112 protein-coding genes and 1 pseudogene (1 of these 113 running past the window's edge) are annotated in these 115,343 nt (G+C 45.9%); 42 read left to right on the top strand and 71 right to left on the bottom strand.

Going from position 1 to position 115,343, the window contains the following annotated elements; all coding sequences use genetic code 11:
• The 3 genes from aceF to pdhR form a co-directional block, all read right to left on the bottom strand.
• Nucleotides 1–862 carry the 5' end (the start) of a dihydrolipoyllysine-residue acetyltransferase gene (gene aceF, locus DN062_RS10870; RefSeq protein WP_112159354.1) on the bottom strand. It extends 1,100 nt beyond the left edge of the window, so only the first 862 of its 1,962 coding nucleotides appear in the window; the start codon lies at nt 860–862; the stop codon falls past the left edge of the window.
• A gap of 40 nt (nt 863–902) precedes the next feature.
• Nucleotides 903–3,560 carry a pyruvate dehydrogenase (acetyl-transferring), homodimeric type gene (aceE, locus tag DN062_RS10865; protein WP_239995771.1) on the bottom strand — a complete coding sequence of 886 codons (2,658 nt, stop codon included), beginning with the start codon at nt 3,558–3,560 and terminating at the stop codon, nt 903–905.
• Between the two features lie 207 nt (nt 3,561–3,767).
• Nucleotides 3,768–4,541, bottom strand: a complete 774-nt coding sequence (pdhR, locus tag DN062_RS10860; protein WP_112159353.1) for a pyruvate dehydrogenase complex transcriptional repressor PdhR — start codon at nt 4,539–4,541, stop codon at nt 3,768–3,770.
• A gap of 169 nt (nt 4,542–4,710) precedes the next feature.
• Between pdhR and DN062_RS10855 the strand changes: the two genes are divergently transcribed.
• Nucleotides 4,711–7,548, top strand: a complete 2,838-nt coding sequence (locus DN062_RS10855) for an FAD-binding and (Fe-S)-binding domain-containing protein (protein WP_112159352.1) — start codon at nt 4,711–4,713, stop codon at nt 7,546–7,548.
• A gap of 90 nt (nt 7,549–7,638) precedes the next feature.
• The gene (locus tag DN062_RS10850; protein WP_112159351.1) at nt 7,639–8,532 is read left to right on the top strand and encodes an AEC family transporter; all 894 of its coding nucleotides are present in this window, start codon (nt 7,639–7,641) and stop codon (nt 8,530–8,532) included.
• A 38-nt stretch (nt 8,533–8,570) separates the two neighbouring features.
• On the opposite strand, the gene DN062_RS10845 is transcribed toward DN062_RS10850, so the two are convergent.
• From DN062_RS10845 to gyrA, 11 genes are all read right to left on the bottom strand, one after another.
• The gene (locus DN062_RS10845; protein ID WP_112159350.1) at nt 8,571–8,858 is read right to left on the bottom strand and encodes a ComEA family DNA-binding protein; all 288 of its coding nucleotides are present in this window, start codon (nt 8,856–8,858) and stop codon (nt 8,571–8,573) included.
• 117 nt (nt 8,859–8,975) lie between these two features.
• Nucleotides 8,976–9,680, bottom strand: a complete 705-nt coding sequence (pyrF, locus tag DN062_RS10840; protein WP_112159349.1) for an orotidine-5'-phosphate decarboxylase — start codon at nt 9,678–9,680, stop codon at nt 8,976–8,978.
• 81 nt (nt 9,681–9,761) lie between these two features.
• Complete coding sequence (locus DN062_RS10835) at nt 9,762–10,067, bottom strand: LapA family protein (protein ID WP_239995770.1); 306 nt, start codon at nt 10,065–10,067, stop codon at nt 9,762–9,764.
• A 25-nt stretch (nt 10,068–10,092) separates the two neighbouring features.
• Nucleotides 10,093–10,389, bottom strand: coding sequence for an integration host factor subunit beta (gene ihfB / locus DN062_RS10830; protein ID WP_112159348.1), 297 nt, complete (start codon nt 10,387–10,389; stop codon nt 10,093–10,095).
• A 72-nt stretch (nt 10,390–10,461) separates the two neighbouring features.
• Nucleotides 10,462–12,147, bottom strand: a complete 1,686-nt coding sequence (gene rpsA, locus DN062_RS10825; RefSeq protein WP_112159347.1) for a 30S ribosomal protein S1 — start codon at nt 12,145–12,147, stop codon at nt 10,462–10,464.
• A gap of 27 nt (nt 12,148–12,174) precedes the next feature.
• Nucleotides 12,175–12,864 (bottom strand): (d)CMP kinase, encoded by a 690-nt coding sequence (gene cmk, locus DN062_RS10820; RefSeq protein WP_112159346.1) that lies wholly within the window; start codon nt 12,862–12,864, stop codon nt 12,175–12,177.
• Nucleotides 12,864–15,083, bottom strand: coding sequence for a prephenate dehydrogenase/arogenate dehydrogenase family protein (locus tag DN062_RS10815; RefSeq protein WP_112159345.1), 2,220 nt, complete (start codon nt 15,081–15,083; stop codon nt 12,864–12,866). The genes cmk and DN062_RS10815 overlap by 1 nt, the downstream gene beginning before the upstream one ends.
• On the bottom strand, nt 15,077–16,180 hold the full coding sequence (hisC, locus tag DN062_RS10810) for a histidinol-phosphate transaminase (RefSeq protein ID WP_112159344.1): 1,104 nt from the start codon (nt 16,178–16,180) through the stop codon (nt 15,077–15,079). Before hisC ends, DN062_RS10815 begins: the two co-directional genes overlap by 7 nt.
• 22 nt (nt 16,181–16,202) lie before the next feature.
• Nucleotides 16,203–17,087: a chorismate mutase gene (gene pheA / locus DN062_RS10805; protein ID WP_112159343.1), complete on the bottom strand. Its 885-nt coding sequence runs from the start codon at nt 17,085–17,087 to the stop codon at nt 16,203–16,205.
• 20 nt (nt 17,088–17,107) lie between these two features.
• Entirely contained in the window at nt 17,108–18,190 is a 1,083-nt protein-coding gene (gene serC / locus DN062_RS10800) for a 3-phosphoserine/phosphohydroxythreonine transaminase (protein ID WP_112159342.1), read from the bottom strand.
• 66 nt (nt 18,191–18,256) lie between these two features.
• Complete coding sequence (gene gyrA, locus DN062_RS10795) at nt 18,257–20,950, bottom strand: DNA gyrase subunit A (RefSeq protein ID WP_112159341.1); 2,694 nt, start codon at nt 20,948–20,950, stop codon at nt 18,257–18,259.
• Nucleotides 20,951–21,096: 146 nt separating this feature from the next.
• Between gyrA and ubiG the strand changes: the two genes are divergently transcribed.
• The 3 genes from ubiG to DN062_RS10780 all read left to right on the top strand — a co-directional run bounded on the left by ubiG (nt 21,097) and on the right by DN062_RS10780 (nt 23,297).
• The gene (ubiG, locus tag DN062_RS10790) at nt 21,097–21,819 is read left to right on the top strand and encodes a bifunctional 2-polyprenyl-6-hydroxyphenol methylase/3-demethylubiquinol 3-O-methyltransferase UbiG (RefSeq protein ID WP_112159340.1); all 723 of its coding nucleotides are present in this window, start codon (nt 21,097–21,099) and stop codon (nt 21,817–21,819) included.
• Nucleotides 21,816–22,481: an HAD family hydrolase gene (locus DN062_RS10785; protein ID WP_112159339.1), complete on the top strand. Its 666-nt coding sequence runs from the start codon at nt 21,816–21,818 to the stop codon at nt 22,479–22,481. The genes ubiG and DN062_RS10785 overlap by 4 nt, the downstream gene beginning before the upstream one ends.
• Nucleotides 22,482–22,553: 72 nt before the next feature.
• Nucleotides 22,554–23,297, top strand: a complete 744-nt coding sequence (locus tag DN062_RS10780; protein WP_112159432.1) for a YciK family oxidoreductase — start codon at nt 22,554–22,556, stop codon at nt 23,295–23,297.
• 35 nt (nt 23,298–23,332) lie between these two features.
• On the opposite strand, the gene rluB is transcribed toward DN062_RS10780, so the two are convergent.
• From rluB to DN062_RS10760, 4 genes are all read right to left on the bottom strand, one after another.
• The gene (gene rluB, locus DN062_RS10775) at nt 23,333–24,244 is read right to left on the bottom strand and encodes a 23S rRNA pseudouridine(2605) synthase RluB (RefSeq protein WP_112159338.1); all 912 of its coding nucleotides are present in this window, start codon (nt 24,242–24,244) and stop codon (nt 23,333–23,335) included.
• A gap of 33 nt (nt 24,245–24,277) precedes the next feature.
• Nucleotides 24,278–24,673 (bottom strand): H-NS family histone-like protein, encoded by a 396-nt coding sequence (locus DN062_RS10770; protein WP_112159337.1) that lies wholly within the window; start codon nt 24,671–24,673, stop codon nt 24,278–24,280.
• Nucleotides 24,674–24,755: 82 nt separating this feature from the next.
• Nucleotides 24,756–25,376, bottom strand: a complete 621-nt coding sequence (locus DN062_RS10765; RefSeq protein ID WP_112159336.1) for an L-threonylcarbamoyladenylate synthase — start codon at nt 25,374–25,376, stop codon at nt 24,756–24,758.
• A gap of 44 nt (nt 25,377–25,420) precedes the next feature.
• On the bottom strand, nt 25,421–26,257 hold the full coding sequence (locus DN062_RS10760) for a PHP domain-containing protein (RefSeq protein ID WP_112159335.1): 837 nt from the start codon (nt 26,255–26,257) through the stop codon (nt 25,421–25,423).
• Nucleotides 26,258–26,474: 217 nt separating this feature from the next.
• On the opposite strand from DN062_RS10760, the gene DN062_RS10755 reads away from it, so the two are divergent.
• Together DN062_RS10755 and DN062_RS10750 are read left to right on the top strand one after the other, a co-directional pair.
• A complete protein-coding gene (locus DN062_RS10755; RefSeq protein ID WP_112159334.1) occupies nt 26,475–26,774 on the top strand; it encodes a YciI family protein in 300 nt (99 codons plus the stop codon).
• A 158-nt stretch (nt 26,775–26,932) separates the two neighbouring features.
• On the top strand, nt 26,933–27,532 hold the full coding sequence (locus DN062_RS10750; protein ID WP_112159333.1) for an OmpA family protein: 600 nt from the start codon (nt 26,933–26,935) through the stop codon (nt 27,530–27,532).
• 106 nt (nt 27,533–27,638) lie between these two features.
• On the opposite strand, the gene purL is transcribed toward DN062_RS10750, so the two are convergent.
• Nucleotides 27,639–31,541: a phosphoribosylformylglycinamidine synthase gene (gene purL, locus DN062_RS10745; protein ID WP_112159332.1), complete on the bottom strand. Its 3,903-nt coding sequence runs from the start codon at nt 31,539–31,541 to the stop codon at nt 27,639–27,641.
• Nucleotides 31,542–31,650: 109 nt separating this feature from the next.
• On the opposite strand from purL, the gene mltF reads away from it, so the two are divergent.
• Nucleotides 31,651–33,135, top strand: coding sequence for a membrane-bound lytic murein transglycosylase MltF (gene mltF / locus DN062_RS10740; RefSeq protein ID WP_112159331.1), 1,485 nt, complete (start codon nt 31,651–31,653; stop codon nt 33,133–33,135).
• Here the strand turns inward: mltF and tadA are convergent.
• Nucleotides 33,110–33,607, bottom strand: a complete 498-nt coding sequence (gene tadA / locus DN062_RS10735) for a tRNA adenosine(34) deaminase TadA (RefSeq protein ID WP_112159330.1) — start codon at nt 33,605–33,607, stop codon at nt 33,110–33,112. The genes mltF and tadA overlap by 26 nt on opposite strands.
• A gap of 305 nt (nt 33,608–33,912) precedes the next feature.
• On the opposite strand from tadA, the gene DN062_RS10730 reads away from it, so the two are divergent.
• Both DN062_RS10730 and dmeF read left to right on the top strand, forming a co-directional pair.
• Nucleotides 33,913–34,185, top strand: coding sequence for a metal/formaldehyde-sensitive transcriptional repressor (locus tag DN062_RS10730; protein WP_112159329.1), 273 nt, complete (start codon nt 33,913–33,915; stop codon nt 34,183–34,185).
• Between the two features lie 27 nt (nt 34,186–34,212).
• Nucleotides 34,213–35,166: a CDF family Co(II)/Ni(II) efflux transporter DmeF gene (gene dmeF / locus DN062_RS10725; protein WP_112159328.1), complete on the top strand. Its 954-nt coding sequence runs from the start codon at nt 34,213–34,215 to the stop codon at nt 35,164–35,166.
• Nucleotides 35,167–35,243: 77 nt separating this feature from the next.
• Here dmeF and DN062_RS10720 read toward each other — a convergent pair whose 3' ends face one another.
• Nucleotides 35,244–35,672, bottom strand: coding sequence for a hypothetical protein (locus tag DN062_RS10720; protein WP_133256757.1), 429 nt, complete (start codon nt 35,670–35,672; stop codon nt 35,244–35,246).
• Nucleotides 35,673–35,780: 108 nt separating this feature from the next.
• A complete protein-coding gene (locus DN062_RS10715; protein ID WP_112159326.1) occupies nt 35,781–36,902 on the bottom strand; it encodes a DUF418 domain-containing protein in 1,122 nt (373 codons plus the stop codon).
• 140 nt (nt 36,903–37,042) lie between these two features.
• On the opposite strand from DN062_RS10715, the gene DN062_RS10710 reads away from it, so the two are divergent.
• The gene (locus DN062_RS10710) at nt 37,043–38,173 is read left to right on the top strand and encodes a sensor histidine kinase (RefSeq protein ID WP_162301289.1); all 1,131 of its coding nucleotides are present in this window, start codon (nt 37,043–37,045) and stop codon (nt 38,171–38,173) included.
• Nucleotides 38,170–38,811: a response regulator gene (locus DN062_RS10705; protein ID WP_112159324.1), complete on the top strand. Its 642-nt coding sequence runs from the start codon at nt 38,170–38,172 to the stop codon at nt 38,809–38,811. Before DN062_RS10710 ends, DN062_RS10705 begins: the two co-directional genes overlap by 4 nt.
• Nucleotides 38,812–38,975: 164 nt before the next feature.
• Here DN062_RS10705 and DN062_RS18865 read toward each other — a convergent pair whose 3' ends face one another.
• Together DN062_RS18865 and DN062_RS10695 are read right to left on the bottom strand one after the other, a co-directional pair.
• Nucleotides 38,976–39,266, bottom strand: coding sequence for a hypothetical protein (locus DN062_RS18865; protein WP_193483891.1), 291 nt, complete (start codon nt 39,264–39,266; stop codon nt 38,976–38,978).
• A gap of 5 nt (nt 39,267–39,271) precedes the next feature.
• Complete coding sequence (locus tag DN062_RS10695) at nt 39,272–39,508, bottom strand: hypothetical protein (RefSeq protein ID WP_112159323.1); 237 nt, start codon at nt 39,506–39,508, stop codon at nt 39,272–39,274.
• Nucleotides 39,509–39,617: 109 nt separating this feature from the next.
• Between DN062_RS10695 and DN062_RS10690 the strand changes: the two genes are divergently transcribed.
• Nucleotides 39,618–39,911 carry an acyloxyacyl hydrolase gene (locus DN062_RS10690; RefSeq protein ID WP_239995769.1) on the top strand — a complete coding sequence of 98 codons (294 nt, stop codon included), beginning with the start codon at nt 39,618–39,620 and terminating at the stop codon, nt 39,909–39,911.
• 504 nt (nt 39,912–40,415) lie between these two features.
• On the opposite strand, the gene guaA is transcribed toward DN062_RS10690, so the two are convergent.
• Nucleotides 40,416–41,996, bottom strand: a complete 1,581-nt coding sequence (gene guaA / locus DN062_RS10680; RefSeq protein ID WP_112159320.1) for a glutamine-hydrolyzing GMP synthase — start codon at nt 41,994–41,996, stop codon at nt 40,416–40,418.
• Between the two features lie 130 nt (nt 41,997–42,126).
• Complete coding sequence (gene guaB, locus DN062_RS10675; RefSeq protein ID WP_112159319.1) at nt 42,127–43,596, bottom strand: IMP dehydrogenase; 1,470 nt, start codon at nt 43,594–43,596, stop codon at nt 42,127–42,129.
• Nucleotides 43,597–43,751: 155 nt separating this feature from the next.
• On the opposite strand from guaB, the gene xseA reads away from it, so the two are divergent.
• Both xseA and DN062_RS10665 read left to right on the top strand, forming a co-directional pair.
• Entirely contained in the window at nt 43,752–45,089 is a 1,338-nt protein-coding gene (gene xseA / locus DN062_RS10670) for an exodeoxyribonuclease VII large subunit (protein WP_112159318.1), read from the top strand.
• A 13-nt stretch (nt 45,090–45,102) separates the two neighbouring features.
• Nucleotides 45,103–45,882 carry an alpha/beta fold hydrolase gene (locus tag DN062_RS10665; RefSeq protein WP_112159317.1) on the top strand — a complete coding sequence of 260 codons (780 nt, stop codon included), beginning with the start codon at nt 45,103–45,105 and terminating at the stop codon, nt 45,880–45,882.
• Here DN062_RS10665 and DN062_RS10660 read toward each other — a convergent pair.
• From DN062_RS10660 to bioB, 7 genes are all read right to left on the bottom strand, one after another.
• Nucleotides 45,873–46,763: a putative metalloprotease CJM1_0395 family protein gene (locus DN062_RS10660; protein WP_112159316.1), complete on the bottom strand. Its 891-nt coding sequence runs from the start codon at nt 46,761–46,763 to the stop codon at nt 45,873–45,875. The genes DN062_RS10665 and DN062_RS10660 overlap by 10 nt on opposite strands.
• 40 nt (nt 46,764–46,803) lie before the next feature.
• Entirely contained in the window at nt 46,804–47,055 is a 252-nt protein-coding gene (locus tag DN062_RS10655; protein WP_237748540.1) for a hypothetical protein, read from the bottom strand.
• A gap of 96 nt (nt 47,056–47,151) precedes the next feature.
• A complete protein-coding gene (gene bioD, locus DN062_RS10650) occupies nt 47,152–47,832 on the bottom strand; it encodes a dethiobiotin synthase (protein WP_112159315.1) in 681 nt (226 codons plus the stop codon).
• Nucleotides 47,829–48,629: a malonyl-ACP O-methyltransferase BioC gene (bioC, locus tag DN062_RS10645; RefSeq protein ID WP_112159314.1), complete on the bottom strand. Its 801-nt coding sequence runs from the start codon at nt 48,627–48,629 to the stop codon at nt 47,829–47,831. The genes bioD and bioC overlap by 4 nt, the downstream gene beginning before the upstream one ends.
• The gene (locus DN062_RS10640) at nt 48,626–49,414 is read right to left on the bottom strand and encodes an alpha/beta fold hydrolase (RefSeq protein ID WP_112159313.1); all 789 of its coding nucleotides are present in this window, start codon (nt 49,412–49,414) and stop codon (nt 48,626–48,628) included. The genes bioC and DN062_RS10640 overlap by 4 nt, the downstream gene beginning before the upstream one ends.
• A complete protein-coding gene (gene bioF / locus DN062_RS10635) occupies nt 49,411–50,604 on the bottom strand; it encodes an 8-amino-7-oxononanoate synthase (protein WP_420811671.1) in 1,194 nt (397 codons plus the stop codon). The genes DN062_RS10640 and bioF overlap by 4 nt, the downstream gene beginning before the upstream one ends.
• On the bottom strand, nt 50,601–51,650 hold the full coding sequence (gene bioB, locus DN062_RS10630; RefSeq protein ID WP_112159312.1) for a biotin synthase BioB: 1,050 nt from the start codon (nt 51,648–51,650) through the stop codon (nt 50,601–50,603). The genes bioF and bioB overlap by 4 nt, the downstream gene beginning before the upstream one ends.
• A gap of 114 nt (nt 51,651–51,764) precedes the next feature.
• On the opposite strand from bioB, the pseudogene DN062_RS19225 reads away from it, so the two are divergent.
• From DN062_RS19225 to DN062_RS10605, 6 genes and pseudogenes are all read left to right on the top strand, one after another.
• Nucleotides 51,765–51,938 (top strand): annotated as a pseudogene (locus DN062_RS19225) (double zinc ribbon domain-containing protein); the annotation flags it as partial.
• Between the two features lie 138 nt (nt 51,939–52,076).
• Complete coding sequence (locus DN062_RS18595; protein WP_162301288.1) at nt 52,077–52,460, top strand: ComF family protein; 384 nt, start codon at nt 52,077–52,079, stop codon at nt 52,458–52,460.
• 84 nt (nt 52,461–52,544) lie between these two features.
• The gene (locus tag DN062_RS10620) at nt 52,545–54,188 is read left to right on the top strand and encodes a Na/Pi cotransporter family protein (RefSeq protein WP_112159310.1); all 1,644 of its coding nucleotides are present in this window, start codon (nt 52,545–52,547) and stop codon (nt 54,186–54,188) included.
• Nucleotides 54,189–54,200: 12 nt separating this feature from the next.
• Entirely contained in the window at nt 54,201–54,932 is a 732-nt protein-coding gene (tsaA, locus tag DN062_RS10615) for a tRNA (N6-threonylcarbamoyladenosine(37)-N6)-methyltransferase TrmO (protein ID WP_112159309.1), read from the top strand.
• 10 nt (nt 54,933–54,942) lie between these two features.
• Nucleotides 54,943–56,232: an adenosylmethionine--8-amino-7-oxononanoate transaminase gene (bioA, locus tag DN062_RS10610; protein ID WP_112159308.1), complete on the top strand. Its 1,290-nt coding sequence runs from the start codon at nt 54,943–54,945 to the stop codon at nt 56,230–56,232.
• A 92-nt stretch (nt 56,233–56,324) separates the two neighbouring features.
• Nucleotides 56,325–56,765: an acyl-CoA thioesterase gene (locus DN062_RS10605; protein ID WP_112159307.1), complete on the top strand. Its 441-nt coding sequence runs from the start codon at nt 56,325–56,327 to the stop codon at nt 56,763–56,765.
• Here DN062_RS10605 and dnaB read toward each other — a convergent pair.
• The 9 genes from dnaB to DN062_RS10560 all read right to left on the bottom strand — a co-directional run bounded on the left by dnaB (nt 56,762) and on the right by DN062_RS10560 (nt 63,376).
• Nucleotides 56,762–58,147, bottom strand: a complete 1,386-nt coding sequence (dnaB, locus tag DN062_RS10600) for a replicative DNA helicase (protein ID WP_112159306.1) — start codon at nt 58,145–58,147, stop codon at nt 56,762–56,764. The two genes, DN062_RS10605 and dnaB, sit on opposite strands and share 4 nt — an antisense overlap.
• A gap of 154 nt (nt 58,148–58,301) precedes the next feature.
• Complete coding sequence (rplI, locus tag DN062_RS10595; protein ID WP_036509356.1) at nt 58,302–58,748, bottom strand: 50S ribosomal protein L9; 447 nt, start codon at nt 58,746–58,748, stop codon at nt 58,302–58,304.
• 39 nt (nt 58,749–58,787) lie between these two features.
• Complete coding sequence (locus DN062_RS10590) at nt 58,788–59,648, bottom strand: hypothetical protein (protein ID WP_239995767.1); 861 nt, start codon at nt 59,646–59,648, stop codon at nt 58,788–58,790.
• Nucleotides 59,649–59,662: 14 nt separating this feature from the next.
• Nucleotides 59,663–59,890: a 30S ribosomal protein S18 gene (gene rpsR, locus DN062_RS10585; protein WP_036509353.1), complete on the bottom strand. Its 228-nt coding sequence runs from the start codon at nt 59,888–59,890 to the stop codon at nt 59,663–59,665.
• Nucleotides 59,891–59,913: 23 nt separating this feature from the next.
• A complete protein-coding gene (rpsF, locus tag DN062_RS10580) occupies nt 59,914–60,345 on the bottom strand; it encodes a 30S ribosomal protein S6 (protein ID WP_112159305.1) in 432 nt (143 codons plus the stop codon).
• 134 nt (nt 60,346–60,479) lie between these two features.
• Nucleotides 60,480–60,884 (bottom strand): OsmC family protein, encoded by a 405-nt coding sequence (locus DN062_RS10575; RefSeq protein WP_112159304.1) that lies wholly within the window; start codon nt 60,882–60,884, stop codon nt 60,480–60,482.
• A gap of 23 nt (nt 60,885–60,907) precedes the next feature.
• Nucleotides 60,908–61,717 carry an indole-3-glycerol phosphate synthase TrpC gene (gene trpC, locus DN062_RS10570; RefSeq protein WP_112159303.1) on the bottom strand — a complete coding sequence of 270 codons (810 nt, stop codon included), beginning with the start codon at nt 61,715–61,717 and terminating at the stop codon, nt 60,908–60,910.
• Complete coding sequence (gene trpD / locus DN062_RS10565) at nt 61,714–62,760, bottom strand: anthranilate phosphoribosyltransferase (protein ID WP_112159302.1); 1,047 nt, start codon at nt 62,758–62,760, stop codon at nt 61,714–61,716. Before trpD ends, trpC begins: the two co-directional genes overlap by 4 nt.
• Before the next feature lie 22 nt (nt 62,761–62,782).
• Nucleotides 62,783–63,376 carry an aminodeoxychorismate/anthranilate synthase component II gene (locus DN062_RS10560; RefSeq protein WP_112159301.1) on the bottom strand — a complete coding sequence of 198 codons (594 nt, stop codon included), beginning with the start codon at nt 63,374–63,376 and terminating at the stop codon, nt 62,783–62,785.
• A 245-nt stretch (nt 63,377–63,621) separates the two neighbouring features.
• Here DN062_RS10560 and DN062_RS10555 point away from each other — a divergent pair, with 245 nt between their 5' ends.
• Complete coding sequence (locus tag DN062_RS10555) at nt 63,622–64,422, top strand: M48 family metallopeptidase (protein ID WP_112159300.1); 801 nt, start codon at nt 63,622–63,624, stop codon at nt 64,420–64,422.
• A 130-nt stretch (nt 64,423–64,552) separates the two neighbouring features.
• Here DN062_RS10555 and DN062_RS19080 read toward each other — a convergent pair whose 3' ends face one another.
• Nucleotides 64,553–64,984 carry a cold-shock protein gene (locus tag DN062_RS19080; protein ID WP_112159299.1) on the bottom strand — a complete coding sequence of 144 codons (432 nt, stop codon included), beginning with the start codon at nt 64,982–64,984 and terminating at the stop codon, nt 64,553–64,555.
• Nucleotides 64,985–65,192: 208 nt separating this feature from the next.
• Here DN062_RS19080 and DN062_RS10545 point away from each other — a divergent pair, with 208 nt between their 5' ends.
• Nucleotides 65,193–65,396 carry a SlyX family protein gene (locus DN062_RS10545; protein ID WP_112159298.1) on the top strand — a complete coding sequence of 68 codons (204 nt, stop codon included), beginning with the start codon at nt 65,193–65,195 and terminating at the stop codon, nt 65,394–65,396.
• 8 nt (nt 65,397–65,404) lie between these two features.
• Entirely contained in the window at nt 65,405–67,660 is a 2,256-nt protein-coding gene (locus DN062_RS10540; RefSeq protein WP_112159297.1) for a 1-acyl-sn-glycerol-3-phosphate acyltransferase, read from the top strand.
• Nucleotides 67,661–67,667: 7 nt separating this feature from the next.
• Here DN062_RS10540 and DN062_RS10535 read toward each other — a convergent pair whose 3' ends face one another.
• The 5 genes from DN062_RS10535 to mpl form a co-directional block, all read right to left on the bottom strand.
• Nucleotides 67,668–68,459: a class I SAM-dependent methyltransferase gene (locus DN062_RS10535; RefSeq protein WP_112159296.1), complete on the bottom strand. Its 792-nt coding sequence runs from the start codon at nt 68,457–68,459 to the stop codon at nt 67,668–67,670.
• Nucleotides 68,460–68,464: 5 nt separating this feature from the next.
• Complete coding sequence (locus tag DN062_RS10530; protein WP_112159295.1) at nt 68,465–69,283, bottom strand: undecaprenyl-diphosphate phosphatase; 819 nt, start codon at nt 69,281–69,283, stop codon at nt 68,465–68,467.
• Nucleotides 69,280–69,972 carry a tRNA (adenosine(37)-N6)-threonylcarbamoyltransferase complex dimerization subunit type 1 TsaB gene (tsaB, locus tag DN062_RS10525; RefSeq protein WP_112159294.1) on the bottom strand — a complete coding sequence of 231 codons (693 nt, stop codon included), beginning with the start codon at nt 69,970–69,972 and terminating at the stop codon, nt 69,280–69,282. Before tsaB ends, DN062_RS10530 begins: the two co-directional genes overlap by 4 nt.
• A 79-nt stretch (nt 69,973–70,051) precedes the next feature.
• On the bottom strand, nt 70,052–70,675 hold the full coding sequence (locus DN062_RS10520) for a flavin prenyltransferase UbiX (RefSeq protein WP_112159293.1): 624 nt from the start codon (nt 70,673–70,675) through the stop codon (nt 70,052–70,054).
• Nucleotides 70,672–72,036 (bottom strand): UDP-N-acetylmuramate:L-alanyl-gamma-D-glutamyl-meso-diaminopimelate ligase, encoded by a 1,365-nt coding sequence (gene mpl, locus DN062_RS10515; protein ID WP_112159292.1) that lies wholly within the window; start codon nt 72,034–72,036, stop codon nt 70,672–70,674. Before mpl ends, DN062_RS10520 begins: the two co-directional genes overlap by 4 nt.
• Nucleotides 72,037–72,233: 197 nt before the next feature.
• On the opposite strand from mpl, the gene DN062_RS10510 reads away from it, so the two are divergent.
• Together DN062_RS10510 and ppa are read left to right on the top strand one after the other, a co-directional pair.
• Nucleotides 72,234–73,214, top strand: coding sequence for a class 1 fructose-bisphosphatase (locus DN062_RS10510; RefSeq protein WP_112159291.1), 981 nt, complete (start codon nt 72,234–72,236; stop codon nt 73,212–73,214).
• Between the two features lie 90 nt (nt 73,215–73,304).
• Complete coding sequence (gene ppa / locus DN062_RS10505; protein WP_112159290.1) at nt 73,305–73,838, top strand: inorganic diphosphatase; 534 nt, start codon at nt 73,305–73,307, stop codon at nt 73,836–73,838.
• A 49-nt stretch (nt 73,839–73,887) separates the two neighbouring features.
• Here the strand turns inward: ppa and DN062_RS10500 are convergent, their stop codons facing one another.
• Nucleotides 73,888–75,198, bottom strand: coding sequence for a uracil-xanthine permease family protein (locus DN062_RS10500; RefSeq protein ID WP_112159289.1), 1,311 nt, complete (start codon nt 75,196–75,198; stop codon nt 73,888–73,890).
• Between the two features lie 9 nt (nt 75,199–75,207).
• Nucleotides 75,208–75,834, bottom strand: a complete 627-nt coding sequence (upp, locus tag DN062_RS10495; RefSeq protein WP_112159288.1) for a uracil phosphoribosyltransferase — start codon at nt 75,832–75,834, stop codon at nt 75,208–75,210.
• A 213-nt stretch (nt 75,835–76,047) separates the two neighbouring features.
• Here upp and DN062_RS10490 point away from each other — a divergent pair, with 213 nt between their 5' ends.
• The gene (locus tag DN062_RS10490; protein ID WP_112159287.1) at nt 76,048–76,608 is read left to right on the top strand and encodes a hypoxanthine-guanine phosphoribosyltransferase; all 561 of its coding nucleotides are present in this window, start codon (nt 76,048–76,050) and stop codon (nt 76,606–76,608) included.
• 4 nt (nt 76,609–76,612) lie between these two features.
• Here DN062_RS10490 and DN062_RS10485 read toward each other — a convergent pair whose 3' ends face one another.
• Nucleotides 76,613–77,380 carry a ParA family protein gene (locus DN062_RS10485; protein WP_112159286.1) on the bottom strand — a complete coding sequence of 256 codons (768 nt, stop codon included), beginning with the start codon at nt 77,378–77,380 and terminating at the stop codon, nt 76,613–76,615.
• Between the two features lie 431 nt (nt 77,381–77,811).
• On the opposite strand from DN062_RS10485, the gene accB reads away from it, so the two are divergent.
• The 14 genes from accB to DN062_RS10415 all read left to right on the top strand — a co-directional run bounded on the left by accB (nt 77,812) and on the right by DN062_RS10415 (nt 93,757).
• Nucleotides 77,812–78,267 (top strand): acetyl-CoA carboxylase biotin carboxyl carrier protein, encoded by a 456-nt coding sequence (accB, locus tag DN062_RS10480; protein WP_112159285.1) that lies wholly within the window; start codon nt 77,812–77,814, stop codon nt 78,265–78,267.
• A 31-nt stretch (nt 78,268–78,298) separates the two neighbouring features.
• The gene (gene accC, locus DN062_RS10475) at nt 78,299–79,639 is read left to right on the top strand and encodes an acetyl-CoA carboxylase biotin carboxylase subunit (protein WP_112159284.1); all 1,341 of its coding nucleotides are present in this window, start codon (nt 78,299–78,301) and stop codon (nt 79,637–79,639) included.
• A 153-nt stretch (nt 79,640–79,792) separates the two neighbouring features.
• Nucleotides 79,793–80,692 (top strand): 50S ribosomal protein L11 methyltransferase, encoded by a 900-nt coding sequence (prmA, locus tag DN062_RS10470; RefSeq protein WP_112159283.1) that lies wholly within the window; start codon nt 79,793–79,795, stop codon nt 80,690–80,692.
• Nucleotides 80,689–81,666, top strand: a complete 978-nt coding sequence (locus DN062_RS10465; RefSeq protein WP_112159282.1) for a DUF3426 domain-containing protein — start codon at nt 80,689–80,691, stop codon at nt 81,664–81,666. Before prmA ends, DN062_RS10465 begins: the two co-directional genes overlap by 4 nt.
• 149 nt (nt 81,667–81,815) lie before the next feature.
• A complete protein-coding gene (gene dusB / locus DN062_RS10460; RefSeq protein WP_112159281.1) occupies nt 81,816–82,796 on the top strand; it encodes a tRNA dihydrouridine synthase DusB in 981 nt (326 codons plus the stop codon).
• Between the two features lie 24 nt (nt 82,797–82,820).
• Nucleotides 82,821–83,099, top strand: a complete 279-nt coding sequence (gene fis / locus DN062_RS10455; protein ID WP_051514318.1) for a DNA-binding transcriptional regulator Fis — start codon at nt 82,821–82,823, stop codon at nt 83,097–83,099.
• Between the two features lie 34 nt (nt 83,100–83,133).
• Nucleotides 83,134–84,717, top strand: coding sequence for a bifunctional phosphoribosylaminoimidazolecarboxamide formyltransferase/IMP cyclohydrolase (gene purH / locus DN062_RS10450; RefSeq protein WP_112159280.1), 1,584 nt, complete (start codon nt 83,134–83,136; stop codon nt 84,715–84,717).
• 26 nt (nt 84,718–84,743) lie between these two features.
• The gene (gene purD, locus DN062_RS10445) at nt 84,744–86,027 is read left to right on the top strand and encodes a phosphoribosylamine--glycine ligase (RefSeq protein WP_112159279.1); all 1,284 of its coding nucleotides are present in this window, start codon (nt 84,744–84,746) and stop codon (nt 86,025–86,027) included.
• Between the two features lie 302 nt (nt 86,028–86,329).
• On the top strand, nt 86,330–88,252 hold the full coding sequence (locus DN062_RS10440) for a PrkA family serine protein kinase (RefSeq protein WP_112159278.1): 1,923 nt from the start codon (nt 86,330–86,332) through the stop codon (nt 88,250–88,252).
• Nucleotides 88,253–88,296: 44 nt separating this feature from the next.
• Nucleotides 88,297–89,583 carry a YeaH/YhbH family protein gene (locus DN062_RS10435; RefSeq protein ID WP_112159277.1) on the top strand — a complete coding sequence of 429 codons (1,287 nt, stop codon included), beginning with the start codon at nt 88,297–88,299 and terminating at the stop codon, nt 89,581–89,583.
• Nucleotides 89,580–91,109, top strand: a complete 1,530-nt coding sequence (locus tag DN062_RS10430; protein WP_112159276.1) for a SpoVR family protein — start codon at nt 89,580–89,582, stop codon at nt 91,107–91,109. Before DN062_RS10435 ends, DN062_RS10430 begins: the two co-directional genes overlap by 4 nt.
• 40 nt (nt 91,110–91,149) lie before the next feature.
• The gene (locus DN062_RS10425) at nt 91,150–91,518 is read left to right on the top strand and encodes a histidine triad nucleotide-binding protein (protein WP_193483890.1); all 369 of its coding nucleotides are present in this window, start codon (nt 91,150–91,152) and stop codon (nt 91,516–91,518) included.
• 84 nt (nt 91,519–91,602) lie between these two features.
• Nucleotides 91,603–92,565, top strand: coding sequence for a bifunctional enoyl-CoA hydratase/phosphate acetyltransferase (locus DN062_RS10420; protein ID WP_112159275.1), 963 nt, complete (start codon nt 91,603–91,605; stop codon nt 92,563–92,565).
• Nucleotides 92,566–92,569: 4 nt separating this feature from the next.
• Nucleotides 92,570–93,757, top strand: a complete 1,188-nt coding sequence (locus DN062_RS10415) for an acetate/propionate family kinase (RefSeq protein ID WP_112159274.1) — start codon at nt 92,570–92,572, stop codon at nt 93,755–93,757.
• 49 nt (nt 93,758–93,806) lie between these two features.
• Here the strand turns inward: DN062_RS10415 and rlmB are convergent, their stop codons facing one another.
• The 19 genes from rlmB to rpoE form a co-directional block, all read right to left on the bottom strand.
• Nucleotides 93,807–94,544, bottom strand: coding sequence for a 23S rRNA (guanosine(2251)-2'-O)-methyltransferase RlmB (rlmB, locus tag DN062_RS10410; protein ID WP_112159273.1), 738 nt, complete (start codon nt 94,542–94,544; stop codon nt 93,807–93,809).
• A gap of 423 nt (nt 94,545–94,967) precedes the next feature.
• Complete coding sequence (locus DN062_RS10405) at nt 94,968–95,129, bottom strand: oxidoreductase-like domain-containing protein (protein WP_193483889.1); 162 nt, start codon at nt 95,127–95,129, stop codon at nt 94,968–94,970.
• 119 nt (nt 95,130–95,248) lie between these two features.
• Nucleotides 95,249–95,905 (bottom strand): adenylate kinase, encoded by a 657-nt coding sequence (gene adk / locus DN062_RS10400; RefSeq protein WP_112159271.1) that lies wholly within the window; start codon nt 95,903–95,905, stop codon nt 95,249–95,251.
• A gap of 121 nt (nt 95,906–96,026) precedes the next feature.
• Nucleotides 96,027–98,642: a phosphoenolpyruvate carboxylase gene (gene ppc, locus DN062_RS10395; RefSeq protein WP_112159270.1), complete on the bottom strand. Its 2,616-nt coding sequence runs from the start codon at nt 98,640–98,642 to the stop codon at nt 96,027–96,029.
• Entirely contained in the window at nt 98,635–99,453 is an 819-nt protein-coding gene (gene mazG / locus DN062_RS10390; protein WP_112159269.1) for a nucleoside triphosphate pyrophosphohydrolase, read from the bottom strand. The genes ppc and mazG overlap by 8 nt, the downstream gene beginning before the upstream one ends.
• Nucleotides 99,454–101,718, bottom strand: a complete 2,265-nt coding sequence (relA, locus tag DN062_RS10385) for a GTP diphosphokinase (protein WP_112159268.1) — start codon at nt 101,716–101,718, stop codon at nt 99,454–99,456.
• Between the two features lie 26 nt (nt 101,719–101,744).
• Nucleotides 101,745–102,647, bottom strand: coding sequence for a cysteine synthase CysM (gene cysM, locus DN062_RS10380; protein ID WP_112159267.1), 903 nt, complete (start codon nt 102,645–102,647; stop codon nt 101,745–101,747).
• A gap of 81 nt (nt 102,648–102,728) precedes the next feature.
• Nucleotides 102,729–103,103, bottom strand: a complete 375-nt coding sequence (locus DN062_RS10375; RefSeq protein ID WP_112159266.1) for a holo-ACP synthase — start codon at nt 103,101–103,103, stop codon at nt 102,729–102,731.
• Between the two features lie 9 nt (nt 103,104–103,112).
• Nucleotides 103,113–103,865, bottom strand: a complete 753-nt coding sequence (pdxJ, locus tag DN062_RS10370; RefSeq protein ID WP_205126716.1) for a pyridoxine 5'-phosphate synthase — start codon at nt 103,863–103,865, stop codon at nt 103,113–103,115.
• Nucleotides 103,865–104,554 carry a DNA repair protein RecO gene (gene recO / locus DN062_RS10365; protein ID WP_112159264.1) on the bottom strand — a complete coding sequence of 230 codons (690 nt, stop codon included), beginning with the start codon at nt 104,552–104,554 and terminating at the stop codon, nt 103,865–103,867. The genes pdxJ and recO overlap by 1 nt, the downstream gene beginning before the upstream one ends.
• Nucleotides 104,554–105,453, bottom strand: a complete 900-nt coding sequence (gene era, locus DN062_RS10360; protein ID WP_112159263.1) for a GTPase Era — start codon at nt 105,451–105,453, stop codon at nt 104,554–104,556. Before era ends, recO begins: the two co-directional genes overlap by 1 nt.
• Nucleotides 105,450–106,136 (bottom strand): ribonuclease III, encoded by a 687-nt coding sequence (gene rnc, locus DN062_RS10355; protein ID WP_112159262.1) that lies wholly within the window; start codon nt 106,134–106,136, stop codon nt 105,450–105,452. The genes era and rnc overlap by 4 nt, the downstream gene beginning before the upstream one ends.
• On the bottom strand, nt 106,133–106,513 hold the full coding sequence (locus tag DN062_RS10350) for a DUF4845 domain-containing protein (protein WP_112159261.1): 381 nt from the start codon (nt 106,511–106,513) through the stop codon (nt 106,133–106,135). The genes rnc and DN062_RS10350 overlap by 4 nt, the downstream gene beginning before the upstream one ends.
• A gap of 11 nt (nt 106,514–106,524) precedes the next feature.
• Nucleotides 106,525–107,337 (bottom strand): signal peptidase I, encoded by an 813-nt coding sequence (gene lepB, locus DN062_RS10345; protein ID WP_112159260.1) that lies wholly within the window; start codon nt 107,335–107,337, stop codon nt 106,525–106,527.
• Between the two features lie 7 nt (nt 107,338–107,344).
• Nucleotides 107,345–109,144, bottom strand: coding sequence for a translation elongation factor 4 (gene lepA, locus DN062_RS10340; RefSeq protein ID WP_112159259.1), 1,800 nt, complete (start codon nt 109,142–109,144; stop codon nt 107,345–107,347).
• A 146-nt stretch (nt 109,145–109,290) separates the two neighbouring features.
• Entirely contained in the window at nt 109,291–110,688 is a 1,398-nt protein-coding gene (locus tag DN062_RS10335; RefSeq protein ID WP_112159258.1) for a DegQ family serine endoprotease, read from the bottom strand.
• A 21-nt stretch (nt 110,689–110,709) separates the two neighbouring features.
• Nucleotides 110,710–111,147, bottom strand: a complete 438-nt coding sequence (locus DN062_RS10330) for a SoxR reducing system RseC family protein (protein ID WP_112159257.1) — start codon at nt 111,145–111,147, stop codon at nt 110,710–110,712.
• A 5-nt stretch (nt 111,148–111,152) separates the two neighbouring features.
• Nucleotides 111,153–111,971 (bottom strand): MucB/RseB C-terminal domain-containing protein, encoded by an 819-nt coding sequence (locus DN062_RS10325; RefSeq protein WP_112159256.1) that lies wholly within the window; start codon nt 111,969–111,971, stop codon nt 111,153–111,155.
• A 37-nt stretch (nt 111,972–112,008) separates the two neighbouring features.
• A complete protein-coding gene (rpoE, locus tag DN062_RS10320) occupies nt 112,009–112,599 on the bottom strand; it encodes an RNA polymerase sigma factor RpoE (RefSeq protein WP_112159255.1) in 591 nt (196 codons plus the stop codon).
• Between the two features lie 235 nt (nt 112,600–112,834).
• On the opposite strand from rpoE, the gene nadB reads away from it, so the two are divergent.
• A complete protein-coding gene (nadB, locus tag DN062_RS10315; RefSeq protein WP_112159254.1) occupies nt 112,835–114,454 on the top strand; it encodes an L-aspartate oxidase in 1,620 nt (539 codons plus the stop codon).
• Nucleotides 114,455–114,846: 392 nt separating this feature from the next.
• Here nadB and DN062_RS10305 read toward each other — a convergent pair whose 3' ends face one another.
• Nucleotides 114,847–115,101 (bottom strand): FAD assembly factor SdhE, encoded by a 255-nt coding sequence (locus tag DN062_RS10305; RefSeq protein WP_112159252.1) that lies wholly within the window; start codon nt 115,099–115,101, stop codon nt 114,847–114,849.
• Between the last annotated feature and the right edge of the window lie 242 nt (nt 115,102–115,343).

Below are 115,343 nucleotides of genomic sequence, written 5' to 3'. Positions count from 1 at the left end.
TCTTCATAGAAGTGATCATACCACCAAAGGGGGCAGGAACTTCCATCGACGCTTTATCCGTCTCTAGGGTAATCAGGCTATCGCCTTCATTAATGCTATCACCCTCTTTTACTAGAACTTCAATAACATCAACATCTGAAGCTCCACTGAGATCTGGAATCAAGACAGATTGCACGCCGGAAGATATAACAGCTGCAGCGGGCGCTGGAGCCGCTTCCGGAGCGACTGAAGAAGAAGGAGCAGGGGCAGGAGCAGATGACGATACAACAGCCGCTTCTGACTCACTCTCAAGCTCAATCAACAAATCGCCTTCGTTAACCTTATCGCCTTCTTTAATGTGCAAAGCCTTAATAACACCAGAAGACGGCGCCGGAACTTCCATCGAAGCCTTGTCTGTTTCCAGTGTGATCAAGCTATCGCCTTCATTAACACTGTCACCGATCTTCACTAACACTTCGATAACATCAACATCGGATGCACCGCTAAGATCAGGAATTAACACTTTCTCAACGGAGCTAGACGTTGTGATTGGCGCCGGACTCGCAACGGGTGCCGTTGGTGCCGCCGCTACAGGCTCCTTAGCTACTTCCTTCGCCACAGGCACTTCTAGTACTGCTGACTCGGAATCTACTTCAAGCTCCAGCAGTAAATCGCCCTCATTAACTTGATCACCCTCTTTAACATGAAAAGCTGTGATCACACCGGAAGCCGTTGAAGGTACTTCCATTGAAGCTTTATCCGTTTCAAGTGCGATTAGGCTATCGCCCTCACTCACACGATCACCCACTTTGACCAAAACTTCGATAACATCAACATCTGATGCACCGCTCAGGTCAGGAATTGTAACTGTCAGTTTGCTCACAATAATATCCTCTCGCTTAACCTATCAGAAGTGCCTGTTATCACACGGTCCAAGGGGCCGGCTTTTCAGGATTAATATTAAACTTCTGCATGGCTTTGGCGACGACTGAAGCCTCCAGCTTGCCTTCTTCCTGCAGGGCTTTTAGAGCTGCAACAACGACGTAGTAACGATTTACCTCGAAGAATTCACGCAATTTAGCACGCGTATCAGATCGACCAAAACCATCTGTACCCAATACTTTATAACGACGTGGGATGTATTCACGCAACTGATCAGCATACATACGCATATAGTCAGTTGATGCAATGACTGGACCTTCGTGGCCTTTTAAGCATTGCTCAATAAACGACTCACGCGGTGCTTCTTCTGGGTGGAGGAAGTTCCAACGATAAACGGCCATCGCATCACGGCGCAGTTCATTGATAGAGGTTGTACTCCACACATCTGATTCAACACTAAACTCATCACGCAGTATTAGCGCAGCCTCTCTCACTTCGCGAAGGATCGAACCACAGCCCATCAATTGAACTTTAAGGTCTGCTTTTTTACCTTCATCTAAGAGGTACATCCCTTTAATGATCCCTTCCTCAGCACCCGTTGGCATATCTGGGTGAGTGTAGTTTTCATTCAAAGTCGTGATGTAGTAGAACTTGTTTTCTTGGTCATGGAACATGCGCTTCAAGCCATCTTGAACAATGACTGTCAACTCATAACCATAGGTTGGATCGTAACTTACACAGTTAGGTATCATTTGAGCCATAAGATGGCTGTGACCATCTTGGTGCTGTAAACCTTCACCGTTCAGCGTTGTACGACCTGACGTTGCCCCAATTAAGAAGCCACGCGCTTGCGAGTCGCCAGCCGCCCATGTTAGATCCATCACACGCTGGAATCCGAACATAGAATAAAAGATGTAGAAAGGTATTACTGGGCAATTGTTATTGCTGTACGAAGTAGCGCAAGCCAACCACGCACTGAATGCACCAGCTTCGTTAATACCTTCTTCCAGGATCTGACCTGTTTTAGACTCTTTATAAAACATGATCTGATCGCGATCATGCGGTGTGTAGCGCTGCCCTTGAGATGTATAGATACCTAATTGACGGAACATACCTTCCATACCAAAGGTACGTGCTTCGTCTGGTACAATAGGAACAACGCGGTTACCGATATTCTTGTCTTTTACTAAAGTGCTTAGAACACGGTTCAGAGCCATCTGAGTTGAAATTTCACGCTCACCGGTTCCTTTGAGCTGTCCGCTAAAGACTTCAAGATCAGGTGTCTCCAATTGCTGAAATTCATTACGACGTGCAGGATAGAAGCCACCGAGCTGCTTACGTCGCTCGAACATGTACTTCATTTCAGGCGAATCAGGTGATGGACGGTAGTAAGGAACATCTTCGAGCTGATCATCAGTCAGAGGGATGTTGAAGTTGTCACGAAAGGCTTTAAGGTCGTCGAGTGCGACTTTTTTCATGGAGTGCGTGTCGTTTTTCGCTTCTCCAGATTTACCTGTACCATAGCCTTTAACTGTTTGCGCTAAGATAACTGTCGGCTGCCCTTTATGGTTCATTGCCGCATTGTAAGCCGCATATACCTTGTATGGATCATGACCACCACGGTTCAGATTCATAATATCCTGATCAGTCATATCACTGACCATTTCTAAAAGCTCAGGGTATTTACCAAAGAAATGCTCACGCGTGTAAGCGCCACCGTTGGCTTTGTAGTTTTGCAATTCACCATCAACCACTTCATCCATGCGCTTTTGCAGCAACCCTTTCGAATCCTTTTCAAACAAAGGATCCCAATGACGCCCCCACAAGCACTTGATAACGTTCCAACCAGCACCCCGGAAAATAGATTCAAGCTCTTGTACAATTTTACCATTACCACGAACAGGGCCATCTAAACGCTGCAAGTTACAGTTAACAACGAAAACCAAGTTTTCGAGCTGTTCACGTCCAGCCAAAGAAATTGCACCCAAGGATTCTGGTTCATCGCACTCGCCATCACCTAGGAACGCCCAGACTTTACGATTGCCACGCTTGACTAAATCACGAGCCGACAAATAGCGCATCACGTGAGCTTGATAAATCGCTTGAATTGGGCCTAGACCCATTGAAACAGTTGGGAACTGCCAGAAGTTAGGCATCAACCATGGGTGCGGATAAGAGGACAAACCATTACCATCAACCTCACGGCGGAAATTATCCATCTGCTCTTCTGTCAAACGTCCTTCTAAATAGGCGCGAGCATAGATTCCGGGTGAAATATGTCCCTGAAAAAATACCATATCCGACTCACGATCACCTTCTGGACCATGAAAGAAGTAATTAAAACCGATGTCGTAAAGTGTTGCAGAGGATGAGAAGCTTGATATATGACCACCCAACGCGTCGCTATTGTTGTTGGCACGCATAACCATTGCCATTGCGTTCCAGCGTATAAATGAGCGTATGCGGCGTTCCATAAACAAATCACCCGGCATACGTGCTTCGTCGCGCGGGTTGATCGTATTACGGTAAGGTGTGGTGAGTGTTCCTGCCGCACCTAAACCAATTTCTGAGGCTTTATGGCCGAGTTTTTTCAATAAATAACGAGCGCGATCACTGCCCTCATTTTTTGCAACCGACTCGAGGGCTTCAAGCCATTCCTGAGTTTCAATTGGATCTACATCGTCGATGATATCTTGCACTTTGTTATTCTCCAGTCAGTTTTTTAACCGTGTTCTGAAAGACTAGACGCCCTTAGGCATGTTTTCATGCTGCATTGCACAGTTTTTATTGATGATTTCGTGTAGTAATACTACGCAATATTGGAATAACTGTCTATAAGATACCAAATATTGACGACGAGTTAGGGTTTACAAGCTGTTTTTGTAGTAAAAATACAAAAATATCCTTTAGTGCCCGTCAATTTCGGTTAATGAGGAACGCCGCAAGGATCTCTCAAGACGTGTATTTTCGCGCCCTTGCTCCAAAAGTGCTTCTTCGACAAACATGAGATGGTCATGCGCAGCTTTTCGGGCTTTCTCAGGCTCACCATTTTCAATTGCTTCAAGCAAAACACCGTGCTGAGAATGAATGTTGGAGCGCCAATTATCTTTTGGATAGATATTTTTTAAGTTATCACCTATGTGGTGTCGCAGCAAGGTAAACAGGGCCCGCATCATATGCAGCAACACCATATTATGCGTTGAAGCGGCTATCGCAAGATGGAAGTCAACATCCGCCATCACCTCTTTATCAAAAGCTTTTTCATCATGGTAGCGCTGCAAATCTTCATAGCACTTTCGGATTTCACGCTTATCAGCGGCAGTGCTTCGCATGGCGGCATAGTAAGCCGACACACCTTCAAGTGCATGACGAAACTCAAGCAAGTCATATTGAGCTTCGGGATGATGCTTAAATAAGTCCAACAAGGGATCTGACAAGCTTTCGCCTAAACGTTCCGTGACATAGGTCCCACCACCTTGCCGACTACTCAACAACCCTTTTGCCACCATTTTCTGTACCGCTTCACGAACAGAAGGCCTCGACACTTCAAATCTTAATGCCAATTCGCGCTCAGGCGGCAAGCGCTGACCGGGCTTAAGCGCCCCCTCTAAGATCATCGCTTCCATTTGCTGCATAATCACATCTGAAATTTTCGGCTGTTTCACTCTAAGATACCCCATTAATCTTACTTACACACCCCGTATAAAATTGGTATTACCAATAAATAAAACAAAACAACATGAAAAATGCTATATCTTCTGAAGACATTGACGAAACCAATCATAAAGAATAAAGTTAAACTATAATAAATGTAAATTGGTATTACCAATTAATCACTCAGGACTGTCAATGAATACGCACTTTCAACCCTTTTTTGATGATATCAGTTCATTTATCCCTTTATCGCGCCTCATTACCGACCCTTTACGAACACTTGCGTATGGAACGGATGCAAGTTTCTATCGCCTCATACCGCAAATCGTTGTTCAAGCTACCTGCGAAAAGGAAGTACAACAACTCTTAAGGGCAGCAAATAATCACCAGATACCTGTAACCTTTCGTGCCGCGGGTACAAGCTTGTCGGGCCAAGCCATCACAGACTCAGTCCTTATTGTGCTTGCTGACGGCTGGGATGGCTACAAAATTTCGCAGGATGCCATGCAAATTTCATTGCAACCTGGCGTTATTGGCGGCAATGCAAATAAATACCTACTTCCATTTCAGCGAAAAATAGGGCCTGACCCAGCCTCTATTAATGCAGCAAAAATTGGTGGAATTGCCGCAAACAATGCCAGCGGCATGTGCTGTGGAACAGCACAAAACAGCTATCAAACATTAAAATCGATGCGCCTAGTTCTTGCCGATGGCAGCCTGCTCGACACCCAGTGCTCTGAATCCATTCAGGCGTTTAAACAGTCTCACGCAACGCTTCTGAATGAGCTAAGCCTGTTGGCACAACAAACACTTGCCAATCAAGCACTCACAGAACGCATTAAGCATAAATATAGACTAAAAAATACGACTGGCTACGCGATTAATTCACTGATCGATTTTACCGACCCAATTGATATTCTTCAGCATTTAATGATTGGTTCGGAAGGTACACTTGGATTTATTTCAGAAATCACCTACCACACAGTTGAAGAGCATCCCTACAAAGCATCGGCACTGATCTTTTTTAATAGCGTCCGCGTTACTTGTGAAGCTGTGGCCGCCTTAAAACAAACACCCGTTGCCGCAGTGGAGCTAATTGACCGCGCTGGACTCTCATCAGTCATGCACAAACCCGGCATGCCTGATTTTATTTCTGACCTTAACCCGAACGCAGCGGCGCTTCTTGTTGAAACTCGTGCCAGCAACGAACAACAGTTGAATCAAGCAATTAATCAGATTATTGCGACATTAAGTCAATTTGAAACGGCCTCTCAAGTTGAGTTTTACATAGACTCTGCGCGCTGTGCTGAATTCTGGGCGATTCGAAAAGGCTTATTTCCCGCGGTGGGCGCGGTCAGATTAACCGGGACAACTGTTATCATTGAAGATGTCGCTTTTCCTGTCGAACGTCTTGCCGATGCAGTTGAGGACTTACACTCCATCTTCAAACAGTTGAACTATCACGAAGCCTTGATATTTGGACACGCCTTAGAAGGCAACCTTCACTTTGTTTTTACCCAATCCTTTGACAGCAAAGATGAAGTTAAGCGTTATGAGCAACTTATGGAAGACGTCGCTCGCCTAGTTGTAGACAAATACGATGGTTCATTAAAGGCAGAGCATGGTACAGGCCGCAATATGGCTCCCTTTGTCGAGCGTGAATGGGGAAAGGACGCTTATCAGCTTATGTGGAGCCTCAAAAAATTACTCGACCCGCACAACTTACTAAACCCGGGTGTTCTACTTAACAATGACCCTCAGGTTCATTTGGCTAACCTTAAGCCAATGCCCGCTGCACACCCATTGATCGACAAGTGTATTGAGTGTGGTTTTTGCGAGCCTTCATGCCCATCAAGGGCACTGACACTCACTCCGAGACAGAGAATCGTTATTTGGCGAGAGATTTCTGAGCTGCGTCGCACTGGCAGCAACCCTGAGCGGTTACTGAGCCTAGAAACAGATTATCAGTACCAAGGAGAAGAAACCTGCGCGGCCTGTGGTCTCTGTGCGAACACCTGCCCTGTCTCTATTAATACAGGTAATTTAACCCGTGCTATTCGTGCTGAAAATCACATGAGCTGGAATAGGAAAGCCAACTGGCTAGCACAAAACTTTTCGACACTCTTGTCCTCAGGTCGTTTATTGTTAAAAGTAGCACACCAAACACAAAAGATTTTAGGAGCCAACTTTCTCAGCAAAACATCTTCCCGAATGACACGACTCTCAAAAGGGAAAATTCCAACTTGGTCACCCTCTATGCCAAGAGCTGCGAATAGAATTCAAGCACTGGAACTGCCTTCTCAAACAAGCAAAAAGAGCAAAGTTATTTATTTTGCAAGCTGTGCCAGCCGAACCTTCGGGACGTCATCGCAAGATACGGAAGCAAGGTCGCTCCATGAGGTTACGCTTAGTCTTTTAACCAAAGCCGGATTTGAGGTTATTTTCCCTCCCAAAATTGAACAACTGTGCTGTGGAATGCCTTTTGAATCTAAAGGCCTGTTTGAAGCAGCGAGCTTAAAAGCTGACGAACTGAACACAAGGCTACTTGAGATTACACAACAAGGGTCTATTCCAATTTTTTCGGACACCAGCCCCTGCAGCTTGCGGATGAAAGACAATCTTGATCCCCGATTGCAAATATTTGATAGTGTCGAGTTTATTGATCAATTCGTATTAAACAAGCTCAACATTGAAGCGAAAGCAACGCAACTCGCCGTGCATGTGACATGCAGCACAGTTAAAATGGGATTGGCAGATGCGCTCGTTCGAATTAGCCGTCGTTGTGCATCGCATATTGTCTTGCCTGACCAAATCACCTGCTGCGGCTTTGCTGGCGACAAGGGTTTTACCCATCCCGAGCTCAATGCCTCCTCGCTACGAACTTTAAAAACGGCTGTTCAAACCTGCGAAATGGGGGTTTCAACGAGCAGAACCTGTGAAATTGGTCTCACTCAACACAGTGGCATTGAATATCGCTCTATTCTGTATCTTTTAGACCAACAATCAAAGGCCATTGAAGAAAACCGACCGTAGGGTCAATTAATTCAACAGACAGCAGCGCTTAGACTGGTATTTTTTGAACAAAGCCGTATAGTTTTGTTTTTTCTATCGGCTTTCTTAATCATGGATATTTTCTCAATTTCGGTTGCAGAGCGTATTTTTCAAACCATATTTCCGCTACTTGCAATTGTGTCTGTTGGCTATTTTTATGCTCGTAAACGGCCAACAGATATGGCCGTTGCAAACAAAATCAATATTGATATCTTTACACCGGCTCTAATTTTTTCTGTCATGTCAGCTGAGAGCTTTGATCTGCAGAATTACTATCCTCTTGCTTTGGCGGCAGGATTAATTGTGATCCTTTCAGGTATTTTGATTTGGCCCTTATGTCGAATCATTGGGGTACAGCCTAAAACCTTTTTACCGCCCATGATGTTTACTAACAGTGGTAATCTAGGCATTCCACTCATCGTACTGGCATTCGGTGAGGCCGCCTTACCTGCAGCCGTCGTCTTATTTCTTGTCGAAAACCTGCTACATTTTACGCTTGGGCTTTATATTCTCGATAACAAAACGCGGTTACGTAATCTTCTTAAAATGCCGATGATTATTGCCACAATTGCGGGTATTTTTTGGAGTTACAGTCACTTTACCCTGCCCTCTGCGTTACAAACCTTTATTGACATGCTCGGGCAAATCGCGATCCCTCTCATGCTATTTGCTTTAGGCGTACGCATGACAAGCATCGATTTTACGCATTGGAAAATTGGATTATGGGGAGCAATACTCGCTCCAGCCTCTGGCTTAATTTTGGCTTTGCTGCTGCAACCCTTCTTTCAGCTTGAAGCCACCCATTTTGGCTATTTGTTGATTTTCGCAGCGCTTCCTCCCGCCGTATTAAACTACATGGTCTCCGAGCGCTACAATCAAGAGCCTCACTTGGTTGCCGCCATCGTATTAATTGGCAACATAGGAAGCCTGCTCTTTATACCCATTGTTTTGGCATTCGTACTTTGAAAAAGGCACGGTAAACACCGTGCCCAAACTCACACGCTCTACTCTTGACTACCTTCGTCAGTAACCGTCAAAATTGCACGATTTCTTTCCAAGGTTGCAGGACCAATACCGCTAACTTCTGTCAACTCTTCAACAGAAACAAAGGGTCCCTTTGCATCTCGGTACTCCACAATCAATTCAGCACGAGCCACACCTATACCCTGCAAGGCATTTGCCAGTTCAGATGCGGATGCGGTGTTTAAATTGATTTTTTCAGATGCAAAAGACAAAGAAGCAAAGAGAGAAGTTGCAAGTAATGCACAGGATAGCAGACGAAATTTTTTCATGTTTATGTCCTTATAAATTAAATATCGGCAACCCTTACCGACTGGCTCAATATAATAAATATGCATTTCATTGTCTAGCCGAAATGCATATTCTCTGATGATTTTATTAACTAAGTATCAAACAATAAGGCTTTCCTGAATCAGGCGACAAGTGGCTTGAGGATCCGCCGAGCGCGTTATTGGACGACCTATGACTAAATAATCACTACCGGATTGAACGGCCTCAAGCGGAGTCATTACTCGTTTTTGATCGCCTATTTCAACACTGGCAGGACGGATTCCGGGCGTCACCAAGGCAAAATTCGGTGATATGCATTGCCTCAGCATTTTTGCCTCTTGTGCTGAGCATACCACCCCATCAAGACCTGATGCTTCTGTCAAAAGCGCTAATCGCTTAACCTGCTCCAAGGGAGATATATTCAAGCCAATTTCGGCTAAATCAGACTGTTCTAAACTCGTTAGAACAGTTACGGCAATAAGCAGGGTTTGCTGCTGATTGACTTGTGTTAAGGCATTTTTAGCAGCTTCCATCATCCGTCGACCACCCGATGCGTGGACATTTACCATCCACACCCCCATTTCAGCCGCCGCTTTAACCGCCATTGCCGTTGTATTAGGAATGTCATGAAACTTCAAATCTAAAAAAACGTCAAACCCCTTTGCCTGAAGCGCTTCAACAATGCTCGGTCCTGTCAGAGTAAATAGCTCTTTACCCACTTTAACTCGACAATCATCAGGATTCAGTGAAGAAGCCATTGCTAGCGCATCTGAAGCATTGTGATAATCTAAAGCAACAATAATTTGTTTAGCGTCTTTTTGCATAAAGCCTACCTATGACATCGGAAGATCTGCAATAAAAAAGGCAGTGCTCGATACACTGCCGATAGAAACATACCATAAGGGTCAAACCAGATCTTTGACACCTGATGTTTTTAACTTATCAAGTTCAGACTTAGCCGATTGAATATTTCTCTTCAAAAAGTGTATTTTTGCTTTCAGTGAAAAAATAATAAACGAACTAAGCAATACACCCAGAACACCGCCTATCACAAACGCACCTAACAACCAAAGTGAAAGGCTTGCTTGAGGCAAGGTGAGGAAAATCAAATCTATCGTGACAGGTGTTGTATTGTGTATTGCAAAGAGAATACCAACCAGTAACACACATAACAGCACGAGGAATAATATGATTCGTTTAATTAAGCGCACGCGCTACCCTCCCATAGGTTAGAGTCTAAATACTCGCATTCAGGCTATCGTTGACCTGATCGCGCATTTCTTTACCTGGCTTAAAGTGAGGAACATATTTCGCATCCAACGAAACCGATTCCCCTGTTTTTGGGTTGCGACCAATTCGCGGAGCACGGTAGTGAAGCGAGAAACTGCCAAAACCTCGAATCTCTATTCGATCACCGCTAGCAAGCGCTTCTGTCATGTGATCAAGCATCGTTTTGACGGCAAGCTCAACATCTTTAACAGAAAGCTGTGGGTGCTGATCTATCAGGCGCTCAATAAGCTCTGATTTAGTCATGTTATTCCTCCACTTAAGTTAATGCCGGGTTAAACCTAACCCGGCAACTATGACACCCCGGTCCGCAGGTGGTTATTTAGTGTTTTTCTTCATTTGCGCTTTGATCAAATCGCCAATTGTTGTTGGGCCAGCCGCTTCAGGAACTACTTGCTCCTGAACAGATTTAATCGCCTGTTTTTCTTCCTGATCCGAAAGCTGCTTCACAGATAAGTTTAAGGTACGATTACGACGATCAACACTAATAATTGATGCTTCAACCTCTGTTCCTACTGGATAGAGGGCTTGCAAGTTATCAACGCGATCTTTTGAGATTTCTGACACTTTCAGAATTCCCTCAACACCCTCTGCAAGACCTACAAGTGCTTGACGATCATCAACAGAAACAACCGCACCTTTCACAACCGTTCCTTTAGGATGACTTTCGGCATACTCCGCAAACGGATCTGAATCGACTTGCTTAATACCGAGTGCAATACGTTCACGCTCAGGATCAACAGATAAAACAACAGTCTCGACCTGCTGTCCTTTGCTGAAGCGCTTAACTGCCTCTTCACCCGGCTCATCCCAAGATAAGTCTGACATATGAACAAGGCCGTCGATATTACCTTCTAGTCCAACAAATATTCCAAAGTCTGTAATAGACTTGATTTGGCCGGATAGACGATCACCTTTATTGAAAGTCGATGCAAATTGCTGCCATGGATTCTCAGAGCATTGCTTCATACCTAACGAGATACGTCGACGTTGCTGATCAATATCCAGTAGCATAACGTCAATAACATCACCCACTTGGACAACTTTAGATGGATGGATGTTGCGATTAGTCCAATCCATTTCAGATACGTGTACCAAACCTTCAACACCTTGATCCAGTTCAGCAAAACAGCCGTAATCCGTTAAGTTAGTGACTTTTGCTTTAAGCTTGTCACCAACTTTATGATTGCCGATCAACTGCTCCCAAGGGTCCGCTTGCAGTTGCTTAAGACCTAAAGAAACGCGGCTACGCTCTTTATCAAACTTAAGCACTTTAACATCTAACTCTTGACCTACGCTGAGCAACTCACTCGGATGCTTAACGCGTTTCCAAGCCATATCGGTAATGTGAAGCAGACCATCAATACCACCCAACTCAATGAAAGCACCGTAGTCAGTGAGGTTTTTAACCACGCCTTTAACGACAATTCCTTCTTCCATTTTTTCAAGCAGTTTTTGGCGCTCTTCACTGTAGGACTCTTCCAATACAGCACGACGTGAAACCACTATGTTATTGGTGGGTGCATCAAGCTTTACCAATTTAAACTCGAGTTCCTGGCCTTCAAGGTGCGCCGTGTCTCTGAGTGGACGCACATCGACCAAAGAACCCGGTAGGAACGCATTAATACCGTTAATATCAACAGTTAAGCCACCGCGCACTTTACCTATAATGTAACCCGTAACGGTTTCTTGTTCAGTAAAGGCTTTTTCCAACACTTGCCAGGACTCTGCACGCTTAGCTTTCTCTCTTGATAAGAGCGTCGTACCAAAACCATCCTCTAGGGCCTCTAGGGCAACCTTAACTACATCACCCACTTTTATGCCAAGCTGTCCTTTCTCATCACGGAACTGCTCAACTGGGATGACACCCTCTGATTTTAATCCTGCGTTGACGATGACAAAGTCATTTTCAATCGCCACCACTGTGCCAGAAACAATCGAACCTGGCGCCATTTCCAGCTCTTTGAGGCTCTCTTCAAATAGCTGTGCAAAACTTTCAGTCATTACCGTGCATCCTCAGAATAGTACTGCCTAACGCAGCCCTTTATGTTTCGCTTCATCCAGCACCACCTCTAACACCTCCTCAATTGTCATTTTGGTGGTGTCCAGAATCACCGCATTCGGCGCCGGTTTTAAAGGTGCGACCGTGCGATTCATGTCACGATCGTCCCGCGATTTAATATCAATTAATATATCTTCAAGGCTAGCACTCAGTCCCTTGCTAATCAACTGGTTATAGCGTCGGCTTGCACGTTCTTCTGCACTTGCATCAAGATATATTTTCAAACAGGCTTCTGGGAAGACAACTGTGCCCATATCACGCCCATCTGCGATCAACCCTGGAAGCTGCGCAAAGTCTCGCTGCCTTTGCAATAAAGCCTGTCTAACAGGCCCCAATGCCGCGACAACAGAGGCGTCTGCCCCTACGTTTTCTGTGCGAATAGTTTGTGTAACCTCTTCGCCTTCAAGAATAATTTTCAACTCGCCATCGGCACTTTCAGACAAAAATTGCACATCCAGATGCGCAGCCATGACTTGCAGGGACTCGACATCATCTAAAGAAACACCATGATGACGCGCAGCAACCGCCGTTAAGCGATACAAAGCACCGCTGTCTAACAATGACCAACCCAGTGCATTGGCTAACAAGCGACAGATCGTTCCCTTCCCTGAACCGCTTGGGCCATCAACTGTTATGACTGGAGGTAATAGTGAGGACATTAGTCCGACTCCTTATGTATGCTAATACCGGCACGCCTTAATTGTTCAACCAATGCAGGATAGGCTGTGAGCAGTGCCGCTGAATGTTTGATCCTTAATGCCTGTTGCGCTCTTGTTGAAGCCACGATCATTGCAAATGCAACAATGGGCGGTAAAGCTTCTGAAATCTCGCCACCGAGCAATAATGATGGTTTCAACAACAGATGTGATCCGCTTAGCTCAATCTGAGCACCTTGCTCTAGCAAAACCGCTACAGTACTCGCAATCAGGGCACTTTCCTTGGCTGACAAAGACGCAGGCAGATGAATAAGGGTTTGGCCGTCTGCGAATAATGCCAAGACCATTAGAAAAGGTAATTCATAGACCACGCAGGCCACATCGTCTGCAGAGAACTCTTGTCCTTTTAACTGAGCATAGGTAACCCATATGTCAGCAACAGGTTCAAACCCCGTATCTTTGTGCAAGGTAACCTGAATATTTGCTCCCATTTTTGACAAAAGGGGTAAAAGCTTTGTTCGATGTGGATTCACACCGATATCGGTCAATATTAATGAGGACTCAGGCACAAGCGTTGCGGCTGCAATCAACATCAACGCCGTCGAGAAATCACCTGGAACACGTATTTTAGTCGCCGTTAATGTCCCAGCGCAGTCGATTGTCGTCCTAACCTCACCCGCCTCTTCACTTTCACACAAAAAATAGCCAAAGCTTTTTAGCATACGCTCGGTATGATCTCGACAGAAACGATTCGTTTTTAAGCAGGTCTGCCCCTGCGCATAAAGACCAGCTAACAACAAACTGGACTTTACCTGCGCACTCGCATGGGTGAGCTCAATTTCTGAGCCTTTCAGGATTGAAGGCGATATTCTAAAAGGTGGGCCGCCTTGTTCATTACTGTCAATCTTGGCACCCATTTTCCTGAGGGGTTCCAAGGTCGATAGCAAACTTTTCTGACTCAAGGCCTCATCACCAAAGACCTCTGTCGAAAAGGATTGAGCAACCAATAGCCCAGTGAGGAGTTGCAATGACGTTTCAGACTTACCTAGGTACAAAGGTCCCTTTGGTGGTTGCAAGCCATGCAAGCCAACACCATAAATGCGAACACTGCCTTGATGAGGCCCCTCAATAACAACGCCCATTTCACGAAAGGCTTTAATGGTCATTAAGCTATCTTCACCTTCGAAAAAACCTTCGATGTCAGTGACGCCCTCCGATAGAGCACCAATAATGATCGCCCGGTGTGAAATTGAGCGGTCACTGTGTACTGCCACCCGCCCCGATAAAGGACTATCTGGCTCAATACGCAAATCTATATCCTGCGTATTTGCTGAGTAAGCAGAGCCCGCGAGCAGGGTTGAAAAATGCTCTCTGGCCACTTTAGCGCGACTAAAAATGCCCAGCATTGCCTGACTATCGCCCGCAGCAATCGCTGATCTTAAGCGCGCCACACCTGATGTAAACTGATCAATTTGCTTAAGAATCGCATCACGATTGGCCTGACAGATATCATGCCACATTACCGGATCACTCGCTGCAATCCGTGTAAAGTCACGAAAACCACCAGCGGCATAACGAAAGATATCGCGATTCTCTTCTTCATGCGCCAAGGTGTCGACCAATGAAAAAGCCAATACATGCGGTAAATGACTCGTCGCAGCTAACACTTGATCATGCCGGTACGGGTCCATCTGCAGCACTTCCGCTCCGACCGACTGCCACAAACGAGCAATCTCTAGCGTTGCCTTAGGATCGGATTCAGGAAGTGGTGTCAAAATCACCTTATGGCGCTCAAACAAATCCGCATCGGCTGCGACCACACCACTTTTTTCAGCACCGGCTATTGGATGCCCCGGAACGAATCCCGGGGGAATCTTTTGAAACACCTGACGAACGGCTTGCACTAGGTGACCCTTAGTGCTCCCCACATCGGTCAACAGAGTTGTCGGCCTTAGAAAAGGTTGAATATCCTTTAAGACCACCTCCATCGCCTTGACTGGCACCGCTAACACAATCACATCCGCTTGTTGAACTGCGCTGGCTAAATCTTGCACGGCTTCATCAATCACCCCTAAGCGTATGCCTAAATCGCACTCCTGAGGATGACGATCATAGGCAGCAACATGCTGCACCACTTTTCGTGATTTTAAAGCCTTAGCAAATGAACCTCCGATAAGGCCTAAACCAATAATAAGAAGTCGATGTGTCGTATAGGTTAACACTGAATAACCTTTTTTAGCGCAAGTAGGAAGCGTGTATTTTCTGACTCTGTACCAATCGTCACTCTTAAATGATTGGGTAAATTATACACCCCTAGCGGTCGCACAATAACGCCTTCATGCAACAGTTTTTGATAAATCGGCAAGGCCTCTTCACCCATATCAATCGTAATAAAGTTGGCTTTAGACGGTATATAACCCAGCCCCATTTGCTGAATGCCTTTTGTTAACTGCTGCATTCCCTGAGCATTTAAAGCCACTGTATGGGCTAAATAGTCAGTATCATTCAGACAAGCAACAGCAGCAGCCATCGCAAAACTATTCACATTAAAGGGTTGGCGAACACGATTCAATAAATCTGTTATGGCCGGATTTGACACGGAAAATCCAACACGTAGTGCCGCCAACCCATAGGCTTTGGAGAAAGTACGGGTGACGATTAAGTTAGGGTAGCGTTTAACCAACGCCAATCCATTTGGCATTGCAGCGTCCATCGCATACTCGCTATAGGCTTCATCCAGCACAACAAGTATATTCGCAGGTAGACTATCCAAAAATGCACATAACTCGTCGTTCGTAATCACAGTGCCTGTCGGATTATTTGGATTGGCTATAAAAATAAGACGCGTCTTTTCTGAAATTGCCTCTGAAATCGCTTGAAGGTTATGCCCAAAGTCTTTAGCTGGCGCAACAACACTTTTAGCGCCCACAGCTTGCACCACTAACGGATATACAACAAATGCAAATTCTGAATACACAGCTTCGCATGCAGGATTTAAAAAGGTGCGAGTAATCAACTCCAGCAAATCATTTGAACCATTACCAAGCGTAATTTGAGCCAGATCTAAATCGAAACTCTGACAAATTGCTTGTTTAAGCTGATGACCATTACTGTCAGGGTAGCGAGTTAACTCTGCTATTTCTTGCTGAATGGCGGCAATGGCCTTGGGTGATGGCCCTAATGGATTTTCATTACTTGCCAATTTGATAATATTAGAAATTCCCAACTCTCGTTCTAACTCTTCAATCGGCTTACCCGCTTGATAGGGTTTGAGCTGCTGAACTCCGCTATTGGCTAATGCCACATAATCACACGACATCTGTTCACCTCTAGGTTCTACCTTAAAGAACCGCTTGTGGGTATGAGCCCAATATTTTAAGTATCACAGGGGTAGACTGCAGTTCTAAAAGGACTTCGGCCACAGTCTCATCGTCTCTATGCCCTTCAAAGTCCATATAAAACAATGATGCAGGACGCGCACCTATATTTGAGCGCGTTTCTAACCGGGTAAGGCTAATACCACGCTTTCGAAAAGGCTCCAACAAGCTATAAAGAGCTCCTGGGCGATCGTCTTCTGAGCGAATCAAGATTGAGGTTTTATCACATCCACTGGGTGCAACTTGTTGACGACCTAAAACGAGAAAACGCGTATCGAGCGTCGATGACAATGTCCCTCCTCCGAGTTGCAACTCAACCTCACCACAAATAAATACATCGTATTGCCCCAAGAGGTCCAGTGTATGACTCACTAAACCTTCTTGTGGAGACTCAATCGGCAATACTGCATAATGACAACTGGCGTCCATAACCGCTTTAAACACTTGCTCTAAACTTGCAAATGCAACACTCTGAGCCGATAAACCAAAGTGTTTACGTACCGCTTGCTCAGTGTAGTTATTCTCCGGCCCCATAAAAGCAACTTTGACAGGCTGCTCTAGCGCCAAACACGATGACATAATTTCTCGAAATAGCCTTGCCATTTCGTGATCAGGAAGGGGCCCTGTATTGCGTTCCATCACACGCCTAAGCACCTGAGCTTCACGTTCAGGGCGATAGAAAACAGGAGACGCTGACTGACCATATCGCTGTTTAACGTCTGCGACCTTACCTGCACATTCAGCGCGCTGATTAATCAAGCGCTGAATATTCAAGTCAATATCGTCTATCTGATCTCGCAGTACACGCAGTGCTTGCTCTTGCTCGTTAAGCGTATTTGGTTTTGTCATCGGTTACACCTGTTGACCGCTCATGCGTTTTCTTTTTCAAATTGAACCATAAACTCAATCAGTGCATCCACTGCTGCTTCAGGGACTGCATTATACAAACTTGCTCTCATACCACCGACTGAGCGATGCCCTTGCAAGTTCACCAAGCCTGCCGCTTCCGCTTGGCTTAGAAAAGCGTTTTCAAGTCGCGCATCTGCAAGCGTAAATGGAACATTCATGATTGAACGATTTCGAATCGCCACAGGGTTTCCATAAAAATCACTTTGATCAATAGCGGCATAAAGCTTTGCCGCTTTTCGCAGGTTAATTGCGGCAAGGGTTTCAACTCCACCTTTAGCTTTCAACCATTTAAAGACTAACCCCGCAAGATACCAAGCAAAGGTCGGTGGCGTATTGTGCATAGACCCTGCCTCGGCATGCACTTTATAGTCGTACATCGATGGCGTTGCTGCTAAAGGATTCCCTAAGAGATTGTCTCGCACAATCACAACCGTTAAGCCAGCAGGACCAATATTTTTTTGTGCGCCCGCATAAATCAATCCAAACTGGTTGACATCAATCGGCTGAGACAGAATATCAGATGACATATCAACCACTAAAGGTACGTCACCCGTTTGGGGAACATAATCAAACTGAACACCACCAATTGTTTCATTACTTGTATAGTGAACATAAGCAGCATTCGGGTTTAAAACCAGGTCTTCTTGAGTAGGGGCACTGCAAAACTTATCTGACTCAGTCGTTGCAACAATGTTAACGTCACAATAACGAGACGCCTCAGCAATCGCTTTTTTAGACCAGATACCCGTATTAATGTAATCCGCTGCTGAATGCCCTCTCAAGAGATTCATCGGCAGCATGGCAAACTGGCTCGTTGCTCCACCTTGCAAAAATAAGACTTTGTAATTCGTTGGAATTTGCATCAGATCACGCAGGTCTTGTTCAGCCTGCTCAGCCACTGACACGAACTCGTCACTACGATGACTCATTTCCATGATTGACAAGCCTTTTCTCTGCCAATCCGACATTTCTTCCTGAGCTTGTTTGAGCACTTCATCAGGCAGCGCAGCGGGTCCTGCACTGAAATTATACTTGCGCGTCATGACTCATTTCCGGTCTATAAATTCAAGGCAGCGAACGGCTGCCTTGAAAGGGTTAAAGTAAGCCTATTACTCTACATCTTGATCATCTGAAACATCTTGATCATCGGACACATCGGACACATCGGACACATCGGACACATCGGACACATCGGACACATCGGACACATCGGAATCAGTATGGACGTCATCATCCGAAACAGTGGCAAGTGTATCAGAATCCGTTTGCACATCCTCTGGCTCTTCTATCCGAGCAATACCCACGAGTTTTTCTTCGTCAGATAAACGTATTAACATAACACCTTGTGTATTGCGTCCTAGCACCGAAATTTCATCTGTGCGAGTACGTACCAGTGTTCCTTTATCACTGATTAGCATGATGCCATCACCAGCAAACACTTGAACAGCGCCTGCTAAAGCTCCGTTACGCTCCGTACATTGCATCGCGATAACACCCTGACCGCCGCGTCCACGCAGTGGGAAATCCTCAACAGCCGTTTGCTTACCGTAGCCTTTTTCCGAAGCCGTAAGGATATTCCCCCCTTCTTGCGGGATTATAAGAGAGATAACCCTTGTATCGTCATGCATTTTTACGCCACGAACGCCACGTGCAGTTCGACCCATTGGACGAACATCTTGCTCATTAAAACGAACCGCTTTACCTGCACTCGTTACCAGCATGACATCGTCATTGCCATTGGTAATCGACGCTCCGATTAAGCGATCACCATCAACCGTATCCAGAGCAATTAATCCAGTGCTTCTTGGACGCGCAAAACTTTGCAGAGGCGTTTTCTTAACTGTGCCCATCGCTGTTGCCATGAAAATGAATCGATTTTCATCAAATTCTTTCACAGGCAAAATGGTTGTAATGCACTCATCTTCCTCTAATGGAAGAATGTTAATAATCGGTCGACCACGAGATGCACGACTTGCCGGTGGAATTTCATACACTTTGAGCCAGTACACCTTGCCTCGAGTAGTGAAACACAACACAGTATCGTGTGTATTAGCAATTAGAAGATGCTCTATGAAATCCTCATCCTTCATCGCAGTTGCCGATTTACCCTTACCACCACGACGCTGAGATTGATAATCTGTGATAGGCTGAGTTTTCGCATAACCGTTATGAGACACAGTCAAGACCATGTCTTCTTCCGTAATCAAATCAGCATGCGTCAAATCCTGTTGAGATGCCATGATTTCGGTACGACGTGGATCCGAGTACTCACTTTCGATGGCTTCAAGTTCTTCTCGAATAATCTCCATCAACCGCTCACGAGAACCCAAAATATGTAGAAGTTCGGTGATTTTATCAACTAAACCTTGATATTCAGCGATTAGCTTTTCGTGTTCTAAGCCAGTTAAACGATGCAGACGCAGATCAAGAATGGCTTGAGCCTGAACGGGCGATAAATAATATTGCCCATCACGCATGCCAAACTCAGGCGCTAAGTCATCAGGGCGGCAGGCATTTTCACCAGCACGCTCTAACATATCGAGAACGTTACCCGGCAACCATGGCATGGCAATCAGTCGTTCACGTGCTTCGGCTGGAGACGGAGACTGTTTGATCAGTTGAATAACGGGGTCAATATTGGCAAGTGCGATTGCCAAACCTTCTAAGACATGCGCACGCTCACGTGCTTTTCGCAATTCGTAAACGCAACGACGTGTCACCACTTCACGGCGATGAAGAATGAAACATTCAAGAATTGACTTTAAATCCAGCGTTCTCGGCTGGCCATCGACCAGAGCAACCATGTTAATCCCAAACACACTTTGTAACTGCGTTTGAGTAAACAGATTATTGATAATAACTTCTGCGATTTCACCACGACGCAATTCGATGGCGATACGCATTCCATCTTTATCAGACTCGTCGCGAAGCTCGCTAATGCCTTCAATTTTTTTCTCTTTCACCAACTCAGCAATTTTTTCAATCGTCCGAGCTTTATTCAGCTGATACGGTATCTCCGTAATAACCAGCATGGGACGACCATTACGAGGATTGTCTTCAACATGGTGACGTGCCCGGACATAAATTCGTCCGCGGCCAGTACGATAGGCTTGCAAGATACCCGCGCGCCCATTGATGATGCCGCCCGTCGGGAAGTCAGGACCTGGAATATATTCCATTAGCTCATCGACGGTTAGCTCAGGATTATCAATCAACGCCAAACAGGCTTTAACCACTTCCGACAAGTTATGGGGAGGAATATTCGTTGCCATCCCCACGGCAATACCTGACGAGCCATTCACTAAGAGATTAGGTACTCGTGTTGGCAAAACAGCAGGGATACGCTCCGTGCCATCGTAGTTGTCCACAAAGTCGACGGTTTCTTTATCAAGATCCGCTAAGAGTTCATGCGATATCTTAGCCATTCGAATTTCGGTATAACGCATTGCCGCCGCGCTATCACCATCAACGGATCCAAAGTTACCTTGTCCATCAACCAGCGTTGCTCGCATCGAAAAGGTTTGCGCCATACGAACAATGGTATCGTAGACAGCACTGTCCCCATGTGGATGGTATTTACCTATGACGTCACCCACCACACGGGCTGATTTTTTATAAGGTTTATTCCAATCATTGCCCAGCTCGTTCATCGCAAACAATACACGACGATGAACAGGCTTTAAGCCATCTCGTACATCAGGTAGGGCACGCCCTACGATCACGCTCATGGCATAGTCGAGATAAGACTGCTTGAGCTCATCTTCGATATTGACTGGCAGGACTTCTTTAGCTAGATCACCCATTCGCTCAGTGTTCCTTGATTCGGTATGCTTACACACCGTAATTACGGTAATTCATCAACGCGGTATTGTACCATAAACACACGCTGACTCACCTCTGCTATGAGTGTTAGAATTAGGTTAAATTCAGTATTTAAAAGAGAGTTCTCATGAGCAACACCCGTTCACTCAACATTGACCCCGCTGAGATCGCTAAATTTGAAGAACTGGCAAGCCGCTGGTGGGACAAAAATAGCGAATTTAAGCCTTTACATGACATCAACCCTCTGCGGGTTGGCTTTATTGATCGCATCGGCCAGCTTTCTGGAAAAAAAGTACTTGATGTGGGTTGTGGCGGTGGCATTTTATCTGAAGCGATGGCAAGACGTGGCGCCCAGGTGACTGGAATTGACATGGGAGAGGCTCCGCTTAAGGTGGCAAAACTTCATGGCCTCGAAAGTGGCGTTAAAGTGAGCTATCAAAAGATTACAGCGGAAGAAATGGCTGAGAGCCATGCAGAGCAATTTGATATCGTGACCTGCATGGAAATGATTGAGCACGTTCCCGACCCAGCATCGGTCATTCAAGCCTGCGCACGCATGGTTAAACCCGGTGGTCATTTGTTTCTGTCCACACTCAACCGCAATCCCAAAAGCTACGCTTTCGCCATTCTCGCCGCTGAGAGGCTCCTGAAACTCGTTCCCGCTGGCACACATGAGTTTTCAAAATTCATTAAGCCTTCCGAACTTGCTCAATGGGTACGAAACAACCAGCTCCGCGTGATTGAAATGACAGGACTGGTTTACAACCCACTCACACAAAAATATCGACTTGAACCGAAGGATGTTGACGTAAACTACATGATGGCCACACAAAAAGCGGAGCAATCATGAGATCTTTCAATGCAGTTTTGTTTGATTTAGATGGCACGCTGGTGGACAGCGCTCCAGATTTTTACCACTTAGTCACTAACATGAGAAAAGAGCGCAATGTTTCATCTACACTTGATTATGAAACCCTACGCCGCTCAGTTTCAAATGGGGGTAAAGCGGTCATTCAAACTGCGTTTCAAATAGAACCTGAGCACCCTGACTTTGATGACTTACTCGTCCAACTATTAACAGAGTATGAAAAACAACCTGCTTTACACTCTAGATTATTCGATGGCTTTAATGAATTACTTGAATGGCTTGATCAAGAAAAGATTCTTTGGGGAGTTGTCACAAACAAACCATCCCGCTTCACCCATAAAATTTTGCAACAACTCCATTTAAATCAACGCTGCTCTTCTATTATATGCCCTGAAGATGTCAGTGCCAGCAAACCATCTCCAGAAGGGCTGTTACTGGCATGCCAACAAATGAATATCGCCCCTCAGAAAACACTGTACGTTGGCGATCATATCCGTGATATACAAGCAGGGCATGCAGCAGGCATGACGACCGTCGCGGCAGGTTTCGGTTACTTAGCGATTAACGAGTCAATTGACGACTGGTCAAGCCACTTCAAAGTTGACCACGCCACAGAACTCTTATCACTGCTACAATCTATGTAAATCATTTACACTATCTCTATTACTGTATGCGAAAGAACACTTACTGAATATAAAGCTGGAAGTCATAACATGATTTTTAATTACAACGCTCCCGCAGACTTACTGAAAGATCGAATCATACTGGTTACGGGTGCTGGAGATGGCATTGGCAAAGAAGCTGCTCGCCAATATGCTGCCCACGGCGCTACCGTTATTCTTCTAGGAAAAACACAAGAAAAGCTTGAAAAGCTCTACGACGAACTGGAAGCGGCGGGATACCCACAAGCCGCAATCGTACCGTTGAATCTAGACGTAGCCACGGAGCACGACTATATAGAGCTTTGCAACACGCTACATCAAGAGTTTGGAAGAATTGATGGCATTCTTCACAACGCCTCAATACTCGGTGTAAGAACACCCATAGACAATTACGACCCGATCATTTGGCAGCAAGTCATGCAGGTCAACGTCAACGCACCTTTCATGCTCACACAGACACTTATGCCTCTGCTTCAAGCGTCTGAAGACGCATCAATCATCTTCACAACGTCTAGCGTTGGTCGCAAAGGTAAGGCTTACTGGGGAGCATATGCGGTTTCGAAATTCGCCACAGAAGGGATGATGCAAGTGCTGGCTGATGAATTAGATAACGTAGACAATATCCGAGTCAATGCGATCAATCCCGGCGCAACCCGAACTCAGATGAGAGCCTATGCATACCCCGCAGAATCGCCGGAAAACAATCCAACTCCCGCTGAGATTATGCCGCTCTATTTATACTTGATGGGCCCTGACAGCAAAAACGTTAATGGTCAATCAATGGATGCACAAGGATAATCCAATCCTTGTGCACCAAAAGCTAAGGCCTAAAACTAACGCCCTGCTCCTCGTTTGCCAACAGATCTAGGTCGTTTCTTCGGCTTCTCGGCCTTCTGTGGTCGATTCTGGTCACCGCCCTTGGCAACCTGTCTGACTTTTTGATTTTTATATCGACGCACATCCTCATCTTTCTGAGCAGGTGTGCGCACGAATTTAACTCGATCAACGTCAAGATTAACCTCAGCCGCAAGCATATTGCACTCTTTTTGACTGAGCTCTCGCCAAGTCCCAACTTTTACTTCGCTAGGAAGAAAAACAGGACCAAACCTAACTCGCTTCAAGCGGTTAACCTGTATACCTTGTGATTCCCACAGACGGCGAACTTCGCGATTTCGCCCTTCCATCAGCACACAGTGAAACCACTTATTCGCCCCTTCCCCATCGAAGAAGCGAACGTCAGTGAACTTAGCCATGCCGTCTTCTAACAACACACCCTGTTTTAAGCGCTCAAGCATTTCATCATTGACTTCGCCTAAGACACGCGCCGCATACTCACGATCAATCTGAGCAGATGGATGCATCAACAGATTTGCCAACTCTCCATCCGTTGTAAAAATCAGCAAACCTGTGGTGTTGATATCTAGACGACCCACCACAATCCAGCGCCCTTGCTTAAGCGGAGGCAAAGAATCAAATACTGTGGGGCGCCCTTCAGGATCATGGCGTGTACACACCTCACCTAGTGGCTTATTATAAATCAATACACGACGCGGAACGTGACCTGAGAACACCAAGTCGATTTTACGACCATCAAGGGTCACTTTATCTGAAGGCCCTACACGATCACCCTGTGTGGCAAGCGCATCGTTAATTGTAAGCCTTTTTTCTTCTATCCAACGCTCCATCTCACGACGTGAGCCAAAACCGGAGCGCGCCAATACTTTTTGTAACTTTTCGTTTTCCACTGACGCTACCTTAATTGCTCAACTATTTGATTATTAATCAACAGTTGGAAGTTTTTCTTTAGAGATGCCTTTTGTATCCATGTATTCTTGAAATATAACAGGTGTACGACCACGACCAGACCACTCATGCACTTTACCTTCGTCGTCGGTAATGACATATTTTGCTTTTACACTTTTACGTGGAGTCGATTCTACTAACTCGGCCAGATCATTTAGATCAATGCCAGCTTCTTTCATTGCCATGCGAATTTGTTCAATTTTTTCAACACGTGCTTTTTCTTCAGCTTCGCGCTTAGCTTCATCTTCCTTGCGCTCAGTATAAATTTCGTTAAGGTCCCCTAAAACCTTTTCAATCTCGATCAAAGACAACTCTTGACATTGTTTTCTTAGAGAATTTTTACGCGTCAGGTTTTTAATAAAATCAGACATAGTGTTTCCTTTAAAAGACTTTTAGAGTTACATACGAGTATATTATATAGCGCAATTAAAAAATGTATAAGTAGCTCAGGCCTTAATTAAAAAAAGAAACGTCACCAGCGCCAACTCTAACCACTTCAGGCACGTCATTGACTAAATTAACGACCGTAGTGGCTTCCATACCACAAAATCCACCATCAATAACGAGATCAACATGATGCTGAAGTGATTCGCGAATATCGTAAGGATCTGTCAGTGGCATTTCGTCACCAGGAAGCATTAAAGAAGTGCTCATTATCGGCTCACCCAGCTCCCTTAATAACTCCGTCACAATATTATTGGCCGGAACCCTTATGCCAATAGTACGGCGCTTAGGATGGAGTAGCCTTCTTGGCACTTCGCTCGTTGCATTCAGAATAAAAGTATAGGCGCCTGGGGTGTGTGCTTTAAGCAAACGATAAACACTGTTATCAACTTTAGCGTAAGTTGATATTACAGATAGATCACTACACACCAAGGTAAAATTATGCTTATCATCCAATTGACGTATCTGCTTAATTCTTTCCATCGCCTGCTTATCACCAAGGCAACAACCCAGCGCATAAGCACAATCCGTAGGGTACACAACAACCCCACCTTTCTTAAGAATTTCTACCGCCTGAGTAACCAAACGCTTCTGCGGGTTTTCAGGGTGTATTTGAAACAATTGACTCACGGATCATCCCCTTTAGGATAAAAAACAGCCCATAATTGATGTAATTATAACAGTAAACGACTCAAAACATGCTGTTCATTAACCTCCAACACAGGAAAACGTCCGGGCAGTGTCCAGGAATTAAATGAGTTATGGAAATCACTCCCTGCCGACATCAATAATTCCTGATGAGTCGCTAATTTAAGCAATTCACGCCCCTGATCTGGATTCAAGCCAGGATAACCAACCTCTATCCCTTCACCACCCGCTTTTTTAAAATCAAAAACAAGCTCTCGCAACTTAGTAAATGTCATCTTGTATTTAGTTGGGTGAGCAATGACTGCAACACCTCCTGCCTGACGAATAAACCCAACGGCGCGTTTCATATCAGGCCACAAGGCTTTGACATCCCCTACTTTGTTTTGACCCAAATAGTGATCAAACGCTTCCTGCAGTGTTTTAACGTGCCTTAATTTTACCAACGCTTTAGCAAAATGCGGGCGACCTATCTGACCTCCCTCTGAATAACTCATTGCCAAATCAAATATAGAAGAATCAATACCCTTTTTAATTAAGCGTTCAGAGATACGCTTCGCTCTTTCCTGCCTCAAACAAAACAGCTCCGCTTCATAGTCTTTAACACCCTGAAAGGCATCATCTAGACCCAACCCCAATATATGTATGGAGCGACGATTCCATAAACAGGTCAACTCAGTCCCCACAATTAAATTTAGACCAAGATTTTCAGCCGCCAATCTCGCCTCATTAATTCCCACCAACGTATCATGATCCGTCAAAGCCATCACTTGCACACCCTGCGCCGCACATAAACTGACAAGTTCAGCTGGTGCCAAAGCCCCATCCGACGCACGACTGTGCAAATGCAAATCATAGTGAACCATAAATCCCTCCAAGCAAAATGGTTAAGCTCAAAAGGAGTGCCATCCCATAGGTATGCAATAGAAACAAACCTCAAATGCTGTGCATTAAGTGTAACGTGAATTCGGTAATATATTGCAATAATGTCAATAAAGGGATGATGATAGACCTGAGCTTGACATAAAATACTCATTTTTGAATAAAAATTGCTGACAAATACTTAAACAGGAGAGATGTCTAATGTATTATGCAATAATAGCAGAGGATGTGGATAACAGCCTCGATGCCCGGATGCAGGCCAGACCCGCTCACTTAGAGCGATTAAAAGTGCTGAATTCTGAGGGCAGACTATTAATCGCTGGTCCGCATCCTGTCAACGACAGTGAAGAGCCCGGCCCGGCAGGCTTCTCAGGAAGCCTAATCGTAGCGGAGTTCGCTTCGTTACAAGCAGCAAAATCATGGGCCGATGAAGATCCATATTTTGCTGCAGGGGTGTATAAAAGTGTTTTGGTTAAACCCTTCAAGAAGGTATTGCCCTGATCCCCGCAGGATCTGTTATACTTACTTGTGTAAATCTTAACCATACCTTTTAGACTGCCTGATAGGCTGTTTACCTTAGGTTAAGGTATAATGGGCTTTAATAGGCTTTGACAATTAATTAAAAAGACCAACATCCAACCTGGCACAAGGAAATGATGATGAAGAAAATTGCAATTGCTGCAGGCCTGGCCATGACTCTCGGCTTCTCTGCCGCTCAGGCTCAGGTTCCTGGTTATGCTGCTAACTCCAGCGACACTGTATGGCGCACCAGCTTCGGCGAGTGCTGGCAAACCTCTTCCTGGACCCCTGAAAAAGCGGTTCCAGGTTGCGCAGGCTACGTAGCTCAAGCTGAACCTGCTCCAGCTCCTGCTCCAGCTCCTGCTCCAGCTCCAGAAGTTGCTGATATCGATCGTAAATTCGCACTTTACTTCGATTTCGACAGCACCCGTGTAGGCGACATCTCTACGATTGTTAACCACATTGGTTCTTTGGCAACCGTTGAAAGCATCAGCCTAACAGGTCATGCTGACCGTATCGGTAACATGGCTTACAACGACCGTCTATCTCAACGTCGTGCAGACGCAGTTGCTGCTGCTCTTGCCAACGCTGGCGTAAACAGAAACTTGATGTCTACCAGTTCAATGGGTAGCCGCTCACCAGTTGCTAACTGCTCTGGCCGTGGCGCTGAATTGATTGCGTGCTTGCGCCCTGACCGTCGTGTAGACGTTGAAATCAAAGGCACTCGTCGCGGTCAATAATGACTAGCTGACACAAAAAAGCCACTTTTAAAGTGGCTTTTTTATTGCTTGTGATTTGCCAAATTGCGAACAACCCTGCTAGCAAATGCAGCAGGGTCTTTCAAGGCTAGCCGACAAACACCCTAGCATTGCGGAACATACGCATCCAACTGCCATCCTCTGTCCAATCACTAGGATACCAAGAATTTTGAACCGCCCTAAACACACGCTCTGGATGAGGCATCATGATCGTGACGCGCCCATCTGGCGTTGTTACCCCTGCGATACCCAACGGTGATCCATTCGGATTGGCTGGATAGCTCTCAGTCACTTTGCCGTAGTTATCAACATATCGCAGCGCAATATCAGCTGATTGCGACAATGCAGAGAGATGATGATCATCTCTAAACTCTGCACGCCCCTCACCATGCGCAATGGCAATTGGCATACGCGATCCTGACATTCCCTGTAAGAAGATAGAGGAGTTCTGCTGTACCTCAACCATGGCAACTCGCGCTTCAAACTGCTCTGAGCGATTGCGCACAAAGCGCGGCCAACGTTCAGCACCTGGAATTAGACTGTGCAAATTCGACATCATCTGACAGCCATTACATACACCTAACGCAAAACTATCACTTCTTTCAAAAAACGCACTGAACTGATCACGAGCTAAGGAGTTAAACAAAATGGATTTCGCCCACCCCTCACCTGCTCCCAATACATCGCCATATGAGAAACCACCACAAGCAACAACACCTTGAAAGGCCTCCAGCGAAATACGTCCTGCCAGAATATCACTCATATGGATATCAAGTGCCGCAAAGCCTGCACGCTCAAACGCAGCAGCCATTTCGACTTGACCATTCACGCCCTGCTCGCGCAGTATCGCAACCTTAGGACGAATTCCCTTCGCGATAAAGGGAGCGGCAATATCATCATTAACGGAATAGCTCAAAGAGGCATGCAAACCGGGATCATTACGATCAAGAATGCGATCAAACTCCTGCTGAGCACACTCGGGATTGTCTCTCAACATTTGAATCTGATAAGAGGTTTCAGCCCAATAGCTTTGCAGCATTGAACGAGATTCACTGAAAATCTCTTCTTCATCAAAATAAAGATTAATCTGATCGTCATCGTTAATGTTACCGATCACACTGACAAGATCCCCCAAACCTGCTGCTGTCAGCTCGGTAAGCACCATTTCAACATCCGTGCGACGGACTTGAATCACAGCCCCCAGCTCTTCAGCAAAGAGTGAACGGACAATTTCGTTCTGCTCTGAAGCCAACATATCTAAACTGATATCTAAACCACAACGCCCAGCGAATGCCATCTCAACCAAGGTAACAAACACACCACCGTCGGAACGATCATGGTACGCCAACAGCAGCCCCTGTTCATTAAGCTCTTGAATGGCCGCAAAGAAAGAAGCTAGCAGATGCGGGTCATCCACATCCGGTGCATCCTGTCCCACTTGATTATAGACTTGAGCCAATGCCGACAAGCCGAGACGATTCTTGCCTGCCCCCAAATCAATCAAAATCAGATCCGTTTCGCCTTGATCGGTTTTCAACTGAGGCGTTAGTGTTTTACGTATGTCAACCACTGGCGCAAAGCCAGAAATGATTAATGACATCGGAGCTGTCACACTCTTCTTCTCACCATCCTCCGTCCAGACGGTACGCATTGACATTGAGTCTTTGCCGACAGGAATTGTGATTCCCAACGCTGGGCATAAATCCATACCCACCGCGGCAACCGTATCAAACAGTTTTTCATCTTCACCTGGATGACCTGCTGCACACATCCAGTTCGCTGACAACTTGATATCCGAAATATCGTCTATACGAGCAGCGGCCAGGTTGGTAATGGTCTCACCTATTGCAATCCGACCTGAAGCAGGTGCATCAATTAACGCCAAGGGCGTTCGCTCACCCATCGCCATAGCTTCACCGGCATAGGTATCGTAGGCTGCAGCGGTCACCGCACAGTCAGCAACCGGAATCTGCCAAGGACCCACCATCTGATCTCTTGCAACCATCCCCGTAATACTTCTATCACCAATAGTGATCAGGAAGGATTTAGATGCAACCGCAGGCAGCTTCAAAACACGCTCAACCGCTTCCTCTAATTCGATATCATCCGCCTCGAACTCAGGCAAGCTACACTCTGAGCGTTGAATACTACGATGCATTTTTGGCGGCTTACCAAACAAAATGCTCATAGGCAAATCGACAGGTTTTGATTCGAAGTGCTGATCGTTCAGGATAAGATGATGCTCATCTGTTGCCTCACCTACAATCGCATAGGGACAGCGCTCACGGGCACATATCGCTTCAAATGTTTCGAGCTGATCAGGCGTCACCGCCAATACATAACGCTCTTGCGCTTCGTTGCACCAAATCTCTAAAGGCGACATTCCCGGTTCATCATTATTGATATTGCGCAGCTCAAAACGCCCACCGCGCCCACCGTCCTTAACCAACTCAGGAAAGGCATTGGACAAACCACCCGCACCAACATCATGAATAAACGCAATGGGGTTTTTATCTGCCAACTGCCAGCAGCGATCAATCACTTCTTGGCAACGACGCTCTAGCTCTGGGTTTTCACGCTGAACAGATGCAAAATCCAAATCCTCAGCAGAGCTACCTGATGTCATTGAGGATGCTGCACCGCCACCCAGACCAATCAACATGGCAGGCCCACCTAAGCAGATCAGCTTAGCTCCGACAGGGATATCCCCTTTTTCAACATGGCCTGCTTTGATATTGCCCATTCCGCCCGCAATCATGATTGGTTTGTGGTATCCACGCACCTCATCACCGGCAACCCCCGGCACTTGCTGCTCAAACGTTCTGAAATAGCCCGTTAAATTTGGACGACCAAACTCATTATTAAATGCAGCGCCGCCAATTGGACCTTCGATCATAATATCGAGCGCAGTGACTATACGCTCTGGCTTACCGTAATCGGACTCCCAAGGCTGTTCAAATCCAGGAATGTTCAAATCAGATACCGTAAAGCCCGTTAAACCTGCTTTGGGTTTTGCACCTTTACCTGTAGCACCTTCATCACGGATTTCACCACCTGACCCAGTAGCTGCGCCGGGATGGGGCGCGATTGCAGTGGGATGGTTATGGGTTTCGACCTTCATTAATATATGAATCGGCTCTTGATGATAGGCGTATTCGAGCGACTGCGGCTCTGGGTAAAAACGTCCGGCAGTGGTGCCTTCTATCACAGCCGCATTATCCTTATAAGCTGACAATACGCGATCGCCACTTTGCTCATAGGTATTGCGGATCATGCCAAAGAGCGACTTTTCTTGTAACTCTCCATCTATATCCCAACTTGCGTTGAAGATTTTATGACGGCAATGTTCGGAGTTTGCCTGAGCAAACATCATCAACTCTACGTCTGTAGGGTTTCGCTTCAACTCGACAAAACTACTGTAAAGATAGTCAATTTCATCTTCTGCCAACGCTAAACCCAGCGCTGCATTTGCTTGAGAAAGCGCTTCTCGACCACCACCGAGAAGGTCGACGCTTGCCAACGGCCTAGGTGATTCTTGCCTGAACAAACGCTGGCCATCTTCAAGCGTGGCAAAAACAGATTGCGTCATGCGATCATGCAGCAATGCAGATATTTGGTCTCGCTGATTTGAATTCAGTGCACTTTCAGCATGAATATAGTAGGCTAAACCCCGCTCAATTCGACGAATCGACTTAAGCCCACAGTTATGGGCGATATCGGTCGCTTTACTAGACCAGGGTGAAAGGGTGCCTGGCCGCGGAATAACAAGAAACAGGTCTCCATCTGGAACCTCTGTTTCACCCCGAGGTCCATAGGTCAGAATCTGATCTAGCACCTTGTGCTCTTCTGAGCTCAATGCAGCTTCAGTATTTGCAAAGTGTATATATTCAGCATATACGCCTGTTACAGATGAATTCACCGATTGTAACAAGGATAGCAACTTATCGTGGCGAAAAGCCGAGAGAGCGGGTGCTCCACGCAGAACGAGCATGTCGATTTCGAGCCTCTTTTGGTACCTGCGTCGTGCAGGCATTAACAGCGGGAAATTAAGTGTATAGTTTACCTGATCTGAGGCACTGGATACCAGAAAAGCAGAGACTATGTTATTTACTACGAAGCCTCATCCCTTACGGGAGCTGATACTCTTTGTGTCAGTCGTCATTTTCATGTTCTCACTGGTAATGATCAGTCTTAGATCATCGACCCAGCTTGATTATATCAGAGATCAAGGCATTCTTCGCGTCGCCACCATTAATAATCCAATGACCTACTACCTTGAACGCGGCGAAGCCGTTGGCTTTGAATATGAACTGACCAAGGCCTTCGCTCAACACCTAGGAGTTGAACTAGAACTCTATGTCAGTAAAGATTTAAACGAACTCTTCTCTTTGCTCAACCAACGCAGTGCTCATTTTATTGCCGCAAACCTGTTGAATACGGATCAGCGTTTAAATCAATTGATTCCTGGCCCCACCTATCGGGAATCCGCTCCTTCGGTCATCTATCGCACTCGACAAGGATTCAAAGCCCCAAAGTCAATTGAACAACTCTATGGTAAAGCGATTGCAATCCTTGCAAACTCGAGCTATGCCGACATATTGGAGCAGATTCAACTAGAGCATACAGAGCTCACGTGGGAGGAGCGAGAAAACCAAGATATGATCGATCTACTTCGCTCAGTGCATAACAATGAGCTCGACTTCACATTAATCGACTCCTATTTTTTCAATACTCAGCGCTCTTTTTTTCCAGGCCTTCGTAAAGCATTTGTACTTGGTGATACAAAACCCATTAGCTGGTTTTTAACCAAAAGTAACGATACCTCCCTTCTAAAAGAGATGCATCGCTTTTTCGCTTTAGAAGAAACACAGACGCTAATCGAAACCCTAGAAGCCCGTTACTTTTCGCAAGAAAATCCCTTGAATTTTTTCGACACCCTTTCGTTTCGAAAACACCTGGAAGAGCGACTCGTTCCTCTAGAACCTTATTTTAAAAATGCGGCGAACGAGACTGGCTTTGCGTGGGAACTTCTCGCAGCGCTGGGCTATCAAGAGTCTCACTGGAATCCTGACGCTGTTTCGGCCACGGGTGTTAGAGGCATTATGATGCTAACACACGCAGCCGCAAGCGAAGTCGATGTTGAGGATCGCACCGACCCTGAACAAAGCATCATGGGCGGAGCACGTTACCTGCATCAGATGAAACGCCGAATTCCCGATAGAATTCCCGAACCTGATCACACTTGGTTTGCACTCGCTGCCTATAATATAGGATATGGACATCTTCTGGATGCTAGGCGTCTCACACAACAAAAGGGCAAAAACCCTGATCGATGGGAGGATGTTCGCCTACACCTACCCTTATTGGCACAAGAGCGTTACTACAGCCAACTGCGCCACGGGTACGCACGCGGGCATGAACCTGTGCAATATGTAGACAACATCATTAAATACATGGATATCTTACAGTGGGAGTTACAAAGCAATTCAATACTGGAGCAGTTCGGCACTTTACCTCCCTTATCAGAAGATAGCTTGCAGGACATTAGCGAGCGCGTGCTTAGGAATTTTGCACCAAGCCTTTGAGGCGCTTTTGCTCTTCGCGACGGCGTCGAAAAAACAGGCTAATTAACTCGCTAGATTCTGTGGCCAACACACCACCAACCACTTCGGGCTTGTGATTGAGGTGGGCCAACGAGAGCGCTTGAAGCTGACTAACAAGGGCTCCTGCTTTGGGCTCTAAAGCGGCATAAATGACGCGTCTAATACGGGCATGGACGATGGCACCTGCACACATCATACACGGCTCTAGTGTGACATAAAGATCCGCATTGACTAATCGATAGTTTTGCACGGCTAAGGCGGCCTCACGCAAGGCAATCACCTCCGCATGGGCACAAGGATCATGCCCCGTAATCGGGCGATTCCAACCTCGCCCGATTATCTGCCCATCCAGAACGACTAAAGCACCAACAGGCACCTCGCCTAGATCAGCCGCATGCTGAGCCAAGTCTAGGGCTTGCATCATCCATTGTTGATCTGTTTGTTCAGTCGACATAGCTGCTATAGATTCACTTGATAGTAAACGAAAAAATAAATTTGTTTATAATCAATACTTAAGCGCACGCGGATTAAGCTTGATTATGGGTTAGTGATTATACGTGAGTTCTTTGCTGTTTCAATTCGGTTTGCAACAGCGTTGAGGAATTTGAAGGCATCTTTATATTTGATTCTGGCAGGCTCGCCTATTCAATGAAACTTTAAACGCATCGACTCAATCAGCTAGGTCAAATCAATCTACCTTTACCCATCCTTATAGATACTTTAATATAACCCCCTATACTATATTAGGTGCTTAATCTTATGGCTCACACGACTCGCCAAAAAGAAAAACTTATTGCTCGCGTTCGCCGCCTCAAGGGACAGCTTGAAGGGGTTGAGCGTGCCTTAGAGACAGATGCTGCGTGTAGCGAGGTGCTACGTCAGATCGCTTCCGTGCGAGGTGCAGTAACCGGGCTGACGTCAGAAGTGATGGAAGCCCACCTTCGTGAACACGTCATCGCCGCGCCAACTGAGGATGAGCGCCGACAAGCCGGCGAGGAGATGATCGAGGTCATCCGAACCTACATGAAATAACCCCCAATCCCCACAGGAATTTCAAAGATGACAAGCACACAAGTTCCTACACTAGGTCACACGCACTCTTTTCTGGGTGATGACCACCAACGAAATGAGCGCAAAGTCTGGCTGGTCATCGCACTTACAGCCAGCATGATGGTAATCGAGATCATTGCAGGCACTATCTATGGCTCCATGGCACTGGTGGCCGATGGCTGGCATATGTCCACTCACGCAGGCGCGATGCTGATTACCGTACTGGCTTACCGCTACGCACGTCGACATGCAAATAATCCACGCTTCACGTTTGGCACTGGCAAACTCGGTGATCTTGCCGGATTTGCAAGCGCCGTGGTGTTGGCGTTGATCGCACTGCTCATCGGCTGGGAGAGCTTTCTTCGCTTAGCCAATCCTGTCGCCATTCAGTTCGAACAGGCCATCGCGGTGGCCGTTGTCGGCTTGATCGTCAACCTAGTCTCCGCGTGGCTGCTGAAAGACGATCACACCCACCATCACCATCATCATAACCACGCCCATGAACATGACGCGCATCACCACGACCATCATCCTAAAGCACGTGACAACAACCTTCGTGCCGCCTATATGCATGTGTTGGCTGACGCTCTGACCTCAATCTTAGCGATTGTCGCGCTGCTACTCGGTCGCAGCTATGGCTGGCAATGGGCAGACCCCATCATGGGCGTGGTAGGTGCACTGGTTATTGCTCGCTGGTCTTGGAGTTTGATCCGTGACGCTGGGAGTGTTCTGCTCGACGCCGCCTCTGAGGGCGAGGTAGTTCGCCAAGAAATTCAGGAAGCGATGACTCATAGCAAGGACCGAATCACCGACCTACACGTTTGGCAAGTCGGCCCTGGTCATTTTGCAGCGATCATCGCGTTAGCTACTCATGAACCGAAAGAACCTGCTCATTACAAGGCACAACTTGAGCACATTCACGAACTATCACATATTACTGTTGAGGTGCAGCCTATTTACTGAAGTTGATTGACTTGGGATATTCTTGGCTCTGATGCCCCCTTAAGACATAAGATGTGTCAGTTCAGATCGGAAAAACTTCACTCAAGAACTCTACTAGGTCTCTCAGATTGCTTAGACGTCAACACTACTCTGTATGAATCGCCTACTACCTCCAGAAAATGGGGATCACGACCATCCGCACTGGCAAGCCGGATCTCAGCTGGATCAGCACCTGAAGGGTTTAATGTATAGTGATGTGATGTTACAACTGCACCATTGAAGTGGTGGTGCCCTTCACCCCGATACTCAATTTCAGCAGAGTATATATACATCTTCTCTGTATCAAAGATATACATACTATCCGGAAGCACATACCCTAAATTTTTCCACAGATAAGGAATACCAAGAAAACTGGTATCAAAGCTATCACGAGCAAAACGAGTACCAACTACCGCCTCATGCTCATCTGACAATATCAACTCACTAATCGCCAGAACTTCCCCGGCACCAGGAAGCAGATGCACCATCAATATACACTGCATATTCAAACAAAGATTGGGCGCTCACACCAACAGATGAAAACAGCAGTATGAGTGCAGTATAAAGCCTGACATGCCCCATAATATCTCCCCTTTTCAACCGCTGATTTTTCGTAATAAAGGCTCCAGCGGTCCACGACCGAACAATCTGGCATAACTACCCACAAGCAACATGGACAGAACACCGATCAAAACCGAGACAGGCACCAACACCAAAAGCCCATACTGATTGAATAACCCTAGTCCGTAGCCACTGAAGACGAAGCCACATACAACCCCTTGTAAAATATAGGTCGATAGCGAGTTTCGGCCTGCCATCATAAGCAACAATGGAAAGCTGAAGCGACGAGAAGCAATAATGATCAAATACAGATAGATAGCAGATAGTGCCGGTGCACCCAACCCCATCGCAATAAACCCGACAAAACTTAACCATTCAGAAGTGGACGGAATCACCCCGCTCATGGTCGCCGCATAGAGAAGATTACAAGGTAATGCGATCAACAACAGCATTGGAACTGACGCTTTCAGGGCCACAAACCCATCGCTTCCCAGCACGAAAAAATCAGTTTTGGCTGCCGCCAGACCACAAGTAAATGCGCCCAGAGCCAAGGGTCCTTGCAAGAACAGTAAAAAGAGAAAGGTCACTGGCCATTCATGCAACCGCCCCTGTGTCGCCTGAATAAATGAGCCAGCGAGATGATGCCCCTCAACACCCATATTGATCATATCGCTTTTGAGCAACTCATCAATGAAAACCGCCAGCACCGACAAACAAGCGAGGCTGACTGGGATCATACTGACCGCAAAATAGATGAGAGAATGTGGAGACAACCCCCTTAACAGCCAAAGCAATATGCCCAACAATGCATACAGCAACAGAATGTCAGCACTGAACACCAGCACGGCATGCCCGACACCCATCAAGGCCAGACCAATCAACCTGCGAAAGTAACGTTCGGAAAACGCCTGACCGGAATGCTCAGCTGTACGCGCCTGAATTGCCATCCCCCAACCAAAAATAAAAGAGAACAGCAGAAAAAACTTAAGTTGAAACAGGCCTTCAACAATGAATGCACCCAGCCTGTCTGGTGCATTGTCGGGCACCATGAATACCGCCTCCACCGGCAATGCCATAAACGGCACGTTGACGATGCAGATCCCCATCAAAGCCACTATTCGGATTACATCCACTTCATTATTGCGCTGCCCGTCCACGTAACCACCTTTACTTTTTTAACCGTTGACTATCGCTGTACCCAAAGCCAGACTATTTGAAGCACACATACACTGCATGTGACAAATGTCATGACATTTGCCCTATGCTGGCAGAGCCTGACCTATGGAATACTGACCAAATGAATAGACATCAGACTGCCAGATACAAAATATACGACCTTTCCCTGAGCATCATTGCATGGGCTTTTGTGTTTTCCCTTACCATTTACCTCTGGGAAATTGATTATCCGGATGTACACAACAGACTCAATTTCACCCTGCCCAATATCGCTCTGACTGCGACATGCTTCACACTTTATATCACTGGTTTAGTCTGGCGAATTTTTGCCGACCAGAACAATTATTTAGGCCTGATTCTTCAAGCCGCTGGACTGTCTATTCTGCTTTTCTTGTTTCCTAATGGTGTCATCGTCATTCTGGGCATCATGCTGGTTTCCCAACTAGGTGATTATCTAAGCGCACCAGTGATCTTGGTGATCGCCATCGCGATGCCTCTGATCTACTTTCTACAAATGCCTGCAGAGTTCGCCTGGTTCAACACCATCCTGTTTATTCTGCTCAACCTGTTTTCCTTCTATGCATCCAATCGCATGCTGGAGGAGCGCAAGGCCAAGGAAATTAACTCACACCTGCTGCGTGAGCTTCGTGCTACACAGAGCCTCCTTCACTCAACCACCCGACGTGATGAACGCCTGCGCATTGCGCGAGACCTTCATGATGCTCTCGGACATCACCTGACTGCGCTTAGCATTCAACTGGAAGTGGCCAGTCAAATAAGTACGGATAATGCAAAACCGTATATCATCAAAGCGCAGAGTATCACCCGACTCCTGCTGGGTGATGTTCGCGAAGCGGTGTCGGATATTCGCAGCAGTAATGAACTGGATCTGCGCAGCGCACTCATTGCTCTGACTGAAGATCTAGATAACCTAGATCTTCAGGTAGCCATTGACCCTGATCTGGTTATTACTGACGCCAGAGCAGCCGAAATACTCTTTCGCTCGGCTCAAGAAGCCATCACCAATGTACTGAAGCATAGTCATGCAACACACTGCCAGCTGAGCCTGATACGGGATACAGGAGAGTTAATTCTTACCATTGAAGATAACGGCAGGGTTCAATCACCTATAAAACCGGGTAATGGCTTACGCGGGATGATGGAGCGGATTCGAGCGTTGGACGGCCGCCTGATATTGAACACAGAAAAGAGCGGACTCAATCTACAGATCAGAATACCGGAACCCATATGACACATATCAAGATACTGTTGGTGGATGACCAGAATCTGATTCGCGAGGGTATCAAAAGCCTGGTCCAATTGAGGCCAGACATGCATGTCGTTGCAGAGGCAGATGATGGGACAGAGGTGATTTCATTGATTGCCAAGCATCAGCCGGATGTACTCTTGCTGGATTTGCAAATGCCCGGCGTTAATGGTCAAGATGTACTACGACAAATGCAGGACAGAAATATAAACACACCCGTTCTGATCCTTACCACGTTTGATAATCATAACTTGGTACTGGAGTGCATCAAGCTGGGAGCTAAAGGCTATCTCCGCAAAGATGTTAGTTTTAAGGCACTGACCAATGCTATTCTGAGCCTTGCACAGGGCAAAACCTGGCTGCAGCCTGCTGTCACCTGTCGGGTCGAAAAAGACAAAGAGCAGATAAAAACAAACGACACTCTGGTAGTCGAACAGTTAACCGAGATAGAAATTCAAGTGCTTCAACTGGTAGCAGGAGGCTATTCAAACCAAGAGATCGCAGATGCACTGCATAAATCCGTAGGCACCATTCGAAATCAAGTCTCATCCATACTGAGCAAACTCGATGTACGAGACAGAACCCGAGCTGTTCTGAAGGCCCTGGAAATTGGTTTGATATAATTGACACGAAGGGCACCTGAAGACCATCAGCAAGCTAAAAGCGTGATCATTTTTGTGCACTGTGATGGGGTACTCGATCAAATTGAACACTGGTCAATAAATGCATCGGAACTGTACATTCCTATATCACCGGGTTAATGCTGTGAGTCTTTAGCCCGGATATTTCATCCGGCTCTTGAATCCACTCGACTCCCGAGCAAACCGGATGGGCTACGCTTTATCGCTCGCCCATGCCAGACCCTTGCAAGCATCAGATCCAGCCCAACTCGATGCCGCGCAGCACCGCGCGCACCCTGTCGCGTACGCCCAGCTTGGAAAGAATGCTCGAAACCTGATTCTTCACCGTTCCTTCGGCATTCGGTAATCGAGGGGCAAATGGCCGCTCCTCCTGCGGCTACATGCCGGATATCATCGACCAGCCGTTCCATGGGAGATGCGCAGGCGTTCGCTGGCACGTGCGCTATCCGCCAGCAGCTGACGAGTCGCTGAGAGTTCGGCGTAGGCCTTCGCCAGTCGGTAACTTTACTGGCGTTCGGACATAGCCATGAAACCCAGACAGAAGGCGAACAGCTGCCAGAAGAAAAACACCAGGATCGCCATTCCCAGCAGGCTCACTAGGCTGATGGTCGGCAAGTCGATATCGGCCAGCTCGGCCGCGATGAGGACAGCCTCCATCGGCCGCCATCATCAGGATCATACCCCACAACAGTACCTTGAGCAGGGCTTAAGCCAGTAACCAGGCAAATGCCAGAGGCAAAGGGGCGAGAAAGGGGAGCTGAGCGGCCACGATCAACAGGAGCTCTTCATTGTACATCAGACCGATGCCGATCTGGACACTGACTCCGGCCCTGCGATGGAGCTTTGTCGGTGAGCGCTGGGTGTTTGTCGAGACGGGCATCGGTGCGGCGCTGTTTCTTAACACACATCTTGAAAAGCACCAACTTTCCACCACTTTCCAGTTCGAAGACCGCCTCGCCCTCGGCATGGCACTGGGCAACAGCGAACTCTCGGTCAGTCTGATCCACTACTCTAACGCGGGGATCAAAAAGCCGAATAGCGGTTTCGAAACCCTATCAATCGGTTACCGCCACCCTTTCTAAGGGCGTGGCGCTATTACCGAACAGCACCCCACCAGAACGAAAAAGGCCAACGAGCTAACGATAAAAACTCGGGTGAAGGTCCTTCAAGTTCTGGCGTTGACAGTGAGATCACTTTAATCGGTACCTGATCATTAAAGCGCATTTCTCACCGAATAACTGCTTCTCGAACCAGGCCACTCGTCGTTTCAGAGCCTCGTTCTCATCACGTAGAACACTGTTTTCAGCGTTCAGGCGCGCCAGTTCTGCGACGGTTAAGTCGCTCTTGGAACGGGCTGTTTCTGTTTGTTTTCGTGGTAGTTTCATGGGGGCGGATTATACCAGACCCTACCTAAATCGAATGCTGTGAGATGGAATCGGCAGGAGTGACGGCCACATATAAGCCATCCCGGTCGGGTGCTTGCCGCTGCTAAAATCTGCCAAACACAAAAAACAAAAAAGCCCATAAAAATATGGGCTTATAAGTGTTTTATTACTGGTCAATACCAGCTAGTGCCTAACGCGTGATCATTCCCACTCAATCGTAGCTGGCGGCTTGCTCGACACATCATAGGTCACGCGTGAAACCTTAGCGATTTCATTGATGATGCGGCTTGAAACAGTCTCCAACAAGTCGTAAGGCAAATGTGCCCAACGCGCGGTCATGAAATCAATCGTTTCAACCGCTCTTAACGCAATAACGTATTCGTATCGACGGCCATCACCCACAACACCCACGGACTTTACGGGTAAAAACACAGCAAAGGCTTGGCTTGTTTTATGGTACCAATCGGCTTTATGCAATTCTTCGATGAAAATGGCATCGGCTTCTCTCAGAATATCCGCGTACTCTTTTTTCACCTCACCCAAGATACGAACACCTAGGCCTGGGCCTGGGAAGGGGTGGCGGTAAACCATGTCATACGGCAAGCCTAGTTCTAAACCGATCTTGCGAACTTCGTCTTTAAACAATTCACGCAAAGGCTCAACTAGATCAAACTTCATATCTTCTGGCAGACCACCCACATTGTGATGCGACTTGATCACATGAGCCTTGCCTGTTTTTGAAGCCGCTGACTCAATAACATCAGGGTAAATTGTCCCCTGCGCTAAGAAACGGCATTCAGTCAGACGCTCAGCCTCTTCATCAAAGACTTCTATAAAGGTATTGCCAATCGCCTTACGTTTTGCTTCAGGATCTGACTCACCAACCAGACGCCCTAAGAAACGCTCTTCAGCATCGGCACGAATCACACGAACGCCCATGTTTCGAGCAAACATGTCCATGACCTGCTCGCCTTCATTTTTGCGTAACAAACCATTATCAACGAAGACACAGGTTAAACGATCACCGATCGCCTTGTGCAATAAGGCCGCCACGACAGATGAATCAACACCACCTGACAAGCCCAACAGAACTTTCTCGTCCCCGACTTGAGCGCGCACTTTTTCAATGAGGTCATCGATAATGTTTTGTGCAGTCCACAAAGCCTCTGTACCACAGATTTCTCTGACAAAGCGATCCAGTATCCGCATACCTTGCTTAGTGTGCGTCACTTCAGGGTGGAACTGAACGGCATAAAATTGACGTGCAGGATCGCACATCGCCGCAATGGGAGCCGACTCCGTCGATGCAATCACATGAAACCCTTCAGGCATCACAGTCACTTTATCGCCATGACTCATCCAAACATCTAAAGATAAGGAGCCGTTATTGGCGATATGGTCATCGATACCTTCTAACAAGCGGCTTGGGCTACTGGCTAAACGCACCCGCGCATAACCGAACTCACGCTTTTCAGATGACTCTACCGCACCACCCAACTGCTCAGCCATGGTCTGCATGCCATAGCAAATCCCGAACAACGGAATGCCAAGATCGAACACGACTTGCGGTGCCCTGGGTGAGTCCAACTCAGTCACTGACTCAGGACCACCTGCCAAAATAATTCCTTTTGGCGCGAATTCACGTATTGCATCTTCACTCATGTCAAATGGGTGAATCTCGCTATAGACGCCAAGCTCTCGAACGCGTCTGGCGATCAACTGGGTATACTGCGAACCGAAATCCAAAATTAGAATTCGTTGCGCATGAATATCTTTACTCATTTCAGTGACTCCGGTGAAGGCTAGTCTAATCATCAAATCCGCTGCAGCAAAAGCGTTTGAGCAGCCGGGTTTAAAAACAAAAAATGGGGCAGCAAACGCCCCACTTTATCAATCAATTACCGTATCAGATTTAGCCTACGCGGTAGTTAGGTGCTTCTTTTGTAATGCTGACATCATGAACATGACTCTCAGTAATACCCGCGCTGGTAATCCGAACGAACTTAGGTTTAGTGCGCATTTCTTCAATAGTCGCACAGCCTGTATAGCCCATTGAAGCACGCAATCCGCCCATCAACTGATGAACAACATTGTGCATAGGCCCTTTACACGGCACACGCCCCTCAATACCTTCAGGAACGAGCTTTTCCACACCTGCCTTCGCATCTTGGAAATAACGATCCGATGAGCCTGTCAATCCAGACATCGCCCCTAAAGACCCCATACCGCGGTATGACTTGAAAGAACGACCTTGGAAAAGCTCAACTTCACCGGGCGCTTCATCCGTACCAGCCAACATAGAGCCGACCATGACAGCAGAGGCGCCAGCAGCAATTGCTTTAGAGATATCACCAGAGAAACGGATACCGCCATCGGCAATAACAGGGACGCCATAGGGCTTCAATGCTTCAGAAACATTGGCAACTGCACTAATTTGAGGAACGCCAATACCTGCAACGATACGCGTAGTACAAATAGAGCCAGGACCTATGCCAACTTTTACACCGTCCGCACCGGCTTCAGCCAACGCAATAGCCGCTTCAGCTGTGGCGATGTTACCACCCACCACCTGAACATGAGGGAAAGTCTCTTTGACCCAGCTGACACGATCAATAACGCCTTTTGAATGGCCGTGCGCGGTATCAACGACAATTAAATCGACACCAGCATTCACTAAAGCTTCAACACGCTCTGGTGTTTCTGGTCCAGTGCCAACAGCCGCGCCAACAATCAAGCGCCCTTTACTGTCTTTTGCAGCATATGGGAAGGCTTTGGCTTTGCTCATATCCTTAACGGTCATCATGCCCGTTAAACGGAAGTTATCATCGACCAGCAGAATTTTTTCAATTCGATGCTGACGTAACAAGTCACGAATATAAACAGGATCATCGCCCTCTCTTGCCGTCACTAGACGATCTTTAGGAGTCATGATGGATTCGACACGCGCATCCATATCACTTTCAAAGCGAACGTCTCGACTGGTCACAATCCCGACTAAATCTTCACCATCAAGCACAGGAAATCCTGAGAAGCCGTAATTATGGGCCATTTCAAGAATTTCTTTTACTCGGGTATCTGGCGAGCAAGTCACAGGTTCGGACACAACCCCTGACTCATATTTCTTGACCTTACGAACCTCAGCGGCCTGTAACTCTGGCGCTAAGTTCTTGTGAATAATACCAATACCGCCTTCTTGCGCCATAGCAATTGCTAAACGGGCTTCAGTCACGGTGTCCATCGCTGCCGATACTAAAGGCACATTTAATTCAATGCCCTTGGTGAGGCGGGTTTTAAGTGAAACGTCTTTTGGCAGTACTTCTGAATACCCAGGTACTAAAAGTACATCATCAAAGGTAAGTGCTTCTTCAACGATTCGCAACATTATCAAGCAGCCTGTCTGACATTGGAAAATAAGACCCATTAGTATATACAAGATAGTATAATTTCTCAATCTACCCCAAGCTTTCAATGTCAATACTGTGTTATTTTTATGTAACCGACCTTAGACAAAAAGATGAGTCAGTCACAATCACTCTTATGAATTTATCCAAGCCTCTCTCTGTCAGCGAACTCAATCAGTCTGCCAAAACACTATTAGAGTCCTCCTTTAGCCTTATTCAAGTCGAAGGTGAGATCTCCAATTTGGCGCGCCCCTCTTCAGGCCACTGGTATTTTACGTTAAAAGACTCTCGCGCACAGGTTCGCTGCGCTATGTTTAAAAACCGTACTCAGTTTATTCGGACATTGCCCAAAGAGGGTGACCGAGTGGTTCTTACTGCAAAGGTTAGCCTCTATGAAGGTCGTGGGGATTTCCAACTCATTGCGGAGCAAATGGCACTTGGCGGAACAGGGCAATTGCAAATTGCGTTTGAAGCCTTGAAGGCCAAGCTTCAGTTTGAAGGGTTATTCTCCGCCGAGCATAAACGCGCACTGCCTGCGCATCCCACGCATCTTGGTATCATCACGTCGCCAACGGGAGCTGCAATACATGATATTTTACACGTGCTCCAGCGCCGCTTTCCCGGTCTAGCGGTCACACTTTACCCAACGGCAGTACAAGGAAAAGAAGCCGCAGGACAGATTGTTAAGGCCATTGAGTTTGCAAATCGCGATCAACGTTGCGATGTTTTGATTGTTGGACGCGGTGGTGGCTCGCTTGAGGATCTTTGGCCCTTTAACGAAGAAATCGTTGCTCGTGCTATTTTTGCCAGTCGCCTCCCCATCGTATCGGCAGTCGGTCATGAAACAGACATCACCATTGCCGACTGGGTAGCCGATTATCGAGCACCAACCCCTTCTGCAGCGGCTGAAATTCTGAGCCCTAATCAACTCGATATACAAAACCAGCTATCGCGTCTGGCTCGTCAACTTCATCAAGCCATAATGCTGCAGATTGATAGCAGTCGTCAGTCTCTCTCTCATCTAAAAAAACGTTTACGTCACCCAGGTGATAAACTCAGAGACCAAGCCCAGCGTATTGATCGAGCAGAACTGCGCCTGCACTCACTGACGCTGCGCCAACTCAAAAATGCCCAACTTAAACTTGAGCAACTGAATAAACGACTACTGAAGCAGGCGCCCTTAAATTTAGTTCAGCAGCACCATCGATACCTGCAGCAACTTGACGCACGACACAGATTAGCGATGCAGCAATTCATGAACCACCAACATAATCGCTTAAAACAACAAGCAGCGCTTCTGCATCAAGTGAGCCCACTGGCCACACTCAGCCGAGGCTATGCTATTTTGCAAACAGCCGATGGCCTTGGCATTACTGAGTCGAACCAAGTCAAGCTTAATGAGACGATCAACGCAAGGCTTTCAAAAGGCTCCTTAGAGCTTAGCGTCACTCGTATCGATAATTCATTGACATAAAACGAGATCTTCTATGCAACTTCATTATCAGCGCTCTGGCAGCGGCGTCCCCTTACTTATTTTACACGGTCTTTTTGGCACATTGGAAAATTGGGGAGGCATCAGCAAGACCCTTAGCGAACGCTTCGATGTTATCAGTATTGATTTGCGCAATCATGGTCGCTCTCCCCATTCAGAAACCATGGATTATCCCGCCATGGCTCAAGACATCGCCGAGTTGATCGACACCCTTGGAGTGGCTCCTTGTTATATGCTTGGCCACTCAATGGGTGGAAAAGTGGCTATGGAGTTAGCACTTAACCAACCTCAGCTGATTTCCAAACTAATTGTTGCAGACATTGCTCCTGTGGCATACCCACATCATCACGAGCAAGTTTTTAGTGGCTTATCGAAAATCGATCTTTCATCCCTTTCCTCACGCAACGAGGCGGATGAACAGCTTAAACACATGATTCCCGAAGCCTCTACCCGAGCTTTTCTGCTCAAAAACCTCTACAGAACACCCACAAAGCAGTTCGCTTGGCGTATGAACCTAAGCGTGTTAGAACAAGAATATGCAAATATCTCGGCTACCCCTAAGGGTTCACCTTACCAAGGCCCTACCCTGTTTATAAAAGGCGCTTTGTCCCAGTATATTCAGCGCGAGCATCAACAGGCGATTGAAACGCTCTTCCCAAACTATCAGTTTAAAATTATTGAAGGTACGGGCCATTGGCCTCATGCAGAAAAGCCTGCGCTCTTCCTAAAGTTGGTTGAGCGCTTTTTACTAAGCGAGGGGAAAGATTACGCTTGAGTATCAAATAAAGAGCCAGGTTCATTTAGGCGCTGCAAAGCGCCTGTTTCAACCAAGCGGATATTTAACTCTTTGATTTTTTCTTGAATCTCAGACATCTGATGCACAAACTCTTTCAACTTTTCGGCTGTTTCTTGTCGCTGCTCTTTTAGAGCTTCTGCAATCTCTTCACGCTTTTCTCGTTGGGACGCTTCTTCGGTCTCTGCTTCGGAACGAAACTCTTGCAGAGTACTAAGCGTCGGAACTTCTTTCTCTTGCTCCGCTGTTGAGGTTTGACTAGCTGTGTCTTCAGACTCTGTTTCTTTGACTAAAGTTTCAGCCTGTTCTTTCTGAAGTTCAACCTTAGCTTCGTTTGCCATCGCCCGCGCACTAGCAGCCACTTTGAGATCTTGCGTTGACGGCTCAGCAGGTGCCAAGGCGGCCCTCACAATTGTTTCGGCTTTTTCTAACGTCGCTTTGGGGTCTCCGGGGACAGGCGAGGTATCGATACTGACAGAGCCCCCCACCGCATACATCACACCATCAGGGCCGCGTTGAAAGTCATAGGTAATCGCTCCCGCATAACGACCACCCGCCGCCTTGTGCGCCAGTTCGTGTTGCTTGACCTCACGATCACGGCTCGCCAACTCTTGTAAAACCTGCTGTTTTTGTTGCTCTTGCTGCTGTTCGGCTTTGGAAACAGACGTAGAGGACGACACCCTGTTTACAGGCGTATTAACACCTTCAGTGGGAGCGATGCGAGTCGAAGGAGGAGGCAGAGAGGCCGAATTTTTGGTGTCGACCTCAGAAGCGTTTGCAGATACTGGCAAAGAGGAAATCGTGCCAGTGTTCGCACTTTTTCCTCCTGCAGGGATAACAGGAGTATAGCTATTGATTTGCATACAACAGCCCTCCGTTTAATTCAAAACCCGATAGGTTTACTCACACTCGGGTATCAATCATTGAGCCTAGAACTTCACTGCTCTCGCTCACCACTTGAGTGGAAGCCGCTGCAACATTTGCATTAACAGCAGATTGAGCGACAGCCGGATTGACTTCAACACCCGTCGCCAATTCAGGCCGATCCGAACGACCAGTTCCTTGAATATCACCTGCCTGGCGTTGATTGTTGTCCAATCCACGATTAACGTTCAAAAGCCCCGTTGCTTGGGCAGAAACACCATTGATATTCATACGTCACCTGTTTGCTTTTTTTGTTTCTTAAAGTCGTTAGAAACATCAACCTCAGTATAGCACATAAGACAGAATTGAGCATATTTTGTTCAATTTTTAGCCTCCAGATAAATAATCAACCTTAAGGCTTGCCGCCGCAACATCTGCACTTGGCACATCCATATAAGGTATATGCCCCAAGAATGGCGCGGGGATTCGTTCTTGCAATGAACGTATATTTTCATCCAGTGCGAGCATTGACGCATCGGTTTCAACGGCAACCCAGCCCGCCAGTTGCAACCCATCTCGGCGGATGGACTCAGCAGTCAGTAACGCATGATTGAGGCAGCCCAGCTTCATACCAACGACCAGTATGACTGGGATGTCTAGCAGCCTAGGCAAGTCCGCCATTGTTTCCCTGCGGTTTAAAGGAACCCGCCATCCGCCAGCCCCTTCAATAATGTAAATGTTGGCATCGTGCAGCATAGCACCCCGACAAAAAGCGGCAATACGCTCGGCACTTAACATTTTAAAACCCGCCGCCAAATGAGGCGCTATGGGTTGTGCTAAAGCAACGGGATTAACCAAATCGTAGTCCAACTCAACGCTCGCCGCTTTTTGCAACTGCAACGCATCGTCGTTACGCAACCCCTCTGGTGTCATTTCACACCCTGCAGCAACGGGTTTTAAGCCGATGGTTGCATAGCCCTGTTGATTAAATAACCTTAACAAGGCTGTCGATACCAGTGTTTTGCCGACTCCTGTATCCGTGCCGGCGATAAAAAAACTTTGCTTCATTCAGATACCTTTACAAGATCTAAAAAACACACTTCGTAGGTTGCTCTCACGCCTTGATCCTCCGAAAAGGGCTCATAAGCCTTCATCAGTTGACGCAGATAATTTCGTTTACTCAAACCCGATGATGCCTTGCCAATGACGTGATTGGCACCTATTTTTTTTAGGTCCCTCATCAAACCGATAACATCGGGGTAATTCAAATGATAGGTTTTTTCTTCAGAGTTCACCGAAAAATAAGGCTGCGCATGCTTGAGGATATCACCGTGAGATAAAAAGTGATTCACATGCACATCGTTATCTATGACTCGCCATGCTTGCTTTAATTCACATAAACTCGATTCGGTCAAGGTTGCCAAGGTCGCACGACCGCCAACCTTTAAAACCCGGTGCAACTCTCTATACAACTGTGTTGGGTCAAAACACCATTGAACTGCCAAGCTACTAAAAACACGATGCACAGTCTCAGAGCCTAAGGGAAGGTGTTCAGCATCACCACAGACTCGGCTAACCGCCAGCCGATCACACGTTTCGGATGCATGCACCAACATACCCTCTGCTATATCCAACGCAATGAGCGCACCTTTTGGATTCAACTGTCGAAGACTAGGCAGTGCATAGCCCGTTCCCACCCCTAAATCTAACCATACTTCATTCGCACGTTGCGCAGGGGTGACCCGAGCGTTCAACAAATAGTCGGCCACCTCACGCTGAAAAGAAGCGACACTGTCATACTCCTTTGCAGCACGACTAAACTGTGCCGCAATTTTGCGTTTTTCGTCAGCATAACCTGTAATCATACATCCTCCTCAATCAAGATATTCTGCTGAGCAAGGAAAGCGTGCAGGCAACGATTAACCTCTTCTGCCTGAGAGATAAAGGGCAGGTGAGCCGCGTCTGGAATACAGCGAACACTTGCTAGAGGGTTCAAATTCTTAATGTCCGAAATGACTTCTCGGGGAACCAACTCGTCATTTTCACCAAAAAGGAGCAAGGAAGGGCATGAGAGTTGCGCTAATTCCATACGGGCATCGCATCCCAATAATCTAAGGAATTGCAGAGCCTGATCCAATACCAGTACGTCTGAGTAGTCTTTTCGATTCGCTAACAACGCTTTACGCTCCATTGAAGCATGAGCTGAACCCTGCGATTGCAATGCAATAAAGCGCATCTGCATTTGCCGAACATTGGCATTAAAAGCAGAAGCGAAATCATCAAAGACCTCGGGTGACATGGCATGATGCCACCCAGCTTTCTGAACAAAGCAAGGGTTCCACGCTAACGCAATGAACGCTTTAGCATCCAGTCGATTAGCGATCCAACTGGCCACCAATCCTCCTAGTGACCAGCCAAGCAATATCGACTTACGAGGCACTTGTTCAAGCAAAGCACAAATTAAATGGGATTTAAGGTCTTCGATGCACTCATTACCTATTGGCAGGGGCACTGACTGATAATCAATTTTTGTTATCCGAAAGCGAGAAGACCAACCTGATAAGAACGCATCAAATATGCTCGACTCACTGCCCCACCCGCTTAAAACCACTAAGTCCAAAGGCGCACTTTCAGCCTGTTTTGCGCTCATAACTCACGCTCCATTGGCTCGACAAACAGTGAACCTAAATCAGATAAGGCGTCTAACAGCTGATCCAAATGTGTAAAATCGTGCAGTGCTGTTAGAGTCACTCGCAAGCGAGATTGCCCATCTGGTACCGTTGGTGGTCGTATTGCAGTAACCAGCATGCCTTTCTTTCTCAACGCATCACTGATCTTAAGGGCTTGCTGTGAGCAACCTACATGTAAAGGCTGAATCGGTGTCGATGATGGCATCAAGGGAAGATTGAGCGCTTGGCATCCATTTTTAAAATAGGCAATTAACGCCCGAAGTTGCTGTCGTCGCCACCCCTCTGTTTGAATCAATGACAAGCTGACACGAGTCGCTTCAGCAATGGCTGGCGATAGGCTGGTTGTATAAATATAAGTTCTCGCAAACTGAATGAGCGTTTCGATCAAAGCATTCGATCCCACGACAAATGCGCCAGAGGTGCCAAAGGCTTTTCCAAGCGTGCCGATCAAAATCGGGACATTTTCTTGTGATGCGCCATACAACTCAGAAACACCACCGCCATTTTCACCCAGGCAACCAAAGCCATGAGCATCATCGATCATCAGCCAAGCATTATGTGACTGACACACATGGCTCAAGCAGTTAATATCGGCGGTATCGCCATCCATACTGAACACACCATCACTGACCACCAGTTTCCGATTAGCCTCGGATTGCATCAGCCGCTTTTCGAGCAGATCGTAGTTTAAGTGCGGATAACGATTGAACTTTGCACGGCTCAACAATCCTCCATCAATTAGAGAGGCATGATTGAGTTTATCCTGAAAAATGGCATCAGACGCATGGGTCAACGCCGTAATAACGCCCATATTGGCCATATATCCATTTGAAAATAGCAGCGCTCTTTCTCGCCCAGTAAACTCAGCCAGCTCCTCTTCTAATTGATGATGGGCTTGACTATGCCCACACACTAAGTGAGACGCTCCACCGCCACAGCCGTATTCGTGCGCTGCTTTGGTCAGCGCAGAAACAACCTGAGGATCTGCCGCTAATCCCAGGTAATCATTTGAACAAAACGCCAGTAATGGCTCCCCTCCAACCTGTAAAAAAGGTTTTTGTGGTCCTGCATGTGTCAATCGCTTACGATACAAATGAGATAAGGCTCGCTCATCCAATGCGGCTTGCAAAGCAAAATCCATTGCTTTCATCGTGATGCATCGTAGAAAAATTCACGATCCTTCTGAGCTTGTATCTGCTCCATCAGTTGCACCATATCCTCATCCTCATCGGGTACCTGAATAGGCTCCGGATGAATACCGAGCTTCTTAAACAACGCGCGGTCCGCATCAGCCATGGGGTTATCAGTTGTCAGCAGTTTTTCACCATAAAAAATGGAATTGGCGCCCGCCAAGAAGCACAACGCCTGCATTTGTTCGTTCATCGCCGTCCTACCCGCCGACAAACGCACATGTGATGCAGGCATCATGATACGAGCAACGGCTAAGGTTCGAATAAACTCAAAAGGTTCGAGATCTTCAACATCTGCTAAAGGTGTTCCTTCCACTCTCACCAGCATATTGATCGGCACGGATTCTGGATGTGCAGGTAAATTTGCCAAGGTTAAGAGCAGCCCGACTCGATCTCGCTGACTTTCGCCAAGCCCTAAAATCCCACCACAACATACTTTCATGCCGACATCACGAACATGTGAGAGGGTTTCTAAACGCTCTTGATAGGAACGCGTTGTAATGATCTGACCATAATATTCAGGGGAGGTATCAAGGTTATGGTTATAGTAATCTAAACCCGCCTTTGCTAATGAAGAAGCCTGCTCAGAACTTAAACTTCCCAGCGTCATACAGGTCTCTAATCCAATTGCTTTAACGCCTTGCACCATTTCTAAAATAGCAGGCATATCCTTTGCCCTAGGGTTCTTCCACGCCGCTCCCATGCAAAAGCGTGTTGCACCTTTTGCTTTTGCGGCACGGGCCTCTTCTAATACCGCTCTCACTTTCATTAAACGCTCGGTTTCGAGATCCGTGTTGTAATGAGCACTTTGAGGGCAGTATTTACAATCTTCTGGACAAGCGCCGGTTTTAATCGAAAGCAACGTACTCACTTGAACCGCATTAGGGTCAAAATACGCTCTATGTACCATTTGCGCTTGAAAGATCAAATCACTAAAGGGTAAAGAAAAAAGAGCCTGAACTTCTGACTCTGTCCAATCATGACGTATTGCGCTAGAGTATTGCATGGAGTTACCTTATTTTAATGATCAACACTGGCCAAATGGATGTATGCCGACATTGATGTGCTTGTACAGGTTATTAGGTAGCGATGATAATTTGACAAAAGGACTTGTCAACCAATGCTTTTAAATAAAGTTAACAAGTGGTTAAAAAACACCCAATCATGCGTACTATGTGGCCTTCATCAAGCGAACGCCTTGGGTATCTGCGACGATTGCATGTCCGATCTTCCGTGGTCGATGTCTTGCTGCCACCAATGCGGACTTCCTACCTCCTCTCCTGTCATTAAGATTTGCTCAAACTGCATTAAACAACCCCCTTCCTTTGATGCAACTTCCGCGACTTTTCGATATGTTTTTCCTATTGATAAGTTGCTGCCCAGTATTAAATACGCAAATAAAACCTCGCATTTAGGCTGGCTATCCACTCTGATGTCGCAGTACATCCTGTCACAAGACAAGCCACTTCCTGATGCGTTAGTAACCGTACCTATGCACCCTTGGGATGAAATTAAACGAGGGTATAATCAGTCATCCTTGCTCGCCAATCTGATTTCTAAACAACTAAAGTTGCCTGCCCATTTAAGTGCGATCAGTAAAATAAAACGAACACCTCATCAAAAAGAGTTAAATTTTATTGAGCGTCAACAGAATCTAATTAACTGTTTTAGACTCAATGAACACCTTCCTAAACAGGTAGCAATCGTGGATGATGTGATGACAACAGGCAGTACCGCCAATGAAATCAGCAAACTGCTCAAAAACAATGGTGTTGAAACCGTTCAAATTTGGGTATTAGCTCGCACACCCGAATAAACAGGTATAAAGATTATTATTCGTTAAGATTCAGGCTATTATTAGATAAAAATAAAGCAATCCAGATCAACGAAGGATCTCCCTATGACATTTGAAATGTTTGGCCAATTGCTCGGCGGCATAGGTATGTTTTTACTCGGCATGCAATTGCTCACCAATGGTATGAAAAATGCAGCCGGGCGCTCACTAAAAAAAGCCTTAGAGTTTGCCACACGCTCACGTTTAAGGGGGCTCGTATCTGGTACACTGATTACCGCGCTTGTTCAATCCTCTAGTGCGGTTACAGTTGCAACCTTAGGGTTTGTAAATGCTGGATTACTAACGCTAGGGCAGTCCATTGCCGTTATTTACGGCTGTAATATTGGCACAACCATGGTGGGGTGGCTTGTTGCTACAATTGGCTTCAAAATTCAGATCAGCGCATTTGCACTGCCCATTATTGGTATGGGTATGTTGCTACAAGTCATCGGAAAACAACAGCGTATCTCTCATCTTGGTACAGCACTCGTCGGTTTTGGTATTTTCTTTATTGGCCTTGATTTCATGAGAGCCGGTTTTGACGGTTTAAGTGATGACTTTCAGCTGGCCGCACTAGGAACCGGGGTATTGGCCCTAGGGCTATTTGTTATCGCAGGATTTGTGATGACGTTTTTAATGCAAGCTTCAGCGGCGGTGATGGCAATTGCCTTGTCTTTGGTCCACACCGAATCCATCACTATGTCTGCTGCTGCCGCCGTTGTCATCGGGGCAAACCTAGGTACAACAACAACCGCTATTCTGGCGTCAATCGGTGCGACATCAAACGCGAAACGCATCTCCGCTGCACATGTCGCCTTTAATCTATTAACGGGTGCTGTCGGTCTCGTGCTCCTTATGCTATTGGCCGGACGCCTAGATGCACTTAATCCGCAACAATACGATTTAGTTATTTTACTCGCCCTATTTCACACGCTATTCAATGTCATGGGGGTTATCCTCATGTGGCCGCTGACAACACCTCTCGAACGTTTTCTACTCACTCGCTTTCGTAGTCAAGAAGAAGACGAAGCAAGACCACGCTTCATCGATAAAACCATTATTAATACACCTACTCTGGCCATCGAAGCCATCAGTCTTGAGCTAGGTCGAGTCAGTCAATTGTCGAGTCGTTTAGCTCGAGAGGCCATTAGCTCAGAGCGTAATGCCTCTGCTAAACTAGAACAGCAAGCCAAAGGCATTCAATATTTAATTAGTAAGATTGCTGAATTCAATCAAGAAATTGGGCGTCAAAATTTGTCACCCGACATCCATGAGGTCCTTCCTATTTCCATGCGAGTCATGCGCTATTACAGCGAAGTCACTCGTTTATCGGCAAAACTGCCTGAGTTTTATTCCATGGTTGATCAAATAGAAAACAAAAGTGTTAAACAAGCCATTTTTAATTTTCAAAAACAAGTGGTTAGTTTGATTGATTTATGTGAGATTCAGGAAGAGAGTTCTGTGCAGGGTACGCAAGGTCATCAACTTGTATTAACCTTGGAAAAAGAATATCAAAACTTGAAGAGCCTTTTGCTTGAGCAAAGCACTTTAGGGCATTTATCAAGTGATGAAAGCATCGCGCTTTTAGATGCCGTCAGCCATATTAATCGTCTTGCTGAACAGGTTGAAAAAGGAGCTCGTTATTGGAGCTATGCAACACCTGCCGCTCAGCGTGCTCCCTTGGCTATGCCGACAGCGGCGACACACTAACAAGAAGGTTTCATGTCCATTACGCTCGATTATATAGGTCAAGTGCATAGCCCATACAAAGAGAAATTCGGCATTCCTAGGCAACCAGGCTTGGCCAACACCCTTAAGGCGAGCATCGAAATTTGGTCGCCTTACGGTTCTGCAGCCAGCATCAAGGGGCTGGATTCCGTTACACACATCTGGGTTGTGTTTGTATTCAGTGCTACGGCTGCCGCTGGCTGGAAAGCCAGCGTGCGCCCTCCTCGATTAGGTGGCAATGAAAAAATGGGGGTTTTTGCAACCCGTTCGACGTTTCGCCCGAACCCAATCGGACTCTCTGCGGTAAAACTGGATGGTGTACGCGTTGAAAAAGATAAAGTCTGGTTGGATGTGTCTGGTGCGGATCTTCTAGACGGCACCCCCATTTTGGATATCAAACCCTATCTTCCCTATTCAGATTGCTTGACGGATGCTGAGCTCAACTGGGCTTCAGATGCACCTTATTCGCTAAAACAGGTGATATTTTCTGAGACGGCAAGTCTATCTTGCGACGCTATCGAGGAGTCTCAAGGGTATCCGTTGAAAGTACAAATTGAAGAAGTGTTAAGACTTGATCCACGCCCTTCCTATAAGTCTGACAAGGATGAGCGAATCTACGGGCTCACTTTGCACCACTTTAATATACGCTGGAAGGTCAAAGAGCAGTATATCCAGGTCCTTAGTATTGATCCGACTGATTCCCCCTCGAACCCACAAACCTTGTGAGAACCCCGCTATGCACGATCCAATCTTGACCGATGCACTCACCTTTGATCGTGAGCACATTTGGCATCCCTATTCATCAATGACCGACCCGCTAGAGGTTTACCCTGTCACAGCGGCCAAAGGTGTCAGAATCACACTGGCCAACGGCCAAGAACTAATTGATGGTATGGCATCTTGGTGGTCTGTGATTCATGGATATGGGCACCCACGCCTTAACAAAGCGGCTAAAGACCAAATTGATGCCTTTTCACATGTTATGTTTGGTGGCTTGACGCATACGCCAGCGATCGATTTAGCACAAAGACTCGTGCAGATCACGCCCGAGGGCCTAGATAAGGTTTTTTTTGCTGACTCGGGCTCTGTCAGTGTCGAGGTCGCTATCAAAATGGCCTTGCAGTATCAGCAAGCTCGAGGAAATACGCGTAAAAACCGTATTATTAGCTTACGTCGTGGCTACCATGGCGATACCTTTGCTGCTATGTCGGTCTGCGATCCCGTCACCGGCATGCATCAGATTTTTCAGGGGGCCTTACCCAGCCAAATTTTCCTTCCGGCGCCTGAAACACCTTTTGGAGAGACACTGCTCTCCTCTGATCTAGATGCATTGGAGAGAACGTTCAAACAGCATCATACGGAGGCCGCGGCCCTTATTCTGGAACCGATTGTTCAGGGTGCTGGTGGCATGCGCTTTTACTGCGCTGACTATATTCGTCATGCCAGACGCCTCTGCGATCAATATAACTGCCTGCTCATTGCCGACGAAATTGCCACTGGCTTTGGTCGTACAGGTCACTTATTTGCTTGCGAACATGCCAATATCGTCCCCGACATTCTGTGCTTAGGCAAAGCTCTCACGGGTGGCTATCTTAGCCTAGCCGCAACGCTGACCACGGATCACGTTGCCAAGACGATCTCTCAAGGCGGTGCTGGATGCTTCATGCATGGCCCAACCTTTATGGCAAATCCTCTCGCTTGTGCTATTGCTCTCGAAAGCGTAACACTACTGCTTGAGGGGGATTGGAAAAGCAATATCCTAAGGCTTGAAACTCAACTGACACAACATCTCGCCATCCTCAAGAATCATCCCCAAGTTGCCGATGTGCGTTGCCTCGGCGGTATTGGTGTCGTCGAACTTAAAGACCCCTGCGAACTCAAACGCTTGCAGCCAAAATTCGTTGAAGAAGGAATTTGGGTGCGCCCATTTGGGAAACTTGTTTATGTCATGCCACCTTATGTTATTACGGATGAGGATTTGGCGACCTTATGCCAAGGCATAGTGCGGGTTGTAACCTCACTTTAATCTCGTTCAGATTGACTTGTTACAAAGCACTTTTATGATATAGATAGATTAAAATTGCGTCAGAAATATCACATGACTAAGGAAGAACAATCATGCCACGCATCAAAATCGACATGCCAGATAACTACCTATTTAGCACTGAAATACCGATTCGAATCAGTGACATTAATTATGGCGGGCATTTAAGCAATGATGCACTTCTCTCAATCATTCACGAATCCCGCATTCGCTTTCTCAATCAACTGGGTTACGGCGAACTTGATATCGAAGGACTGGGACTTATCCTAACGGACTCTGCGATCATTTATAAAGCAGAGGGCTTCCATAGAGATGTCATCCAAGTGGATATTTCGGTGGGCGACTTCAACAAATACGGATGCGATTTTTATTATTTACTGACCAATCGCAAAACAGCCGTTGAAATCGCTCACGCAAAAACAGGTGTCGTCTTTTTTGACTACACTGCCCGAAAAGTATCACTTTTACCCGATGCTTTTAAAGATAGAGTCTTAAAGGATGCCGGTAAATCTTAGTCTTCGGGATAGTCGTAATGAATATGCGATAAGTTTTCGAAGCGTGTGTATTTACCAATAAAGGCCAAGCGTGATGTGCCTATCGGGCCATTACGCTGCTTACCTATGATGATTTCTGCAACCCCTTTTTCTGGGCTGTCTTCGTTATACACTTCGTCTCGGTAGATAAACATGATGACATCGGCGTCCTGCTCAATCGCTCCAGACTCCCTTAGATCCGAGTTCACTGGACGCTTATTCGGACGATTCTCAAGACTTCGGTTAAGCTGTGACAAGGCAACAACCGGGCACTGCATTTCTTTGGCCAATGCCTTTAGAGATCGAGAAATTTCTGAAATTTCAGCGGTACGCCCTTCTGTTTTGCCCGTCTTCAACTGCATCAACTGCAAATAGTCGACCATGATTAACGCCAAATCACCATGTTCTCGGACAATACGTCTTGCTCGGCTGCGCATTTCATTTGGGCTGATACCTGCCGTGTCGTCGATAAACAATGGCTTTCCCTTGAGCATATTGACGGCCGCCGTTAGCTTTGGCCAATCCTCTTCTATAAGCTGACCGTTTCTAACACGGGTTTGGTCAATTTTACCCAATGACGATAACATACGCGTAACCAACTGATCTGATGGCATCTCTAAGCTGAACACCAATACAGGACGCTGAGATCCCATCAGAGCATTCTCAACCAAGTTCATGGCAAAGGTGGTTTTTCCCATAGAAGGACGTGCAGCGACAATGATTAGGTCTGAAGGCTGCAGACCTCCTGTTTTTGTATCTAGGTCATCAAAACCTGTCGTGACACCAGTGAGGGCATCGGCATTATTAAACAGATGGTCAATTCGCTCAACCGCCCGTTTTAAAAGCGGGTTGATCGGCTCAGGTCCGCCCTGATTTGGACGATTCTCTGCGATTTGAAAGATTTTCTGCTCAGCTTCGTTCAGGATTTCATCTGAACCACGTCCCTGAGGTGAAAATGCATTTTCAGCTATTTCATTGGCGACGTTGATCATCTGGCGCAGTAATGCACGATCTCGGACGATTTCTGCGTAAGCACGTATGTTTGAAGCACTCGGTGTGTTACGAGCTAATTCAACTAAGTAAACAAGCTCCCCTACCCGCTCTAAATCATCATTACGATCCAACTCTTCCGATAGGGTGACAACATCGATAGGACGGCTGTCGTCTACCAGCTTTTGCATGGTTCGAAATACAATACGATGTTCTGAGCGATAAAAGTGGCCATCCACCAGAATCTCAGACACGGTATCCCATGCATTATTATCCAACATAAGCCCACCCAGCACTGATTGCTCAGCCTCAAGTGAGAAAGGGGGCGCTTTTATCTGGTCAACGATGTCTTGTTGAGGATCAGCATAGTCCATAATAAATACCTGATATGAATCGAAAGAGAAGCATTGGAAGGGAAGCCATTGTAACGACTAGTGTCTTGCTCAGACAAGCATTTGCGTTAAGCAAAAAAAAACGTCGTGTACTCTAAGAGTTACACGACGCTTGAGTTGTGTTTATGCGCTGAAATTATTCAGCAACAACAACCAACTTAATAGATGCGTTCACTTCTGGGTGCAATTGCAGACCAATATTGAACTCACCGATGTGGCGAATAGTACCAGAAGGCAAGCGAACTTCGCTCTTGCAAACTTCAATACCTGCACCAGTAATGGCATCAGCAATATCACGTGTACCGATTGAACCGAACAGTTTGCCTTCATCACCCGCTTTGGTAACAACAGACAATTCCATTTCATTCAATTTTTCAGCGCGATCGATCGCAGCTGCTAATTTAGCAGCAGAAGCCGCTTCAAGCTCAGCACGACGCTCTTCAAAGCGTGCAATGTTATCTGCAGTAGCAGAAACAGCTTTACCTTGAGGAACTAAGTAGTTACGGCCAAAGCCGCTTTTTACAGATATTTTGTCGCCCAGCTTTCCGAGCTTACCAATATTTTCGAGCAGAATAACTTCCATCTCGTAAACCTCTTTTTTCTGCAATAGTGTTGCAGTGTCTTAATTCCCAGCCGGGATTCGTGCTCGTAGATCCAATAAAGCATCGATCAACGCGAGAATCACCAGCAATGTAACTACATAGGGACCCATAAAGACCAGCGATAGATATAAAACTACCAACCATGTCTTTCCAAGTGACCGTTTTGCTACCACCCCATGAATCAAAGCAATACCAGCAACGAGAAGAGGCAGCAACAATAAAGCATACCATCGACTCATATTCGGCAGCAGTGCATTTCCGGCAACCAGAAGGATCACCAAGACCACTGCGAATACGATCGGCAATCGTAGTGAATGGAACTCTTGTTGAAACCCACCTGGATTATACAATCCGGCTTGCCAGCTTCTCGCTAACATCAAACATCCCAACATGACGGCAACATGAAATGCCGTAATGGCGCCCAAAATAAGATTTCGTATATTGTCTTCCGAAAACCCATTTAAAGCAGATGCAGAATTCGCTGCACTTCGTTGAGTAACGAGCTGACTCGCTACTTCAACAATTTGATCCAGCAAAGACCCTAACCCTAACTCAAGCAGATAACTGACTAAAATACCGATGGGTATTATCGTTATTAATACTTGTTGCCAACTTGCCGTTGTCCGTAATAACGTTGCCAGTAAAAAACTGCTAACGATAACAACAGCGGCACTGGGATCACCCGAAAGCACCCATGCGAAAGCTGGCAGTAATGCCCAGATTAAAATCTTTAACGCATCTGACACACCTCTTCTCAGAGTGATCAGACTGACTGCTGCTGCGCTAACCCAATAGAGCAACGGCAGCATGGCAGCAATAACAACCACCATGATTGCCTGATTGCGCCCCTTCATAATCACATCTGCAAGGGTACGCATCATGGCGAGAACCCTTTCTACTGGTGACCGTCAGTATACGGCAGCAACGCGATATAACGCGCACGCTTAATAGCTGTTGCCAACTGACGCTGGTAACGAGCTTTAGTGCCAGTGATACGACTTGGTACAATTTTACCAGTTTCAGTAATGTAGGCTTTCAATGTTTCTAAATCTTTATAATCGATTTGTGAAACACCTTCAGCGGTGAAGCGACAAAACTTACGGCGACGAAAAAAACGGGCCATGTTAACTCTCCTAAAAAATGGAATTAATCTTCAGCAGTTTCCTGCTCATCAGCATCGACATCAATATCGTTTGAGTCATGATCTCTTGACTGACGATCACCACGGTCTTCACGACGTGGCTTACGCTCTTCACGAGACTCTGCTGCTTTGATAGGAGAGATTTCAGTGATCGCTTCTTTACAACGAATAATCATGCTACGCAAAACAGCATCGTTGTAACGGAAAAGACTTTCAAGCTCGTCCAGGGTTTCCTGGTTGCATTCGATGTTCATAAGAACATAGTGTGCTTTATGAGCATTGTTGATTGGGTAAGCCATTTGACGACGGCCCCAATCTTCTAGACGATGAATAGCGCCTTCAGCACCTTCAATCAAATTTTTGTAGCGCTCCAGCATTGCTGGAACCTGCTCGCTCTGATTCGGGTGAACCAGAAACACGATTTCGTAATGACGCATTGTTGCTCCTTACGGTTTTACAGCCCTCAGATCACACGTTTTGTGTCACCGAAAGCAAGGAGTTAATAAAATAAAACGGAGCCATATTCTACGCCGTCAAGTTTTTATTTACAACAGCAAAACAGGCTATATTGTCAAGCTTCACGAATTTCAAAGCTATGCGTAATCTCAACGCCGCCCTTTTCCAGCATCAAGGATGCCGAGCAATACTGTTCAGCAGATAAGGTCACAGCACGGCTCACATGAGACTCTTTTAAGCCTCGACCTGTCACAATAAAATGAACATGTATTTTGGTAAAGACAGCGGGCACGGTGTCTGCACGTTCAGATTCAATTTCTGCAACGCAATCCGTCACATCTTGCCGTGATTTTTGCAGTATTTTCACTACATCAAAACTCGTGCAGCCGCCCAACCCGAGTAACATCAACTCCATTGGTCGAGGCCCTTGCTGCAGATCTGCGTCAATCATGACATCAAACCCACTGCCGCTGGTGCCCTTGAAGCGAAGATCACCATCCCATTTTACGCTTGCTTTCATAATTCAATCATCCAATTTAGACCTTATGCAAAAAGGCGTTGTAATTCTCGACCGGGGTCATCTGCTCGCATAAACGCCTCACCCACTAAAAAGGCATTAACCTGGTGCGAACGCATCAAACGCACATCTTCAGGTGTCACTATACCGCTCTCAGTCACAACAATACGGTCCGCTGGTATCTGCTCCAGCAAACTAAATGTGTTGTCAAGCGTGACCTCAAAACTATGCAAATCTCGATTATTAATACCCAATAGTCGCGTATTTAAAGGCAATGCTCGCTGCAACTCTTCTGCACCATGGACTTCGACTAAGACGTCCATTCCCAATGCATGCGTTAAAGCTGACAAATCACGCAATTGCTCATCTGTGAGCGCCGCGACGATCAACAAGATGCAATCTGCACCCAACACTCTAGCTTCATAAATCTGATAGGGATCTACAATAAAGTCTTTACGGATCACAGGTAACTGACATGCACCTCTCGCTTGCAGGAGATACTCGTCAGCTCCTTGAAAATAGTCAATATCGGTTAATACGGATAAACAACTGGCACCTGCTTTTTCATAACTGACCGCGATGTCGGCAGGATTGAAATTTTCCCGAATAACCCCCTTGGATGGACTGGCCTTTTTGGCTTCTGCAATAATGGCAGGTCGACCCTCGGCTAGCGCTGACTCCAGCGCCTTAACAAATCCTCTTGGCTCGAACTCAGTGCCTTTTTGCGCCTCTATTTTAGCCTTCAGTGCTTCAATACTGACCTGAGCCGAGCGTTCGGAAACCTCTTCATACTTACGAGCTATGATTTTTTTTAAGATGGTTGGCGTATCGCTCATGACTCACCCTTATTAAATTGTTGACTAAATTCAGCTAACGCCGTCATTTTTTTCAGTGCTAGCCCTTGATCCATCATTTCAAAGGCTTTAACGACACCTTCTTGATGAGAATCAGCTTCACCACCCAACCAAATGGCTGCACCTGCATTCAGTGCAACAATGCTTTTAGCTTTACTTGAGACCTTATCAGCTCCGCCAGAAAATGCATTCTGTATAATGAGGAGAGAGTCAGCCGCACTCTTTACTTCTAAGCCAATAAGGCTTTGACTTTCAACACCTAATTCTTCAGGTGTAATTGAATATTCTGTCACTTGTCCATCTCTAAGCTCAGCCACATGCGTATGCGTTGCCAAACTAATTTCATCCAAGCCATCTGCCGCATGCACAACTAAAATATGCTCAGCCCCTAACTGCTGCATAACTTCTGCCATCGGCCGACAAAGCTTTTCGCTGAAGACGCCGATCACCTGATGCTTAACACCCGCCGGGTTCGTCATCGGACCTAAAATATTAAACAATGTCCGTAAACCTAAAGATTTACGGGCACCTATGGCATGTTTCATGGCACCATGATGGGAAGGTGCAAACATAAAGCCGACCCCCACTTCATCAATGCACTGTGCAACTTCATCAGGCGTAATTCCTAAAAAAATCCCTGATGACTCGAGCACATCGGCACTACCGCTGCTAGAGGATACGGCACGATTTCCATGTTTAGCGACCTTTACACCTGCCGCTGCGGCAACAAAAGCAGAGGCAGATGATATATTGAAAAGATTGGCACCATCGCCGCCCGTTCCGACGATATCAACTAAACGCTTTTCTGTTGTAGGTATCACTGGCACAGCCAGCTCTCGCATCACCTGTGCAGCCCCGGTAATCTCGTCTATGGATTCACTCTTCATCCTCAACGCAACCAAGAACGCAGTAATCTGAGATTCCGTACACTGACCGGTCATGACTTGACGCATGACATCTACCATTTCAGCACGACTTAAATCTAAATGCTCAACAACCCTAGCCAGTGCCTGCTGTATATTCATGGATCAAATCTCCGTAAAAGTATTAAGTAGTGCTTTTTATCTTTCGAAGGAAGTTGACCAGTAACTCATGCCCCTGTTCCGTTAAAATGGACTCAGGATGAAACTGAACACCTTCGGCACCGGATGGAATATGCCTGATTCCCATAATTTCATCAACTGAACCATCCTGATGTGCCGTCCAAGCCGTCACCTCAAAGCAATCAGGGAGACTATTGTGATCCACAACTAATGAGTGATAGCGTGTCACTCTAAGAGGATTACTCAAGCCTTGAAACACCCCTTGACCTTCATGATGAACCAAAGAGGTCTTACCGTGCATCACCTTGGCAGCCCTTCGCACTTTGGCACCAAACACTTGGCCCAGACTTTGATGCCCCAAACACACTCCCAGCACAGGAATTCTGCTTGCAAACTGTTGAATGGCTTGCATTGAAATCCCTGCTTGGTCTGGGGTACAGGGCCCCGGAGAAATAACTAAGGCCGCAGGTTCAAGCCTCTCTGCCTCTGCCAGCGTTAGTTGATCATTACGATAGACCTCGACTTGCTCACCTAGCTCACGAAAATAGTGCACTAAGTTCCAAGTGAAGCTGTCGTAATTATCGATCATCAGTAGCATTCAGTCGCGACCTCTTCTAAACACAAGAATATTAAGGATTGGCTTTATAACTCAAAGGGTATTCAAACGCGTATCTCAAAGTGTATCACAGCCAAACAAAACACTGAAAAAGCTCAATTAATTTAATCTTCAGACTCATGAAAACCCGCGAAGACTATAGCCTCCTTTTCTGCATATAGCGCATTCATTTTCCAGTCAGCTTGTGAGGCTATACTAAGTGACATATATTGATTTGGAGTGATGAAATGCTTAAGCGCTTTTTTCAGGTGGCATCAATTACCTGCTTACTTAGCCTTACGGTTGCCTGCGCCACGTCGCCGACTGGACGCTCTCAATTTACGCTCTTTAATGAGCAACAACTTGCACAAATGGGCAGCGCGAGCTTTGACCAATTAAAGCAGGAAGAAAAGGTACTAAAACACACCTCGACCCGCAATTACGTCCAATGCATTACCAATCAGTTGCTGCACGCCAACAATATTCAAGGAAGCTGGGAAGTTGAAGTCTTTGATTCACCCACGCCCAATGCATTTGCACTACCGGGTGGAAAAATAGGCGTTTATAAGGGTATGATCGACTTAGCTGAAACCCCAGACCAATTGGCCGCTGTTATTGGGCATGAAATTGCGCATGTTGTCGCCAAGCATGGTAATGAACGTGTTTCGGCTGATTTCGCCACTCAGATGGGCGTCGCCGTGCTATCCGGTATCCTTGCAAATCGTGACAAACCCAATGATCAACTATTGGCGGCTTTAGGTATTGGTACTCAGGTCGGCATTCTCTTACCCTTTTCTCGGCAACACGAAACCGAAGCGGACCTCATCGGACTGGATTTAATGGCGCGTGCGGGTTTTGATCCGCGCCAGAGTGTCAATCTTTGGCAAAACATGGCGGCAAAAGCGAGCGCTGCGCCAGTCGAGTTTCTGTCCACTCACCCGGGTCCTAATAATCGAATTCGATCGTTAGAGAACTCTATGCCAAGCGCGATACAAGTTTACGAACAAGCGATTCGCAGTGGGCAGCGTCCTAACTGCCGAAAACCTTAGTTGAGCCGTCGGAAATAGCGTATCAGGCAAGTAGAGTTTCAAGCCCTGATACATCGATAAACTCACTTATTACCATCAAATCAGGCAAAAAAAAGCGAGAACCAAATCTCGCTTTTTTTGCCTGAAAAAATCAGACTTTTACAATCGATACATCTTCCGCTTGTAAGCCCTTATCACTCTGACGAACATAAAAACGAACTTTTTGCCCTTCAGCCAATGAGCGATGTCCTCTGCCACGAATATTTCTAAAATGGACAAATACATCATCGCCATTATCCCGTGTAATAAAACCAAATCCTTTTGAGGCATTAAACCACTTTACCGCACCAGCCTCTCGATCATCATCTTCACTGATAAAGTCGTCATCTTCATCGAGCGTATTTTGTACAGCGGATGCGTTCGACAATGAGCCCGCCTGAATAAAACCCGCACCAAACACCAAAGCAAATGTAATCGCCAACACTAGGTACAGATTATCTGCTAGTAGGCTCACCACAACCGCGACAATAACGGCAACAACACCACTCACAATACTATTTTTGATCAATTGATTACCACTCATCTATCTTATCTCTTTCACTTTTTAATACTTAGAATTTAGATACAATACACATCTACACCTGTTGCTTTACCCGACAAGGCATGCACAACAGAATTACAACCTGCAGGTATATCGTAGTTTACACCTTTTTTCAATGCGTTATGATCATGATATAGATAATGGTCTAACCTTATTAAATCATTGACACTCAAATGACAGGTACATCAACATGTCCGAACTGACGCGTATGCAGGATTTAGAAAGCCGAGTGGCCTTCCAGGAAGATGCGATTGACCAACTCAGCAGTATCATCGCTCGCCAAGAAAAAGAGATTGAACGCCTGACGCACTCGTTAATCCATCTAAACAACCGACTGAACGAGTTGACTGTCGGTGAAGAGCCATTTGTTGATCAACTCCCCCCTCACTACTGAGCCACTTTATGACTTTTTTGACTTCTATTAACCGATATTTTATCCGATTATTAACGCGTGTTCGGGTCATAGGTCAAGATAAGCTACAACGAAATACTCAGGTGTATTATGTGTTGGAGCACGCATCATCGGTTCATGGTTTAATTCTGGCCCAGTGGCTAGAAGAGCAAGGAATTCATTTGCACTCGGAGCAACTCATTAACTTAAATGAGCTTCATACTCAAAGCACACTAAGCCTTGAAAAACTGATTGATCTGCAATTGAGCCAATCAGATCATGAGATTTTGCTGCAACCTATCACGCTGCTAGTCGGCCATATGCCTGCGAGTCATCCAAACAAGCTGATAGCAATATTTAATGAGAACTGGACAAAACCAACGCCTTTTCTCTCTTGGCTTAATCTTTTGATTAGAGGTCGATCGACACTCCTTCGTATTGACGAACCCTTACATTTGCGTGATATCAGCCAACCGGGCATTTCGTCACTGGCAATACTTCAGTGCTGCATTTGGTTGCTCAGTGAACATTTTCAGCGCACGCAACAAGCCATTCTTGGGCCTGACCTATCGAGCAAGCGTGCGCTCATCAACCAAGTCATCATGTCGCATGACATTCAAAATATCATTTATCGGCATGCACAAGAGTCACCCAAATCTATTATTAAAACAGAAGCTGCCTTGCGAGCTCAGCTCAACAAAATGATAGCCGACTTTAGGCCTCAAACCGCGAGAGTGCTGAATCGTATGATCGCTTTCATGTTGAAACGCCTCTATCAAGAGGTCAACTTGAGCGGTATTGAGTCACTGCAAAAGTTGGCATTGACACATAACCTTGTTTACCTTCCCTGTCATCGCAGTCATTTGGATTATATTTTACTCTCGTGGCTACTCTATCAAAACGGGCTCATGGTGCCTCACGTGGTCGCTGGAGATAACTTAAACATTCCTATTGTCGGCAAACTTCTGCGTCAAGGAGGGGCTATTTTTATCCGCCGGCAATTTAAAGGCGACCGCGACTACTCAACTCTTTTTCGTCGCTATCTGATTTTAATGATGCAGCGTGGTCATAGCATTGAATACTTTGTTGAAGGTGGACGTAGCCGAACAGGACGTCTATTGCCTGCCAAAACTGGGCTACTTGATATGACACTGGATGCGGCAAGCCAACTCCCCTCACGCCCAATTGCATTTGTCCCCGTTTGGATTGGATATGATCGATTGGTTGAGAGCCATAGTTACCAACAAGAACTATCCGGTCAGAAAAAAAAGAAAGAGAGCCTAGTCGGTACACTCAAGGCTGCACGAATTCTGTTTCAATCCTACGGCAAGGTTTCCTTAAGCATCGGTGAGGCTGTTCTACCCGATGATTTTAACCATCTCCCCTCTGACCAACGGCTAAACAAAATTGCCCATCTTGTCATGAGTCGCATCAATGCTGCATCAACACCTATGCCAATGAGTCTTATCGCGACCTTACTTTTAAGCACACCAGACTTATCCATCGCCGAAAATGACTTAAAACACCGCATTCATGAGCTCTACGCATTCATACTGGCGAATCATCAACACGCAAAACTGCCTATTGAACAATGGTTTCAAGATGCCATAGACCGCCATCAGATAGTCAGAAAAGGAACTTTTATTACTGTCAATGAGCAGCAGGCGGCTGAATTAACTTTTTATCGCAACACTTTATTGCATGAAGTCGCCATACCCGGCTTATGGTTGTTAGTCATGCGTCGTTTACCCAACACATCCGATCTAAAACGCTTGCAACTGATGATTGCTGTTTACCCATTTCTTGCCGCAGAACTCAGTTTAAACACTGAGTCTGCAGAACCTTTGCGCTCAGTGCAAAGTGCGTATCAAAAGCTAAATGAGTTTAGGCTACTGTCTTCAGAGCCGTCGGTAATCGCGATACACCTAATGCGGCTCGTTGAACCAATTTTACTTAGGCAGTATTTATTGCTACTGACGCTTCAAGCACAAACAGGGCCAGCTACAGCGGATGAACTCATCGAGCGCACACAGGGTTTAGCCATTGAAATACACGATGTGTTCGGCTTCCATGCCCCTGAGTATGCTGACAAGCGAGTACTTCAAAGCTTTATCAACCAACTCGTGGAACATCAACTACTCGTCACCAGTGAGGGCGTCATGCAAGCCTCTAGACCCTTAAGGCCTATTTTAAGGCTATGCGAACGCATTCTATCAAAACACCTTACAGATAAAGCCAAAAGCCTATTAGAGACTACTTATAGGTAATTGCAGGCTAATCAAACTTTTTTAAAGCGTAAATATCGTAACGGCAGGATTTTCCCTCTAAATGGTAAGTTGGAGGAACGCCCTCAACACAAGGAGCCTTTCGCGGACGTTTGACTACAACTCGGTAAAGTGCAGCTCTGAGAGCTGCATCTAATAACGCCGCCGCATCGTTATCTTGTCCAACTAGACTGCGAAACAATAGCATTTCTTTTTTAACCTGCGCAGATTTTTCGGTGTGGGGAAACATTGGATCAAGGTACACAACATCAGGTTTATCCTCTGGATTCAAGGAATTCAACCAATCTATTGAGTCTTCCCCTTTACAGGTCATACGTTCAACTATTTCACAAATTTCAGGCACGCCGCGCGCTTGCTCGACACCATCATTTAGAAGTTCGTATACCAACGCAGAACGCTCAAGCAGGATGACAGAGCAGCCTAAAGTCGCTAAGACAAATGCATCTCGACCTAAACCGGCTGTCGCATCGACGATAAATGGTCGTACACCTTTATTTAAACCACAGGCTTTGGCGATCAACTGGCCCGTACCTCCACCAAATTGACGCCGATGCGCAACCGCGCCCGAGACAAAATCGACCCTAACGGGCCCTGGTCGCTTTTTTCCCGTCACCTGTAACTGTAAACCAGCTTCATCCACAATAAGCAAACAGGCATAGTCACTGTTATCCAAAGACTCATAACCTATAGCTGGCACATTAAGCTTAAGAGCCAAAGCGTGTGCAGGCTGTTCAAAAGCCGCATCAAACCAGGTGCAAGCAAGATTCAAAGCGCAACTCATCGAATCTAACCACCACTACCAAAGAAATAAACAAGTAAAAGTACAGAACCAAGCAGCATGCGATAAATAACAAATGGCATCATACCAATACTTGAAATCCACTTAAGAAATAGATGAATACAAAACCACGCACTCACCCCTGCAACCAAAGCCCCCAGAAACAACATTTCAAGTGGCAAAACACTCGCCCCGGTTTGCACGCGTGCTATCATCATGACACAAGCACCAAACGTGACGGGTATTGACAATAAAAATGAAAAACGAGCAGCCGACTGACGATCAAAACCCAGCAACAGTGCAGCGGTGATTGTAGAACCTGAACGAGAAGTACCCGGTATCAACGACATTGCCTGAGCAAGCCCTATCCAAACCGCATCTTTAATTTTAATTTCAGCTAAAGAACGACGTTCAGAACGATATACATCAGCCAACCCCATTAGCGCACCAAAAATAATTGTAGTTGCGGCGATAATTAAAATGGAACGTCCCCAGTGTTCAATGGCGGTGACAAATAACCCGCCCGCCATTACAGCAGGCAAGGTTCCTAAAATCACCAACCAGCTCAGGAGCCCCTCAGATGAAGAAACACCTTTAAGTGATAGCACCCAAGCCTTAAACAGCGTGAGAATATCCTGTCTAAAGTAAAGCACGACAGCGATGAGGGTCCCCAAATGCACACCAACATCAAATGCCAAGCCTTGATCTTCCCAACCCCAAAGCTGGGCTGGCAAAATTAAATGTGCCGAGCTGGAAATAGGAAGAAACTCAGACAATCCTTGAACTAGTGCTAAAAAAACGGTTTGAATCCATTCGCTGACATTCATTGTTGATCCTTTTTCTTCCAGGCCACATCATCTCTTAAATACACAGGTCTAACCTCATCAGCAAGACAAACCTGCCCCTTTAACAATAAGTCTTTTGCAATTGTAAGCATCGATGCAGCCGTAGGGTAAATCGATTCAGACTGGTCTAATGACACCTTAGTAGAGGATAGAGACTCCATCTCCCTAGCATATACCCAACCACTCCCAACACCATATACCTGAGTAATTGAGCTTGGCACAGATACATCACGCGGTGAGGATACTCGTTCTTCCACTTCATAAACCATACCGCTTTCATCAAAACGAATGAGGGCCCAATAGACTTCATTCATTCGAGCATCCAGTGCGGTTAAAATGGGCAAGCCTTGGGCACCAGGCTGTGCTGTGATCGCCATGGCTGCTAGAGTTGATACCGGTATCAAGGGTAAATCAGCGGCCAACCCCAACCCTTGGGCGACCCCCGTTGCAATTCGGATACCTGCAAAAGATCCAGGGCCGCGTCCAAACGCAATCGCATCAAGATCTTCAAGCCTCAAGGACGATGATGCCAATAAAGACTGTACCATTGGCAATAAGAGATGCGTATGGCGCCTTGGCTCAATTCGAAAATCCTGAGTTAACTCGTCTCCATTTAAGAGAGCCACCGAGCAAGCATCCGTTGAGGTATCTAACGCAAGTATTCGCGACATCAATTTATTTTCCGCACTGCAAAATTTTAAAGACCATTCTAACGATTCAAAACACAGAATGCACAGCTTAGCAATTCAGTTAAATGTATTTTTCACCCCAACGAGGCAAGAGCACCTGCTCCAACCCCAGTTGAGATAAGATTCTAGCAACTACAAAATCGATCAAGTCATCGATTGTCGTCGGCTGATGATAAAAACCAGGACAAGCAGGCAAGATTACAGCCCCCATTCTTGATAATTTCAACATATTTTCGAGGTGTATTTCAGAGAATGGAGCCTCTCTAGGCACTAATATTAATTGACGGCGCTCTTTTAAAGCCACATCTGCCGCTCTTTCAATGAGGTTATTACTGGCACCACAAGCGATGGCCGACAAAGTGCCTGTACTGCAGGGGCAAATCACCATCGAAGACGGTGCACCAGAACCCGATGCCACTGGTGCCATCCACTGTTCACGACCAAAGACCTTAATTTGCCCCGGGCGCGCTTGAAATTTATTAGAGAGAAATATCTCCTGCTGCTCAGCGGCACCTGGCAATCCGATTGAGGTTTCAGTCGCCACCACCACCTGCGCTGCTTTAGAGATCATCAGCAGCACTTGGCAGTCGGCTGCAACCAAACATTCAATAAGACGCAAAGCATACTGCACTCCAGAGGCTCCCGTAATTGCCAGTGACACTCGCCGCGTAAAGACCTCACTCATTTTGGGACTCCATTTAATGCATCAATCAGTTTCTGATGAATACCGCCAAAACCGCCATTAGACATGACGACAATGTCTGTCCCAGGTGTTACCACACCAATAACGGCAGCGATCAACTCGGTCAAGGAGTCATGAACCTCAGACGTAACAGAGCTTTTTTCAATCAACGTTTTCAATGACCAGTCACTTCCCGCCGGTTGAAACCAAAAAACGTGATCAGCTGTCGTCACAGACCCGGCAAGCGCATCTTGATGCACCCCCATTCTCATGGTGTTAGATCGAGGCTCTATTATGGCAAACAAAGGTCGAGATCCGATATGCGCGCGGGCCCCTTCAAGCGTTGTTTTAATCGCTGTAGGGTGATGTGCAAAATCATCATACACTCTAATTTGATTGACCTCAGCCAGTAACTCCATTCTCCGTTTGACACCTGGAAAGCGAGACAAGGCTTCGGCCGCATGAGGAAATGTAACACCCACATGATGAGCGGCCATCATGGCATTTAAACCATTTAGCACATTATGATGGCCCGTGAGTGACCAATGGACATCACAAAGATCATTTCCATCAACGACGACCGAGAAATCACGTCCATCTTGGCTTTTCAAACGTGCTTGAATTGCACCTTGTTCGAACCCAGTCTTAACCACCTCACTCCAGCACCCCATTGTCAAAACCAGCTCTAGATTTGCATCTTCAGCGGGGCATATGATCTGACCACTGGCTGGAATTAAACGCAATAAATGATGGAATTGCCGCTGAATTGCACTTAAATCAGGAAAAATATCGGCATGGTCATACTCTAAATTATTCATGACCAAGGTTCTGGGTCGGTAGTGAACAAACTTTGAACGCTTATCAAAAAACGCTGTGTCATACTCGTCAGCTTCAATGACAAAAAAAGGTGTTTCCCCTACTCGTGCCGAGGTCGTAAACCCCTTAGGAACGCCGCCGATTAAAAACCCTGGCGCCATGCCTGCCTGATCTAAAATCCAAGCCAGCATGCTCGCCGTTGTTGTTTTGCCGTGGGTACCGGCTACGGCCAATACCCATCGATCCTGAAGAACATGATCATGCAACCATTGCGGACCTGAGGTATACGACAGCCCTTTTTCCAATACATATTCAACACAAGGATTCCCTCTTGACATGGCATTGCCAACGACGACCTGATCCGGTGCTGGAGAGAGTTGTTTAGGATCGTATCCCTCAATCACCTCAATACCCTGATCTTTAAGCTGGGTACTCATTGGTGGGTAGACATGTATATCTGAACCCGTCACTTTATGCCCTAGTTGACGCGCGAGTATCGCTAAAGAGCCCATGAAAGTACCGCAAATGCCTAATATATGAATATGCACAGCCAAATAATCCTCAAGGTTGAATTGATATCATCATAACAGTTTTCACTTAGGGTTTTCTGCCACTAAAACCAATAAAACATCTGTTTTTTGGTTACTCGCCACCCGCATTTATCATGCATTTTTATCTAAAATCGCTTAAAATATTGGGGTTTTAAATTTGATACCGACTGACTAATCTGGGGACATGGAACGCAATGCAACTTCTGAGCAATTTCTTAAAGCACAAAAAAATTGATTCTGAACTGATTGAACTCATCGATACATTAATGCTGGCCTGTAAGGAGATCGCTTTACAGCTACGTGAAGGTGAGCTTGCAGGTGTGCTAGGCGTCTCCGACAACACCAACATTCAAGGTGAAACCCAGAAAAAACTGGATATCATTGCCAATGAAGTTTTGAAGAAAGTATTACTGGACAACCCTATTGTTCGAGGTGTTGCCTCCGAAGAAGAAGACTTCCCTGTTTTTGGAAATCAGGAAGGACGCTTTTTAGTAACATTTGACCCACTTGATGGCTCATCAAATATCGACATTAATGTTTCAGTTGGCACCATTTTTTCTATCCTCGAAGTACCCGCAGGCGTTCACGAAAACTCTGTTGATTTGTTTTTACAACCGGGCGTGCAACAACTCGCAGCGGGTTATGTTCTCTATGGCCCGTCGGCTGTGCTATCACTCACCACGGGAGATGGCGTCAACATGTTCACGCTTGCACACACAGGTGACTTCTTACTCACGCATGAAGACGTCACCATTCCAGCAGACACTGCCGAATTTGCTATTAACATGTCTAACCAGCGTTTTTGGGAACCCGGCATGCGAAATTACATTGACGATCTTCTTGCTGGCTCAGAAGGCAGTCGCGGTAGAAACTTCAACATGCGCTGGGTTGCGTCTATGGTTGCCGAAGTCCACCGCATTCTGACTCGTGGCGGTATTTTTGCTTACCCTTGGGATTCACGCGAACCCCAAAAGCCGGGAAAATTGCGTTTAATGTATGAAGGCAATCCCATGAGCATGCTGATTGAACAAGCAGGTGGAAAGTCCAGCACTTGCTACACACGCATCATGGAAATTAAACCGGACGCGATTCATCAACGTGTTTCTGTTGCTTTAGGTTCACGCAACGAAGTAGACACGCTGCTTGAATACCATCAAGCGAACAAGAATGACTGATCATTAGTCTTATATCAGGCTCAAGGCATTATCTTTATAATGCCAGTAATATCATTTTATTATTGACTTTCAATCTAAAGGAACTAACTGATGAGTTTCGTTAACGTACCTTCTGGAAAAGATCTACCTAATGACATCTATGTTGTTATTGAGATTCCTGCAGAAAGCTCTCCTGTCAAATACGAAATCGACAAAGATTCTGATGCCGTATTTGTAGATCGCTTCATGGCTGCGCCCATGTTCTACCCTGCAAACTATGGATACATCAACAACACCCTAGCCGATGATGGTGATGCGCTTGACGTATTGGTTATCACGCCTTACCCAGTTGCTGTAGGTTCAGTCGTGCGCTGCCGCCCTGTCGGTATTCTAAATATGACAGATGAAGCGGGTGAAGATGCAAAGCTGGTTGCGGTTCCTCATCAAAAGCTATCTCAAGCCTACAACGATATCCAAGATATTAACGACCTACCACAACTCACAAAAGACCGTATCGCCCATTTCTTCGAGAACTACAAAAAGCTAGAAGTCGGAAAGTGGGTAAAAGTTGAAGGCTGGTCAGATGCCGCTGCTGCTCGCCAAGCCATCATGGATTCGGTTGCTGCGTACGAAGCTGCCAAATAATGAAAAGAAGTGCTCGGCAATCAAATGCCGAGCACTTACTAACATCCTTTTAATCTCTACGTCCGTGTTCAACTAAATCTTCAACCACCTCCTGCTCAACATGAAGATCATCGGCCTCTTGCACTGAGGACGGTAAAATCAAATTAAGCGCAATCGCAATAATGCCGCAAAGACTTACGCCCTGTAAGCTAAGCTCACCATCACCCAGTGCCATCCCACCTATTCCAAACACCAAGACGGTCGCGACAATGACCAAATTGCGCTGTTCAGCCATATCAACGCGCGCCTTGATTAGCGTATTCATACCAACCGCCGCAATCGAGCCAAACAATAAGATCAATATTCCGCCCATAACAGGCGTTGGAATCGTCTGTAAGAACATGCCAAACTTAGAAATAAATGCCAATAAGATGGCAAAACATGCCGCCCAAATCATGATGATTGGATTAAAGGCACGCGTCAGCATAACGGCCCCCGTGACTTCCGAGTAGGTCGTATTCGGCGGGCCACCAAACATCGCTGCTGCGGATGTCGCTAAGCCATCACCAAATAAAGTGCGATGTAAACCGGGCTTCTTGACATAATCTTTTCCCGTCACCTTACTGATTGCCAGAACATCACCCACATGCTCTATCGCAGGCGCAATTGCGACAGGGATCATAAAAAGAATGGCCTGCCAATGAAACTCGGGCATGATGAATCCAGGCACTGCAATTAAAGGGGCATCTCTAACCGCATCAAAATTAACCATCCCCATCAGCAATGCCGCAAAGTAGCCGACGACCACACCACATAAGATGGGTAACAGTCGAAAAATCCCCTTAGCAAAAACAGCCACAGCAGCCGTTGTCGCCAAAGAAATCATCGATACCAGAATAGCATCCTGATAAGGGAAGATTTCAAAGGACCCATCCCCTGCCTTGCCCATGGCCATATTCACAGCGATGGGCGCAAGACCCAAGCCAATTATCATAATAACCGGGCCTATGACAACAGGCGGCAAAAGACGGTGCAAAAACCCAGGCCCACGCCACCGCACGAAAAGCCCAAGGCACATATACACCACACCGGCAGCTAGAAGAGCCCCCATCGTCGCAGGTACACCCCAGCTCTGAACGGAAAAGATAATAGGTGCGATAAATACAAATGAAGAGGCTAAAAAAATGGGAACGGTCGCACCTGTAACAAAATGAAACAGCAAGGTTCCAATGCCCGCCGTAAAGAGCGCAACACTTGGATCCAAACCTGTTAGTAAAGGCATCAAGACCAACGCACCGAAGGCAACAAACAGCATTTGCGAACCCGCTAAAGCGGTTCGCCAGTGCATGGCTTTTTCTGTCCCGTCTTTTTCACTAACCATCTTATTCCCCTACTTAGTGCCAAATATTTTATCACCGGCATCACCTAAGCCCGGAATAATGTAGCCTTTTTCATTTAAATGGGAGTCAACTGACGCCGTAAAGATATCCACATCTGGGTGAGCGGCTTGCACCTTAGCAATCCCCTCTGGTGCAGCCACCAACACCAAAGCTCGAATACTCGTGCAACCGGCTTTTTTTAACATATCAATAGTGGCTATCATTGATCCCCCTGTCGCCAACATAGGATCGACAATTAACGACATACGTGCATCTATATCGCTTGCCAGCTTTTCAAAATACGCGACAGGTTCGAGCGTTTCTTCATCGCGGTAGACACCAACAACCGATATTTTAGCACTGGGAACCAATTCCAACACGCCATCCAGCATCCCCAGACCTGCTCTTAAGATAGGCACCACGGTAATCTTTTTGCCTTTGATACGCTCGGCAGTCACAGGCCCTGCCCAACCTTCTAACTCATAAGGCTCTAACTCAAGATCCTTAGTCGCTTCATAGGTCAATAAACACCCGACTTCAGCAGCCAATTGACGAAAACCACGTGTGCTTTTATGCACAGATCTCATCAAACCTAATTTATGCTGAACTAAGGGGTGACGTATTTCGTGAACACTCATGAAAACCTCTCTGGTAATTGTTGGCGACTACACAACCGCGAGCCATTATAAGCATTTTTAGGGAAAGTCAGCTGACTTTCAATAATTGTCTGAATAGATCATTGAATATTCTGTATTGCCCTTTTCATAATAGGTCAGTATCGTTTGCATTTTTTAGTAAATCGCCTCTAGATTTTCGGCGACATACCTTTTGAATATGAAGAGAGATGTAACATGACCATGCCTGAGTTGAACGAAATTAAAAACGTCTTTTATGAAGCAGATCTTCTCTTCACTCAGCAACAGGTTGAAGATGCCATTAGCCACATGGCAAAAGACATTACCGACGCTTTAAGCCAATTAAACCCTGTGGTATTTAGCGTCATGAATGGAGGCCTTGTCATCACAGGCCAACTCCTTACACAGCTAACCTTCCCTTTGCAAGCCAGCTATTTACATGCAACTCGGTACCGAAATAGCACATCGGGTCACACCCTGGAATGGAAAGTCCCTCCCATGATTGACTTTCAAAACAGGCCAGTGCTGATTGTTGATGACATCTTAGACGAAGGCCATACTTTGGCCGAAATTTTAGAATATTGCCATGAGCAAGGCGCAAGCCAAGTCTACAGTGCCGTTCTGATCAATAAGCAACATGACCGAAAAGCCCGCCCAGATTTAGTAGCAGACTTTGTCGGTTTACAAATACCAGATCGCTATATTTTCGGATATGGAATGGACTACAAAGGTTACTGGCGTAACGCCCCCGGGATTTATGCTGTCAAAGGCCTGTAAAGCATTAGCCATGTAGCTCTTCGTAAAGTGCTATAAATTCAAGCGTCAACTTATGAGTTGGCGCCATTTTAATTAAGGGTTGCGCCGCATTGTGCGACTCTTTCATTTTAACCGAAGATGAAATACGCGTTTTCATCACCGGAACGTCTTCAGCCTCTAACTCTGCAACCAAACGCTGCGGCAAAGAAGCACGCGGCTGAAATTGATTCACTACAATTCCTTCAACAACTAAAGCCGAGTTATGATCTAATCGTGTTTCTTGAACATTATTGAGCAAGCTGTATAAGGCTTGACGCGCAAACTCATCGCAATCAAAGGGGATCAAACAGCGCTCAGCCCCGACCAATGCAGAAAGTGTAAAGAAATTAAATGCAGGTGGTGTATCAATGTAGATGGCGTCAAAGTGCTCTTTTAACTCAACCAATGCATCGCGTAACTTGTAAATTTTATGCTTCGTCTCTAGCTTAGATTGCAAATCACCTAATTCAGGGTTCGAAGGCATTAACGACAAATTTTCGACAGGTGTCGGATGAACAAACTGCAATGGCGACTGCGGTCTAAGCTGCAAGCTCAAGGTTTGTTCAAAAAAATCCTTGATGTCTGTTTGCGGCAAATTTGCATCATCACCTAGCAAGTAATGGGTTGAATTACATTGCGGATCTAGGTCAATAATCAGCGTTTTTGTACCCTTGGTTGCACTAATTGCAGCCAAATTTACAGCAATACTTGATTTACCAACACCGCCTTTCTGGTTGAACACCACTCTGATCATACCCACCTCTCAAGAGCCAACTTCAACAAGCTGACGTTCGCTTTTATTGCAACGCACTATCGCTAAAATCAACGCACGGGTCAACGTTGTTAGAGCCAAAGAACATCTAAGCCAACACAAAAGCCATTGACCTTAACAAAATGTGCTTAACTTCGCCTAACTGGCAGCTAACAGACAAAAATCCTCCATACAAATAGACACTGGTCTTAATTTAAGGCAAAATTATCCTATATTTTTGAATGCAAAAAACAGCCTAAATCATTTACAAAATGAGCTCGAAAGACACGATGCTTACTTTCAAGCTGAGTATTGAAATGAAAAACAACCTTATTAAGCTATAAGGGTAAGAGTAAAAGACCTTTAGGTGTTTACTTGCTTAATTTGTGTTCAAATGCACGCGATCAACCCCCTGACTACAGAGAAACTAAAGAATGGATATTCGTAAGGTCAAAAAACTGATCGAACTACTTGAAGAATCCAATATCAATGAAATTGAGATCAAAGAAGGTGAAGAGTCGGTTCGCATTAGCCGCGGCTCAAGCGTCAGTGCTCCTATTTACCAGCCATCTCCGCATTATATGAGTGCAGCGCCAGCGCCAGCTCCTCAGAGCGCTCCAGCAAGTGCACCAGCGGTCGAGTCTTCTGCATCTACAGGTCATGTCATCCGCTCACCGATGGTCGGTACTTTTTACGGTGCACCATCACCTAGCTCACCTGCATTTACTGCAGTTGGTAAAACAGTTAAAGCTGGCGACGTCATCTGTATTGTTGAAGCTATGAAAATGATGAATCAGATTGAAGCAGACAAATCTGGTGTTGTTGAAGCGATTTTGGTTGAAGATGGACAACCCGTTGAGTTTGATCAACCTCTGTTCACAATCGTCTAAGCCCTCAATTTAACGTAAGGATCTTTCCAAGATGCTGGACAAAGTTCTGATTGCCAATCGTGGTGAAATTGCTTTGCGAATTCTGCGAGCATGTAAAGAGTTGGGCATTCGAACTGTTGCAGTTCATTCTGTGCCTGATCGTGATTTGATGCACGTACGTCTCGCAGATGAGGCCGTTTGCATTGGGCCGGCCTCATCAGCTAAAAGCTATTTAAATATTCCTGCACTGATCAGCGCAGCTGAAGTCACAGACTCGGTTGGTATACATCCTGGATACGGTTTTTTAGCTGAGAGCGCTATCTTTGCTGAACAAGTAGAACGTTCTGGCTTTACGTTCATTGGCCCGACGGCTGACGTTATCCGCTTAATGGGAGATAAGGTTTCAGCGATTGCAGCAATGAAAAAAGCCGGTGTACCGACAGTGCCGGGATCAGACGGCCCTCTTCCTGACAACAATGACGAACTTTTCGCGATTGCTCGTAAAATTGGCTACCCCGTGATAGTTAAAGCAGCCGCAGGTGGCGGTGGACGCGGCATGCGTGTTGTGCAAGCTGAAGCACATTTGCTAAATGCCATCCATGTCACGCGCTCTGAAGCCGGTGCGGCCTTTGGTGATGACACGCTCTACATGGAGAAATTCCTAGAGCATCCTCGCCACGTTGAAGTACAAGTGCTGGCAGACGGCCAAGGAAATGCTATCCACTTATATGACCGCGACTGTTCAATGCAGCGCCGCCATCAGAAGGTAGTCGAAGAAGCTCCAGCCCCGATGATTGATGAAGAAGCGCGCCAGACTGTCTTTAAAGCCTGTGTTGATGCGTGCATTCATATTGGCTATCGCGGTGCGGGCACATTTGAGTTTTTGTATGAGGACGGCAAATTTTACTTTATCGAGATGAACACGCGGGTTCAGGTCGAGCACCCAGTAACTGAACAAGTTACAGGTGTGGATATTGTAAAAGAGCAATTACGAATCGCTTCAGGCCTCCCCTTATCTTTCAAGCAAGAAGATATTGTTCTTCGTGGGCATGCCTTCGAGTGCCGTATCAATGCTGAAGATCCGAAAACCTTTCTCCCCTGCCCAGGTAAAGTAACACACTTCCATGCTCCAGGCGGAAACGGTATTCGAGTTGATTCTCATCTATACGATGGCTACACCGTTCCCCCTCATTACGATTCGCTTATCGCTAAGCTCATCACCTATGGGGAAGACAGGGCAACAGCGTTACGCCGAATGAGAAATGCACTTGATGAAACGATGATTGATGGTATTCGTACCAATATCGCTCTGCATCAAGATATTGTTCGCGACAGCAATTTCGCAAATGGTGGCGTAAACATTCATTATCTCGAGAAAAAACTCGGTCTTTAATCTAAAAAACCCGCTTAACAGCGGGTTTTTTTTCATGCATCAAAGCCCACTCTATTACGCCAAAGGTTTTTATCCACTTTCGGACGGAAGAACGGCTGACATAATGCTGTGATTAAGCGATACTTTGCGCATTATGTTGTTATTGGAGTCATCATGCCCTGGTTACAAATTTCGTTATCTACTACACCTGACTGCGCCGAACAATACGAAGACATCCTTCTCGCCGCTGGATGTGCAGTCGTGAGTTATCAAGATGCAGAGGATGAACCAATTTTCGAACCTGACTTAGGTACCACCCCTTTATGGTCCAATACTGTCGTCACAGGTTTGTTTGATGCCGAGTATGATTTAAACGAAACCCTTGCACTGATAAAAGCAGAGCAAATGGCAACATGGCCCGACTCAGCAACTCTCCCTAGTATTAAGGCAGAAATACTAGAAGATAAAGACTGGGAACGTGAGTGGATGGACAACTACCATCCAATGAAGTTTGGCCAACGCTTATGGGTCTGTCCAAGCTGGAAGCCAGCCCCTGACCCTAATGCCGTCAATTTACTTCTCGACCCAGGTTTGGCGTTTGGAACGGGCACTCACCCAACCACAGCCTTGTGCCTTGAATGGTTGGATTCTGAAGATTTAAACGAAAAATTCGTCATAGATTATGGCTGTGGTTCCGGCATTTTAGGCATCGCGGCACTGCTGTTAGGGGCAAAATCTGTTCATGCCGTCGATATAGACCCGCAAGCTCTCTCAGCCACACAAGATAACCTAGTGAGAAACAACCTGTACAGCAATCTCCTTCAAACGTTTTATCCCGAATCCATGCCGGCAGATACGGCTGAGGTTCTAGTTGCCAACATCTTAGCAGGCCCTCTCAATAGTTTATGCCCAACCCTCACTAAATTGGTTAAGCCCGGTGGCAAAATCCTACTGTCTGGATTGCTGTCTGCACAAGCTGATGAGCTTATGGACACCTACAGTCACAGCTTTATCATGGAAGCTCCCGTCGAAAAAGAAGGCTGGATTCGCCTTAGCGGTACTCGTCGCTCGTGAATATAGAAATGATTACCACCCATTGCCCTCACTGCCATACGCAATACAAAATTACGCCTGGCCACTTAAAAATAGCATCAGGTAAGGTGCGGTGTGGTAAGTGCTTAAGCGTCTTTGATGCGTTGCCCGAAACACCCAAATGGTCAGATACGATGGAAACAACCGATGTGGGCCATAGCGCCCATATCGACACCCATTCAACTGATGCTCAGAAAGCCGCTTACTCAGGCACAGAAAGCAGTGATAATATTTCATTGTTTGCCCAAACGAAAGATTTTGACGATGCCTCCAACTCTATAAAATTAGCGAATGATCTGCATTCATCCAATCAACCATCAAACCTAAAAAGTATCGAGCAACCCTTATCAAAGCTTGCATCTCAGCTTCGTCAACTAAATACTGCGCAGATCGATACCGAAGCACTACAAAGCAAACCCTATTTAAATATAACAGCAGAACCCCTCAGTCTGCGTAATCCAGACTTTAAACAACCCAAGCGCAATGACTTGCCCATCATGCTTGCGTGTTTTTTAGGCATTATGATACTCGCCTTCCAAGTTTTATGGTTTGAACGTCAGTCTCTAGCCAAGTACCCGGCACTCGACACTGCCTACCAAGCCATTTGCGTGTTAATGAGTTGCGACCTACCCAGCCATAAAGCCTATCAGGAAATTGTGTCTCATCAACTGATCATCAGACAGCACCCTCGTCACCCTGATGGATTAATTGCAAGCTTAGTAATTGAAAATACCGCAAGTTTTTATCAACCCTTTCCTATTCTGCGCCTATCTTTTACGGATCAAAAAAATACCCAAGTTGCGGTACGCGCCTTCACACCTCAAGAATACCTAAACTCTCCACTATTTGACTCCCAAAGAATGCCTACAAAACAGAGACTTGAAGTGGGGCTTGAAATGATGAAACCCATTGAAGGGCAGCTTGGCTATAACCTAAGCATTCTACCTGCGCACTAAACAAACTGCCCTTTAGATCAAAAAATCATCAGAATCGACTTGGAGCCCTCGGCTAGAAGCGGTATCATTACCCACCTTCCGCGAATGCTCTTTTCTCTGGTGTAAACTGCACCGGACAGATATTTTTTTGACTCATTTTAAGGTTAAGTATGTTTCAGGTCGGCCCCTACATCATAAATAGCCAAGTTATTCTGGCGCCTATGGCGGGGATCACGGACAGACCCTTTCGTCAGTTATGTCGACGCATGGGTGCAGGGCTTGCCGTTTCCGAAATGGTGATTAGCGATGTCAGCTTTTGGAAAACCCAAAAGTCAGCCTTTCGCTTAGACCATGAAGGTGAAACCAGCCCTCGCGCTGTCCAGATTGCTGGATCAGATCCAGAAATGATGGCTTATGCCGCTAAAATGAATGTCGAGCGCGGTGCCCAAATTATTGATATCAATATGGGATGCCCCGCCAAAAAAGTCTGTAACCGTGCGGCAGGTTCAGCTCTGATGCGTGAACCTGAACTAGTGAAACAGATTCTGGAAGCTGTTGTGAGTGCTGTCGACGTCCCTGTTACATTAAAAATGAGAACAGGTTGGTCGTCCGAGCTTAAGAATGGCATCGAAATCGCTCAAATGGCGCAAGCCACAGGTATTCAAGCCTTAGCTGTACACGGCAGGACACGAGCAGATGCCTATCGCGGCCAAGCTGAATACGAGACCTTAGCCAGAATTCGGGAGGTTATCGACATCCCTCTTTTTGCAAATGGGGATATTGATTCACCGAATAAAGCGGCTGAGGTGTTAAAACAGACAGGTGCTGATGCCGTAATGATTGGTCGAGCGGCTCAAGGCCAGCCTTGGTTATTTCGAGAAATTGATCATTTTTTAAAAACAGGTACTTATGCAGTACCACCAGAGACCCAGGAAGTGCATGGCATCATGCTCGAACACCTTCAAGCTTTACACGCTTTTTATGGTGAAGTGTTAGGCGTTCGAATTGCTAGAAAGCACATAGGCTGGTATCTGAACGTACAGCAAACAGGAACCGAGTTCCGGAAATTTTTTAATTCAATTGACACAGCAGAACAGCAAGTAAATGAATTGGTGCTTTTTTTAGCCTCGACCAATTCCGCTGCCGCCTGATATCGGGATAAGCTTATGAATGCAATGGACAATAAAATCGTGAAACAAGCCTCAACTGCACAACAGACCACTCCCCCGCAAACACTGCGGGATAGTGTTCATCAGTCCATGACAAGCTACTTCAAACAACTCGATGGCCAACCAGTTACAGATGTTTACCAAATGGTATTGTCTGAAATCGAAGCTCCATTGTTTGAAAGCGTTATGGCTTACACGAAAGACAATCAGACCAAGGCGTCTGAGTTGCTGGGTTTGAATCGTGGGACCCTGCGCAAAAAACTAAAACAGTACGGATTGCTTTAATTTTTGAACCATCAATTGCTGGCCGGAACCCCTTATGTCTGAGCAAACTATCACCCCAGTGCGTCGTGCACTGATCAGTGTATCCGATAAAACCGGAATCCTTGACTTTGCACGCGCCTTAACTGAGCGTGGTGTTGAAATTTTATCAACGGGTGGGACTTACAAACTCTTACTTGATAACCAAATTAGTGCAGTTGAAGTCTCTGACTACACAGGCTTTCCAGAGATGATGGATGGTCGTGTCAAAACCCTGCACCCTAAAATTCATGGTGGTATCCTCGGCCGTAGAGGTCAGGATGATGCCATTATGCAAGAACATAACATTTCGGCAATTGACATGGTCATTGTCAACCTTTATCCCTTTGCTCAAACCATTGCTCGCCCAGACTGTGACCTTGCCATGGCCATCGAAAATATCGATATCGGCGGCCCTACTATGGTGCGTTCAGCGGCTAAAAATCATAAAGATGTTGCGATTGTTGTTAACGCATCTGACTATGACGTTATTATCCAAGAACTGGATGAAAATAAAGGCTTATCTCATAAAACTCGCTTCGACCTCGCCGTCAAAGCCTTTGAGCATACAGCTGCTTATGATGGAATGATTGCCAATTATCTTGGTGCCATTATAGAAGGTGATGAAGAGCTCCCATCGGCCTTTCCGCGCACATTCAATACGCAATTTATCAAAGCTCAGGAAATGCGTTACGGTGAGAACCCTCACCAGAAAGCCGCATTCTATGTTGAAGCCAATCCGTCTGAACCCTCTGTTGCCACCGCAAGGCAGGTACAAGGCAAAGCACTTTCTTACAACAATGTTGCTGACACAGATGCTGCTCTAGAATGTGTCAAGCCTTTCCGCGATCCTGCTTGTGTCATTGTAAAGCATGCCAATCCTTGTGGTGTTGCCATTGGCGAGAACCTTTTGGATGCCTATAATCGAGCATTTTTAACAGATCCCACCTCGGCTTTTGGAGGTATCATCGCCTTCAACCGTGAACTGGATGGAAAAACCGCACAAGCAATTGTTGATCGTCAGTTTGTCGAAGTTATTATTGCACCTTCTGTGACACAAGAAGCTTCTGAAATTGTGGCAGCCAAACCCAATGTTCGCTTACTCGAATGCGGACAATGGGATTCACAACCTTCAAAATCCTTAGATTACAAACGGGTCAATGGTGGTTTACTTATCCAAGACCGAGACTTAGGTATGATCGACGCCTCACAGCTTAAGATCGTTACTAAGCGTCAACCCAGCGAGCAAGAAATCCGTGATTTACTCTTTTGCTGGGAAGTGGCTAAGTTTGTCAAATCCAATGCGATTGTTTACGCACGTGATGGCCAAACCATCGGCATTGGTGCCGGACAAATGAGCCGCGTCTACTCAGCTCGCATCGCCGCTATCAAAGCCGCAGACGAAGGGTTAGAAGTCAAGGGATCGGTCATGGCATCAGATGCCTTTTTCCCTTTCCGAGACGGTATCGATTCTGCAGCCGAGGCAGGAATTACTGCGGTTATTCAGCCAGGTGGATCAATGCGTGATCAGGAAGTGATTGATGCTGCAAACGAACACGGCATGGCGATGGTCTTTACTGGCATGCGTCACTTCCGTCACTAATGGGCATTCATTTATAGGAACAAGCAATGAACATTTTGATTATCGGCTCGGGTGGACGCGAGCACGCTCTGGCTTGGTCAGTTGCACAAGACTCTCGTGTTGCACAGATCTTCGTTGCTCCAGGTAACGCGGCCACTGCAACTGAACACAAAATGTCCAACGTTAATATTGATGTATTGGACATTGAGGGCTTGCTTACGTTTGCACAAGACGCATCCATCGACTTAACGATTGTTGGTCCTGAAGCCCCACTCGTTGCTGGCGTTGTTGATCGTTTTCAAGCGGAAGGCCTACGTATTTTTGGTCCTAGTGCTGCAGCTGCTCAACTTGAAGGCTCAAAAGCCTTTACTAAGGACTTCTTGGCTCGGCATCAAATCCCAACTGCAGATTATCAAAACTTTACGGTTGTTGACTCTGCACTGGCCTACCTTCAAGAAAAAGGGGCTCCGATTGTCATCAAAGCCGACGGTTTAGCGGCAGGCAAAGGCGTGATTGTTGCGATGACCCTCGCGGAAGCCGAGGAAGCGGTTAGAGACATGCTTGCAGGTAATGCCTTTGGTGATGCCGGACACCGCGTTGTCATAGAAGAGTTTCTTGAAGGCGAGGAAGCTTCTTTTATTGTGATGGTCGATGGTGAACATGTGTTGCCGATGGCAACCAGTCAGGATCATAAACGTGTAGGCGATGCAGACACAGGTCCCAATACTGGCGGAATGGGTGCTTACTCCCCAGCTCCTGTCGTAACCCCAGAAATTCATGATCGCGTCATGCGCGAAATCATCATGCCAACAGTTAAAGGTATGGCTGCCGAGGGCATGCCGTATACCGGATTCTTGTATGCTGGCTTAATGATCGATGCTACAGGGGCACCCAAAGTGATTGAGTATAACTGTCGCTTTGGAGATCCTGAAACGCAACCGATTATGATGCGTTTGCAATCCAGTCTTGTCGACCTGTGTAATGCTGCACTTGATCAAACACTCAATCAGGTTACGGCTGAGTGGGATGATCGTTGTGCCGTTGGTGTCGTTATGGCGGCGGGTGGTTACCCCGGAGACTACCGGAAAGGAGATGTCATTTCTTTTCCAGATACTACACCCGAATCCTGTCGCGTCTTCCATGCTGGAACACGTCTCGAAAACGGGCAAGCCGTCACTGCAGGAGGCCGTGTACTTTGTGTCACTGCGTTGGGTAACAGCGTGCTTGATGCACAACAGAAAGCCTATGCCTTAACCAAAATGATACACTGGGATGGTGCATTTTATCGCCAAGACATTGGCTATCGTGCGATAGCCCGCGAAACATCGTAAGACAAAGTTTAACTCCCTTCTCAAACCAAGCCGTGCCTATGTCACTGGCTTGGTTTCTATCGACACACACCTCTTCACAAACAGCCTAACTCATCCAAAAGACATTGATCACTTCATTGATTATCTTCGTATTTATCTTTATAAAGAAAGTATAAATTGAATAATGATCTTAAGGAAATAAGCTACACTTAATTACACATTCAAGAAAAGAACTTGAACCAGCCCTGATATCCATGAGTCTAAACTTTATATACTCCTCTATGTAAAGTGCTAGTTCTTCAGCTACGACAGGAAGGTGATCAATGAGTATTTTCGAACACTACAAATCTCGCTACACCTCGGTACTGCAGGAAGAAATGACCCTGCAAGAGTACCTAAATCTCTGTAAAGAAGACCCGCTTACCTACGTCAATGCGGCCGAACGCATGTTAAAAGCCATCGGTGAACCCGAAGTCGTTGACACCTCAAGAGACCCTCGATTAAGCCGCATCTTCTCCAACAAAGTCATCAAACGCTACCCTGCATTTTGTGAATTCTATGGAATGGAAGATGCCATCGAGAACATTGTTTCTTACTTCCGACATGCCGCTCAGGGGCTAGAGGAAAAGAAACAGATTTTGTACCTACTCGGACCCGTCGGCGGAGGTAAATCCTCTCTGGCCGAACGCTTAAAGCATCTAATGGAAAAAATCCCCTTCTACGCCATCAAAGGCTCTCCGGTCTTTGAATCGCCTTTAGGGCTATTCAATCCCGAAGAAGATGCCACCTTGTTAGAGGAAGACTTTGGTATTCCGCGTCGCTACTTGCGCGGCATCATGTCACCCTGGGCCGTTAAACGTCTTCATGAATATGGGGGCGATCTTTCACGCTTCAAAGTGGTAAAACTCTATCCCTCCATTCTGAACCAGATTGCACTTGCTAAAACAGAACCCGGAGATGAGAACAACCAAGACATTTCAAGCTTGGTCGGTAAGGTCGATATTCGTAAGCTTGAAGAGTATCCACAGCATGACCCAGATGCCTATAGTTTCTCTGGCGCTTTGTGTCGTGCCAACCAAGGGATTATGGAGTTTGTTGAAATGTTCAAAGCACCCATCAAGGTGCTGCATCCTTTATTAACGGCCACTCAAGAAGGTAACTACAACAGTACAGAAGGAATGGGCGCAATTCCATTTGACGGTATTATTCTTGCCCACTCGAATGAGTCCGAATGGCAAACCTTTAAAAACAACAAAACCAACGAGGCGTTCATCGATCGTGTTTACATTGTTAAGGTGCCCTACTGCTCACGTGTGACGGAAGAAATTAATATTTACGCCAAACTCCTTGAGAACAGCTCACTAAAAGCATCGCCCTGTGCGCCAGATACCTTAAACATGCTTGCCCAGTTTACAGTTCTGTCTCGTCTTAAAGTGCCCGACAATTCTAGCATTTTTTCTAAAATGCGAATCTACGATGGTGAAAATCTAAAAGATACTGATCCTAAGGCAAAATCCTTACAAGAGTACAAAGACTCTGCTGGCGTTAATGAAGGCATGGACGGTCTCTCAACACGTTTTGCTTTTAAGATACTCTCTAAGGTGTTCAACTTTGATCCGGTTGAAATCGCCGCCAACCCAGTGCATTTGTTATACGTGCTGGAAAAAGAAATTGCACAACAACAATTTCCAACAGAGATCCAAGATCGGTATTTAGGCTATTTAAAAGAGTATATAGCCCCTAAATACATCGAGTATTTAGGCAAAGAAATTCAAACGGCTTACTTAGAGTCTTACTCAGAGTATGGACAGAACATCTTCGATCGCTATGTCACTTATGCCGACTTCTGGATTCAAGATCAAGAGTACCGAGATCCTGAAACAGGAGACATTCTGGATCGACAAAGCATCAACGAAGAACTCGAAAAAATAGAAAAACCAGCGGGGATCAGCAATCCAAAAGATTTCCGCCATGAAATTGTCAACTTTGTTCTGCGTGCTCGTGCCAATAACAATGGCCAGAATCCGAAGTGGAATAGCTATGAAAAAATGCGATCTGTGATTGAGAAAAAAATGTTTGCCAATACCGAAGACCTGCTTCCCGTTATCTCATTTAACGCAAAAGCATCCTCAGATGATCAGAAAAAACACAGTGAGTTTGTAAAACGTATGATCCAACGCGGTTACACAGAGAAACAAGTAAGACTGTTATCAGAATGGTACATTCGTGTACGTAAATCTCAGTAATTGGAAACCCGTTCAGCCTAGCTGCAACGGGTGGAGCTGGTTGTATGAGCTATATTATCGACCGACGTCTAAACGCCAAGAAAAAGAGTACGGTAAACCGACAAAGGTTTCTTCGTCGTTATAAGCAACACATTAAAGAAGCTGTTGATCAGGCGATTAACGATCGTTCGATTACCGATCTTGAGCGAGGAGGCAAAGTCAGCATTCCTCGCAAGGATATCTCTGAACCGATTTTTCATCACGGTCCTGGAGGTATCACTGATCGTGTGTATCCCGGCAATAGAGAATTCTCTGAGGGTGATGAGTTTAAGCGCCCGGAGAAAGGTGGTGGTGGCGGTTCTGGGCAAGGGAAAGCCAGTAATCAAGGCGAAGGCGAAGATGAGTTCACGTTCAATATTAGTCAGGATGAATTCCTCGACTTTATGTTTGAAGATCTTGAACTACCCAACTTAATTCGAAAAGAGCTCAAAGATGCTACAAGTTTTGAGACGCGAAGAGCTGGATTTTCTTCACATGGCTCACCGGATAAATTGCATATTGTCAGATCACTAAAGGCAGCCTACGCACGCAGAATTGCGCTATCTGGCAATCGTCGAGATGATATTCGTGCCCTTAGAAAAGAAATTTGGGCCTTGGAAAAAGAAGCCGTGACTGACGACACTACGGAGCGACTCCAGGCTCTAAGAGCCTCGTTGCTGGAGCTCGAAAAAAGTGTCAAAAAACTGCCGTTTATTGACGATTTTGATTTACGCTACCAAAACCTGGTCAGGATTCCGATTCCGTCGAGTAAAGCGGTCATGATCTGCGTGATGGATGTGTCGGGCTCAATGACACAATCAATTAAAGATATGGCAAAGCGTTTTTTTATCCTGCTCTATCTTTTCCTACAGCGCAATTATAAACAAATCGAACTTGTCTTTGTTCGGCACCACACATTAGCAAAAGAAGTCGACGAACAAGAGTTTTTTTACTCCCGAGAAACAGGAGGTACGATTGTCTCGGGCGCGCTCAGCCTAACGGCGGACATCATCAAGAGTCGCTACTCGCCATCTGAATGGAATATCTATGTAGCACAAGCATCCGATGGCGACAACTGGGATGGCGACTCAAGTTTGTGCGGCGACCTTTTACGAGAAAAGCTGCTTCCTCTGGTTCAATATTTCGCGTATGTCGAGATCACAACGGGGCCTCATCAAAACCTTTGGTATGAATATGAAGGCATTAAAGATCAGTTTTCAGAACAATTTGCTATGCAGCAAATTACACAACCCGGTGACATCTACCCGGTTTTCAGAAAACTCTTTGAAAAGCGTACAGAGGTGAACTCATGAGCACTTCGTCTCCAAAATTATTATCGGTCAGCTCTGAATGGAACTTTGAGCTGCTCGAAGCATTTGACAGAGAGTTAGGACGTATTGCGAAAGATTTCGGCCTGGACACCTATCCAAACCAGATCGAAATCATCACATCCGAGCAAATGATGGATGCGTATTCGTCTATTGGCATGCCGCTCAACTATAACCACTGGTCATTTGGCAAACAGTTTGTAGAAACAGAGCAAAACTATTGCCGTGGGCGAATGGGTTTAGCTTATGAGATTGTCATTAATTCAGACCCCTGTATTGCCTATCTGATGGAGGAAAATACGCTGTGCATGCAAGCGCTTGTTATCGCTCATGCCTGCTATGGACACAACTCCTTTTTTAAAGGCAATTATTTATTTAGAACCTGGACCGATGCCTCAGCCATTATTGACTATCTTTTATTTGCGAAAAACTACATACGCGAATGTGAAGAACGCCATGGCGTTGAAGAGGTTGAAGCAATTCTTGATTCTTGCCATGCACTCATGAACTATGGCGTTAATCGTTATAAACGCCCTCGTCCTCTGACCGCTGCTGAAGAGCGTGAGCGCCAACGTTCACGCGAAGCCTATATGCAACAGCATTTAAACGAGCTCTGGAACACCATTCCTAAAAAAGAAGGGCACGCTGACGCACAACAAACACGCTATCCCGTTGAGCCAGAAGAAAATATTCTCTATTTCATTGAAAAAAATGCGCCTCTATTGGAGTCTTGGCAACGCGAATTAATTCGTATTGTTAGAAAATTAGCGCAGTATTTTTATCCACAAAAACAGACACAAGTCATGAATGAAGGCTGGGCTTGCTTCTGGCACCATACCCTATTACACCAACTCTACGACGAAGGCAGAGTCGACGATGGCTTTATGATGGAGTTCTTACACTCTCATTCGAGTGTTGTCTATCAGCCCCCCTTTGACCACCCTCATTTCTCAGGAATTAACCCCTATACGCTGGGTTATCACATGATGCAAGATATACGCCGTATCTGCGAAAATCCAACGGATGAAGATCGAGAGTGGTTTCCGCAACTCGCGGGCAGTGACTGGCAAGCATCCTTGGACTATGCAATGCGCAATTTCAAAGATGAAAGCTTTATACAGCAATATTTATCACCAAAACTCATTCGTGACTTAAAACTCTTTAATATACATGATGATGCCAGTTTACCCATCCTGAAGGTAAAAGCGATTCACAATGAGACAGGCTACCAGCGGATACGTGAAACCCTCGCCGGCCAATATAACCTCGGAAACCGCGAGCCCAATATTCAAGTCTACAACGTTAATGTCAGAGGTGATCGAAGCTTAACCCTACGCCACTACATGCATAATAAACAACCGCTTGGCAGTTCGAGTAAAGAAGTATTGAAACACCTGCATAGGCTTTGGGGCTTTGATGTCCGCTTGGAATCCATCTTACCGGATGGAACCGTCACCAAACGTTACGAATGCCCACCCTCTGCTGAGTTGCTTGAGGTCATATGCCCATGACGTCTATACTCCTGCATACATCACCTATTGGAGCATCTCTATGGATTGTTTATTTTGTAAAATAATTGCCAATGAAATCCCTGCCGAACGTCTTTATGAAGATGAATATGCGCTGGCATTTAAGGATATTAACCCTCAAGCCCCTTTCCACGCCCTTATTATCCCTAAAAAGCATATTTCAACGCTCAATGACGTTGCCCCTGAAGACTGTGAAGTTGTTGGTCATCTGCATCGCATCGCTGCACTATTAGCCAAGCAAGAAGGTTTTGCCGAAAAAGGGTACCGTACCGTTTTTAATTGTAACTCGCATGGTGGACAAACGGTTTATCACATCCATTTACATTTATTAGGTGGAAAACCCATGGGTTGGCCACCTTACCAAGAAACCTTGAAGGTTGATCCCATTTAATAATTAACTTTTTGTTGCGCTGCATCATTAATCATTATACTAATGTTAGTATGATATAAAGTAGTTCAACAAGGAGCACAATTCATGTCTGATTTAAACTTGGCCCCTCTAAAAAAAGTGCGGCCGCCAGTGCACGATCAATTAGAATTTTTTATTGAACAAGCTAGACAAGCGACGCCTATTCGCACTGCGGTGGTTCATCCCGTTGACCGCAACAGCTTATTGGGTGCGATTGAGGCAGCAGAGCAAGGGCTTATTGAGCCTTTACTTGTAGGCCCTGAACATAAAATACGTGCCGCTGCCGAAAAAGAAGAGATAGATTTATCGCCCTATGAAATTGTTAGCACAGAACACAGCCATGAAGCCGCTGAGCGTGCTTGTGCATTGGTGCGCTCCGCTGAAGCCGTAGCACTCATGAAAGGTAGCTTAGGAACCTCTGAACTCTTAGCCGCGATTTTAGATAAGCAAACCGGTATACGTACAGATCGTCGTTTAAGCCATGTCTGGGTATTTGATGTCCCTAATTACCACAAACCACTGATCATCACCGATGCCGCCATCAATGTGACGCCAGATCTCATTACCAAACGCGACATTATTCAAAATGCCATACACTTTTGCCATTCGCTTGGAATTGCACAGCCTAAGGTCGCTATTCTGGCGGCGGTCGAAAAAGTGAAACCTGGTATGCGAAGCACCATTGATGCTGCCGCCTTATGCAAAATGGCCGATAGAGGCCAGATTACTGGCGCGATATTAGATGGCCCGCTCGCCTTTGATAATGCCATTTCACTGCAGGCGGCAATCGATAAACATATTGATTCTCCAGTATCTGGAGAAGCCGATATCTTACTGGCTCCCGATTTAGAATCAGCCAACATGATTGCGAAACAGCTGATCTACTTAGCAGGCGCAAAATCCGCAGGCCTCGCCGTAGGTGCTAAGGTTCCAATCATCTTAACAAGCCGAGCTGAGGGAACACTAGGACGCCTTGCTTCCTGTGCCATGGCATCACACATGGTTTACCATCCATCGAAAGGGAACTAAGGCTATGCGGACATTGTTAACCGTTAATGGAGGCTCATCCAGTCTCAAATGCGGCCTCTATCAAGTCGAACCGACAGAGTTAAAGAACCTGTGCATTGTCAAATTTGGCAATCTTCTCGGTGAGGGTGTCCGCTTTAGTGCAAGCTCCTTAGAGGGAAAAGTGCTTGATAACCAGACCCTTGACTTCCAATCTTTTTCACGCAATGAGCGTCATCAAGCCGCATTGGATTTTGTCTTAGGTTGGTTCAAATCCGAATTTCCAGATCATCAACTCATGGCATCAGGCCACCGTATCGTGCATGGTGGAAATCGCTTCAGCCATCCCATTAAAGTGGATGCACAAGCGTTAGAAATGCTCGATACCTTTGTCCCTTTAGCACCCTTACATCAGCCTTATAACCTGATGCTAATTAGAGCCATGCAAAACTTGCTTCCTGAGCTTCCTGCCGTCGGTTGTTTTGACACCATGTTTCATGCGCATCAGGATCCACTTGAACGCCTGTACGCCATTCCTAAACACCTTAGTGACGCAGGTGTTATGAAGTATGGTTTCCATGGTTTGTCGTACGAATACATCGTTAGACAATTGCGCAACTCCAACTCTAGCAGACTCAAAACAATCGTCTGTCACCTTGGTGCAGGTGCCAGCATGTGCGCAATTAATCAAGAGAAATCAGTTGCCTCCAGTATGGGCTTTACAGCGGTTGAAGGCCTCCCTATGGGCAGTCGCTGCGGTAGCATCGACCCAGGCGTTCTACTCTATTTGATGCGCGAGTATCAAATGGATCTTGATGCAATCGAAGCGCTCTTGTACAAAGAAAGTGGTTGGTACGGTGTTTCGGGGGGAATTAGCTCCGAAATGCTCGAGTTACACAAAGCACAGCACCCCGATGCAGAACGAGCCATCGATTTGTTCTGTTTACGCATAGCAGAAGAAGTTGGCCGCTTAACCGCTTCACTCGGTGGGCTAGAACAACTTGTGTTCACGGGTGGTGTTGGCGAAAACGATGCGGATGTTCGTGCGCGAGTCATTGAGCGATGCGCTTGGCTGGGTGTCAAATTGAACAGCACGGCCAATGCACATCAAGAGAGTTTGATCAGCACACCTGAGTCTGTGATTCAAGTACGTGTCATTCCAACCGATGAAGAGATGATGATCGCGATGCATACTCACGATCAAGTTCACTCTTAATCCATTTCCTGAGTCGTCTGGTGCTTGCTAGTACCGACGACTCAACGCTTTAATTGCAGCGTTGTCGTAATACCTCAAACAAACACACTCCCGTCGCCACAGAGACATTTAAGCTTGTTAAACTGCCCAGCATAGGGATTTTAATTAACTGGTCACAATGCTCTCGGGTCAAGCGCCGCATCCCTTTACCCTCGGCCCCCATAACAAGTGCCATTGGCCCTTTTAAATCAGCCTCAAATAGCGTTTGCTCAGCCTCCCCAGCCGTTCCAGTGATCCACACACCCGCCTGTTGCAGTGACTGCAAAGTACGAGATAAATTTGTCACTTGAATATAAGGAACAATTTCGGCCGCTCCACATGCGACTTTACTCACCGTCGCATTCAAGGGCGCTGATTTATCTCTTGGCGCAATGACCGCTAAAACTCCTGCCGCTTCAGCGGTGCGTAAACAAGCACCTAAGTTGTGCGGATCGGTAACCCCATCTAAAATCAAAAAGAGTGGATTGCTCGGCGCTTTCGCCAATAGAGCCGTTAAATAGGACTCATCATAGGTCTGGATAGGCTTACACTCCGCAATGACACCTTGATGGCTACCTTCAACCATATCATCTAACCGTTTACGCGCTGTTTTCTGAATTGAAATGCCTTGAGCAATTGCCATTTCTAATAAGGGTGAAATGCGTGCATCCTCTCGCCCCTCTTGCACAAACAATACTTTGATTCGACCTGAATCTCTCTCTAGTAGAGTTGTAATTGCATGAAGACCAAAAACTCGCTCAAATGACATGTTGTTTTCCACTGCCGATAAATAAAACTCTATTCTAGCAGTTTCATTCGCTCGTCACACAGTCAAGAGTTACGTTTCTTTGCCTGATTGCCGACTTGTCTATTAATACTTTCTCCGACAACCATTTTATCGCAATCATCTGCGAGCGATAGTTGACACAGACAATCATTTATACAGGCTTTAGATAAAGTATCCTTATGATGATGTGGATATTCAAAATGCGATCATCAAGTGACTAATAAAAGTACAACTTACTGAACCCCAGTATTCATGGGCTTTAGAGGGGGTTACTACACAGATTTCCTTGCGTTATTCACAGCCTTATACAGAAATACTGTGCATAACCTTAGCACTGTTGAATGATAAAACAGCACCTAGATGGCAAACGTTTGTTACACTTTTACCGGAAAACCAAATACAAACTCAGTCATCCAACGTCTTAGTTTGACGAGAAGCTTGCTGCTCTTTCCACAAGCGACGTTGCTCATAGTAATAATCCCAAACACAGGGACAGCAGGACCCACCACCACAGCATTCATCGTTGCCAGGTGGTTGCGGCTCGTCTTCAAAATCATTCACGCTCATGCGCATCCCCCCATTTAAACATATTCTTAGTAGAAGTTTACCAAAATTAAAAACCCCAGTTAACTCAATAAGAGTTGACTGGGGTTCCAATAGATCCCGCTAGCCTTGAATCCACTCAATCAGACACCTAAGGCAGAAAATACCTTATCGCGAATGTCTTCAACACTTCCGACGCCCGCAACATAAACATAGCTCGGCGCTGAGCCAGTTTCTTGCTCTGACCAACCCTTATAGTAATCAATCAAGGGTTTTGTTTGATCATGGTATACATTTAAGCGTTGACGAACCGTTTCTTCTTGATCATCAGCGCGCTGCACCAGATCTTCTCCAGTCACGTCGTCTTTACCCTCAACTTTCGGTGGATTAAAAATGACGTGGTAAGTACGACCTGAACCTGGATGCACACGACGGCCGCTCATACGTTTGATGATTTCAGCATCGTCAACGTCAATCTCAACAACCGCATCTATCTTCACACCTGCCGTTTTTAAAGCATCCGCTTGTGGAATTGTGCGTGGAAAGCCATCAAATAAGAAGCCTTTAGCGCAATCGGCTTCCGTAATACGCTCTTTAACCAGTCCAATGATAATCTCGTCAGATACCAACCCACCGGCATCCATAACTTTTTTTGCCTCGACACCCAAAGGAGTTCCTGCCTTAACGGCGGCACGGAGCATGTCACCGGTTGATATTTGAGGTATACCAAACTTCTCAGTAATGTATTGAGCTTGTGTACCTTTACCCGCGCCAGGCGCGCCAAGCAGAATAATTCGCATTAAAAGTTATCTCCTGATTATATGTAATTCTGTTCGCCCAAGACATGAACGCTGCCAAGGCATTAATAAATAGTATCCGAGGGTAACGCTCAGTTAAGCCGCTCACAATTCGACGTTAGAACTAGCCAGTATTACGCATTCCGGCTGAGATCCCAGCCATCGTCACCATTAAGGCTTGTTCAAGACGCTCATCAGGCTGATTTCGATCACGATACAAAAGCTCAGCCTGCAGAAAATGCAACGGGTCTAAATAGGGATTTCGAACATCAATTGACTGCCTGATCACAGGGTTCGTTGATAACAATCGTTCGTTCATTGACAGCCCTTTTACCTGTTTAACCACAGCATGCATGGATTTAAGCCGATCACGCAGGCTCGCACCAAGTACACCTAGATCTTCAGATGTTAAGCGTTTTTCATAATAGGCAGCAATATAGGTGTCGCTTTTAGCAAGTACCATTTCTAGTAAATCGATATTCGAACGGAAAAAAGGCCAACTCAAATACAACTGCTGCAGCTGTTCTAATTTTCCGTCATCCACCGCCCGTTGCAATGCGAAATCCGAACCTAACCATGCTGGTAGCATTAACCGTATCTGAGTCCAGGCAAAAATCCATGGAATCGCACGCAAGCTCTCTACACCACCATCCGCTCTTCGCTTTGCCGGACGCGAGCCTAGAGGCAATTTTGCCAGCTCTTGCTCCGGAGTTGTTGATCGAAAGTAAGGAACAAATAAAGAATCCTCTCTCACAACCGCTCGATAGCTCTTAAGGCCATCGGCTGCCAAGGAATCGAGCAACTCACTCCATTCGGGTTTCGCATGGTTCACTGGGGCGAGTGTCGCTTTCAAAACGGCACCTGTGTACAACTCTAGATTTCGCATAGCGATTTCAGGTATTCCGAACTTGAAACGAATCATCTCACCCTGCTCGGTGACTCTCAGAGTACCGGCTACCGAGCCAGGAGGTTGCGACAAAATTGCGGTGTGACTTGGGCCACCACCACGGCCAACTGTGCCTCCACGGCCATGAAACAAGGTCAGATGCACGCTATGTTTACGACAGACATCCGTCAGGGACTTTTGTGCCCGGTACTGCCCCCAAGCTGCGGCTAGCTGTCCTGCATCTTTTGAAGAGTCAGAATAGCCGATCATGACTTCTTGACGGCCCTCAGTGTAGGCTTTATACCAAGGAATGCTTAATAACGCGTCAATACAATCAGGCCCTCCATCTAAGTCAGACAGGGTTTCAAATAAAGGCACAACCGGTATATTCCAAGCCATGCCATGTTCTTGTAACAACAGGATGACGGCCAATACATCCGAAGGCGAGCTAGCCATAGAGATAACATAAGAGCCTAATGAAGAAGGCACCGCCGATGCTGCAACTCGGCAAGTATTCAGTACTTCCGCAACCTCGTCAGATGGCTGCCAAGCTCTAGGTATTAATGGACGTTTCGATGATAATTCCTGTATTAAAAAGGCTTGGCGCTCTACTTCAGTCCATTGTGAATAAGTACCACGATCATAAAACTGCGTTATCTCATCCAATACAGCGGTATGACGATCTGCATTCTGGCGGATGTCCAGTTTCACTAAGCTCAAACCAAAACACGCCACACGCCGAATGATATCTTCAAGCAAGCCTGCCGCAATCTTTTCCATGCCGCATTCACATAAAGAACGATGGCAGATTAATAAGGGCTCTAACAATTGCTCTGTCGACTCAATACAAGGATGAGGCGATGGCACACGTCCCTTAAGGCGGTCATTTATCGCATCACGAGTTGCACAGAGCCTTGATCTAAGATCACCCAGTATCGCTCGATAAGGCTCAGCTACCTCACCTGTAATCGCCAATAGCTCAGGATTTGCACGATACATCGATAGTTCAGCACGCAGTTGATCCACATCACGAGTGTACAAATCAGCGGCTACCCACTGCGACAAACCTAATACTTGCTCAGTAACACGAGCCGTCACATTCGGATTACCGTCTCTATCGCCTCCCATCCAAGAGCAAAAGACGACGGGGGATGTAGTCAAGGGTAAGCCTTGGCCTGTTTTAGCCTGTAATTGGCGATCAAGCCGTTTATAAAAAGCTGGAATTGCCGTCCATAAGGAATTTTCGATTACAGCAAATCCCCATTTTGCTTCATCAACCGGAGTTGGACGCTGCTTTCGAATTTCATCGGTATGCCAAATTTGAGCAATAAGCTGGTCTAAACGTTCCTGAATGGGCTCGCCTCGATCTAAACGTCTCAGGCAATCCAATACGCCATCGTACTTTTGAATTAAAGTGCGTCGATTTACTTCGGTTGGATGAGCCGTTAGCACCAGTTCTACATTCATTGAACACACACTGTCTCGAATCGTCTCCGGTGAGAAGCCCTTGCTCATGAGTTCTTCAATGAGCGTTTCGAAATCATCTGGAACGTCCTGCTCTAGCGCATCTAAATGACGGCGAACACGATGATGCTCTTCTGCGATATTGGCTAAATTCAAAAATTGAGTGAATGCGCGAGCTACTGGAAGCACTTCATCCTTTTCGAGTTCGCCAATGGCCAACAGAAGTTCTTGATGCTCAGGACGCTCGGCACTTCTGCCTTCTTTGGCTAACTGACGTATGTGTTCAATTTTTTGCAAAAACTCAGAACCTAGCTCTGCTTCAATCGTTTTGCCTAGGCTCTCACCCAACATTCTAACATCATCTCGTAATGCTTCATGCAGATCACTCATTTGGGGATTCTCCTTGTTTAGCTTGATTCCAAAAGTGGTCAAGTTCCGATAAGGTATAATGATGCCAATCACCCTTCCCCTGCTCAACCTGCGTTTCAACAAATCGAAAACGTCTTTCAAACTTACGGTTCGTACTGCGCAGAGCCGTTTCAGGATCGACTTTCAAATGACGGGATAAATTCACTTGCGCAAAAAGAAAATCGCCCATTTCATCCAAAATGGCAGCAGTGTTACCCGATGCAATGGCGTCCTTTAGCTCAGCGAGCTCTTCTTCAATCTTATCAATAACGGGAGCTATATCCGTCCAATCAAAACCAACACTAGCGGCACGTTTTTGCAGCTTTACGGCACGAGGCAAGGCTGGTAAAGCTAGAGGAATTTCGTCTAAAACTCCCACTCTCAACTTAGCTGCACGTTCTTTCCGTTTAATCTCTTCCCATGAAGCCTGAACGTCCTCTTGGGTCTTAGCGACTGCAAATTCTCCGTACGAATAGAGTTGGCCATCTGGAAATACATGAGGATGGCGTCGAATCAGCTTTTCAACGAGTTGATGGATAACGTCCTCGAATTGAAAATGCGATGATTCTTTTGCAATTTCTGCATAAAACACAATTTGAAAAAGCAGATCGCCTAACTCATCTTGTAAATGAGGCCAATCCTCGCGCTCTAGAGTATCAACAACTTCATAAACTTCCTCAAGTGTATACTTCACTAAGGATGAGTAGGTCTGCTCACGATCCCACGGGCATCCATTTTCCGGATCCCGAAGACGGGTCATTAAATGCAAAAGATCCTTCACAGAATAGGACATTTACTTACCCCTATCACGCTCACGATGAACATCAATGACGTTAGGAAGCTGGTTAAGCTTATCCATTAAACGCCCAAGCATCTCCAATCTCGATATTTCAACCGTCATTGACAGACGCGCTATGTTGCTGCTTTTGTCTGTTAAGGTATTGGCGGCCAAAATATTCAACTTCTCATTGGCTAGAATCATCATAACATCACGTAACAGGCCTGATCGATCATAGGCTTCGATAAGAATATCAACGGGATAAGTGGTTTCTCCCGCTTCATCCCACTCTACCGTTACAATGCGACGAGGCTCATTTTCACGTAGTGCCAACAAATTACTGCAATTTTCATGATGGATTGAAACACCGCGTCCTTGGGTTATAAAACCAACAATCGGATCGCCCGGCACCGGTTTACAGCAACTTGCAATCACGGTAAGTAAATTCCCAACCCCCTGAATGCGTATATCACCTTGACCTGAACGCGAGTCACTGGCATGACGATAGTTGGATACAATTTCCGCAGGCTCCTCCGGACGAGGCTCAAACTGTCTTTGCGCTTCATGAATGATTTGCGCCAGACGCAAATCGCCCGCACCTAAGGCAGCAAACATATCCTCTGTTGCCTTAAAATTAACAGCCACTGCAATTTTTTTAAGGTCGTGTTGATTAATATCCAATGCTAAGCGGCGCAGTTCACGCTCAACCATTTCTCGACCGGCTTCAGCATTTTGCTCTTTCGCCTGAAGCTTAAACCAGTGAGCAACCTTAGCTCGTGCACGTGATGTGGTGACAAAACCGAGGTTAATATTCAACCAATCACGACGAGGTCTCTCTTCAGCACTGGTCAAAATTTCAACTTGATCGCCCGTTTTCAAGCAATGGTTTAACTGCACAATGCGACCATTGACTTTGGCGCCACGACAACGATGCCCGACTTGGGTGTGGACTCTGTATGCAAAATCAACTGGGGTCGAGCCTGACGGCATATCAATAACATGACCATCCGGTGTGAAGACATACACACGATCTTGGGTCACATCGCCGCGTAAAATATCTTGTAAGCCTTCGCTTTCGCCAAGGTCATCATGCCACTCCAGCACTTGACGCAGCCAAGAGATTTTCTCTTCGTAGCCATCGCGACGGGCGCGGGTATCTGTGCCTTTATACAGATGATGCGCACAGACACCTAACTCAGCCTCGTCATGCATCTCGAAAGTACGTATTTGAATTTCTAAAACTTTTCCTTCAGGCCCAAACACTGCGGTATGAAGTGAGCGATAACCGTTTGACTTAGGTGAGGCAATATAGTCATCAAATTCATGGGGGATATTGCGCCAGAGTCCATGAACGATCCCTAAAACGGTATAGCAGTCTCTCACTTCCGGCACGAGTACACGAACAGCACGCACATCATACACCTGATTAAACTCAATGTTCTTGCGCTGCATTTTGCGCCAGATGCTGTAAATATGCTTGGCTCGGCCTTGAACCTGGCCATCAATTTGCGCATCTGATAAACGGCTGCGCAGCATCTCAACCACTTCATTGATGAACAATTGCCTATCCAGACGTTTTTCATCTAGAAGACGGGCAATATGTTTATAGTCATTTGGCTTTAGATAGCGGAAAGATAAGTCCTCTAGCTCCCATTTAATATGCCCAATCCCTAAGCGATGAGCTAATGGCGCATAAATATCAAAAACTTCACGGGCCACTAAATAGCGTTTTTTTCGACTTCCATCTTTAACGCCTCGTATCGCACAGGTTCTTTCGGCAATTTTGATCAATGCGACACGCACATCATCAATCATTGCCACCAGCATTTTACGAAGATTGTCGACCTGGCCTTCTGAATCTCCAAGTACGCTGGATTCAAGACGTGGATTTTTACGGCTGCCGATAGCAGCCATTTGTAAAACACCCTGAATCAAACTTGCAATCGTTTGACCAAATTCTTTGCGAATATCAGCAATAGGTATTTTTTGCTCACGAACTGCACGATACAATATCGCGGCAATAAGGCTTTCCTGATCTTGCTGTAGCTCCGCTAATATCTGGGCCATTTCTAAGCCCGTGAGGTACGCATCCTTACTGTTGTCCGACCACATGTCATCATCACCAGCGACGGCATCTCGAGCTTCTTTGACGCGCTCACATGCCTGCCTAACGAGCATCGGATCTGGGATTTCAACTTGCTTTTGCAGTCGTAATATCCAAAGGTCTAAATCAACTGTTCCATCTTCCTTGATGGGGTGTTCTTCACGTACTTTAACCATAAAAGTACTACTCCCTAATCGTTTCCTTAATGGGAATCAAATACGCCGGTCGACAAGTAACGATCACCGCGATCGCAAATGATACACACGATCGTCGCATTCTCAACTTGCTCAGCAAGTTTAATTGCCCCTGCAACAGAACCTCCTGAAGAGACCCCAGCAAAAATACCTTCTTCCCGAGCGATTCGTCTCATCATTTGCTCAGCTTCAGACTGGGCAATATCCAGTATCAGGTCGACACGTGTTTTTTCAAATATTTTTGGGAGGTATTCGGTTGGCCAGCGACGAATTCCAGGTATGGATGCCCCCTCTGCTGGTTGTAAACCAACAATCTGCACAGCGGGATTTTGTTCTTTTAGATAACGAGACACCCCCATGATTGTCCCAGTTGTCCCCATCGAGCTGACAAAATGGGTAACCCGGCCCTGTGTTTGCTGCCATATTTCAGGCCCTGTCGAAACATAGTGTGCCTGAGGATTATCAATATTTGAGAACTGATCTAGGACCTTTCCTTCGCCCGCAGCCTGCATTGCAAGCGCTAAATCTCGTGCACGCTCCATGCCTTCTTCTTTAGTCACCTCAATTAATTCTGCACCATAAGCCGTCATTGCCGCTTTACGTTCACTGCTCATATTGGCTGGCATAATTAATTTTAAACGATAGCCTTTGATCGCCGCTGCCATCGCTAACGCAATACCTGTATTTCCGGAAGTGGCCTCAATCAGCACATCCCCCGGAATAATATCACCCCTAGACTCAGCAAGATTGATCATACTCAATGCGGGACGATCTTTGACCGAGCCTGCCGGGTTATTTCCCTCTAATTTACAGAGAAGGGTGTTATTGTTGGGGACTTGAATACGCTGAAGGCGAACCAATGGCGTGTTGCCAACGCATTCGGCAATGGTGGGATACGTTATCTGTGTCATCAATTAAACCCTACTTCAGAGGAATAACCGCTAGGCTATCCCAAAATATTGAAGGCATATTAACCACTGCCTACTGAAACCTCAACCTTCTGCTATGACCATGGCGACAACGTACTGCTTTTCATCAGTATAGGATAAGTGCCAGAACTTTATGCCTTTTTCATGAGCCAACCGCTGAGCAGCTTGACTCACTTCTACACATGGCTTGCCATAAGCATCCTTTACAATTTCAAAATGATGCCAGCCGACCCCTTGACCTATCCCAGTACCTAGCGCCTTGACCGCAGCTTCTTTAGCGGCAAAGCGCTTCGCTAGATATCGATGCGGGTTTGCATTTCGATGGAAACCATCCAGCTCAAGGGGTGTTAGTATGCGCTCAGCCAGACCTTTGGTTCTGGCGAGGGCGGCCTCAATTCGATCTATCTGAACAATATCGATTCCAGTTCCAAGAATCATAAAACAAACTCACGCACGTCGATTTCCCAAACGCGCACCGATCATTAGTGCTTTCATTTCAATAACAGCAGCTTTAATACCCACAAACATTGCATGTGCTATAAGCGCATGACCAATGTTTAGCTCATTTAAGCAGCTGATTTCTGCAATCGGCTCGACATTATGATAATGCAAACCATGACCCGCATTCACAATTAAGCCTTTGTCATGAGCATACTGAGCAGCTTGCACGATTCGATCTAACTCAAGACGTTGTTGATCGATCGTGTGTGCATCCGCATAAGCACCTGTGTGCAGCTCAATAGCTGGTGCTTTACAGGCCAAAGCCGCATCGATTTGAGCCTTATCTGGATCAATAAATAGGGATACTTCACTTCCCCTTCCACCCAAATCGTCACAGTACTCGGACACTTCCATAAAGTATTTTACAACATCAAGCCCTCCCTCCGTTGTCAGCTCCTCCCGCTTTTCGGGAACTAAACAAATGTGTGCGGGCTTAATCACTTTGGCGAACTCTCGCATTTCAGGTGCGATTGCCATTTCAAGGTTCATACGTGTTTGCAAGACTTCTGCCAATATACGAATATCCCGCTCTTGAATATGACGGCGGTCTTCTCGCAAATGAACCGTAATTCCATCGGCACCGGCTTCTTCAGCCAAGAGTGCTGCATGAACAGGATCAGGATAACGAGTACCCCTCGCCTGACGCAGAGTTGCAATATGGTCAATATTAACACCGAGCAGTATACGCGCTGGATCGATCACGCCGACCTCCCATAATTTAAAAATAATTCTCTACTTTTTAATGGCTTATCGCCTAAAACAGCAGATAAAGCTTCTCGCATCAGTCGCTTTGCTATCCGACGCACGATGAGATTTTCATATCGATCCTCTGCTATTTCCAGCAGATACGACCCCAAATAAGCTCCGAGATCATTCTCTACTGGTGTAAAACCCATATTCGGATCAAATGTATAACTTATATCCGCTTGAATTGCGTCAAAAGCAATACCATAGCCAATTGTTTCTAATAGTTGACGTTCAAAGGTCCTAAGCGCACCTTCAATGTCCTGCTGAAGTTGTAATTCGTTGAGTAAATAGGCGTAGTACAGATATAAACGCGGGCAGGGTTCTGCTGGGGACAACAGGCGTTGCAGTAATTCATTAACATACAAACCGCATAGCAATGCCGTGCCCGTCAACGGCATAAAGACACTCGGTACTTCCGACGATTGTAAGGTTTTCAACTCATGGCGACCACGCCAACTCACTTGGACGGCCTGAAAGGGTTGCAAATGATGCCGTCGTTTTGAACCTGGACGACGAGCACCGTTTGCCACTAAGCTTAAGCGACCATACTCTAACGAAAAGAGATCCACCAATAAACTGGTTTCTCTGTAAGGCCGGGTATGCAAGACATAGGCAGCCGCCTGCTCCACCCTGTGCTGCATCACTCGTGCCTGTAACCCAAACTTTTTAAAGCTCGCTCATCATCAGACCAGCCACGACGAACCTTAACCCAAAGGTTCAGCATCACTTTACACTCGAACATTTTTTCAATGTCTAAGCGTGCATCACGACCAATGTTTTTCAACACCTCGCCTTTATCGCCAATCACTATCCGCTTTTGACCTTCGCGCTCGACCAATATCAGTGCACTAATCGTCAGTAACGTGCCACTGTGAGTAAACTCTTCAATCTCAACCGTGACGCCATAGGGGACTTCTTCCCCTAGATTTCTCATGAGCTTTTCACGGACGATTTCTGAGACAATAAAGCGTGAACTGCGATCCGTAATTTGATCTTCAGGGTAGTGATGCGGACCCTCAGGCAAAAACTCCATCACCTTTTTCTCTAATGCCTCGACATTGTGTCCTTGCTTAGCCGATAAAGGCATGATTGCTGCAAACGGATACTTTACCGAGAGCTTCTCTAGTTGAGGCAGTAATTCACCTTTATCCTTTAGCTGATCAATTTTATTGACCGCCAATATCACAGGGCATTGGGTATACTCCAGCTTTTGCAGCACGCTTTCGTCTTCGTCAGTCCAACGCGTTCTGTCAATCAAAAAAACGATAACATCGACAAAACGCAACGCATCAGACGCGGCTTTATTCATATAACGATTAAGCGCCTTACCTTTTTCATCATTATGCAGACCCGGAGTATCAACATAAACGATTTGGTCGTCTCCCTCCGTCTTAATACCTAAAATCTGGTGACGTGTGGTTTGCGGCTTCCGGGACGTAATACTGATTTTTTGACCGAGTATATGATTGAGTAAGGTCGACTTACCCACATTAGGTCGCCCTATAATCGCAACAAAGCCACAACGTGTTGTTTCACTCATGAAGAGGATTCCTGTTTTAACAATTGTAAAGCCGCTTTTGCCGCCTCTTGTTCAGCTTGACGACGACTGCTACCACTACCCTCCGTTGGTTCGTTTAATAACGCCACCTTGCACCGTATGTAAAATGTTTGTGAATGCGCTTCACCTTCAACATTTATAAGATCATATTCGGGAAGGTCTAAACGGCGCGACTGCAAGAACTCTTGCAAGCGTGTTTTTGAGTCTTTTATAGACCCGTCTAAATCCAATTCTGTTAAGCGCTTGTCAAACCACTTTAGCACGTAAAGCCGCGCACTTTCTAAACCGGCATCCATGTAGATAGCACCAATAATCGCTTCCACGGTGTCGGCTAGAATAGAGTCTCGACGAAAACCTCCACTTTTCAGCTCTCCTGACCCAAGACGTAAATACTGCCCAAGATCAAGCTCTCTAGCAATTTCAGCAAGCGTCTCACCCTTAACCATTGCAGCTCTTAAGCGACTGAGCTGTCCTTCCTTAGCTGAAGGAAACCGATCAAACAAATCAGCCGCAATGATAAAGTTCAAGATTGAGTCGCCTAAAAACTCAAGACGCTCATTATTACGTTTACCGCAACTTCTATGTGTCAACGCTAACTCTAGTAACGACTCATCTTCATAAACATGCCCTAAACGCCGGGCCAGCTCAGAAACAGGCTTTTTCAAGGCTTTCTGCCTTCAAAGTATTCTTCAAATTTCACAACCGCATCTACATTTGCAAACATAGGAACTCTAACTTCGTAATCTAAGGTGAATTTTATCATGCCACTTTCATCAACGATGGTCAGCGCTTCAGGCGAAGCCAACGTCACTTGGTTGATAACAAACCGACGCTCTAGATTCGAACGAATCTGACTAACGGGACGACGTAATTCTTCAGGGTCTTCACTGGCCGATTTAACAACACTGACCAGCGTTTTGTGTTCCCAATAAGGGGTAAATAGCTTAAATGCGATCGATAAGAATATCCCTGCCACAATAACAACGGAAAGGACCCCAAAAAACGTAGCACCACGTTGCGCTGATCTAGGATGTTGTTTCATCTAATAAATCCCTATTTGATTTTCCGGACAATGCTGAAGTCTGGAAGACTGAAAAAATTATCCCAATGCATCCAAACTGCAACGGCTTTACCCACTAACAAATCCTCGGAGACAAATCCCCAATAACGACTGTCATTACTGTTATCACGGTTATCGCCTACAAAGAAGTAATGTCCTTCAGGTACTTGCCACTGGGCGCTACCAAAGTGCCTACCCAAGTCATGTTGTATCTGAAATGTATGTCCACCAAGCGACTCCCTGATTAAGAGTGTTTCTGGATTTCCAGGTGGCATTCTCGCTACTAACTCCTGTGGCACTACTTCTCCATTAATGTAGAAGGTCTTATTGTGATAGGTCACCAAGTCGCCTGGCACACCTATGACTCGCTTAATATAATTGATACTAGGCTGTTCTGGATAGCGAAAAACTGCAACATCTCCTCGCTGAGGATCATTTACACTTAAAAAGCGTGTATTCGTCACAGGCAATCGCAAACCATAATGAAACTTGTTAACGACAATAAAGTCACCTATCTGCAGAGTAGGCAACATTGAACCGGATGGTATTTGAAAGGGCTCGAACAAAAAAGATCTAAGCACCAAGACGATTGCTAACACCGGAAAAATTGACACTGAAAAATCAGCCCAGCCCGGCGGTTGTTTTAACTTCGTTGCAATTGCTTCAGGTAGCTCTCCCTCATGCTCAGCTTTAGCTAAACGTAAGGACTCTTTGCGCTTAGGCGCAAAGAACAATAAGTCGATCAGCCAAATTACGCCTGTTAGAAGTGTCAGAATTACTAAAATGAGGGAGAAGTCAAAATCCATGAAGGCCTCAGCTATCTACTTTTAATACGGCTAGGAAGGCATCTTGAGGTATCTCAACTCGACCAACCTGTTTCATTCGTTTTTTACCTTCTTTTTGCTTAGAAAGTAATTTCTTTTTCCGACTGACGTCACCACCGTAACACTTTGCCAAAACGTTTTTACGTAACGCTTTGACTGTCGTGCGCGAAATCACTTTTCCACCTATCGCCGCCTGAATAGCGACATCAAACATTTGTCTAGGAATCAGATCTTTCATTTTTTCACACAACATACGCCCACGATAAAGTGCATTATCTTTATGCAAAATAACAGCTAGGGCATCGACTTTATCGCCGTTAATTAACACATCCAATCGAACCAGCCTAGCTGCTTCAAAACGGATAAAGTTGTACTCAAGAGACGCGTAGCCACGACTAACCGACTTTAAACGATCGAAAAAATCGAGAACAACCTCAGCCATCGGTAACTCATAACTTAACTGCACTTGATTACCCACAAACTGCATATTCTTTTGAATACCGCGTTTGTCGACGCAAAGGCCAATGACTTGACCAAGGTAGTCCTGGGGTACAAGAATATTTGCGAGTACGATGGGCTCCCTCATTTCTTTAACTGAACCTAGATCAGGCAGTTTTGAGGGGCTGTCGATTTGAATGACCTCACCATTATTCAACTCCAACTCGTAAATAACGGTTGGAGCTGTGGTTACAAGGTCAAGATCATACTCACGCTCAAGGCGCTCTTGTATGATTTCCATATGAAGCATGCCTAGGAAACCACAGCGAAAACCAAAACCTAATGCGTCTGAGGTTTCAGGTTCAAAGAACAGGGACGCGTCATTTAAGGTCAGCTTATCGAGCGCTTCACGGAAATCTTCGTAATCATCCGAACTGGTTGGAAAGAGTCCGGCATACACCTGCGGCTGCACTCTTTTGAAACCTGGTAAAATGTCCACGTCTGGTGTTTTTGAAAGGGTTAACGTATCACCGACGGGAGCTCCATGAATGTCTTTAATTCCTGCAACAATGAAACCTACCTCACCTGCTTTCAACTCATCCGTAACGAAACGTTTAGGCGTGAAAACACCGACAGTATCGACGATGTAAGTTTGGCCAGTGGACTTAACTAAGATCTTATCTTTTTTACGTAAGCGTCCATTTTTAACACGAACTAAAGATACAACCCCTAAGTAGTTATCAAACCAAGAATCAATGATCAACGCTTGGAGGGGCTTGTCTAGATCACCGACAGGTGGTGGAATCACACGAATAAGCTCTTCCAGAACGTCCTCAACTCCCATGCCGCTCTTTGCTGAGCACGCGATTGCGTGAGTTGCATCAATACCGATAACCTCTTCAATTTCGACCTTAACACGATCCGGCTCCGCCTGAGGCAAATCCATTTTGTTTAAAATCGGAACAACTTCTAAACCTTGTTCAATCGCCGTGTAACAATTGGCAACGGATTGAGCCTCAACCCCTTGAGCGGCATCCACAACTAACAATGCACCTTCGCAGGCAGCCAAAGAACGCGAAACCTCATATGAAAAGTCAACATGCCCAGGCGTGTCAATGAAGTTTAACTGATAGGTTTTCCCATCTTTTGCTGTGTAATTAAGAGTAACGCTTTGAGCTTTAATAGTAATGCCACGCTCACGCTCTATATCCATAGAGTCAAGAACTTGAGCTTCCATCTCACGAGCAGACAAACCACCACAGACCTGAATGAAGCGGTCAGCGAGGGTCGACTTGCCATGGTCGATGTGGGCAATTATTGAAAAATTACGGATATGGTCCAGGTTACTCACAATGCACGTCTCGAGTCAGTTTGGTACTGGGTTTTTTCACCCAACAATAAGCGCAGTAGTCTACCGCATTCGGGGCTTTTGAGCTATCTGATTGAAAGTGGAAAGGCTTGGTAGAATTACCAAGCCTTCTTATCAAGATAGGAATGTTAAAGTTTGAGAGGTATAAACATAGGATTTCCACGCCGAACAATTCGTAAAGGCACTGAGCGTCCTTTCGGCAAACCTACAACAACTTGGTTAAACTGCTCGATGGTTTCAATGCGTTGGCCGTTTAACATTGTAATGATATCGCCAACCATTAAGCCTGCCAAAGCACCAGGCCCGTCATTAACTTGGCTTATCACAACACCTGAAGTTACATTCCATCGAGCCCGCAAATCAGCATCCAAAGGTTGTACAACTAAACCGAGACTCTCGCCTTGCTGAACATCGGGTATCTGAGCAAGATTATCTTCATCAGGCAACACACCAATGGTTGCATTCAGCGTCAAGGCTTCCCCACCTCTGATTAAATCAATTGAAGCTGACTGCCCGGGACGAACCCGACCAACGTGATGAGGCAAATCAGAGGACAGATTAATTTCTTGCCCTTCAAATCGAACTATGACATCCCCCTCTTGCAAACCAGCTGCCTGAGCGGGGCTGTCAGCCATCACTTTCACAACCAACGCACCCGATGGCTTAGGCAAACCAAAAGACTCTGCCAAATCACGACTCACTTCTTGGATAACAACGCCTAACCACCCACGCGTGACAAATCCTTGCCCCTTTATTTGCTCTGATACTTCCATCGCAACATCAATAGGAATTGCAAATGAAAGTCCCATAAAGCCGCCCGAGCGAGTGTAGATTTGTGAATTGATACCGACAACCTCTCCTGCTAAATTAAACAAAGGGCCACCTGAATTTCCGGGGTTAATGGCGACATCAGTTTGAATAAAAGGGACATAGGTGTCATTAGCAAGAGAGCGTTCTATTGCACTCACTATTCCAGCCGTAACACTATGGTCGAAGCCAAATGGAGATCCTATGGCCAATACCCACTCTCCTGGCTCCAATTCATTCGACGCACCGATTTTCACGAAAGGGAGATTTTCACCAGCAACTTTTAAAAGTGCAACATCTGATCTGGGGTCAGACCCTACTACTTCAGCCTCAAGTTCACGACGATCACTTAATCGGACAATGACTTGCTCGGCATCTTTGATCACATGATGATTTGTTAAAATGTAGCCGTCGTCAGAAATAATAAAGCCAGAGCCTAAGGATCTAGGCGTAGGATTGCCTCTGCGCGGTTGAGTATCAGGAAAGCCTCTAAAAAAATGCCTGAAGATTTCAGGTATATCTTCACTTCCTGGCCCTCGAAACTGACTGAATGGGTCTTGAGAAACAGGGGCTGCCTTTTGCACCGTGCTAATATTTACAACAGCCGGAGAAGCCTCTTTTACTAATGTTTTAAAATCAGGAAAAGTCTGCGCTTTAACGGAGAGTGCAAACGCAAGTGAAAAGAGCAGAAGTCCAATACTTAGCGATACTTTTTTCATCATTGAGACCTTTTTCAAAGTTTATAATGCAAGTCTTAACAATACTGGCTGATAGTCAGCCAATGCGAAAAATACAGATGAAATCCAACGTGCAAAAGCGAAGCCGATCATAAGCCCTGTAAACGAAATAATAATCATCCAACCTTCAGATAGTTCTAAGGCATAAGACATAATTGCTGTTGCAATCATCGAAAACAAGGGCAATAAGTACAACAATAAAGAGGCCTTCAAAATTGCCTGTTCATTGAGCCCTATAACAACATGCTGACCCGGCTGTGCTTCTAACCCATTTGGATTTTCAATTAGAAGCTCGGACACCCGATTACCCCATAAGGACGTCAGTTTTTTTTGCCCACACCCGTCACTCGACGAACAGGTTTGACAGGCACTAAGTCTTTTGGTTTCAACAACAAGAGCCTTATTTAAAACTCGGATAACCTTTGCTGTTTCTTCGACCACTGGTGCTACCTACTAACATCAACGGAAGAGGCGATTCTCTCAGCAATCATAATTGGCATATTTCCGACTACTGTCACAAATTTATCCCCTTGGATTTTACCTACAGCAATATAGTCACCAACATTAGACACACCTTCCTGTAAGGACTGTTGACCTCTGTCTTCAATTGTTACTGAGAAGGCTTGCCTGCCATTTGAAAAAACCATGACCTCGCCATGCTGAACAGATTCGTGACGTATATTTCGAAATCCATCAGGCAACCAACCAATTGACCATTGTGGATATCGCTGATCTGAAATATAAAAACGGTGTTGATCAACGTAACGCTGCATGGTTGCTTGTGAGCGTATAATTTCAGATGATTGATCAAACTGGGTTGATGGTATCCCACCAAACCTCGCTTGTTGAGCATAAGATGGGACAGCATTTTGATTAGCCGCCAATGTTGGCATAGTAACCACCGCATCATCAGATGGTGATTGCCATCCAGCTCCGAGGATAATAACCGCTGTGACCGATGCAGCCACCGCCATACTAGCTAAAGACTTCCAAAATTGATTTTGTCGTCCATTGATAAGATCCCCCGAACCGTCACTGTGTTCTTTAAAGTCAGACCTATCTATAGCAGACATTACAGCCAAACTCAGATCTGTTGTGTACAGAGAGGGTGATTCATTCTTTATAATAGCTGATGCCAAATGATAACGACGCCACTTATCGGCCTCGACAGGATTTCGATCGATCTCTTTAAGAATTCGTCTCAACTCTAGTTCACTGACTTCGCCATCAACTAGAGCGGATAGGGACTCTGCCTGCTCGTTCATCTGCGTACCTCAACCTAAAATATAATAAAGCCCAACATCAATCATCTTTTAACAAAGGGGCTATTTCGTTATCGATCGCCTCTCTTGCACGAAAAATCCTCGATCTAACCGTACCAACAGGACAATCCATGATTTGAGCAATTTCTTCGTAACTCATTCCTTCAAGCTCACGAAGCGTTAAAGCAGCACGCAAGTCCTCTGGTAATTTGTCAAGTACTCGATTGATAACACCTTGCAACTCATCGCGATAAAGACTATTTTCTGGTGATTCGATATCACGTAACTCTGTATCCCCATCAAAATACTGTGCGTCCATTACATCTATATCTGTATCTGGTGGCCTACGACCTCGTGATACCAAATGATTCTTGGCCGTGTTAATCGCAATACGGTAAAGCCAAGTGTAAAATGCGCTATCACCTCTAAACTTTGGCAGTGCACGATACGCTTTTATGAAAGACTCTTGTGCCACATCCAACGCTTCGTGTTGATCGTATATGTAACGAGAAATAAGCCCAATGATCTTGTGCTGATACTTTTTAACCAACAGATCGAAGGCTCGCTTATCGCCAGCCTGTACACGCTCAACTAAGAGTTGATCAGCTTGTATCTGATTATCTTCTGACACTCGGATTCCTTATGTAAGCTGGTTAATTACCCCCTCTAGTTGGAGGGCTTCAGAGTGAGTATGTAATTACTATTACCTGCTTTTCAACCCCGAGCAGTCAAAAAACGATTCTGTAGGTATGATCTTTTATTTTGGGTGAAGTTCCGATCTAAATATTATTTAATGTCATAAAATACCATACTAAAGTCAAAATCCGTATTATGCTGAATGATTAGCAGTCCAAAGAGACATAACGATGACCAAAACGAAAGAATATGATGTACTGGTAATTGGCAGTGGAGCTGCAGGATTAACCCTTGCACTCAACTTAGAAGGTCACGCACATGTCGCAGTACTAAGCAAAAGCTCTGTTCAAACAGGTTCCACATGGTTAGCGCAGGGTGGAATTGCAGCAGTCTTAGATGAGGGGGATAAACTAGCCAACCACGTTGCTGACACTTTGGTAGCAGGTGCTCACTTGAGTATTCCATCTGCGGTTGAGCATACAATTAATAATGGCCCAGAGGCAATTCAGTGGCTTATTGACCAAGGGGTTCCCTTCACAAAAGAAGGCCAAGGATATCACCTAACAAAGGAAGGTGGGCATTCTCATCGCCGCATTATTCATGCGTCAGATGCAACGGGCCGAGCTGTTGCTGAGACCCTTATTGAGAGAGCTCTAGAAAAAGAATCCATTGAAGTTTTTGAACATCATATCGCGATTGATCTGATTACACGACGAAAGCTTGGATTACCTAACAACCAATGCATCGGTGCATACGTACTGAATCATACGACTGGCGAAATCATCGCGTTTAAGGCAAAAAAAGTTATTCTTGCTACTGGTGGCGCCTCTAAGGCATATCTGTACACAAGCAATCACGATGGAACAACCGGAGACGGTATTGCCATGGCATGGCGAGCGGGGTGTAGGATTGCTAATATGGAGTTCAATCAGTTCCACCCTACATGTTTATATCATCCAAATGCAAAATCTTTCCTAATCACTGAGGCGGTACGCGGTGAGGGTGGGCATCTTTTGCTGCCCAACGGCGAACGCTTCATGCAAAACTTCGACTCTCGTATGGAATTGGCACCACGTGACATTGTCGCTCGGGCAATCGATCATGAAATGAAACGCCTTGGTTGTGACTGTGTGTACTTAGATATTTCGCACAAACCTGCAGATTTTATTAAACAACACTTCCCTACTATCTATGAGCGCTGTATAGAGTATGGGATAGATATTACAACAGATCCTATCCCTGTGGTACCTGCAGCTCACTATACCTGCGGCGGCGTAGTAACAGACATAAATGGCTGTTCCGACATACCTGGGCTCTATGCAATTGGTGAGACCGCCTTTACTGGCTTACATGGCGCAAACCGACTCGCGTCAAACTCATTATTAGAGTGCGTTGTCTACGCCCGCTCCGCCGCACAGCACATACGAAAGCAACTTGAAACCTATTCAGATGAAACCAACGTCGATATTCCTGAATGGGATGAGTCACAAGTAACAGACTCTGATGAGGACGTGATTATTTCACACAATTGGGATGAGATGCGTCGATTTATGTGGGATTACGTCGGCATAGTGAGAACAACCAAGCGTCTTGCACGTGCACATCACAGAATTGAAATGCTTCAAAAGGAAATATCAGAATACTATTCGAACTATAAAATCAGCCGCGACTTAATTGAGCTTAGAAATCTGGCAACTGTTGCAGAGCTTATCATTTTGAGCGCAATGCAACGCAAAGAAAGCCGTGGGTTGCACTACACAAAGGACTATCCTGAAGCCACAAAAGATATAGCTGATACGATATTAGCACCAAAGAACTATCCTTGGCCTAATGCATTAAGGTCTATTTAGTGTAACGACAAATAACACTTAGTCGACGAAATTCGGATGAGGACATGCAATCTATTGGCAACAATAAATTGACTTGCTCCTCTTCATTCACAAGCACTACGTATATCCAGATATAGTGTACTGACATTCGCTTAATCATCGTAAAGCGATGTATCCCACCTTGCAAATCAGTGAGATAAATGACATCAGCATCTGGAAACCATGTCAACCTAGCGCCTAGGTAGCTGTTTAGATAGGATCTATAAGCTATAAATCCATAGCAGCAAAACAACAAAACCAAGAAAATACAGATCATACCTGAAAATAGTGACGTTAAAGAAATAGACAACAACGCCACCATTAGAATCAAAATCAAAATAGTTATAACTATTTTTGATTTACCGATCGTTACTTCAAGATGGTTGAACCCGCTCAAGAATCATCCTTACAATACGTTGTATGTCAGCATCCTCTGACTCGTCTCGCTGCATAAGCCAAGTAAACAAATCCTGATCTTCACAATCCAATAAACGCACAAAGCTATTCTGATCAGCCTCATTGAGACTGCGAAAAGTAGTTTCGACAAAAGGACCTAACAAAACATCAAGCTCTAACATGCCTCTTCGGCACTGCCATGTTAATCGTCTAATATCTTCTTCAGTATACATTGAATACACCTATTATAAATGTAGTGCAGTTTTAACAATTATTGGAGAAAAGTAAATAGATATATAATTGGCAACTTGGAAAAGGAGATAAAATTCATAAATTTTACAATCTTAAGCCCGGAAAAAAGCAAAAAGCCCCTGACTCATGGAATCAGGGGCTTCTCTAAATAAATGCCTGGCGATGACCTACTCTCACATGGGGAAACCCCACACTACCATCGGCGATGACGCGTTTCACTTCT

Origin of the sequence: Nitrincola tibetensis (genome assembly GCF_003284585.1) — a bacterium.
GTDB classification, from domain to species: domain Bacteria; phylum Pseudomonadota; class Gammaproteobacteria; order Pseudomonadales; family Balneatricaceae; genus Nitrincola; species Nitrincola tibetensis.
This window is presented reverse-complemented; position numbering and strand designations above follow the sequence as displayed.

Excerpts from the sequence above, each read along its gene's own strand:
- guaB (WP_112159319.1), bottom strand. The coding sequence starts at position 43,596 with ATGTTGCGAATCGTTGAAGAAGCACTTACCTTTGATGATGTACTTTTA.
- tsaB (WP_112159294.1), bottom strand. The coding sequence starts at position 69,972 with ATGTCGCGAATACTTGCGTTAGATACCTCAACGGATGCTTGCTCGGTG.
- relA (WP_112159268.1), bottom strand. The coding sequence starts at position 101,718 with ATGGTTAAAGTACGTGAAGAACACCCCATCAAGGAAGATGGAACAGTT.
- upp (WP_112159288.1), bottom strand. The coding sequence starts at position 75,834 with ATGAGTGTTCACGAAATACGTCACCCCTTAGTTCAGCATAAATTAGGT.
- mazG (WP_112159269.1), bottom strand. The coding sequence starts at position 99,453 with ATGTCCTATTCTGTGAAGGATCTTTTGCATTTAATGACCCGTCTTCGG.
- DN062_RS10640 (WP_112159313.1), bottom strand. The coding sequence starts at position 49,414 with ATGAGCGCAAAACAGGCTGAAAGTGCGCCTTTGGACTTAGTGGTTTTA.
- DN062_RS10430 (WP_112159276.1), top strand. The coding sequence starts at position 89,580 with ATGAGCACTTCGTCTCCAAAATTATTATCGGTCAGCTCTGAATGGAAC.
- purL (WP_112159332.1), bottom strand. The coding sequence starts at position 31,541 with ATGCTCGTTCTGCGTGGAGCACCCGCTCTCTCGGCTTTTCGCCACGAT.
- pdhR (WP_112159353.1), bottom strand. The coding sequence starts at position 4,541 with ATGGGGTATCTTAGAGTGAAACAGCCGAAAATTTCAGATGTGATTATG.
- DN062_RS10855 (WP_112159352.1), top strand. The coding sequence starts at position 4,711 with ATGAATACGCACTTTCAACCCTTTTTTGATGATATCAGTTCATTTATC.
- fis (WP_051514318.1), top strand. The coding sequence starts at position 82,821 with ATGGACAATAAAATCGTGAAACAAGCCTCAACTGCACAACAGACCACT.
- DN062_RS19080 (WP_112159299.1), bottom strand. The coding sequence starts at position 64,984 with ATGAGTGGTAATCAATTGATCAAAAATAGTATTGTGAGTGGTGTTGTT.
- cysM (WP_112159267.1), bottom strand. The coding sequence starts at position 102,647 with ATGACACAGATAACGTATCCCACCATTGCCGAATGCGTTGGCAACACG.
- gyrA (WP_112159341.1), bottom strand. The coding sequence starts at position 20,950 with ATGGGTGATCTAGCTAAAGAAGTCCTGCCAGTCAATATCGAAGATGAG.
- bioD (WP_112159315.1), bottom strand. The coding sequence starts at position 47,832 with ATGAAGCAAAGTTTTTTTATCGCCGGCACGGATACAGGAGTCGGCAAA.
- ppc (WP_112159270.1), bottom strand. The coding sequence starts at position 98,642 with ATGAGTGATCTGCATGAAGCATTACGAGATGATGTTAGAATGTTGGGT.
- DN062_RS10720 (WP_133256757.1), bottom strand. The coding sequence starts at position 35,672 with ATGGTGCATCTGCTTCCTGGTGCCGGGGAAGTTCTGGCGATTAGTGAG.
- DN062_RS10545 (WP_112159298.1), top strand. The coding sequence starts at position 65,193 with ATGTCCGAACTGACGCGTATGCAGGATTTAGAAAGCCGAGTGGCCTTC.
- rpsR (WP_036509353.1), bottom strand. The coding sequence starts at position 59,890 with ATGGCCCGTTTTTTTCGTCGCCGTAAGTTTTGTCGCTTCACCGCTGAA.
- guaA (WP_112159320.1), bottom strand. The coding sequence starts at position 41,996 with ATGAGTAAAGATATTCATGCGCAACGAATTCTAATTTTGGATTTCGGT.
- pyrF (WP_112159349.1), bottom strand. The coding sequence starts at position 9,680 with ATGCAAAAAGACGCTAAACAAATTATTGTTGCTTTAGATTATCACAAT.
- mltF (WP_112159331.1), top strand. The coding sequence starts at position 31,651 with ATGTTATTTACTACGAAGCCTCATCCCTTACGGGAGCTGATACTCTTT.
- ihfB (WP_112159348.1), bottom strand. The coding sequence starts at position 10,389 with ATGACTAAATCAGAGCTTATTGAGCGCCTGATAGATCAGCACCCACAG.
- DN062_RS10760 (WP_112159335.1), bottom strand. The coding sequence starts at position 26,257 with ATGGTTCACTATGATTTGCATTTGCACAGTCGTGCGTCGGATGGGGCT.
- DN062_RS10665 (WP_112159317.1), top strand. The coding sequence starts at position 45,103 with ATGCAACTTCATTATCAGCGCTCTGGCAGCGGCGTCCCCTTACTTATT.
- DN062_RS10555 (WP_112159300.1), top strand. The coding sequence starts at position 63,622 with ATGCTTAAGCGCTTTTTTCAGGTGGCATCAATTACCTGCTTACTTAGC.
- DN062_RS10540 (WP_112159297.1), top strand. The coding sequence starts at position 65,405 with ATGACTTTTTTGACTTCTATTAACCGATATTTTATCCGATTATTAACG.
- purH (WP_112159280.1), top strand. The coding sequence starts at position 83,134 with ATGTCTGAGCAAACTATCACCCCAGTGCGTCGTGCACTGATCAGTGTA.
- accC (WP_112159284.1), top strand. The coding sequence starts at position 78,299 with ATGCTGGACAAAGTTCTGATTGCCAATCGTGGTGAAATTGCTTTGCGA.
- DN062_RS10500 (WP_112159289.1), bottom strand. The coding sequence starts at position 75,198 with ATGGTTAGTGAAAAAGACGGGACAGAAAAAGCCATGCACTGGCGAACC.
- DN062_RS10605 (WP_112159307.1), top strand. The coding sequence starts at position 56,325 with ATGCCACGCATCAAAATCGACATGCCAGATAACTACCTATTTAGCACT.
- DN062_RS10695 (WP_112159323.1), bottom strand. The coding sequence starts at position 39,508 with ATGATCCTGATGATGGCGGCCGATGGAGGCTGTCCTCATCGCGGCCGA.
- DN062_RS10655 (WP_237748540.1), bottom strand. The coding sequence starts at position 47,055 with ATGAATATCAATGGTGTTTCTGCCCAAGCAACGGGGCTTTTGAACGTT.
- nadB (WP_112159254.1), top strand. The coding sequence starts at position 112,835 with ATGACCAAAACGAAAGAATATGATGTACTGGTAATTGGCAGTGGAGCT.
- bioF (WP_420811671.1), bottom strand. The coding sequence starts at position 50,604 with ATGAAAGCAATGGATTTTGCTTTGCAAGCCGCATTGGATGAGCGAGCC.
- DN062_RS10435 (WP_112159277.1), top strand. The coding sequence starts at position 88,297 with ATGAGCTATATTATCGACCGACGTCTAAACGCCAAGAAAAAGAGTACG.
- bioB (WP_112159312.1), bottom strand. The coding sequence starts at position 51,650 with ATGCAATACTCTAGCGCAATACGTCATGATTGGACAGAGTCAGAAGTT.
- DN062_RS10415 (WP_112159274.1), top strand. The coding sequence starts at position 92,570 with ATGCGGACATTGTTAACCGTTAATGGAGGCTCATCCAGTCTCAAATGC.
- ppa (WP_112159290.1), top strand. The coding sequence starts at position 73,305 with ATGAGTTTCGTTAACGTACCTTCTGGAAAAGATCTACCTAATGACATC.
- DN062_RS10425 (WP_193483890.1), top strand. The coding sequence starts at position 91,150 with ATGGATTGTTTATTTTGTAAAATAATTGCCAATGAAATCCCTGCCGAA.
- cmk (WP_112159346.1), bottom strand. The coding sequence starts at position 12,864 with ATGTCCTCACTATTACCTCCAGTCATAACAGTTGATGGCCCAAGCGGT.
- lepB (WP_112159260.1), bottom strand. The coding sequence starts at position 107,337 with ATGGATTTTGACTTCTCCCTCATTTTAGTAATTCTGACACTTCTAACA.
- DN062_RS10750 (WP_112159333.1), top strand. The coding sequence starts at position 26,933 with ATGAAGAAAATTGCAATTGCTGCAGGCCTGGCCATGACTCTCGGCTTC.
- DN062_RS10520 (WP_112159293.1), bottom strand. The coding sequence starts at position 70,675 with ATGAGTGAGGTCTTTACGCGGCGAGTGTCACTGGCAATTACGGGAGCC.
- DN062_RS10485 (WP_112159286.1), bottom strand. The coding sequence starts at position 77,380 with ATGATCAGAGTGGTGTTCAACCAGAAAGGCGGTGTTGGTAAATCAAGT.
- DN062_RS10440 (WP_112159278.1), top strand. The coding sequence starts at position 86,330 with ATGAGTATTTTCGAACACTACAAATCTCGCTACACCTCGGTACTGCAG.
- DN062_RS10710 (WP_162301289.1), top strand. The coding sequence starts at position 37,043 with ATGAATAGACATCAGACTGCCAGATACAAAATATACGACCTTTCCCTG.
- DN062_RS10530 (WP_112159295.1), bottom strand. The coding sequence starts at position 69,283 with ATGAATGTCAGCGAATGGATTCAAACCGTTTTTTTAGCACTAGTTCAA.
- rpsA (WP_112159347.1), bottom strand. The coding sequence starts at position 12,147 with ATGACTGAAAGTTTTGCACAGCTATTTGAAGAGAGCCTCAAAGAGCTG.
- DN062_RS10350 (WP_112159261.1), bottom strand. The coding sequence starts at position 106,513 with ATGAAACAACATCCTAGATCAGCGCAACGTGGTGCTACGTTTTTTGGG.
- DN062_RS10785 (WP_112159339.1), top strand. The coding sequence starts at position 21,816 with ATGAGATCTTTCAATGCAGTTTTGTTTGATTTAGATGGCACGCTGGTG.
- tadA (WP_112159330.1), bottom strand. The coding sequence starts at position 33,607 with ATGTCGACTGAACAAACAGATCAACAATGGATGATGCAAGCCCTAGAC.
- dmeF (WP_112159328.1), top strand. The coding sequence starts at position 34,213 with ATGACAAGCACACAAGTTCCTACACTAGGTCACACGCACTCTTTTCTG.
- accB (WP_112159285.1), top strand. The coding sequence starts at position 77,812 with ATGGATATTCGTAAGGTCAAAAAACTGATCGAACTACTTGAAGAATCC.
- xseA (WP_112159318.1), top strand. The coding sequence starts at position 43,752 with ATGAATTTATCCAAGCCTCTCTCTGTCAGCGAACTCAATCAGTCTGCC.
- dnaB (WP_112159306.1), bottom strand. The coding sequence starts at position 58,147 with ATGGACTATGCTGATCCTCAACAAGACATCGTTGACCAGATAAAAGCG.
- serC (WP_112159342.1), bottom strand. The coding sequence starts at position 18,190 with ATGACGCGCAAGTATAATTTCAGTGCAGGACCCGCTGCGCTGCCTGAT.
- rpsF (WP_112159305.1), bottom strand. The coding sequence starts at position 60,345 with ATGCGTCATTACGAAATCGTGTTTCTGGTTCACCCGAATCAGAGCGAG.
- pheA (WP_112159343.1), bottom strand. The coding sequence starts at position 17,087 with ATGACAAAACCAAATACGCTTAACGAGCAAGAGCAAGCACTGCGTGTA.
- DN062_RS18595 (WP_162301288.1), top strand. The coding sequence starts at position 52,077 with ATGTCGCAGTACATCCTGTCACAAGACAAGCCACTTCCTGATGCGTTA.
- rplI (WP_036509356.1), bottom strand. The coding sequence starts at position 58,748 with ATGGAAGTTATTCTGCTCGAAAATATTGGTAAGCTCGGAAAGCTGGGC.
- DN062_RS10375 (WP_112159266.1), bottom strand. The coding sequence starts at position 103,103 with ATGATTCTTGGAACTGGAATCGATATTGTTCAGATAGATCGAATTGAG.
- DN062_RS10660 (WP_112159316.1), bottom strand. The coding sequence starts at position 46,763 with ATGCAAATCAATAGCTATACTCCTGTTATCCCTGCAGGAGGAAAAAGT.
- prmA (WP_112159283.1), top strand. The coding sequence starts at position 79,793 with ATGCCCTGGTTACAAATTTCGTTATCTACTACACCTGACTGCGCCGAA.
- DN062_RS10620 (WP_112159310.1), top strand. The coding sequence starts at position 52,545 with ATGACATTTGAAATGTTTGGCCAATTGCTCGGCGGCATAGGTATGTTT.
- trpD (WP_112159302.1), bottom strand. The coding sequence starts at position 62,760 with ATGAATATACAGCAGGCACTGGCTAGGGTTGTTGAGCATTTAGATTTA.
- era (WP_112159263.1), bottom strand. The coding sequence starts at position 105,453 with ATGAGTGAAACAACACGTTGTGGCTTTGTTGCGATTATAGGGCGACCT.
- DN062_RS10755 (WP_112159334.1), top strand. The coding sequence starts at position 26,475 with ATGTATTATGCAATAATAGCAGAGGATGTGGATAACAGCCTCGATGCC.
- dusB (WP_112159281.1), top strand. The coding sequence starts at position 81,816 with ATGTTTCAGGTCGGCCCCTACATCATAAATAGCCAAGTTATTCTGGCG.
- bioC (WP_112159314.1), bottom strand. The coding sequence starts at position 48,629 with ATGATTACAGGTTATGCTGACGAAAAACGCAAAATTGCGGCACAGTTT.
- DN062_RS10305 (WP_112159252.1), bottom strand. The coding sequence starts at position 115,101 with ATGTATACTGAAGAAGATATTAGACGATTAACATGGCAGTGCCGAAGA.
- DN062_RS10730 (WP_112159329.1), top strand. The coding sequence starts at position 33,913 with ATGGCTCACACGACTCGCCAAAAAGAAAAACTTATTGCTCGCGTTCGC.
- hisC (WP_112159344.1), bottom strand. The coding sequence starts at position 16,180 with ATGTCGTGTGATTATGTGGCATTAGCCAATAGCGGAGTTCAGCAGCTC.
- DN062_RS10770 (WP_112159337.1), bottom strand. The coding sequence starts at position 24,673 with ATGTCTGATTTTATTAAAAACCTGACGCGTAAAAATTCTCTAAGAAAA.
- DN062_RS10590 (WP_239995767.1), bottom strand. The coding sequence starts at position 59,648 with ATGATGCGTACCCTTGCAGATGTGATTATGAAGGGGCGCAATCAGGCA.
- DN062_RS10850 (WP_112159351.1), top strand. The coding sequence starts at position 7,639 with ATGGATATTTTCTCAATTTCGGTTGCAGAGCGTATTTTTCAAACCATA.
- ubiG (WP_112159340.1), top strand. The coding sequence starts at position 21,097 with ATGAGCAACACCCGTTCACTCAACATTGACCCCGCTGAGATCGCTAAA.
- DN062_RS10420 (WP_112159275.1), top strand. The coding sequence starts at position 91,603 with ATGTCTGATTTAAACTTGGCCCCTCTAAAAAAAGTGCGGCCGCCAGTG.
- rlmB (WP_112159273.1), bottom strand. The coding sequence starts at position 94,544 with ATGTCATTTGAGCGAGTTTTTGGTCTTCATGCAATTACAACTCTACTA.
- DN062_RS10510 (WP_112159291.1), top strand. The coding sequence starts at position 72,234 with ATGCAACTTCTGAGCAATTTCTTAAAGCACAAAAAAATTGATTCTGAA.
- DN062_RS10705 (WP_112159324.1), top strand. The coding sequence starts at position 38,170 with ATGACACATATCAAGATACTGTTGGTGGATGACCAGAATCTGATTCGC.
- DN062_RS10405 (WP_193483889.1), bottom strand. The coding sequence starts at position 95,129 with ATGAGCGTGAATGATTTTGAAGACGAGCCGCAACCACCTGGCAACGAT.
- DN062_RS10535 (WP_112159296.1), bottom strand. The coding sequence starts at position 68,459 with ATGAGTTGCGCTTTGAATCTTGCTTGCACCTGGTTTGATGCGGCTTTT.
- DN062_RS10325 (WP_112159256.1), bottom strand. The coding sequence starts at position 111,971 with ATGAACGAGCAGGCAGAGTCCCTATCCGCTCTAGTTGATGGCGAAGTC.
- trpC (WP_112159303.1), bottom strand. The coding sequence starts at position 61,717 with ATGAGCGATACGCCAACCATCTTAAAAAAAATCATAGCTCGTAAGTAT.
- DN062_RS10845 (WP_112159350.1), bottom strand. The coding sequence starts at position 8,858 with ATGAAAAAATTTCGTCTGCTATCCTGTGCATTACTTGCAACTTCTCTC.
- purD (WP_112159279.1), top strand. The coding sequence starts at position 84,744 with ATGAACATTTTGATTATCGGCTCGGGTGGACGCGAGCACGCTCTGGCT.
- recO (WP_112159264.1), bottom strand. The coding sequence starts at position 104,554 with ATGCAGCACAGGGTGGAGCAGGCGGCTGCCTATGTCTTGCATACCCGG.
- DN062_RS10335 (WP_112159258.1), bottom strand. The coding sequence starts at position 110,688 with ATGAAAAAAGTATCGCTAAGTATTGGACTTCTGCTCTTTTCACTTGCG.
- DN062_RS10490 (WP_112159287.1), top strand. The coding sequence starts at position 76,048 with ATGACCATGCCTGAGTTGAACGAAATTAAAAACGTCTTTTATGAAGCA.
- bioA (WP_112159308.1), top strand. The coding sequence starts at position 54,943 with ATGCACGATCCAATCTTGACCGATGCACTCACCTTTGATCGTGAGCAC.
- tsaA (WP_112159309.1), top strand. The coding sequence starts at position 54,201 with ATGTCCATTACGCTCGATTATATAGGTCAAGTGCATAGCCCATACAAA.
- DN062_RS10575 (WP_112159304.1), bottom strand. The coding sequence starts at position 60,884 with ATGAAAGCAAGCGTAAAATGGGATGGTGATCTTCGCTTCAAGGGCACC.
- DN062_RS10560 (WP_112159301.1), bottom strand. The coding sequence starts at position 63,376 with ATGCTACTGATGATCGATAATTACGACAGCTTCACTTGGAACTTAGTG.
- adk (WP_112159271.1), bottom strand. The coding sequence starts at position 95,905 with ATGCGAATTATTCTGCTTGGCGCGCCTGGCGCGGGTAAAGGTACACAA.